The sequence below is a fragment of the Verrucosispora sp. NA02020 genome (genome assembly GCF_013364215.1).
Lineage (GTDB): Bacteria > Actinomycetota > Actinomycetes > Mycobacteriales > Micromonosporaceae > Micromonospora.
Map to the genome: position 1 here is coordinate 3498412 of NZ_CP054923.1, position 115343 is coordinate 3613754.

Genomic DNA, 115343 nt, shown 5'->3' on the forward strand with positions numbered 1-115343 from the left:
AGCACCAGGAAGTCGCTGCTGGCCGGCGTCCTGGGCGCGGGCTTCCAGTGCAGGCGTGCCAGGTCGGGCGCCAGCGGCCGGCTCCGGCCCAACGCGCGCTTGAGACCGGGGAGCGAGCGGACGTACCCTCTCTCGTCCTCGGTCGGCCGGACCAGGCTGACCCGGGCCGGCGCCGGGTCGGTGCCGATGACGTGCACGGTGCTGGAGACGGTGTCCGGGTTGTCGACCTGGTCGAACTCGACCTTCATCAGTTTCGAGGTGGCCAGCGCCGGGGTGTAGAAGGCGTCGTCGAGGATCCGGTGCAGGCGGCCCGCGAGCCAGGCGCTCAGCAGCAGATCGCTGGTGGCACCCGGCCTCAGCGCGGTCATCACCAGGTCACGCACGCGGGCCCGGAACTCGGTGACGCCCTCCCTGGTGTCGTCGAGCAACCGGACCAGCTCGTCGACGTCGGTGAACGGATGGTCCTGGGAGCCCGGCAGGCCGGCGGTCCGTTCCCGTACCAGCCGCAGGCACTTGTCGCGCAGGTCGAGCCAGGCCGGTCGGGCCGCGCCGTCGTCCGGCCCCGCGGACTGGAGCAGCTCCGCCAGGGCGGCGCGGAGCATTTCGTCCTGCGCGGGGTCGAGGTCGCTGCCCTGGATCTTCTGGTCGTCCACCATCGTGATGGTGGAGCTGGAGGTGCCGAAGTCGATGGCGAACATCTTGGCCACCTGGTGCCCGGTCACCGGCTGCCGCAGCGGCTGCTCCGCCACCCCGCTGCCCAGACCCTCGGACCCGGCGAGGGTGTCGGTCCCGGGCTCGGCGTCGGGTGCCGCGAACTCCAGCAGCAGGGTGAAGTCCCGGGTGGTCACCGACTCGCCGCCGAAGGTCACCCGCCAGGTGAGCCGGACGGACTCCAGCCGACCGGCCGCGCCGGGCAGGTTCAGGTACTCGAAGACCGGAACCGGGGCGGACACCTCATGGGGCTCGCCCACCGTGACGGCCCGCCACGACGTCGTCGGGTAGTTGCGGGCCAGGTAGCGGCCGAGGGCCCCGGTGGCCGGTGTGGCGTCGGCGAGAAAGACGTCCCACACCTCCACCGGTCCGTCCGTGGCGCGGATCGCCACCCGGGGCAGGTGGTAGCGCCCGTGGTGCAGGTACAGCCGGAACCGGTCGGGTGCCACCACGGCGGTACGGCTGCCCGCCGCCGGCTCGAAGACCATCTCGACGGTCATGCCTCCCCCTCCTGGGTGGGATCCAGATCGGTCGGCCAGTCCCGGAGCAGTCGCTGCCACACCGAGCCGGTCGTGGTGCCGCCCGGCGGCGCGTTCCCGCCGAGCCAGTCGGCGGAGGCGTCGGCGACGAGCCGCTCTATCGACACCGCCTTGGGGATCTCCTGGTGGACCTCGGTGACCTCCCGCCGGACCCGGTTCGCCAGGTCCACGAGCGCGTCGAACAGGCGTTGCTGGGCGATGCGCAGCACGCCGTCGGCAACCTCCTGGCGCATCCGCAGCAGCCGGACGACGTGCTGTTCCTGCCCCTCGTCCTGGCTGGTCACCGGTGCCTGCCCGGGTGCCGTCGCCCACGGCAGTTGCTGGGCGGGCAGCAACGGGAACAGGTCGGGCACGTCCGGGCCGTCGAGTGGCGCCGGTTGCGCCAGCGCTTCGGAGCGTCGACGGATCCGTTTGACCACCCATTGCAGCTGGGTGTAGCTGCGCAGCCAGGTGCGCCGGTTGGCCCCGCCGTCCGGGTCCAGCGCGGCGAGCGCCGCCGCCCGGTCCGGTTCGTCGAACGGGTCGCCAGGCCCGTTCCAGACCGAGGTCAGGGCCTTGCTCGTCTCGTCGACCCACAGGGCGGTGAGCCGGTGGAACTGATGACCCGCCTCCCGGGTGGCATCGCCCACGAAGCCGGCGAAGCGTAGCCGCAACTGGGCGGTGTTCGTCAGCAGCTCGGCACCGCCGCCCCCGCTCTGCGGGGTGTGGGTACGCCGGTCCTCCTCGTCGTCGTCCTCGTCGACGACGTGTCCACGGGCGGCGTGGCCGGGGACCACCACCCGTCCGGTGTCCAGCGTGGCGTCGAGCGTCTCGTCCCAGCCCTGCCAGCCGAACACGGTGCGGGCCACGGAGACCCGCAGCAGGTCGAGGGAGTCGTCCAGATGCTGTCGCCACACCGGGTCGGCGGTGCCGGGGCGCAGCTTCGCGGCACCACCGACGAGGACCTGTTCCGCCGCGAGCAGTTCGTCGCGCAGCCGGAACAGGTCGCCCACCACGTCGTCACCGGCCTGACGGGAGGTGCTGGCGTCGTGCCACTGGAGGGTCGTGACGAGTTGGTGCATCGTCGCGGTGTGCCGACGCAGGGCGTCGAGCTTGAGCCGTACGCCGTGCTCCGTCACGTGCCGGGCGACGAGTGCCCGCAACGCCTCGACGCCGCCGTCCTCGGCGGCGGCGCAGACCGCCCGGGCCAGTGGCGCGCCGCTGTCCCCGGCGGAGAGCGCATCCCCGATCCCGTGCCAGGCCGCCATCCGCTGCTGCACGACCGTCCGGTGGGCGGCGAGCACCCCGGCCAGCTCCCGGTCCGGCTGGTACGGCATCCGATGCACGTCGATCGCGTGCAGCAGGCTGGCCAGGGCGATCCGGTCCGGGCGCTGGCCGGTCAGCTCGTACCCGGTGCGGGCCAGGTCCCGGAAGCCGGCGTCGGCGTGGGCGAGCCGGTCGATCGTGAGTGTCCCGGCGGGCACGGCCGGCGGGGTGAGCAGGTCGAACATGGTGGCCACCACGAGCACCGAATCGGCCAGCTCGGCCTTGCTGCGTCCGTGCCCGGCCAGCAGCGCCAGGAACTTCGTGGCGACCTCGGTGCCGGGCCGTTCCGCCCGCACGGTGATGAGGATGGTGTGAGTGTCGCGAAGCAGGGCGGCCGAGAGGAAGTCGTCGCGGGCGGCGCCGCGCGCGTTGAGGCCGGGGAAGTCGAGGAACTCGACCTCCTGCACGCCGGCCAGCCGGTCGACCGGCCAGCGGTCCGCCGGCACCGAGACCTGGAGGGTGATCCGCCCCAGCAGGGGAAAGATCTCCCGGAGCACCGTGGCGGTCAGCTCGGTGTGCGCCGAGAGGGGGATCGCCGGTGGACGGACCGGATAGGACGTCGGTGGTCTGCGCGAGCCGCCGATGGTCAGCCCCTCGGCGTACGCGTCCAGGTGCAGCGGCCGCGACGCCCCCGCGTTCGTCGGGTGCACCAGCTCCCCGGCCCGGTCCAGGGCGTCACGGATACGCAGCAGCTCCCATGCCGAGTCCCGGATGGCCAGGAGGCTGGACTCGGGGAGGCCGCTGTCGGGACGCTCCGGCCAGACGTACCTGCGGCACCACTTCTCGAAGGTCGTCCAGCCGTCCCGCACCGGGTGGTACTCGCGCAGCGTCGACACGTCGACGGGCAGGTTGGTCTCGGCGACCGTGTTGCAGATCTTGTTGAGGACGAAGACGGCGCCGGCCGACACCTGTGCCGCCGACAGCAGGCTCACCGAGGCGGACGTCACCTCCACCGGTGAGCCGGGTGGCCCGGCGCCGAGTCGTACGGCCGTGACGTTGCCGGTCGTCGCCTCCGTCGAGACCGGCAGCAGCTCCGGACGGCCGAGCAGGGTGCCCAGCAGAAGGGACTTCCCGGCGCTGTACTCGCCCACCACGCCGATGGTCACCGGTGCGAGGCAGGCGTTCTCCAGCTCGTAGGTCTGGGCGACCAGGTCCTTGCGCAGGTCCACGAGTTCGGCGGGCGGGCTGGCGGCCTGCGTCTGCGCGCGTACCCGCTCGGCCCAGCGTCTGTACCCGTCGATCAGGTCCTGTGTGGAGTGTGACATCGGCATCTCCGCTTCGGGGATGGGTCGGGCTGGTCAGCCGCCGTTCCTGAGGTGACCCAGGCGGGTGGACTTGCGGTAGTTCTCCTCCTCGCGGGCGAGGTCGTAGAGGGTGTTGGCGCGGACCTGGTCGAGATCGGCGAGCTGGTCGACGGAGTCGCGACCCGCCTCCAACCAGCGCCTGGTGCGATACGCCGACAGTTCGGCCTGTGCCCGGACACGGCGGTCGTAGAGGGTCGGCGGGGCGAGCAGCTTGAGCGAGACCGGCAGCAGGTCGATGGCGAGCAGCGTCACCCGCAGGACCCAGGGGATCGCCAATACCAGCAGGTTGTCGCGGTTGGCCTGGAGGAACCGGTGCAACGCCCGCTCCTGGGTGATCCACCCGCGGTCGCCGGTGATCGCCGCGACGCTCGCGTCGATCCTGCTCTGCCGGTCGCTCTGCAGCTTTTCGATGCGCTCGTCGAGGACGGCGTTGGCGGTGGCGACCTCATCGCGGGTCTGCCGGGCGACCTTGCGCAGTCGCCGTAGCTCCGTCTCACGTTGCGCGGCTACCTGGCCGAAGCCGGGCCGTCCGCTGCCGCTGGACCCGTCCGCCTCGCCGGCCAGGGCATCCGCCGCCTCGGTGACCGCCTGCTCGGCTGCCGTGACCCGGTCGTCGTTCGCCCGCTTCTCGGACCGCAGCGCGGCGATCTCGGCGGTCTCGCCCCGGGAGTCGACCCGCTGCGCCACCGCTACCTGGTCGGTGTGGCTGCGGTCCAGCTCGCGGCGGATCTCGGACTGGAAGAGCAGCAGCAGGACGGCCTCGGTGACCAGGAAGGCGGCACCGATGGCGATGACCACCCGGAAGCCGTACTGCGACACCTGCCGACCGTGCGACCACCAGCCGGCGCGCCGCGTGCCGGATCCGGCGTCGACGTGACGGAGGTCGCCGTAGTTCGGCTCGGCCATGATCGAGCGGTCGGCCCAGAAGATCAGCACACCCCAGCCGACGGCGAACGGGATCAACGCGACGGTGAACCCGCCCCGGATCACGGACCCGAACAGGGCGAACATCACCGCCGACAGGGTCGCGATCAGCACGATGAACACGCCGATGCCGACGTAGCGGTACCGTTCCGACCGGGTCTCGACGAGGGTGCGGTCGACCCCCGCGCACCACAGGAACAGTCGGGTGAACGGGTTACGTCCGGCCGCTCGGCCCGGCGGAGTGGCCCCCGTGGGCGGCGGTGCGGCACTCGTCGCCGTCCGCAGCGCGTCGGCGCTGTCCGGGCCGAACCGGCCGCGCCGCCATCTGTTGCGCCATCTCGTCACCATGACCGCGCCACTCCCCACGACGGGCCTGCACCGCACCGGCCTGTACCGGCAACGGACAGTGTCCGGGCCGGGCCGGTGCGCAGTCCCGATCAGAAGGCGGGATGTGCGGTCTCTTCACGTGCCGGCGCTCGTGGTCGGCGAGGCCGCCGCGGCGTGGACGCGGGACGGCGGAACCCCGCCGGGAAACGGCGTCGCCCCGGCCGTAGCGGGGCCGGGGCGACGATGGTGGTCGCGGGGTCAGCTCCGCGGGACGTTCATCCGGGCGGGGATCAGGTCGTACCGCGCGGGGTCGATGTCGTCCAGGGTGCCGTCGGTGATCGAGTCGACGATGCCGAAGAGTCCGTCCTCGACCTGCTTGGTCAGCATGCCGTGCTGCTTCTGGCCCCAGGACTGGGTCTGGCCGCGCGTCTCGAACAGGATGGTGGCGCTGCCGCGCAGCGCGAACGAACCCAGCGCGGTGCCGGGCAGGTTCGTGTTCTGCGGGTAGAGCGTGACCTTGCTCTGCGGGGAGTTGCCGGACTGGAGCGCGTCGTAGACCGCGACGTTCACCCGGCGCGACGCGTCGTAGTCGAACTTGGGCCAGGTGCCGTGCTGGGCCGGGTCGGTGATGAAGCGTCCGGAGATGGAGAGGGTGGTGTAGTCGTCCATCCCCACGCCGGTGTAGCAGGCGGCCTGGTTGTGCAGGTCGGCGAAGACGTCGACGGTGCCGAACTCCCGCTCCAGCGCGCGGTAGACGTCCCGGGCGGCCTGGGCCTCCGGGGTGATGAACCAGCCGACGGAGGCGCTGTTGCCCGGGAAGTCGGCGGGCCGGGGCACGTAGTCGAGGTCGGGGTTGAAGTCGCGGTTCACGTCGAACCCGCCGACCCGGGTGTTGTAGTTCCAGGCGGTCCGGGCGTCGGACAACTGCGGGAAGTCGGCGACGACATCGGCCCACGTGCGGGCGTTCTGCCGGGTGTCCAGCTCACTGCCGTCCGGGTTGAGCTTGGGGATGGCCACCACGGTGACCGCCTTGCGGATCTCCTGGGACCGCTTCGAGTTGTTGCCGAGCGTCCGCAGGGCGTCGAGCACGGCGGCCGTACCGTGCATCTCGTTGCCGTGGATCTGGCTCTGGATCAGGACGACCCGGTCGCCCTCACCGACCCGCGCGGTCCAGATCTCGCGACCGTGATTCGAGTGCCCGGCCACGTCGACACGGACCTTGCCGTTGCTGGTGTGCTCGATCTGCCGAAGGCTCCGACGGAGTTCCTCGTGGCTGATGAAGCCCTGGACCGACTTGTTGCCGGTCTCGTTTCCGCAGTGCGATTCGAGGGGTTGGGCGACCGCCGGACCGGTGAGTGCCACCACGGCGCCGGGAGCGCCGATGAGGAGTGCGGCGGCGATCGCGACAGAACGCTTTACCCGACGCGTCGGTGATGCCGGCATGGTTGGGCTCATGAATGTCCTCCACAGTGATCGGGTGGATCTAGTCCGTCACCTAAGCACAGGCCAGGGCCGCTAGCAATGCATCGAAGAGGGATCAGCCACCGTTTGCAGCCGAATGTCGGAAGCGATTTCCTGACAGCGTTCCGGTCGATTCTCGGGAGGGTTCTCCGAGCGTGGTCGGGGAATCTCAGTAAATCCTCAGAAGGAGACCGTTCGGTCGTTCCGGGAACGCGCGACCGACTATTTTCGCGCGCCCGGATGCGGACGCTGGGGAGGCGTTTCGACAATTGTCGGACGAAGGCCCGACAATCGTAGGACCATTTCCCCGTAATCGTTCACGGTGCCTCGACAGGTGTCGCAGCCACCGCGCCGGCCGACGGAGCCGGCCGTCGGCGTCCGAGGTGTGTCCCGATTCCGCCGTCCGGTCGGTCGGACAGTGCGACAGTGGTCACCAGGCGCACGGTCGGAGGTCGGGGGAGTCGATGAGGATCGGGTACAAGCTGGCCAGTGAGGGCTTCGGGCCGAAGGAGATCATCCGGCAGGCGGTCCGGGCCGAGGAGGTCGGGTTCGACTTCGTCGAGATGAGCGACCACTTCCACCCGTGGCTGGACGGCCAGGGCCACTCCTCGTTCACCTGGACAGTGCTCGGTGCCGTCGCCGCGCGCACCGACCGGATCGGTCTGGCCACCGGCGTGACCTGCCCGACGGTGCGCTACCACCCGGCGATCATCGCGCAGGCCGCCGCCACCCTCGCGATCATCTCGGACAACCGGTTCACGCTCGGCGTCGGTGCCGGTGAGCGACTCAACGAGCACGTCGTCGGCCAGGGGTTCCCCAGCGCACGCGGGCGGCACGAACGGCTGCGGGAGGCGCTGGACATCATCCGGCTGCTCTGGTCCGGCGGCTACCACTCGTACGAGGGCAAGCACCTGCACCTGGAGGACGCGCGGGTGTTCGACCTGCCGGACCGTCCGCCGGTCATCGCCGTCGCCGCCAGCGGGGCCGTGTCGGTGGCCATCGCCGCCGAGTTGGGTGACGGTCTGTTCGCCACCGAGCCGGTGGCCGACCTGGTGCGGAACTACCAGCGGATGGGTGGTCAGGGGCCGCGCTACGCGGAGGTCCCGATGGCCTGGGCCACTGACGAGGAGCAGGCGGTGCGGGCGGCCTGGGAGACCAGCCGCTGGGCGGTCACCGGCTGGAAGGTGATGAGCGAACTGCCGAACCCGGTCAACTTCGAGGCCGCCGCGCGGACCGTCACCCACGACGACATCCGCGCGCAGTTCGCCGTCGGCCCCGACCCGGAGACGTACGTCCAGGCGGTCCGCACCTACGTCGACGCCGGCTTCGACCACATCGTGCTGCAGAACGCCGGACCGGATCCGGACGGGTTCCTCGACTTCTTCCGCGACGTCCTGGCCGAGCGCCTGCGCACCCTGGGCTGACCGCCGCAGCATCCTCGGCCGACCGTCGCACCCCCTCGACCGTCCGTCGCAGCACCACACGCCGCGTACCCGCCTCGTCGCGGGGTGTCGCGGCGCGTCGTCGTGTCCGGCTCCGGTCAGCAGGCGCGGCTAGGCTCGATCGAGCCGCCCTCGGCCACCCCGTACGCGGCACCGTCGACCACCCCACCTGGGAGAGCTGTGACCCTCGTCAGCGCCTACACCGCCACGTCCGCGTCCGCGCCCCTCGCGCCGGGCCAGATCCGTCGGCGGGAGGTGGGGCCGCGCGACGTGCTGATCCAGATCGCCTGGTCGGGGATCTGCCACTCCGACATCCACACCGTGCGCGGCGACTGGGGCACCGTGCCGTATCCGCTGACCGTCGGGCACGAGATCGTCGGCGTCGTCACCGAGGTCGGTGCCGAGGTGACCCGGCACGCCGTGGGTGACCGGGTCGGGGTCGGCTGCATGGTCGACTCGTGCCGGGAGTGCGCCAACTGCCAGGCCGGTCAGGAGCAGTACTGCCTGCGCGGGTTCACCGACACCTACAACGCCACCGACCGGGACGGCACGGTCACCCAGGGTGGTTACTCGACGCACATCGTGGTGGACGAGCACTTCGTGCTGCGGATCCCCGAGGCGATCCCGTTCGAGAAGGCAGCGCCTCTGCTCTGCGCCGGCATCACCACGTACTCGCCGCTGCGGCACTGGAAGGCCGGGCCCGGCAGCCGGGTCGCGGTGGTCGGCCTCGGCGGTCTCGGTCACATGGCGGTCCAGCTCGCCGCCGCGATGGGCGCGGAGGTGACCGTGCTGTCCCAGACGCTGAACAAGCGCGCCGACGGGCTTCGCCTCGGCGCCGCCCACTACCACGCCACGAACGACCCGGAGACCTTCACCCGGCTGCGGTACGGCTTCGACCTGATCGTCAACACGGTGAGCGCGCAGATCGACCTGGAGGACTACCTGAACCTGCTCGCCCTGGACGGCACGCTGGTCACGGTCGGCGCGCCGCCGGAGCCGATGCCGGTCCGGATGTTCACGCTCTTCGACAACCGGCGGTCGCTGGCCGGGTCCACCATCGGCGGCATCCGGGAGACCCAGGAGATGCTCGACCTCTGCGCCGAGCGGGGGATCGCACCCGAGGTCGAGGTCATCGACGCCGCGCAGGTCAACGATGCCTGGGAGCGGGTCCTCGCCGCCGACGTGCGCTACCGGTTCGTCATCGACATCTCCACCCTGGCGGCCTGAGCCGGGGAGGCCGACGCCCCTCGGCCCGCCTTTTCCCTAATTTTCGCCGCCACCTGGTTCGCTGCTCGCGGGACCGGGACGACGCAGGAGACTGCCGAAGGAGACGAATGCGATACCGAATGTGGGCCGGATCGGCCCTGGCCGTACTGCTGGTGGCCGGGACCGCCGCGTGCGGCAACGGCGACACCGACGCCACCGGCCCCGGCCCGGATCCGGGCCCGGTGGCCACCAGTACGGCGAGCAGTTCCCCGTCGGCGGCGCCCGACCTCGACGCGGGGGAGGAGTTGGCCCGGGGCATCGACGTGCCGTGGGGGCTGGCGTTCCTGCCCGGCGGAGACGCGCTGGTCGCCGAGCGCAACACCGGGCGGGTCCTGCGGATCTCCCCGGGCGGCGGCACACCCGGCGAGGTCACCACGGTGCCCGGCGTGACCGCCGGTGGCGAGGGCGGACTCCTCGGGCTCGCCGTGTCGCCGGACTTCGCCGACGACGACCTGGTCTACGCCTACTTCACCGCCGCCGACGACAACCGCATCGTGCGGTTCCGGCTCGACGGCGGTCAGCCGGAGGTGGTGTTCTCCGGCATCCCCAAGGCCAGCTTCCACAACGGCGGACGCATCGCCTTCGGCCCCGACGGCATGCTCTACGTCGGCACCGGCGACGCCGGGGACACCGGCAGCTCCCAGGACCCGGCCAGCCCGGCCGGCAAGATCCTGCGGCTCACGCCGGAGGGCGAACCGGCACCCGGCAACCCGACCGCCGGCTCCCCGGTCTACAGCCTGGGGCACCGCAACGTGCAGGGCCTGGCCTGGGACCCGGAGGGACGGCTCTTCGCCACCGAGTTCGGCCAGAACGACGTCGACGAGGTCAACCTGATCGAGGCCGGACGCAACTACGGCTGGCCCGAGGTCGAGGGCGAGGGCGACACGGCGGGCGGACGCTACACCAACCCGCTGATCACCTGGTCCACCCGGGAGGCGTCGCCGTCCGGCATGGCGATCACCGGCGGGAACGCCTACGTCGCGGCGCTGCGCGGCGAGCGGCTCTGGGTCGTACCACTCGACGGTGACCGGCTCGGTGAGCCGTCCGCGCGTCTCGACGGGTACGGGCGGCTGCGCACCGTGCAGGTGGCCCCGGACGGGGCGCTCTGGGTCACCACCTCCAACACCGACGGGCGGGGCGACGTCCGCGACGGCGACGACCGGGTGCTGCGCTTCCCGGCCCGCTGACCCGTGACCCGGCGGGCCGGACGGTGACACCGTCGGGCCCGCCGGCGGGTGTCAGGCCACCGCGCCGTGCAGGACCACGTGCTTCGGCGGCGTGGTGCCGAACACCACGTCACCGTGGAAGACGGCGCGGCCCGACGGCCCGTCCAGGCTGAACGACACGCGGTCGAAGCGGCTGCCGTCGAGTCGGGTGGTGCCGTGGAACTGGGCGCCGGTGAAGTCGACGTGTCCGGCCTCGCCGCCGCGCAGGTCGAGGTCGACCAGGGTGGCGCCGCAGAGCCACAGGTGCACACCGCGCCACTGTCCCGGACCGGGCCGTAGCCGGTCGGCGAGCAACCGCTGCGCCAGCCGCCGTTCCCGCAGCAGGGCGTCCTGGCCGGCGGTACGGTGCGAGGCGTCCAGCGGGAACGGGACGGGCACCCGGAGGAAGGCGCAGAGCGCCGTGGCGACGCGTTGCCGCAGCTCGGGCCGGTCGTCGCCGAGGCGGGCCAGGATCCGCAGCCCGGCCGCGCGGACCACCGGGTCGGCATCGGCCAACTGCCGCGTGTACGGCCCGACCGAGGCGTCCGGCGTCAGGGGACCGCCTGCGGCGTCGACCGTCCAGCCGAACGGCCACTCCGACTCGCCGTCGTCGGTGCCGCCGGCCCAGTGGGCGCCGGTCAGGTCACCGCCGGGGTGGGTGAGGTGGCTCCGCCCGGCGAACCGGGCACCGGCGAAGGTGGCCCGGGCCCCGAACCGGGCGTGGTGGAACCAGGCGGGGCCGTCGAAGCGTACGTTCCGGAACGACACGTCCCCGACGAACCGCGCGCCGTCGCCACCCTCCGCCCAGTCCTGGTAATCCTCCACCAGGACCGCGACCGGCCAGTGTGGGTCGTCCTCGTTCGGCTCGTCCCACGGCGCCGGGGCGATCTCGTCCACCGTGTCCCACGCCTCGTCCTCCTCCCACCAGGTCTCGGCGCCCCGGCCGAACCAGGCCATGCCGGCGAACACCGCGCCGGTGAAGTCCGTCCGTCCCCGGAACCGGGTCCGGCCGAAACCGGCGTCGCCGGTGACCCGCATGCCGGTGAAGGTGGCGTCGTCGGCGAAGACCGCGCGCGGGAACGACGCGTCGCGGTCGACGGTGGCGCCCTCGAAGGCGGTGGCCCCGTGGAACCGGGTGTCGGCGAACCGGACCGCCCGCAGCCGGCAGGCGCGGAAGTCGGCGTCGTGCAGCGTCGCGCCGGACAGGTCCACGCTGATCCCGTCCCAGGGCGGGGTGCGCGGGGCCGGACCGGCGCCGCGCAACCGGTCGGTGAGCAGGCGCAGCGCCGCGCGACGTTCCTCGGTGTCGACGCCGTCCGGCGCGGGTGTGTCACGCAGCCACGCGCAGATCGTGTCGGTGATCGGCTGCCGCCGCTCGGAGTCGGTCGCGCCGAGGGCGATCAGGGCCTGCGCCGCCGCGTAGCGCGCGCCGGGCGCCGTGGTGGTGAGTCGCCGCACCGCCTCGCGGTACGCCGTCGGGGTGTCGTCCACGGCGCGAGCCTAGTACGGCGACGCCCGTCATGATCATGGCCGATGGGCCCCGTCCGCATCCGGCCGGCGGGGCCGTCCGCTGTGGCGGCGCTCAGGACGTGGGAGTGGTCCGGGCCCCGGCGGTCAGGATCGCCTCGGCCAGGGCGGCCACCGTGTCGGCGGGCGCGCTCTCGCGGTGCAGCAGGACGAACTCCACCTCGCCCAGCGGCGGCAGCCGGTGCCCGGCCGGGGCCGGCACCAACCCGGGCGGGACCAGTTCGGCCGAGTGGGCCATCAGCCCGAGACCGGCACGGGTCGCCGCCACCAGCCCGCCGAGGCTGGTGCTGGTGCAGGCGAGCTGCCAGGCCCGACCCGCCGCGCCGAGCGCGTCCAGGGCCTGCGCCCGGGAGATGCTGGGCGGCGGGTACGCGACCAGGGGCACCGCTTCGTCCGGGGCGAGCCGATGGTCGGGTGCGGCCAGCCAGATCAGCCGGTCCCGCCAGACCAGCCGACCCCGCTCCTGCCCGGCGAGGCGCTTGGCGAAGACCACGTCCAACTGCTGCGCGTCGAGCCGGTGGTGCAGGGTGCCGCTCAGGTCGACGGTCAGCTCCAGGTGCACCAGCGGATGCCGGTGCCGGAAGTCGCGCAGGACCCGGGGCAGGTGGGTGGAGATCAGGTCGTCGGAGACGCCGAGCCGAAGCCGGCCGCGTACCGGCCCGGTGGCGAAGTGTCGCCGGGCCCGGTCGCCCGCGTCCAGGATGTCGCGGGCGAAGGTCACCATCGCCTCGCCGTCGACGGTGAGGCCGACGCTGTGGGTGTCCCGCACGAACAGCGGTCGCCCGGTCTCGTCCTCCAGCCGCCGCACGTGCTGACTGACCGTGGACTGGCGCAGGCCCAACCGGGCCGCCGCCCGGGTGAAGCTCAGCGCCTGTGCCACCGCCAGGAAGCTGCGTAGCTGAACAGGGTCGTACACCCGGGAGAAGCTATCACGGTCCGTGATGGCAGTCAGCGCGATGATCGCCTTTCCCACTGATCCATCCGGGCCGACAATGGTCGGGCAGCCGCCCCCGAGGCGGCGCAGAGCAGGAGCGACCGGAGAGGAGAGGCGATGCGCTGGCCGCGTCGGCTGCCGATCGACCCGTTCATCGCGGCACTGTTCGGCACCGTGGCGCTGGCCGCCCTCCTCCCGTTGCGCGGCACGGCCGCCGAGGTGGGGCGGGTGGCGGCTGCGCTCGCGGTGGCGTTGCTCTTCTTCCTGCACGGTGCCAAGATCGCCCCGAGGGCGGCGCTCGACGGTGCCCGGCACTGGCGGCTGCACGTGGTGGTGCTGCTCGCCACGTTCGTGCTCTTCCCGCTGCTCGGGCTCGCCGCCGCGCCGCTGCGACCGGCGGTGCTGACCCCCGAGCTGTACCAGGGTCTGCTCTTCCTCTGCGCCGTGCCGTCCACGGTGCAGACCTCGATCGCGTTCACCGCCATCGCCCGGGGCAACGTGCCGGCGGCGGTCTTCACCGCCTCCTTCTCCAACATCGCCGGCATCGCGCTCACCCCGCTGCTGGTCACCCTGCTGCTCCAGGGCTCCGGCGAGGTACGGGTCAGCGCCGGCTCGATCGGCACGGTGGTGCTGCAACTGCTGGTGCCGTTCGTGGCGGGGCAACTCTCCCGCCGCTGGACCGCCGGCTGGATCGAGCGGCACCGAGCCCTGACCGGCCGGGTCGACCGGGGCGCGATCCTGCTGGTGGTCTACTCGGCCTTCAGTGCCGGCGTGGTGGCCGGGGTCTGGGACGAGGTCTCACCCGGGCGGCTGGCCGTCCTGATCGCCGTCGTCACCGGGCTGCTCGCGCTGGTGCTCGGGCTGCTGTACGCCGGTGGCCGGGTGCTCCGCTTCGACCGGCCAGACCGGGTCACGATCCTGTTCTGCGGGGCCAAGAAGAGCCTGGCCACCGGTCTGCCGATGGCGGCCGTGCTGGTGCAGCCCGAGGCGCTCGGCCTGCTGGTGCTGCCCCTGATGATCTATCACCAGATCCAACTGGTCGTCTGTGCCGCCATCGCCCGCCGCTGGGCCGACCGGCACCCCCCAACCCCCGCCGACCGCGTGTAAGGAAGGGCCCCCTACTAACGCCTCGTGTATAGGAAGGGTCCCCTCCTTACACCTCAGGGCGTACGGCGGGCACGGAACGGACGGCCCCGCCCCAGCGCGTCGGTGTACCCCCACCGACCCGGGATGTCGAGCAGCTCGATCTGGCCCATCTCCTCCGGCACCCCGGCCTCCACCGCCAGGTGGTTCGCGTACGGCTCCAGGCCGAGCAGCGTACGCAGCACCATCAGGGGCGTACCGCTGGACGGGGCGTACGGGCTGTCGGCGAGCCCGTACGGCACCGGGACCTTGGTGGCGGCCCGGTCGTAGCCGGTGAGGTACGCGGGCAACCGGCCGTCGAAGTAGCGGCTCGCCTCCAGCATGCCCTCGGCGATGCGCGCCGCCTCGGCCCGGAACCCGGCCCGACACAGTCCCCAGGCGATCATCGAGTTGTCCCAGGGCCAGACCGCACCGGTGTGGCGACCGAGCGGGTTGTAGCCGGGTTCGTCCTCGGCGACGGTGCGGATGCCCCAGCCCGACCAGAGGCCGGGACCGAACAGGTGCCGCACCACGTCGTCGCGCCGCGACATCGGGACCATGTCGCTCCAGAGCAGGTGGCCCATGTTCGAGGCCAGCCCGTCCACGGGTCGACCGTCGGCGGAGAGCGCCACCGCGTAGTGCCCCCGGTCGGGCAGCCAGAAATCCCGGTCGAAGCGGTCCTGCAACTCGGCGGCCTCGCGTTCCAGCCGGTCGGCCCACTCCAGGTCCTGCCAGAACAGGCGCGCCATCCGGGCGGCCCGCCGTTTGGCGTCGTAGGTGTAGCCCTGGACCTCGCAGGTCGCCTGCGGGAATCCGGCCGGACGGCCGTCGGCGAAGCAGATCGCGTGCGCCGAACTGCGCCAGGTGCCGCCCACCTCCTCGGTGCGGCTGGTCTGGCAACCGGCCCAGACGTAACCGGTCCGCTGCGGGTCGGCGGGGCCGTCGAGCCAGGCGATGGCCGCCCGCACCTCGTACTCGTACCCACGGACCAGGTCGGCGTCGCCGGTCCACCGCTCGTACTCGTCGAGCAGGATGACGAAGAGGGCGGTGGTGTCGACGGCGGTGAAGTTGGCCGACTCGGGGGTGTCGTTGAAGGCTGCCGAGTCGCCGTACCGGCACTCCTGGACGATCTTGCCCGGCTGCTCGCCCCGGAACGGGTCGTCCCGTGCGCCCTGGGTCAGCGCCAGGATGCGCAGGGTCCGGGCCGCCCGTTCCGGCAGGAAGGGCAGCGCCTGGAAGCTGCTGATCAGGCTCTCCCGGACCAGCAGGGTCATCGACCAGGGCAGGCCGGTGGCGGGCAGGCCGTCGAGGTAGTTGAGGCCGGGATAGTGCAGTGCGGCGAGGTCGCGCACGGACCGCTCGTACGCGTGCTGCAACGGCTCGTAGTCGGCACGCAGTCGGGGTGCCGACGCGGTCAACCGGGCGATGTCGGTCAGGACCCGCCTGTCGGAGCGCCCGGTGGAACTGTTCAGCCGTTCCCGCAGGTCGCGGCTGTGCAGGTCGCGGACGAGGGTGAGTACCCGCAGCCGGGTGCTCCAGGTGCTCTTCGCGTCGACCGTGACGGTGAAGGTCAGCCCGTCCTCGTCGATCCGGGCCGGTTCGCTCGCCGTGACCACCGTCTCCCGGTGCAGGCTCTCCCGCTTGTAGTGCAGCCGCAGCGTGTCCTGCTCCACCAGGGCGACCACCGGTCGGTCCCGGCGCAGCCCGCTGCGGACCTCGGGGACTTCGGCGAAGTCCGCGGCGACCGCCAGCCGCATGGTGTACCGCACCGGTGCGGGCGCGTGGTTGAGCAGGGTGATCTCCTCCTGGAACTCCTTGTCCACCTGGCGTCGCCGCATGACCGAGGTGGTCGCGCTGACGTAGTGGGTGGGCTCGCCGGGCACCAGCCCGAACCGGGACTCCCAGGTGTTCACCGCGTCGTGGGAGAGCACCGAGAGTTGCTCCCCGTCGAGGGTCAGGTCCCAGGTGGACAGGAACCGGGTGTCGAAGAAGTAGAGGCCCATCGGGGTGGTCGGCGTAGTCCCGACGTTCCCGTTGGCTTCGCTGATCATGAACAGGCTGCCCGCGAAGATGCGGGTGGCCTGCTGGAGTCCGACCAGACCGGGTTCGGCGAAGGTCGTACCCGGTGTGGCCGGCTCGACGGCGACGCTGTTGGCGGCCACCGGCAGCAGTCGGCGGAAGAGGTGCATCAGGGCGAGGTCGCCCCCGACCGATAGCACTCCCCGGAACAGCATGGAGACGAAGTGGTCGCGGCCGGCGAGGAGACGCTCGAACGAGGCCCGGCTCATCTCCACCCGGCAGTCGGCGTCGGTGCCGTCCCGGTACGCCCGGGCGCGGCCGTCGGCGAGCGCGACGAACCAGGTGTCGTGCCCGTCGAAGTCGAAGCGGAGCACCCCGGTGGGTGTGGTGGGCAGGCGGCCGGGCGGAGTCTCGGCCAGGCTCGCGAAGAAGCTGTCGAGCACTCCGTCCACCTGCCCCTCCCCGTCCACTGCCGTGTCGGCAACGCGGTAAATCGGACATACAACATATAATTGTCTTCTGGTGTGGGGTCGTGCTTCAGTGGAAGTACGGGGCACATCAGTCCGGGGAGGTGCGACGGTGGACGGACGGGTCGCGGCAGGAGTGCGCTACCACACGTACGGGCCCGGGCGGGGCGGCACGTTCCTGCTCGTCCACGGCTGGTGCGGCGACCACACGTACCTGGAACCGGTGGCCCGTCACCTGGCCGCCCGGCCGGCCCGGGTGATCGCCGTCGACATGCCCGGCCACGGCGACAGTCAGCCCTCGCCCGACGGGTACGGCGTCGACCAGATGGGCGGTCACCTGCGCGCCCTGGCCGAGGCGCTGGACCTGCGCCGGGTCACGGTGATCGGGCACAGCCTCGGCGGGGTCTGGTCGTTGGCCGCCGCAGCCGCCGACCGGAGTCGGTTCACCGGCCTGGTGATGCTGGACTCCGCGGTGGCCGGGCCGCCCGGGGCCGCCGACGCGATCGGCGAGGTGGCCGAATCACTGCGCGACGACACGTCGGGCGCGGCCCGGGAGCAGATCGTCCGTTCGTACTTCCGGCCCTACTCCGAGCCGCGCCTGGTGGAGCGGGTGGTCCGGGCGATGGGCCGACCCTCCACCGAGATCGCCTACGAGCCGATCGCCGGACTGGCCGCGTACGTGCGGCAGGGCGGCGACGTGGCGGCGCTGACCACCTGGGCCCGGCCGCTGCTGATGGTCGGCACCGACCAGCCCTTCTCCGACTACGCCCACCTCACCCGACTCGTCCCCGAGTCGCACATCGGGCAGACCGCCGGCTCCGGGCACTTCGTGCAACTGGAGGTTCCGGAACAGGTGAACGCGATGATCGACCGCTATCTGGAGATCACCCGCTGAACGCGCCGGACACTCGGCGGGCGCCGGAGCGGAACGCGCCGACCGGCCGGCGGCACCACGGGCCGCCGTCGGGTCGACGGACGACGGGGGAGTGGTGACGAGGGGCGAGGTACGCGCACGGGCGTTGCTGTTGGCGGGGGTGCTGCTCGGCGCGGCCGGGATCTTCGACGCGGTGGCGGCCGGCGCCGACCTGACCGGCGACCGGTACGTCTCGTTCGGCGACGGCGTCGTCCACCGGCACGACATCACCGGGTGGGTCTGGCTGCGGCTGGCCGCCGGGGTGGGTGTCGCCCTGGCCGGGGCGCTCGTACCCCTGGGCCGTCGCTGGTCGGGGCTGCTCGCGCTGGCCGCCGTCGCGGTCTTCGTCGTGCTGCACCTGTTCCTCTTCACCTACCACCCGGTGCAGACGGTGCTGGTGCTCGGACCGGCGTTGGCCGCCGCCAGGCTGATCCTCCTGCACCGCGCCTCGCCGGCCCCCTGAACCGCGCGCGACCCGGTGAAGGCGGTGCCGGCCGCGACCGGGTCAGCGGGTCGGCAGGCAGACCTTGCCGGTGAACGCGGGGTCCGGCTGCTGGAACGCCGCCCAGGCCGGGTTGGCCGCGATGGCCAACGGCGGTGCCTGCCACGCGGCGCCGAGCCGCTGGAGCAGCGGATACTCGTCGCGCTCCTGCTCGATCGACTCGCCGGAGAGGAAGGCGACCAGCCGTTCCTCGACCAGCGCGCGGTCGAGCAGGCCGCCGTGGACGCCGGGCATCTGGAACACCGGGATGTCGGCGTAGTCGCCGGGTGGCGCCTCGGCGGCGGTGCTGGTGGGGACGAAGGCGACGATCCGTACGCCGGGCACCGGGCACATGAGCTGGTTGCGGTAGAACGGCGCGTTGTCGACCAGGGACCGGATGAACGGCTCGTCCGGACCGGTGCCGGCACCACCGCCCTTGTGCAGTACGCCGAACATGAGACGCAACTGCCACCCGGTGACCACACCCCAGCCCCGGTCCTGGTGCGGTGGCGGATAGTAGGCGCGCCCCGCGTTGATCAGTGGGCTGAACATCGCCAGCGCGTCGACCGCCGGATGGGCGCCCTCCTGGAGGTAGGTGCGGGCGACCATGGCCCCCTCACTCTCACCGAGCAGCGCGATCGGCCGACCGGTACGCCTGTGCAGCCGCTGCACCTGCTCGCCGAGCAGCCGTGCGCTCTGCGCCACCGAGATCGTGGTGTCGCGTGGCGCGTACGGCAGGGGTGTGCCGTCCGGGTCCAGCCCCCGGTAGGAGAACCGCTCGACGCGGTCGTCGACCGGCGCCTCGCCGCCGTACGCGGAGCCGTAGCCGGCGAGGACGATGATCGCCTGCGGGACCTCCGGCGGCAGCGGATGGTCCAGCACCATCGTCTCGGCCTGGAGGTTCTTGCCCGGCACCGCGTGCATCAGCGGCGGGATGAGCAGCGGCACCGCCAGGGCGAGTACGGCCGCGACCGGGGTCGCCGGCAGCCACGCCAACCGGATGCGGTGCGCGCTCAGGGCGGCGTGCACCGTCCGGTCCCAGAGCAGCCCGTTCACGATGCCTGCCGTGGCGGCCACCGGCACGGTCCACCAGCCCGGCACGCTCCAGCAGAGCGCACCGGCCATGGTCAGCACCACGAAGTTCAGCAGCGACCAGCCGACCAGGGACAGCGACGGCAGTCCGCGCCACCAGGGACCGACCACGGCGGCCCGTTGCAGGAACGGTGCCAGCAGGAACATCGGTAGCAGGGAGGCCAGCAGCACCCAGGAGAGCGCCACCACCGACGCGGCCACCGAGATCAACGCCCACGGCGCCACGATCACCGCCACCAGCAGGGCCAGCCCCAGGCTGCGCCGCAGCAGCCACCGCACCGGCGGGCGGGGCACCCCGTCCGGCCAGGCGAGCACCACCAGCACGGTGTGGAACACGCCCCGCGCCACCACCAGCACGCCGAACCAGAACAGGAACTTCGGCCAGGACTCGTGGTAGACGTACAGCCACCGCAGGTCGTGGTAGGTGTCGTACGGCCAGACGGCCGAGGTCTGCGGTGCGAGCCCGGTGGCGGCGACGAAGCCCAGGGCGACCAGGACGGTGGCCTCGACGGTCGGCGGCACGGCGGTGAGCAGCAGCAGTCCCGCCCGTCTGCGCTGCCGCATCCTGCCTCCCCGCCGTCTCCTCCCTGGCAGACTCCACCGGGAACGGCCGTCGTGTCGGGCAGTTCGGCAACTTCGCGGCGAGCGGGTGGGCGGCAGACCGGGTGACGACGCCCCGGGCGGGCGCCGCCACCCGGCAGAGCACTAGCCGAGCGCCGGGTACGGGGCCTCGACCTCGGTGACGATCTCCTCGCCGTCGACGGTGCCGGTGATCCGGACGGTGGCGGTGCCGGCCGGTACCGCCGCGGCGCGCGTGGTGAACTGCTGGAAGGCGCTCCTGCCCGGGGCGACGCCGGTCACCGTCCGCGAGCCGAACGCGGTGACCAGCTCGATGGTGAGCGGCACCTGGTCGTCGTTGCGGGCGGAGACGGAGACGTACGCCGTGCCGCCGATGCGGTGCGTCTTCGCGGTCACCTCGACATCGAACGAGGACCCGGGGTCGAGTTCGGCCCTGGCCCGGGTGGCGTCAGCGACGATCCGGTCGCGTTGCGCGGCGGTGAAGACGTCCGCGTCGACGAAGGCGTCGGCGATGCGGGTGACGGCCGTGACGAACTGACCGTGGCCGGCGAACGGCGCCTCGTCCCAGAGCAGGTCGAGGAAGGTCGGACCGTCGGTGCCGGGTGACGGCACTCCGGTGACCGGGATGTCGTACGCGGGCAGGCCGTCGTTGCGCTTGTGGTTGGGTACGCCGGTGTCGATGCCGCCGAACACGACCGTCGGTTCGACCCGCCGGAAGTACGACGAGACGGCCTGGGTGTCGGCGACGTAGTACGGCCGCAGGGTGAACCCGTGCGTGGCGAAGAGCTGGTCACCGGCGGCCGTGGTGCTGCTCGGGGTGATGGCGGCCCGGCTGTAGTCGCCGTCGCGCCGGAGGTGGCGGTACAACGACAGCTCCCGGAAGGCGCCCCCACCGGGGTTGCCGAGGATCTGCAGCAGCACCGGTCCCCAGAACAGGGCCTGGGTGTCGGGGCGGTCGATGGCGCGTTCGATGCGGATGCTGAACGGCATCCGGATGTCGACCGTGTCGCCGGAGCGCCAGGTGCGGCTCAGTGTCAGGTAGCTGCCCGGGGTGGCGGTGTGCTGGTGTGCGACACCGTTGACGCTGACCTGGAAGCCCTTGCGCACCCAGGCCGGTACGCGAAGCTTGATCTCCAGTGGACCGCTGCCGTTGACGGTCAGCCGGGTGTGGTCCCGGCGGGGGTAGTCCGTCTCCTGGACGACGGTGAGGTCCTTCTCCGACCACGTCAGGGTCGACGGCACGTACAGGTTGACCCAGAGGGTGGAGTCGTCGGCGGACTTGAAGTAGATCGTCTCCTGGTACTTGGTGTGGTTCTCCACCCCGGTGCCGCCGCAGCAGGTGCCGGTGTTGCCGTAGCCACGGGCGGCCCCCGGGGTCAACGGCTGGAAGTAGGTGACCTGCGGGTTGCTGACGGTGGTGGTGTCGGCGCGTGACCCGGCGATCTGGTTGATCAGGCCCCGCTCGTAGTAGTCCAGGTACGCCGGGTCCTGCTCGTGCAGGAACAGGTTGCGGGCGAGTTTGATCAGGTTGTACGTGGTGCAGGTCTCGGCACCGCCCTGGGCGATCGAGTTGGCGATGTTGTCCCGGTTCTGGAACAGCTCGATGTTGTTGTTCGAGCCGGGGTAGTTGCCGCCGGTGCCGCCGTTGGCGTACGCGCGGTGCGGGACCACCATGCCGAAGAAGTTCTTCGCGGCCTGGAAGTACTCGGTGTCGCCGCTGTGTTCGTACACGCGCAGGTAGCCGACGAACTGCGGCACGTGCGAGTTGGCGTGCAAGCGGTCGGGGCGGCGTCGTCCCGGGTTGGTGGCCGGGGTGGTCACGAGGATGTCCCGGTTCTCCACGCAGGCGTCGAAGAGCGACTCGCGGTTGTCGAAAAGCCTGGCGGTCTCCAGGTGCCGACTGTCGCCGGTGAGCGCGGAGATCTCCGGGAACACCTCGTTCACGCCGCCGGTCTCGCCCGCGATGTAGAGGTCCCACATGTAGTTCAGGTTGTCCCGGGTGATCGGTCCCGGATAGCCGGGGTGGTTCTTGTCGCCGACCGTCAGCGCCAGGTGCGCCCAGTCGGCCATCCTGGTCACCACGTCGAGCGCGGTGGCGTTGTCGGTGTGGTAATACGCGTCGAGCAGACCACGCATGATCTTGTGCTGGGTGTACCAGGGGGCCCAGGTGTTCGTGGCCGCGTTGCTGCCGTACACCGCCCACCGGGGCGGCCCGAGTCGCAGCACCGCGTCCTCGGGGATGGCACCGAGGTAGCCGGGGTGGGTCGGCACCCACAGCTCGGTCCCGCCGCTCTGCGTGGCGACGATCCCGCCGTCGCGGCCGTTCGGTGACGAGTCCAGGATCGTCGAGCCGCCCTCCTCCTCGAACCGGTACCAGGCGATCGAGCCGCCTCCGGTGCTGCCGGCGGGGGAGTTCTGCAGGGACGCCACCTCCTGTGCGCTGAGCGCCCGGTCGAAGATGTGGAACTCGTCGACGGTGGCGTTGAGCATCGGGTCGCCGTACTGCGACCGACCGATCCACCGGTTGCCGGGGTTCCCCAGGTTCGCCGGACTCAACGTCATGCTCGTGTTCTGGCCGACCTGGACGCCGTTGACGTACAACGTGCCGGTGTTCTGGGTGAGGGTGACGGCCAGGTGCACCCACTGGTTGACGGGCAACGCGGTGGTGCCGTTGATCTGCTGTTCGCCGGCGCTGCCGCCGACGGTGATCGCGAACCGGGGTGCGTTACCGGTCGATCCGGCACGCGGGGCGAGGAACATGTTCACCGTGCTGTTCTGACCGAAGTCGAACAACCGGCTCCAGTTCTGCGTGGCCGCCAGGTTGACCCAGGTCGCGATGGTGAAGTCGGTGAGCTGGCTGATCGCCTCCTGCGGCAGCGTCACGTGCTCGGCCCGGCTGGGACCGCCCAGTCGCAGGCCGCTGCCGAACCGGCCGGGCACCCGGTCGATCTCCGGCTCCTCCGGCTCCTGCGGATCGCCGCCCGGATCGCCGGTGCCCATCCGGGCCGTGATGGCCGCCTGGCAGGCGGCGAGTTCGCCGACCATCCAGTCGAGCTTGTTCTTGAAGATCGGTTCACCGAGGTCGGCGTATCCCTGCGCGAGGGCGGTCATGACGTGCCCGGCCCAGTGGCCGCTGAGCAGGCCGCCGTCCTCCCAGCCGCCGGGTGTGGTGACCCCGGCCGGGTTGGGTCGGCCCGCCTGGTTGTTGAACAGCACCAGGAAGCGCCGCTCGTCGAGTTGCCGCAGGTAGTTCTTCATCCGGTCCCGCTTCTCCTGGAGCAGGCCGTCGCCGAGCCGGACGTCACGGAGCGGGAACGGCCGGACCGGTGCGGTGCCGCCCGGCCCGGGATCGGCGAGGCGTGGCGCGGGCGTACCGGGGCCCGAACCCGGGGTCGGTGCCGCCTGTGCGGCGGTCGGGAAGGCACTCGCGGTGGCGACCGCGGCTACTCCGGCGGCGGACACCTGCAGGACCTGACGTCGACTCACGGGGATCTCAACGGATTCAGCCACTTAGGATCGTCCTTCCAGGTGGGGTACGGCTCGACCGGTGCGGCGGCGCGGGGTGGATTGTCAGCGAGTGTGAGCGTTAACTTTCCGCTCGTCAATCCCGTGACCCGGTGATGTGCGGAGTGCGAAACCGGTAGGTAACGACGCGATGTTAACGCTCACAGACGCGATTACCTGGGGTTCTCGGGCGCCGTGGGGGCGTCCGCCTAGCGGTGATCCACCCCGGATCCGTCCTCCTCGGACGCGGCCAGTCGTCCCAGCGACAGCGGGGCGGCGATCGGTCGTTCCGCGAAGGCCCGCAGGTCCGCCCCGGTGACCGCCCGACCGGCGTGGTGGGCGGTCAGGCAGGCGGTGGCGAAGCCGCACACCCGGCCCTGGCACCAGCCCATCCCCGGCCGGGCCAGCAGCTTGACGGTGCGGGCCTCGGTAGCGCCCAGCAACTCCACGGTCTGCCGGATCTCGCCCGCGTCGACCTCCTCGCACCGGCAGACCACGGTCTCGTCGGCACACCGCGCGAGTACGTCGTCGGGGATCGGGTAGGCCCGGTGCAGGGCGGCGGCGAACCGGCGCAGGGCACGGCGTCGACGACGTGCCGCCCGATCCCCGGGCAGCGGTCCGGCGCCGAGCGAAGCCGCCGCCGCGGCACCGGCGATCCGACCCTCCACCGTCGCCAGGTCGGCGCCGCCGACGCCGGTGGCCTCACCGGCCGCCCACACCCCGGCGACGCTCGACGCCTGCTGCTCGTCGACGGACACCACCAGGCTCTGGTCGGCGTCGACCCGGGTCGCGCACCCGAGTTGGAGCGCCAGGTCGAGTTGCGGCGTGAACCCCCACCCGACGGCCAGCACCTCGCAGTCGATCCGCCGCTCGGTGCCGGTGCGTACCCGGCCGTCCCGACCTCGCCGGGCGACGACCACCCCGGTCAACCGGTCCGTGCCGGTGGCCCGCAGCACGACGTGCCGATGCCGGACCGGCACCCGGTGCCGCGCCAGCCGGGCCGCGTACCCGGCCGCCTCACCGAACTTGCCGGCCGCGCCGAGCAGCGCGCGGGGGTGCCGGGCCAGGGCGAGCGGACCGTTCGCCTCCACCACCGCCGCCACCCGTGCGCCGTACCGGGCCAGACCGTCGGCGACCGGCAGCAGGAAAGGCCCGGTGCCGGCCACCACCACCCGCCGTCCGGGTACGACCAGATGACCCTTGAGCAGGGCCTGCGCCCCGCCTGCGGTGATCACGCCGGGCAGGTCCCAGCCAGGGAAGGGCACCTGCCGGTCGTACGCGCCGGTGGCGAGGACGAGCCGGCGGGCGGCGACGGTGACCGGGTCGGGTGTGCCGTGCTGCCGAGGCTCGGCGCCGACCAGGCAGCGGAGCGCCCAACCGTCGCCGTCCGGCGTGACGGACCAGACGTGGTGCCCGGCCAGCCGGACGACCCGACCGGCGTCGGCCAGCGCGGCGAGACGGTCCACCGTGGAGGTGAACCGCCGCCAGCCGTGGTGCAGGGTGGCCGGCCGGAAGCGGCCGGCGCCGGGAGCGGGGGAGCGCCAGTACTGCCCGCCGTGGCGTACGCCCGCGTCGACGATCGCGACCCGGGCGCCGGCCTCCGCCGAGGCGAGCGCGGCGGCCAGTCCCGCCGGCCCGGCACCGACGACCGCCACGTCCACGCGTACGCCGGTCATCGCCCGGTGCCCTGCTGGGTGCGGACGTCGTCGCCGGGTGTGGCGGGCACCAGGCAGGCCCGCAGCGACGGTTGTCCGTTGACGGTCACCAGGCAGTCGAAACAGATTCCGATGCCGCAGAACAGCCCCCGGGGTCGCCCGCCGACGTGGGTGTCCCGCCAGGACAGCACCCCGGCGGCGGTGAGGGCGGCGCCGACGGTCCAGCCGTCGCGACAGGGCACCGGCGTGCCGTCGAGGAGGATCTCGAACTCGTCGGGGTGGATCACCGGGGCACCTCCGGGTCGAACCGGTCCGGGCGGAACGGGGTCAGGTCCATCTCGGGCGGCGTGCCGAGCAGGCTCTGCGTGACGAGACGCGCGGTGCCCGGTGCCAGGCCGATGCCGGCGCCCTCGTGGCCGCACGCGTGGTGCAGCCCGGGGGCCCGGGGGTCCGGGCCGATCACCGGCAGGTGGTCGGGGCAGTACGGCCGGAATCCCCGGTACGCGCGGATCACCGCCACGTCGCGCAGCACCGGGAAGAGGCGTACCGCACCGGCGGCGAGCTGCCGCAGGGCCGGGACGGAGAGGCTCCGGTCGAAGCCGACGCGTTCCCGGCTGGCGCCGATGAGCACGGTGCCCGCCCGGGTGCCCTCCACCACCGTGGAGGTCCGCAGCGCGGCCGAGTCGCTGGCCACGTCGGCGACGTAGTCGGCGAGGTACACCTTGTGCCGGATGAGCGCCGGGAGCGGCTCGGTCACCAGGATGTAGCCGCGTCGGGGCGCGATCGGCAGCACGACACCGGCCAGTGCGGCGACCTGACCGGCCCAGGTGCCGGCGGCGTTGAGGACGGCGGCGGCGGGGATGTCGCGTCGCGGAGTCCGTACGCCGACCACCCGTGGTCCGTCCCGGAGCAGGTCGGTGACCGGCTCGTGCGGCAGCACGGTGGCGCCGCCCCGGCGGGCCAGTCGCAGCAGGTGGGCGGCGGCGAGCATCGGCTGCACCTGCATGTCCTGCGGGTACCGGTAGCCGCCGGTGAGGTCGTCGCCCAGGTGCGGTTCGTGTGCGTGCAGCCGGTCCCGGTCGACCGCGACCGCCTCGACGCCGAGGTCACGTTGCCGCGTGGCGAGCCGGGCCAGACCGTCCAGCGACGCCCCGTCGGTGGCGACCACCAGTCCGCCCTTGGCCTCCATCTCCACCAGGTCACCGAAGGTCGTGTCGCGCACCGGCAGGTCGGCCAGGGCGCGCCACTGCCGGTGCGAGTGCAGCGCGAGGTCGAGTTCCGGGCCGGGTTCCTTGTCGGAGACGAGGATGTTCCCCTCGCCCGCCCCGGTGGTGCCGCCGACGATCGGTCCACTGTCGACGACGGTCACCGACAGGCCCGCCCGGATCGCCTCGTGGGCGCAGGCCGCGCCGAGGATGCCCGCCCCCACCACGACCAGATCCACCGCCCCGCTACGCACGCGAGCACCGGCCCGGTCGGCCGGGCGCAGCGGTGCCACAGGGCCCGGCGGGGCAGTGGGGTGGCGGGGCGGCGGGGTGGCGGGGCGCAGGCATGGCACCTCCGACGTCGGGGGCTGGAGGGCGGCGGGACGCCGTTGTAGTGTGTGACATTGTACTGGCCGCCACGGAATAAGGAGCACCCGATGCCCGCTCGGTCGAGACCATGGCACGGCGTACTGGTGGCCACCACGGTGCCGCTCGACGACCGACTCGCGGTCGACGTCGACCGGTACGCCGAGCATGTCCGTTGGCTCGCCGACGAGGGCTGCGACGGGGTCGTGCCGAACGGCTCGCTCGGCGAGTACCAGACCCTCACCCCCGAGGAGCGCAGCACGCTGGTCCGGGTCGCGGTCGACGCCGCACCCGACGGCTTCACCGTGATGCCCGGCATCTCCGCGTACGGCGCGATCGAGGCGCGGCGGTGGGCCGAGGACGCCGCCGAGGCCGGCTGCGCGGCGGTGATGCTGCTGCCGCCGAACGCCTACCGGGCCGACGAGCGGGCCGTGGTCGCGCACTACCGCGAGGTCGCCAAGGTCGGCGTGCCGGTGGTGGCGTACAACAACCCCATCGACACCAAGGTCGACCTCACCCCGGAGCTGCTCGCCCGCCTGCACGGCGAGGGCCTGATCGTCGGCGTCAAGGAGTTCACCGGCGACGTCCGCCGCGCCTACCGGATCGCCGAGGCGGCACCCGGTCTCGACCTCATCGCCGGGGCCGACGACGTCACCCTGGAACTCGCGGTGGCCGGCGCGCCCGGCTGGATCGCCGGGTACGTCAACGCGCTGCCCCGGGCCTGCGTCCGGCTCTTCGACGCGGCGGCCGACGGCGACCTGGCCACCGCGCTGCCGCTCTACCGCGCGCTGCACCCGCTGCTGCGCTGGGACTCGCGGACCGAGTTCGTGCAGGCGATCAAGCTCTCGATGGACGTCGTCGGACGCTACGGTGGGCCCTGCCGCCCGCCCCGGGTGCCCCTCACGGCGGACCACGAGCGCCTCGTCCGGGAGGCCACCGAGAAGGCGGTGGCGGCCGGCGGCCGGTGACGGGAAGGGCGGTAGGACGATGCGCAGCACGCGGGTGTTCCACGCGGTCGACTCGCACACCGAGGGCATGCCGACCCGGGTGGTCACCGGCGGCATCGGTGTGATCCCCGGCGACTCGATGGCACAACGGCGCCGGCACTTCGTCGCCCATCTCGACCACCTCCGCACCCTGCTCATGTGCGAGCCACGCGGGCACGCCGCGATGAGCGGGGCGATCCTGCAACCGCCCACCCGGCCCGACGCCGACTGGGGCGTCCTCTTCATCGAGGTCAGCGGCTGCCTGCCGATGTGCGGGCACGGCACCATCGGGGTGGCCACCGTGCTGGTGGAGAGCGGCATGGTCACCGTCACCGAGCCGACCACCGTGATCCGGCTGGACACCCCGGCCGGGCTGGTGACGGTCGACGTGGCGGTCCGCGACGGGCACGCCGAGTCGGTGACCCTGCGCAACGTGCCCGCCTTCGTGTCGGACCTGGACGCCACGGTCGACGTGCCCGGGTACGGCCCGGTCACCCTGGACCTCGCCTTCGGCGGCAACTTCTACGCCGTCGTCGACCTCGACCGGCTCGGGATCGCCTTCACGCCGACCGACCCACAGACCCGGCAGCGGATGCTCGACGCCGGTCTGGCCATCATGGACGCCGTCACCGACCAACTCCGGCCGGCGCACCCCGAGGACCCGACGATCGCCGGCTGCCACCACGTCTACCTCGCTGCCCCCGGGTCCGACGCCCGGCACTCGCGGCACGCGATGGCCATCCACCCCGGGTGGTTCGACCGATCGCCCTGCGGCACCGGCACCTCCGCCCGGATGGCCCAACTGCACGCCCGGGGCGAGTTGGCGCTCGGCGCCGACTTCGTCAACGAGTCGCTGATCGGCAGCCGCTTCGTCGGCCGGCTGCTCGACCGCGCCACCGTGGCGGGCCGACCGGCCGTGATCCCGACGGTCACCGGCCGCGCCTGGATCACCGGCACCGCCCAGTACCTCCTCGACCCCACCGACCCGTTCCCCGCCGGTTTCCTGCTCTGACCAGCACTGGAGTTCTCATGTCCGTCGTCGTGTCCGCCTCCCCCCAGCGTCCGGAGGATGTCGTCGTCTCGGTGCCCGCCGCGACCATCGAGGACGTCGGCACGGCCGCCGGGGCGGCCCGCGCCGCGCAGCCCGGGTGGGCGGCGGCACCACCCGCCGAGCGGTCCGGGGCGCTGCACGCCGCCGCCGACGCGGTCGCCGACGCCACCGCCGAACTGGTCGACCTGGTCGTGCGGGAGGTGGGCAAGCCGATCACGGAGGCGCGCGGTGAGGCGGCCCGGACGGTCGCGCTGCTGCGGTACTACGCCCAGCAGGTCTACGACCCGACCGGTGCGGTGCACGACCCCAGCGGCGGTCGGGGCCTGGCGTACACCCGTCGCCGACCGCGTGGCGTCGCCGGCCTGGTCACGCCGTGGAACTTCCCGCTGGCCATCCCGATGTGGAAGGCGGCCCCGGCGCTGGCCTTCGGTAACGCCGTCCTGCTCAAGCCGGCACCGCAGGCGACGGCCTGCGCGGTGCGCCTGGCGGAGCTGGTCACGCCGTACCTGCCCGACGGGCTGCTGACGGTGCTGCCGGGTGACGCCGAGACGGGCCGGGCGGTGGTGGACGCCGGTGACGTCGTGTCGTTCACCGGCTCCGCCGAGGTGGGCGCCGGCGTCGGCGCGACCGCCGTGGCGCGGGGCGTGCCGGTGCAGTGCGAAATGGGCGGGCTCAGCCCCGCGGTGGTCCTGCCGGACGCCGACGTCGAGTCCGCCGCCCGGCAGGTCGCCTACGCCGCGTTCGGGTACGCCGGCCAGAAGTGCACCGCCACCAAGCGCGTCATCGTGGTGGGTGACCCGACCGCGTTCACCGACGCGCTGGTGACCGCCGTGGCGGCGTTGGCCTGCGGCGATCCCGCCGCACCGGAGACCGTGGTGGGGCCGGTGATCGACGAGGCCGCCCGGACCCGGGTGCGGGACGCCGCACAGAGTGCCGTCGCCGCCGGTGCGCGGCTGCTCACCGGTGCCCGTACGCCCCGGGAAGCGGGCTGGTTCGTCGCCCCCACGCTGCTGGCCGACGTCCCCGCCGACCACCTGCTCCAGCGCGCGGAGGTGTTCGGTCCGATCTGCACACTGAGCCGGGTGGACGACGTCGACGCGGCGCTGGCCACCGCCAACGACGTCCGGTACGGGCTCGCCGCCTCGGTCTTCACCGCCGACCTGGACGCCGCGCTGCGCTTCGCCGACGGGCTGGCGGCCGGACAGATCAAGGTCAACGCGCCGACCGCCGGAGTGGACTTCCACCTGCCCTTCGGCGGCGAGCGCGCCTCCAGCTACGGACCTCGCGAACAGGGCAAGGCGGCGCAGGACTTCTACACCGCACTGCACACGGTGACCGTCGCACCCGCCGGAGGCTGAGCCGCGCCGGGTGTCCCGGGACCCGCCGCCGTGGCGTCGCCTACCATGCGGCGGGAAGGAGACGTGGTGGTGACTGACGCCTTGGAACTGCCGTCCCTGGGGGCGCGACCGAGCCTGCGGGGACAGGTCGCGCACGCCCTGCGGGCCGCGCTGGTGGCCGGCCAGATGCGCCCCGGCGAGGTCTACTCGGCGCCGACGCTCGCCGCCCGACTCGGCGTCTCCGCCACCCCGGTCCGCGAGGCGATGCTCGACCTGGTCAAGGAGGGCCTGGTCGAGACCGTGCGGAACAAGGGCTTCCGGGTCACCGAACTGTCCGATCGGGAGCTCGACAACCTGACCGAGATCCGCCAGCTGATCGAGGTGCCGACCACCGTCCGGGTGATCGGTGTGGCCACCGCCGAGGACGTCGCGCGCCTGCGGCCGATCGCCCACCGGATCGTCGAGGTGGCCGAACACAGGGACCTGATCGCGTACATCGAGCACGACCGCCGCTTCCACCTGGAACTGCTCGCGCTGGCCGGCAACAGTCACCTGGTCTCGCTCGTCGGTGAGCTGCGGGCGAGGTCGCGGCTGTTCGGGCTGACCCGGCTCGCCGAGACCGGGGAACTGGTGCCCTCCGCCCGCGAGCACGTCGAGATGCTCGACCTGATCGAGGCGGGCGACCGGGCCGGACTGGAACGGCTGATGCGCGTGCACATCGGTCACGTACGCGGCCGCTGGGCCGGCCGGGCGGAGCCGACCGCCGACTGACCCCCGCCGGACGGCCCTGACCGGTGGCGCGGACGGCCCTGACCGGCGGCAGGCGGTCCGGACGGCGCTGCCTGCCCGCCGCCCGGCGTACGGTCAGCGCTGCCAGGCGGCCCAGAGTTCGGCGTACCGGCCGCCCGCGGCGACGAGTTCCGCCGGGGTGCCCAGCTCGACTATCCGTCCGTGCGCCATCACCGCGATCCGGTCGCAGCTCTGCGCCTGCGTCAGGCGGTGCGCGACCACCACGGCGGTGCGTCCGCGCACCAGCGCGGCACTGGCCAGCTCCAGTTGCCGGGCACCGGCACTGCCGGCCTCGGCACTCGCCTCGTCGAGCACCACGATCGGCGGGTCGAGCAGGGCGACCCGGGCCAGCGCCACCTGTTGCGCCTGCCCCGGGGTGACCGGGTGCTCGCCCTCGCCGACCCGGGTGTGCAGCCCCTCCGGCAGCGCGGCGACCCACTGGTCGGCACCGACCAGCCGCAGCGCGTCCCACATCTGCTCCTCGTCGGCGTGCGGCACCGCCAGTCGCAGGTCGTCGGCGAGGGTGCCGGCGAAGACGTGCACCTCCTGGGTGACGACGCCGACGGTGCGGCGCAGCTCCACCGGATCCAGGTCGGCGATCGGTCGCCCGCCGAGCAGCACCTCGCCCTCGGCGGCCGGGAACACCCCGCCGAGGATGGCCGCCAGCGTCGTCTTGCCGGCACCGCTCTCGCCGACCACCGCCAGCGACTCGCCCTCCGCGATCTCCACCGAGACGTCGTGCACCACGGTGGGGCCGCCGGGGTAGCGGTGCCCGATCGACTTGGCGCCGATCCCGCCCGCCGGCCGGTCACCGGCACGCGGGCGCGACTCCGGCACGTCGAGTCCGGTGATGCCGACCAGCCGGGCGAGCGCGGCACCGGCCGACTGGACGTCGTTGAACGAGATCAGGAGCATGCCGAGCGGGCCGAAGAGCCGGTGGAACAGCAGCGCGGCGGCGGTGACGTCACCCACGCTGCTCTCGCCCGCGCGGACCAGCAGGAAGCCGGTCAGCAGGACGGCGGTGAGGCCGATCGCCTCCGCGTAGTTCATCATGTTCGCGAACCACAGGAACCCGCGTACCGCCCGCAGGCGCGCGGTGACCGCCTTGCGCGACGCCCCGTCCACCCGCTGGCCCTGCCGCTGCGCCATGCCGTAGGCGTGCACCGTCCGGGCGCCGGTGAAGGTGGTCAGCAGGCTCTGCGTCCGTTCCGCCGCCGCCTCGCGCTCGGCGGCGTAGAGCCGCTTCGCCTGGGGCACGAACCGGCGCAGGCTCAGCACGTGCACCGGGAAGACGACCAGGAACGCGAGCGCGATCCGCCAGTCCAGGGTGGCGAAACCGGCGAAGGTGATGACGACGGTGACCAGGGCGGTGAAGATCCCGGCGGCCAGCCGGACCGAGTCGGTGACCTGTTCCACGTCGTCGGTGACCCGGGCGGCGACGTCGCCGGAGCCGGCGCTCTCCAACCGGGCCGAGTCCATCCGCAGGGCCCGGTCGAGCACCTCCTCCCGCAGGTCGGCGCAGGCCCGCATGCCCCACTCGGTGACCAGCCACCGGGACACGCCGGTCAGCACGGCGGCCAGCAGACCGATGCCGAGGATCCAGGCCGAGATCACCAGCAGCGCCTCGCCGGTGCCGCCCGCGACGACCAGGTCGACCAGCCGACCGAGCAGGATCGGCACCACCACGGCCGCGGCGCTGGCCGCCACGGACGTCAGGACCGACGTCCAGGCCAGCAGCGGATAGCGGCGCAGGTTGCGCCAGAACGTGGCCAGGGTCTCCCGGCCGGAGGCGACCGGCAGCATCGTCGTCGCGCTCATCGCAGGACCACCTCGGCGTACGCGGACTGGGTGAGCAGGTCCCGGTGCGATCCGACGGCGGCCACCCGCCCGGCGTCGAGGAAGACGACACGGTCGCACCGGTCGAGCAGGGGAGCGCTGGTGGTGACCAGCACGGTGGCCCGGTCGTCCCCGGCCCGACGGGAGCGAATGCCCTCGGCGATGGCGTGCTCGGTGACCGCGTCGACCGCCGTCGTCGGGTCGCGGAACACGGTGACCGGCCGGTCGGCGAGCAGCGCCCGGGCCAGGGCGATCCGCTGCCGTTGCCCGCCGGAGAGGTTCAGTCCGTGGTCGAGCAGTTCGCGGTCCAGCCCGGTGCCGCCCTCGGCGAGCAGGTCGTCGACGGAGGCCGCCGCCATGCTCTGCCGCAGCGCCGCGTCGTCCCGGTCGTCCCCGCTCTGCAGCACCTCGCGCAGGGTGCCGCCGAACAGGTCGACCGCGTGCGGCTCGACGAGCACGACCTGCCGCAGCGAGGCGACGTCGAGGTCACCGACCGGTGACCCGGCCAGGGTCACCTCGCCCCGCTCCGGTGCCCGTGCCCCGGCCAACAGGTCGGTGACGTCGTCGGCGGTGGTGGTCTGCCCGGTGACGACCCCGAGCACCTCCCCGGGGCGCACCTCGAGACTGGCACCGTCCAGGCCCGAGGTGTGCACCTCGGCGAGGACCAGCGGACCGGGCTGCGCCTCCCGTACGCCGGAGGTGGCGCGCTCGGGCGCGGCCAGCACCTCGGCCACCCGGGCCGCGCTGGCCCGCGCGGTGGCCAGCCGGAAGACGCAGTCGGCCAGGTTGAGCACCGGGTCGGTGATGAACGCGGCCAGGCCCACGATGGTGATGAGCTGCCCGACCGTGATCCGCCCCTCCAGGGCGAACCAGCCGGCCAGGGCGGCCACGATGGTGATCAGCAGGCCGGTGGTGAACGTCGACACCCCGACGAACGCGGCACCGGCCTTGACCGCGCCGACGTTGGCGCGCAGCGAGATGCGGCTGGCGGTGCGGTAACGCCGTGACGCCTCGTCGACGCCGCCGAACCCGCGCAGCGGGCGGAGCCCCCGCAGCAGGTCCGACGCGGTCGCGGCGGCCCGGCCGATGGCCTGCTGCTGCGCCGAGGTGTGGCGTTCCACGAGCGGCCCGAGCGCGTGCAGGGCGAGCACCAGCACCGGGATGCCGATCACCAGCCCGAGGCCGAGGGTCCAGTCGATCCGCAGCAGGACGATCGTGGAGACGACCAGCCCGAGCAGCGCGGAGATCACCCGGCTGCCCAGCTCCAGTGAGTCGGCGGCGGCCTGGGTGTCGGTGGTGGCGATGGAGAGCAGCTCTCCGCTCTGCCGGCCGGTGCGGATGCCCTGCCCGCCCAGCAGTCGCCGGACCACGCGCATCCGCAGCACGTGTGACTCCTCGGTCACCGCCTTCGACAGGAACCAGAAGCCGGACCGCCACCCCATGGTCAACGCGGTGAACAACGCGAAGATCCCCAGGACGGACCAGAGCATCGCCGAGGTCGACCCGGTGCTCACCGCCTGGTCGATGACCAGGCCGATGGCCACCGGGACCAGTGCCTCGCACACCTGGTGCAGCGACCAGAAGGCGGTGCAGAGCGCGGTGTCCCGGCGCTGCCGCCAGAACATCTCGCCGAACAACCGGCCGGTCGGGCTGACTCGCACGGTCACCTCACCCGCCGTCGGTCGGTGCGGCGGACCCCCGCCGTCGGCTCTGCCATCTCGCCTCACTCTCCACAAGTTAGGTGAGGCTAACCTGTGGTCGTGGCGCGGCGCCATCCGGTAGCGGGTGTCGTCCCGGCGGTCAGCCGGTGACCACGACCGCCTCCCGGGCGAGCGTGACCGCGCCCAGCAGGGCGGCGTCGTCGGCGAACCGGGACAGTACCACCTCCGGCCGATGCGGCAGCACCTCGGTGAGCCGGTCGACCAGCAGCTCCCGGATCAGGGCGCTGCCGGCCACCCCACCGACCAGCACCACCCGCTGCGGGTCCAGCAGCAGACAACACGTGACCAGGTGCCGGGCCAACTCGTCGAGCCGGGCGATCAACGCCTGCCGCTCCGACCCCGGTCGTTCGGCCGCACCGGCGAGGGCCGCCGCGCCGCCGGAGAGACCCAGTTCGGCGGCGACCACGTCCAGGGCCCGGCCGGAGAAGTCCAACTCCAGCATGGTGCCCGGCCACGGGCCGCCGGAGACCGCGTACCCGATCTCACCGGCGGCACCCCGGTGGCCGGAGACCACCGTGCCGCCGACGGTGATCGCCGCGGCCACTCCGGTGCCCAGCCCCAGCACGAGGCCCGGGTCGGCGTCGCGCAGCGCGCCGAGCCGCAGTTCGGCCAGGGCGGCGGCGTTGAGGTCGTTGTCCACCGCCACCTCGGTGACGTCGAGCGTCTCCCGCACCGCGTCGGCCAGCCGCAGGCTCTCCCAGCCGGGAACGTTCGGCGCCAGCTCGATGCCGTCGGCCCGGATCACCCCGGGGGAGGCCACCCCGGCGGCGAGCAGCGGGCCGCCCACCTCGGCCAGCAGCCGGGCGGCGAGCCGCAGCGCCCGGTCCAGCGCCTGCGGCGCACCGCGCTCGGCGTACGTCGGAACCCGCTCACGGGCCATCAGCCGGCCCTGCCGGTCGGCGACCCCGACGGCCATCTTCGTCCCGCCGAAGTCGATGCCGAGCAGCAGCCCGTCGGTGTACGCGCCCGACTCGGGTCGCGCCAGCTGCACGCTCATCGGGCCGCCATCTCGGTGGCGACCGCGTCCAGTGCGGTGTCGGCCCGGTCGAGACGGTCGCGTACCGCCGCCAGCCGTGCCCGCGCCGCGTCGAAGCTGCCTCGCAGCGTCGCCACCTGGGCGCGTACCGCGTCGCTGCCCGGCCCGTCGGCCTGGGCGCGGCCGAGCACCAGCTCCGGCCGGACGGCGGCGGCGATCAGGTCGTCCACGGCGGCGTCGTCGAGCCCGCCGGGAACCAGCCCCTCGGCGGCGGCCCGCACATCGTCGGCGGTCCAGCCCTGCGGGGCACCGCCGCGCACCAGCCGACCCACCACCGAGTGCGCGGCCCGGAACGGCACACCGTGCCGGGTCAGGGCGTCGGCGGCGGCGGTCGTGGTGGCCCCGGAGGCGACGATCTCGGCCGCCGACGGCGGCGTCAACGGCGCGATCTCGGCGAGGAAGCCGCCGAGCAGGGCGAAGAACCGGTCCGCCCGGTCGTTGCTCTCCCAGAGCCGCACCTGCACGTCGGTGGTGGCGTTGTTCGAGTCCTCCCACCAGGCCGCGCCCACGTTGTTCAGCACCGAGGCGGCGTCGGCGGCGGCCTGCCCGGCGTACGAGACCAGGTGCTCCAGCACCACCGGGTTGCGCTTCTGCGGCATGATGCTGCTGCCCTGGGTGAAGTCACCGGGCGTGGTCACCCACTGCCAGCTCAGCCAGTCCATCAGGGTGCGCGCCAGCCGCGCCCCGGTGGCCAGCGCCTGGGCGTTGAGGGTGCCGACCCGCACCAGATGGTCGGCGCCGGCCACCGCCTCGTACGAGTTGGTCACCAGACCCGCGAAGCCGAGCAACTCGGCCACCCGGGCGGGGGAGATGTCCAGGTCGGTGCCGGCGAAGGCGCAGGACCCCAGCGGTGAGACGTTGAGCGCCTCGATCACGTCGGCGTAGGCGAGCGCCTCCCCGGCCAGCGCCTCGGCGTACCCGGCCAGGGCGTGCCCGATGGTGGTCGGCTGGGCCGGACGCCGGTGGGTGTAGCCGGTGATCACCACGTCCGCGTACCGGTCCGCGGCGTCCAGCGCGACCGTGCCGGTGGCCAGTACCCGGTCGAGCACGCCGGTCAGCTGGTCGCGCAGCAGCATCCGGAACACCCCGGCGTCGAGGTCGTTGCGGCTGCGCGCCATCTGCACGTCCAGCTCCGAGGTGGGTATCCCGCAGGCCGCCGCGAGACGCTTCTCCACCAGGTAGTACGTGTCCTCGAAGGTGCCGTCGAAGGGCGGCGCGTCGGCCTGGTCGGCGCGCAGCTCGGCCAGTCCGCGCAGCAACCGGGCGCCCCGATCGGCGGGGATCAACCCCTGCTCGGTCAGCATCACCACGTGCGCCTGGCTGGCCCGCACCATCGCCGGGAACAGGTGCCCGACGTGGTGGTCGTAGGTGGGACGCAGGTGGTGCCGCTGGTAGGTGGTCAGCGCGGGTGTGCTCATGACGGAGTTCCTTACTTCCTCTGCGGGCCGGGTCGGCGCGGGGGCCGTCCCGGACGGTCGGCCGGTCAGTCGTCCAGCCCGAGCAGGCGCTCGGCGTTACCGGCGAAGATCGCGCGCAGGTGCTCGTCGGGCAGGCCCAGTTCCCGGCAGATGCGGAGCTGGTCGTCGAGGTAGCGGGTGACGTACCCGCGCGGGAACCACGACGAGTCGCTGCCGAACACGATCCGCTCCGGGCCGATGGTCTCGTAGCAGCGCCGGAACAGGTCCTCCAGCGTCAGCTTGTACGGCATCCACCGCACCCACTGGTTGGAGCCGGAGGTGTCGACGTGCACGTTCGGGCAGCCCCAGGCGGTGAAGAGCAGCTCCTGCACGTACTGCACGCCGAAGTGCGGCACCACCACCGGCAGCTCCGGGAACCGACGGGCCATCCGGGCCAGCTCCTCCGGACCACCGTGCCGGCCGAAGGTGAGGCCGCCGGCGCTGCCGTAGTGCCCGATGTGGATCAGCACCGGCACACCGAGCCGCTGCGCGGTGCCCCAGAGCGGATCGAGGTCCGGCCCGTCGAGCGGGCCGCGCAGCAACGGCGCGAACAGCTTCAACCCGCGCAGGCCGCGTTCGGTGACCGCCCGTTCCAGCTCGGCCGCGGCGTCCGGTGCGTACGGGTCGTGGTGGGCGAAGCCGAGCAGCAGGTCCGGGTGCCGGTCGACCACGTCGGCCACCGCGTCGTTGCCGCCGCCGGTGACGAACACCGCCCGGCGTACGCCCACCCGGCGCAACTCGTCGGCCCACCGGTCGGCCTCGTCCGGCCAGTGCGCGGCGGGCGGCTCCGGTTCCGGGAACGACCACGCCTGCCGCCACGCCCGCGCGTACGGGGCGGAGGCGGCGGCGCGGGCGGCCCGCCCGGGTGCCCCGCCGGGGTGCATCCCGGCGGCCTCCTCGCAGGCGTGGATCGTCTCGTCGGCGCCGATGCGGAAGTGCAGGTGGAAGTCGACGACGTCCAGTCCCCGGTCCACGGTCACCCCTCCTCCCCGGACAGCGGCGGATCACCGGACGGATCGGCGGACAGCGGTGGATCGGTGGGCAGGGGATCGGCCGTGGGCGCAGCGGGTGCCGGGGCGGCGACCCAGGCGGCCACGATCTCCCGTAACCGGGCACCGGCGATGTGCCGGACCCGCTCGCCGCTCTCCACGTCGGCCAGCGAGATGTGTCCGGACCAGCCCTGCCACGGGTCGGGCCGGGACTCCACCAGCACGTACGGGTGGGCCACCGGCAGCTTCGGCTTCGGCGGCAGGTCCTCGACCGCGTCGAGGCGTACCGCGTCGGGGTCGAAGCCGAGCACGCCGGAGGTCTCGTAGGCCCCGCCGTGCCCCCGCGCGGGCAGCTCGCCGTAGATCTGCGTGGTCTCCGCCGGGGTGACCAACTGGAACCAGTTGACCAACAGCAGGCTGGCCTGCCGGCGGCCGGAGACCCACTCCATCGCGGCCCGCGCGGTGGACATGTTGGCGTCGTGCCCGTTGACGATCAGCAGGCGGGGGAAACCGGCGGCGACGATCCCCTCGATCACGTCGGCCAGGTAGCCGACCGCGATCTCCGGACGGATCGCCACCGTCCCCGGCCACGGGCGGGTCTGCCCCGGGCAGGCCGCATACGGCACGGCGGGAAAGAGCACCCCGCGCGGGCCGTCGCCGGTCGCGCCGCTCTCGGCGGCGAACCCCTCGGCCAGGATCAGGTCGGTGCCCAGCGGCAGGTGCGGGCCGTGCCACTCCACCGCGCCCACCGGCAGCACCGCGAAGTCCGCGGCGGCGGCCACCGCCGCCAGTTCGCCACCGGGCACCCGGCCGACCGGCAGCAGGCCCGACTCCGGCCAGCCCACGGTCACCTCGGTACGCGTCACGTCGTCCACTTCGCCGCCTCCCGGGACGCCGACCGGCCGCTCTGGAGCCGACCGGAGACCACCATCACCACGAAGATCAGCGCCACCTGGAGCATGCCGTAGGCGGCGGCGGTGCCGACCTCGAACGAGTACATCCGATTGTTGATCTCGACGGAGATCGGTGCGGTCTGCGACGTGTAGATCAGCACCGAGGCGACGAACTCACCGACGCCGTTGACGAAGGCCAGCAGCGCGCCGGCCGCCACCCCGGGGATCATCAGCCGCAGGGTGACCGTGCCGAACGCCCGCCACCACGAGGCGCCCAGGTTGCGGGCCGCCTCCTCCAGCGAGGGGTCGATCTGCGCCAGCGTGGCCGAACTGGACCGGAACACCAGCGGCAGGAACCGCACGAAGTACGCCAACGGCATGATCCAGAAGGTGCCGATCAGCACCTGCCCGAAGCTGAACGCGTTGCCGGTGCTGAACGCCGAGATCAGGTTGATCGCCACCACCGTGCCGGGCAGCGCCCACGCCAGCATGACCGCCACGTCCAGCAGCGCCCGACCCCGGAAGTCCAACCGCCGCACCGCGTACGCGATGAGCACGCCGACCACCACACAGGCGACCGTGGCGATCAGGCTCATCTGCAACGAGTTGAGGATCGGCTGGAACGCCCTCGGGTCGGAGAAGATGGTGACGAAGTTCTGCCAGGTGTACGCCGAGGGGATCACCTCGGTCGTCCACGACCCGTCCTCGGAGAACGCCACCAGGCCGATCGTGACCACCGGTGCCAGCAGCACCACCGTGGCCAGGATCGAGGCGGCGAGCGCGGCCCACTTGCCGAACGGGTTGGTGATCTCCCGCCGGTGCGCGGCGACGCCCTTGGACTGCGAGCGGTAGCTGCGCCGCCCCTCGTACCAGCGCATGCCGAGCAGGAACAGGATCGACACCACCGCCAGCACCGAGGCGTACGTGGAGGCCATCGGCAGGTCGCCGTTGGTGCGGTTGATGTAGATCTGCATGGTCATCGTGCGGTCCACCCCGAACAGCAGCGGAGCGGTGTACGACGCCAGCGAGGTCATGAACACCAGCAGCGAGGCCGAGACCAGCGCCGGGGTGAGCATCGGCAGCAGCACGGTCCGCCACACCCGGACCCGACCGGCGCCGAGGTTGTACGCGGCCTCCTCCACCGACGGGTCCATCCCGGCGAGGGCGGCCGAGGCGGCGAGGTAGAAGAACGGGTACATGGTGAAGGTGTGCACCACCAGCACCCCGGCGATGCCGGTGAACGGCAGTACCGGGCTCTCGGTGCCGAACAGTTGCTGGAGCCCGCGCGGCAGGATGCCGGTCTCGCTGTAGAGCAACTGGAACGAGATGGCGCCGATCAGCGGTGGCAGCGCGGCCGGCACCAGGATGATCGCCTCGATCAGCCGGCGGCCGGGGAACTGGAAGCGCTTGAGCAGGAACGCCATCGCCACGCCGACGATCCCGCAGAGCAGCACGCTGGCCGCCGAGATGCCCAGCGAGGTGAGCAGCGCGGACCGGGCCACGCCCCCGCCGCGCAGGAACTCGGTGTAGTTGGCCACCCCGTCCACCCCGACGCTCTCCGCGAAGGTGGCGAACATCGGCTGGACCACGTACCCGAACAGGATCAGCGCCAGCGGGAACACCAGCGCGTACGGGAACCAGCGGGAGCTGGCGCCACCGGCGAAGCGTCCGCCCAGCCGGGGACGGCGACCCCGTCCGGGCGGGGTCGGGTCCTCGGTGATCGGCGGGACGGTGGCGGCGCTGGGTGCGGCCGTCACGGGTGCACCACCCACATGCGCTCCCGGTTGAGTCGCAGCCCGATCTGGTCGCCGACGGCGACGCCGGACGGCACGTCGATGGCGGCCACCTGCACCGACTCGCCGGCCACCTCGACCACCAGGTTGGTGGCCATGCCGGTGAACTCCAGCTCGGTCACCCGGCCGGGCAGCGCGCCCGCCTCGGTGGCCGAGGTGAGCCCGATGTGCTCCGGGCGTACCGACACCAGCGCGGTCTCGCCGGAACGCAGGCCGTGCCCGACCGGCGCGGCCACGACGATCTCGGTGCCGTCCGGACGGCCGACGGTGACCGTCTCGTCGGTGACGGCCGTGACCGGCAGCGACAACACGTTGCTGCGGCCGATGAAGCGGGCCACGAAGGCGTTGGTCGGCCGGTGGTAGATCTCCTGCGGAGCACCGATCTGCTGCACCCGGCCGGACTCCATCACCGCGATCCGGTCCGACATCGCCATCGCCTCGGCCTGGTCGTGGGTGACGTAGATGGCGGTGGTGCCGCTCTCCTTCTGGATGCGGCGGATCTCGGTCCGGGTCTCCTCGCGCAGCTTCGCGTCGAGGTTGGAGAGCGGCTCGTCGAGCAGCAGCGTACGCGGGCGGATGACCAGGGCTCGGGCCAGCGCCACACGCTGCTGCTGACCGCCGGAGAGCTGATCGATGCGCCGCTCGCCGTACCCGCCGAGGTGCACCTCGCCCAGCGCCTCCTCGACGCGTCGCCGGGACTCGGCCCGCCCCACCTTGCGGATCTTCAGCCCGTACGCGACGTTCTGCGCCACCGACATGTGCGGGAACAGCGCGTAGTTCTGGAACACCATGCCGGTGTCACGCTTGTTCGGTGGGCGGCGGGTGACGTCCTCGGTGCCGAAGCGGATCCGGCCGGAGGTGGGGAAGTAGAACCCGGCCACCATGCGCAGGGTGGTGGTCTTGCCGCAGCCGCTCGGGCCGAGCAGGGTGAAGAACTCACCGGCGGCGATGCTGATGTCGACATCGTCGACGGCCGCGGTGTCACCGGCGCGGGCGAATCGCTTGCTCACCGACTCCAGCGTGACATCGATCATGATGTCCTCCTTCTCGTGCTGCCGGTCGTAGGTAAGAGGGGTGCTGCCGGCCGCGATGAAAGGAAGGGACCCTTCCTAACGCCTGCGGTATAGGAAGGGTCCCTTCCTAACAGCGGTCGGCCGGACGGCGGCCGGGTCGGGGTACGCGTACCCCGACCCGGTGCCGACGCGGTCAGCCCTTGTTCTTGATCTGGCTGTTCCAGTGGTTGATCCACTCGGTCTCGTGCTCGGCGATCACGTTCCAGTCGACGTTCATCGGGCGCAGGTCGAGCTGGGCCAGCCACTCCGGCTGGTCGGCGATCTCGATGGCGGGGATCTGGAAGAAGTCCTTGGCCAGGTCGGCGCGGAGCCCGTCGTCGAAGAGGAACTCGATGAACTTCTGCGCGCCCTCGGAGTTGCCGCCCTTGACCGCGGCGAGGCCGTCGACCAGCACCGGCGCACCGGAGGTGGGCATCACGTAGCCGAAGGGCATGTTCGACTGGTTGGCCTGCAACAGCACGTCCTGCAGGTTCCAGGCACTCAGTGTGCCCTGCTGGCGGGAGAGCTTCAGGTACAGGTCGGCCGGGTTGGCCGCGTACGAGCCGGTGTTGGCGTCGAGGCGCTTGAGCCAGTCGTACCCGGGCTGCGGGTTGCTGCCGTCGGGGGAGAGACGCTGGATCATCGAGGCGTAGATCGACCGCATGGTGCCGGAGGCGGCCACGTCCCGGATGATGATCTTGTCTTTCCACTGCGGGTCGAGCAGGTCGTCCCAGTCCTTCGGGGCCTGCTCCGGGGTGAGCGCCGCGTTGTTGTACATGATGACCTCGGGCAGCAGGATCTCCCCGAACCAGCGGCCCTCGGCGTCCTTGTACTGCGCGTCCATGTCCCCGGCGAACGACGGCTGCCAGGGGGCCAGCAGGTCCTCGGCCGCACCCGCCGACAGACCCTGCTGGGTGCCGCCCCACCAGACGTCGGCCTGCGGGTTGGCCTTCTCGGCCCGGACCCGCTCCAGGATCTCCTGGGCGCCGATGTTGAGGATCTCGACCTTGCCCTGGTACTCGGGGTACTTCTCGGTGAACTTCTCCACCACGAAGTCCGTGACCTTCTTGTCCCGGGCGGTGTAGATGGTGAGCTGCTGGACGTCACCGGCCGCGTCGTCCGAGCCGCCACCGCCGCAGGCGGTGCCGACGGCGAGCACGGAGGCGAGCGCCCCGGCCAGGAGAAGTCGTCGTTTCATGAGGTACCTCCGAGGGAAGGGATCAAGGGGTGGGTAGGAGTTGGGGTGTGCCGGCCGCCGCAGCGGCGAGGGCGTAACTGACCGCGCCATGCAGCACCGCGCGGTCGCCGAGGACCGCCCGGCGTACCTCGGTGGTGGCGGGCGCGGAGGCGTCGACGAGCGTCTGGAGCCGCGCCACGGCGTCGTCGTCGAGCTGGGTGGCGGCGCCGCTGAGCAGGACCCGGCCCGGGTCGATCACGCAGACGCAGGAGACGATCAACCGGGTCCAGGCGGCCAGGACCTCGTCCAGGTACGCCGCCGCCCGCGCGTCGGTGCGGGCGAGCTCGACCAGGGCGGCCACCGGTGCGTCCGGCCGCCGCCCGGGAGCCAGTGCGACGACTCGTTCGGCGACGGCGTTCTCCGACCACCGGGCCTCGAACGGGCCGATCCCGTCGTGTCCCCGGTCGCTCGGGTCCAGCGGCAGGAAGCCCACCTCGCCGGCCGCGCCACCGGCGCCCCGACGGACCTGCCCGTCCAGGACCAGTCCGGCGCCGATGCCGTCGGCGACGTGCAGCAGCAGCAGGTCGGCCACGTCGATGCCGGCCCCGGCCGCGTGCTCACCGGCTGCCATCAGGTTGACGTCGTTGTCCACCACGACCGGCACGCCGAGGTGGCGTTGCACCGATTCGCCTATCTCCCGGCCCTCGACCAGCCCCACCGAGGGGGCGAGCCGGACCGTGCCGCCCGAGGAGACGCCCGGCGCGGCGATCGCCACCCCGCGCAGCGCGGGCAGCCCGTCGCCGGCCAGTTCGGGTACGGAGCGGCAGATGCTCTCGACGATGTCGCCGGCGAGTCGGACCGCCCGGTGGGCGATGACGGTGCCGTCGCTGTCGGCGATCTCGCAGCTGATCCGGGTGGGCTCCAACGACACCGCGGCGACCAGTTCGGCGCGCGGGTTGAACTCCAGCATGGCCCGGGGGCGACCGGCCCGGGAGGTGCCCGGGCCGCGTTCGATCAGGTAGCCCTCGGCGATGAGCTCGCGGACGAGGGGCGTGAGCGTGGCGGGGCTCAACCCGGTCAGCTCGGTCAGCTCGGCGCGGGAGAGCAGCCGCACCTGGCGGGCGGTGGAGATCACCGAGAGGCGCTTGATCTCCTTCGACCGCTCCCGGCTCACCGGGCTCGTTGGTGGCGTCACCACGTCAGTCACACTTCCTTCCTACGGCGAACGAACTATTGCGTCAAGTAACGAGTTGGTCTCGGGCGTCCGACGACACCGCTCTGAGCTGGTCAGATGTCCGATTCGCGGGGCGATGTGAGGGTGCGAAGAAGCGCGCGTTGCCGCATCGAGAAGGCGGAGATTATTTATTCCGCGTACAAACGAAGCGGCGTGCGGCATCCGGTCGTCCTGGTGTCGTCAGGCATGACCATCCAGTGTGTACGGACCGCTCCGGTGCCGTGCGTCGGGTCGGCGCACGGACGTACCGCAGCGCCGACTCGGCGTCGGTCAGGCCGGCCGACTCGTCGTGGCGGCCCGGATGCCGTCGAGGCCGAGCAGCGCGGTGGCGGCGGTGCTGGGATGCCGACCACCCGCGGTCGCCACGGCGAGCTGCCAGTGCGGCGGGTCGGTGAGCGGCACGAAGCGCGCGGCGGTCCGCTTGCCCCGGAAGACCTGGGGTACGACGGCGACGCCGAGCCCGTGACCGACCAGGTCGAGCAACCAGTGCACGTCGTTGACCTCGAACGCGACGCGCCGCTCCACCCCGGCGGCGGCCATCGCCTGGTCGACGGCGTCGCGGCTGATCCAGCCGGGGGAGAAGTCGACGAACGTCTCGCCCGGCAACTCCCGCAGGTCGACTGCGGTGCGTTCGCGCAGCGGATGGGTCGGCCCGCAGGCCAGCACCAGCGGCTCGGCCCGGAACGGAGCCAACGCGACGCCGGGCACCACGCTCGCGGGCGCGGAGACGAACGCCAGGTCGAGGTCGCCGGTGCGGACCCGTTCGATCAGGTCGGGTGAGCCGCCCTGACGCAACCGGATCTCGACACCGGGGTGGGCGGCGTGAAACCGGGCCAACGTCGCCGCGAGGTCGACCGCGCCGAGGCACTGGAGGGTGCCGATGGCGAGCGTGCCGCGCAGCAGTCCGCGTACGGCGGCGACCGCGTCCTTGGCGGCGGCCACGTTGGCCAGGGCGTGCCGGGCCTGGGTGAGCAGCGCCCGCCCCTCGTCGGTCAGCTCCACGCTGCGGGTGTTGCGGACGAAGAGGCTGGCACCCAGCTCACGTTCCAGCGAGCGGATGGACGTGGAGAGGCCGGACTGCGCCACGTGCAGACGCTCGGCGGCGCGGGTGAAGTGCCGTTCCTCGGCGACCGCCACGAAGTACTCGAGCTGGCGCAACTCCACGATTCATCACCGCCACCGATTGCCGGAATCAGATTCTTCTGTTGGACAGCTTAGCTATCGGGGTAGAAGGTGGAATCCGGGCGTTGCGGGCCACCCGCCCGCCCGCCAACCGCACTGCTTCGAGGAGGAGCCTGTATGCAGACCCGCCGTATCGGTGACGTCGCCGTCGGCGCGATCGGCCTCGGCGCCATGCCGATGTCGATCGAGGGCCGCCCCGACGAACAGCGTTCGATCGCCACCATCCATGCCGCGCTGGACGCCGGGGTCACGCTGATCGACACCGCGGACGCCTATCACCTGGGCCCCGCCGACGCCGGTCACAACGAGTCGTTGATCGCCAACGCCGTGGCGAGCTACGGCGGCGACACGTCCGGCGTGCTGATCGCCACGAAGGGCGGCCACGTACGCCCCGGCGACGGCCTCTGGACGCTGAACGGCAGGCCCGAGCACCTCCGGGACGCCGTCGAGTCGTCGCTCAAGCGGCTCGGGGTCGAGGCGATCGGCCTCTACCAGTTCCACCGCCCCGACCCGAACACCCCGTACGCGGACTCCATCGGCGCCCTGCGGGACCTGCTCGACGCCGGGAAGATCCGGATGGCCGGCATCTCCAACGCCGACCCCGACCAGATCAGGCAGGCCAACGAGATCCTCGGCGGCCGACTGGTCAGCGTGCAGAACCAGTTCTCGCCCGCCTTCCGGTCCAGCGAACCGGAGCTGGCGCTCTGCGCCGAGCTCGGCATCGCGTTCCTGCCCTGGAGTCCGCTCGGCGGCATCTCCAACGCCGCCGAACTGGGTTCCCGGTTCGCGGTCTTCGCCGAGGTCGCCCGGGAGCGCGGCGTCAGTCCGCAACAGGTCTGCCTGGCCTGGATGCTGGCGAAGGCGCCCACGGTGATCCCGATCCCCGGTTCGTCGCGCCCGGAGACGATCCGGGACTCGGTCGGCGCGGCCGACCTGGAACTCTCGACCGAGGAGTTGGCCCGCCTCGACGCGGCCTGACCGACCGGTATCCGCGAGCCCCTCCTCCGACCCCGGTCTGGAGGACGGGGCTCGCGGCCGGTGCGCGACTGCCATCGACCGTCTACTATCGACGGTGATCAGCCGGTGCCGGGAGGTCGCCATGCGCAGGTCGATGCCGTGCCTCGTCGCCGTCTCCGGCCTGCTGGCCGGGCTGGCTCTGGCGGTCGTGCCGGACAGTGCCCGTCCTTCGACGGCTGCCGGCAGCGTGACGGCCGCCGACGATCTGGCCGCCTCCTGGACCGGCCCGTTGAGCACCCGGGGCCGGTACGTGGTCGACGCCCACGGCAACCGCTTCAAGCTCAGGTCCGGCAACTGGCACGGCGCCAGCGGCACCTGGACCGGCAGCGGCGACCGCGCCGACCCGGCCACCCACCACGCCGGGGAGATGGCCGACCAGATCCCGATCGGCCTGGACCGCGCCCCGATGGCCGAGATCGTCGCCGGCTTCCACGAACTCGGCCTCAACAGCATCCGCCTGCCGTTCTCCAACGAGATGATCCGCGACACCCGCCCGGTGCCGGACGCCGCCGTCCGCGCCAACCCGCACCTGCGCGGCCGGACCCCGATCCAGGTGTACGACGAGACGGTCCGGACGCTGACCGCCGAGGGATTCGCGGTCATCCTCAACAACCACACCAACACCTCGCGCTGGTGCTGTGGCGTCGACGGCAACGAACGCTGGAACGCCAGCCAGAGCACCGCCCAGTGGGAACAGGACTGGCTCCTGATGGCCCGCCGGTACGCCGGCAACCCCCGGGTCGTCGGCGCCGACCTCTACAACGAGGTACGCTGCACCGTCCTCGACGACCCGAACTGGGGACTCGGCGACCGGCACGACTGGCACGCCGCCGCCCAGCGGGTCGGTGACCGGATCCTCACCGAGGCCAACCCCCACCTGCTGATCATCATCGAGGGCATCAACTGGTACGGCCTGCCGGTGGACGGATTCCCGCACGGGCGCCCCACCCTCGAACCGGTCGGCCGGCTCTCGCACACCCTGGTGCGCTCCCACAAACTGGTCTACTCGGCGCACTTCTACGGCTACACCGGCCCGAACCACAGCGGTGCCACCGGCATCGGCGAGACCAGCGACCCCCGCTACCAGGACCTCACCCGCGACCAGCTCGTGGAGACCGTACGGCGGCAGGCGACGTACGTGGCGCTCGACGCCGACCGGCACTTCACCGCACCGGTCTGGATCAGCGAGTTCGGCGTCGGCGGCCGGGACAATACCAACCAGCGATCCCGGGACTGGTTCCACCACTTCGTCGACCACCTGATCGCCACCGACGCCGACTTCGCGTACTGGCCCCTGGTCGGCTGGCACGACAACCGGCGGGGCAACGGTTGGGCGCTGCTGCACTGGGACGCCGCCGGTCACCGGATGGGCCTCTACGACGGCGACGACTGGCGGGCCGACGCGTGGCGTCGCCTGGTCACCGGTGGCCGGACCGGTCCGGTCACCCCGGTACGGGAGTGGTCGATGCTGACCCTCGACCACACCGACCTGAACCAATCAGTGCGGATGCGTGCCGCCCCGGACTGGGACTCCGGCGCCCGCAAGGCGGTCTGCCCCGACGACCAGCGGCTCATCGGCCTGAGCCGCACCGGTAACCGGGGCCTGTGCACCGACGCCCCGGACACCGGCGGCCACGTGGTGGTCCGCGACGAGTCGCACGTCGACGTCGACTGGGCCTCCGGCTTCACCAAGCTGCAATGCCCGCCGCACAAGACCGTCGTCGGGTATGCCGTCCGTGGCGCCAACCTGTCGTCCGTGCTCTGCCGCGACGCGGGCACCACCGTCGGTGGCACCCGCCGGACGGTCTGGTTCGACCGTGGCGACAACCGCCCGCCCGGCAATCCCGGCGGCGACTTCGCCAACGGCCACCACAAGGGACAGTGCGCCGTCGGTGAACACCTCGTCGGCGTGGCCTACCGCGCCTGGATCTGGTCACCCGGCAAGGAACCCGACGCCCTGCTGTGCCGTAGCTGACCCGGGCAGAGTGCGGCTCAGGTCACCCCGAGGGTGACGGCCAGCGAGACGACCGTCGCGGGCGCGTCGGGATGGCGGATCGTGTCGGCGAGAATGTCCCGAGATGCGGGCCGGTCACGTACCTCAGCGTTGATCGGGTCGCGCCGTAGCGCACCTGCCGGTGAACTCCTGCCAGTCGGCCGACGGCGGCTGCTGACGATCCGTCCACGCCGCTCAGCTCGAAAGAGCCCACACCTGAGATGGCTGGCTTCGCGATCGCCGTTGACGCTTCCATCCGTCTTGCCGGTCTGTCGGATGAAGCGCCTGATGTGGCGGGTGGGTAGATCTGTTGTCGCTCCAGCAGCAACAAATCTACCCACCTTCGCGGGCTCGCCCCGCCTCGCGCGCCCACGCCGCCCTACGCCGGCGAGGAGATGTTAGGAAGGGTCCCCTGCTATGCACCAGGCGCTAGCAGGGGACCCTTCCTTGCACGAATGCGCGCCGGAGGTACCAGCGCGAGTCAGCGGCGGTCCAGTTCCGACTGGAGGCGTTGCAGGAGCGTCTTGCGGGCCTTGCCGCCGCGTTCGCGTCGCAGCGCCGCCCGGAGCTGGTTCTTGTCCAGCCCGGGTACGAGTCGACTGGCCTCGGGAACCGTCAGTTCGGTGAGCCGCTCGGCCGAGGTGGCGGACCGGCCTCGGGGCGAGGTCGCCTCCTTGCGGGCGCGTTTGGCCGGTCCCGTGTTGGCGACGAACTGCCGACCGGTCCGTGACGCCTGCCGCTTCTTGGTCTCGGTGTCGCGCTTCTGCTCGTCCGAGAGCTTTTCCCACGCCTTCTTCGGCAGGTATCGCGCCGTTTCGTCACCCTTGCGGGCCCGGGTGGAGCCGGTGCTGGTCTGCCACTTCTCCGCACCCCAGCGCTCCAACGACCGTTGCCGTGAGTCCTTCGGCCCCAGGAAGCCGCCGCCGCGCCGCTCGTACTCCTTGGTGAGCAGTTGCGACTTACGGGCCGACCACTGACCGGGCCGGCCGCCCCGGTCGGAGGCCATGATCTCGGCCTTGATCTGCTCCCGGAGTTCCGGTTTCGTGTACCGCGCCATGCCGGGTCGTTACCCGAACGCGGCCCTGGTGAACGTGGCCGTCGGGGTCGGGCCTCGGCGGCGGCGAAGCCACTCGCCGGCCTCTGCCATGCTTGGCAGGGTGACGACCGGCCATCCCCGCACCCATCGTCGTACCCGCCGTCCCTGGCGACTCCTGCTCGCGCTCGGTGCCGTCGCGGCCCTGGGCGCGGCCGCCTACGTGGTGGTGCCGCAACTGCTGCCGCCGGGACCGCGCCCGCTGTTCCAGATGCCGGTGGGCTGCGGCGAGACGTGGCAGGTGGGCACCTACCCCGGCCACGGCGAGTACGACGTCGACTTCTTCCCGCTCCAGGGCGAGCAGTGGGGGCAGCCGGTGCTCGCCTCGTACGCGGGCACCGTCACGGTGTCCGGCATCAACGGGTCGCTGGGTGGGCGTACACCGGAGAATCCGGAGGGCCCCCGGGGCCGGGGCGGCGGCTACTGGGTGAAGATCGACCACGGCGGTCGGTGGGAGACGCAGTATCTGCACCTGCTCGAACCGCCGCTGGTGGAGGAGGGGCAGCGGGTCGCGCAGGGTGAGCAGATCGGGCGGATCGGCAGCACCGGCAACTCGGGCGCTCCGCACCTGCACTACGAGCAGCGGGTGGGCTGGCAGAAGGTGGAGACCTGGTTCGACGGCGTGCCGTCCGGCATCACCAGCGACGACGCCGAGTTCACGATGAAGCTGACCAGCAACAACTGCCCCGACGGGCAGCCCTGAGTCAGCGGCGAGGACGACAGTGTCGGACCCCTCTGCTGGGATACCGGCATGGGTGTTCTGTACGACTACTTTCGCGCGGCCGACGACGCCGCGGCGGTGCGGCTGATGGCGGAGATCGACGGCGGGCCGGTGGCTCTCGCCGACGGGCGGCCCGGTGTCGACGCGATCGACTGCAAGGGCATCGACCCGTCGGTGACGCTGGGCGAGTTGGTGGCTCTCGTGCGCAATGAGGCGGACGCCGACGACCCGGTGAAGGACCGGCTGGTGTGGAGCGGGGCCGAGGACGGCCCCTGGTTGACCGCGCTCGACGACGCGACCCGGGATACGCTGGCGTCGATCACCGCCGACCAGACGCCCGAGTTGTCCGCGCGATGGGGACGCAGCGAGGAACTCGCCTGGGACGGGCCGCTTCCCGACGACCAGATGCAGCCGGTGATCGAGGAGGTCAGCGCGCTCGCCCGACGGGCCCGGGACGCCGACGAACACCTCTACTGCTGGTCCTGCCTCTGATCCTGCCGCCGTACGCGTCCTGCCGTCACGGCCGTTTGCGGTTAGCGTGAGGTCCAGGAGGGAGCCGGCGGAACCACGTCCTGCCAGATATACCCCGATTTATGTTGACAATCGCCGGAGAGCAGGCCAGACTCGCCAAAATCTTTCAGTAGTAGCCGGGAAAGAATCCAGGGGAGGACCATGTCCAGCACCAGATTCCGGTTGGCCGGCGCCACCTTCACCCTGATGCTCGTCGCAGTCGCGGGCTGCACCACGGGCGAGGGGGTCGACGTCGACGGGGCCGACGGGGCGAGCGCGGGCGGTGTCCTCAACGCCGCCATCGGTGGCGAACCCGACCAGCTCGACCCGCACAAGACCTCCGCCTACTACAGCTTCCAGGTCCTGGAGAACGTCTACGACACCCTGGTCGAGCCGGACGCGAACCTGGAGATGCAACCCGCGCTGGCCACTGAGTGGACCACCAGCGACGACCAGCTCACCTGGACGTTCACGCTCCGCGAGGGAGTCACGTTCTCCGACGGGTCGCCACTGACCGCCGAGGACGTCGTCTACTCGTACACCCGGATCATCGACGAGAAGCTGAACACCGCGTACAAATTCTCCACCGTGACGTCGGTGACCGCGCCCGATCCCGCCACGGTGGTCATCGCGCTGACCGCGCCCACCCCGAACCTGCTCGCCAACCTGGGCGGCTTCAAGGGTGTGGCGATCGTGCAGAAGGCCAACATCGAGTCCGGTGAGGTGACCACCAAGCCGGTCGGCAGCGGTCCCTTCGCGATCGGCTCCTACACCAGTGGCGACAGCATCCGGCTGGTCCGCAACGACAACTACTGGGGCGAGAAGCCCAAGGTGGACGGGGTGAACTTCACCTTCGTCAGCGACCCCACCGTGGCCCTGCAGAACCTGCGTGGCGGCGAGGTCCACTGGACCGACAACCTGCCGCCGCAGCAGGTGCCCGCGCTGCTCGACGCCGACGACCTGACGGTGCGCTCGGTGCCGTCCACCGACTACTGGTACCTCGCCCTCAACCAGGCCCGTAAGCCGTTCGACAACGTCGCCGTGCGCCGGGCGATCGCCTTCGCCCTGGACCGGGAGGCGATCACCAAGGCCGCCAAGTTCGGGCTGGCCACGGTCAACCAGACCGCCATCCCGCAGAACAGTGCCTACCACTACGAGTACGCGCCGTACACGCACGATGTGAACCAGGCCCGGCAACTGCTCGACCAGGCCGGTGTCAGCGGGTTGACCCTGGACCTGATGGTCACCACCGAGTACCCGGAGACCGTCACCGCCGCACAGGTGATCGCCTCCCAGTTGGCGGGAGTCGGCGTCACCGTCAAGATCCGTACGCTGGACTTCGCGCAGTGGCTCGACGAACAGGGCAACGGCAACTTCGACGCGTTCATGCTCGGCTGGCTGGGCAACATCGACCCGGACGAGTTCTACTACGCCCAGCACCACAGTGGCGGCACCTTCAACTTCCACAAGTACGCCAACCCCACCGTGGACCGGCTTCTCGACCAGGCCCGCACCGAGACCGACCAGGGCGCCCGCAAGCAGCGGTACGAGCAGGTGGCCAAGCAGATCGTCGACGACGCCAGCTACATCTACCTCTACAACCCGGATGTGGCACAGGGCTGGTCCAGCGGTCTGACCGGCTACGAGGTACGCACCGACCGGGCGATCCGGTTCCGCGACGCGGCGCTGGCGAAGTGACCGGGGCGGGGACCGCAGGTGGCCCGCTTCGTGATCCGCCGGCTGGTGCAGTCCGGCGTCGTGCTGATCGGCGTGACCCTCGTGGTGTTCCTGCTGATCCAACTGGTGCCGGGTGACCCGGTACGCGTCGCGCTCGGCACCCGTTTCGACCAGGAGACGTACGACGCGCTGCGGGCCCGTTCCGGGCTGGACCAGCCGCTGGTCCCGCAGTACTTCGACTACCTCTTCCGGGCGCTGACCGGCGACCTCGGCGTCAGTTTCCGCAGTGGCCGGCCGGTCACCGCGATCCTGCTGGAACGGCTGCCGGCGACACTGTCGCTGGCGCTCACCGCGGTGCTGTTCGCGGTGCTCGTGGCGTTCCCGCTCGGGATCGTCTCGGCCATCCGCAGCGGCTCGCTGGTCGACCACGCGGTCCGCGTGTTCAGCCAGTTCGGTGTCTCGGTGCCGGACTTCTGGATGGGCATCATGGGCATCCTGCTCTTCGCCGGGGTGCTGGGATGGTTCCCACCGTCGGGGTACGTGGCGCTGACCGAGGACCCGGCGCGGTGGGCCTCGCACGTGGTCCTGCCGGCCGCCACGATCGGCCTGGTCACCGCCTCGATCCTGACCCGCTTCATCCGCTCGTCGATGCTGGAGGTGCTCTCCGAGGACTACGTCCGCACCGCCGAGGCGAAGGGGCTGCGGGCCCGGGTGGTGGTGCTGCGGCACGTCCTGCGCAACGCGCTCATCCCGGTGGTGACCGTGGTGGCGGTGCAACTGGCCAGTCTGCTCGGCGGGGTGATCGTGATCGAGGTGCTGTTCGCCTGGCCCGGCATCGGCCGGCTCACCTTCGACGCGGTCCGGGCCCGTGACTACCCGGTGTTGCAGGGCGCGGTGCTGCTGGTCGCGGCCCTGTTCCTGTTGGTGAACCTGCTGGTGGACGTCCTCTACGCCCGCCTCGACCCGAGGATCAGGGTCCGATGAGCGGGCGGTTCGGACGCCTCGTCCCGCCCTGGGCCGGCGTCCGTTCGCGGGGATCCGGCGGCGACGGGCAGGTACGCCGCGCGTTGTCGGCGCTGGGGCGTGATCCGCTGGCCCTGAGCGGCAGCGCGGTGCTCGTGGTGCTGGTCGTGGTGGGGGTGGCCGGTCCCTGGCTGGCACCGTCGGGCATCAACGACGTGGACACCGACCGGATGCTCCAGGCGCCGAGTTGGTCGCATCCGTTCGGCACCGACGAGTTGGGCCGGGACGTGCTCAGCCGGGTGATGGTCGCGGCCCGGGTGTCGCTCCAGGTGGGGCTGGTCAGCGTCGGCATCGCCCTGGCGGTCGGGGTGACCCTCGGGCTGCTCGCCGGCTACTACGGCGGCTGGCTGGACAACGTCCTGATGCGGTGCATGGACGTGGTGTTCGCGTTCCCGGTGCTGCTGCTCGCGGTGGCGATCGTGGCCGTGCTCGGCCCCGGCCTGCTCACCGCGATGATCGCGATCGGGGTGGTCTACACGCCGATCTTCGCCCGGGTCACCAGAGCCGGGGTGCTTTCGGTGCGCGAGCAGGTCTTCGTCCGGGCGGCGGTCTCCATCGGGGCGTCGGACCTGCGCATCATGGGTCAGCACGTGCTGCCCAACATCGCGGCGCCGTTGATCGTGCAGACCTCGCTGTCGCTGGCGTTCGCGATCCTCTCCGAGGCGGCGCTCTCCTTCCTCGGTCTCGGCGTGCAGCCGCCGGAACCGGCCTGGGGGCGGATGCTCGACGACGGCCGGGAGTTCGTCACCGACGCGTGGTGGCTCGGTGTCTTCCCCGGTGCCGCCATCTTCCTCACCGTCCTGGCGTTCAACCTGGTCGGCGACGCGCTGCGGGACGTGCTCGACCCCCGCCAGCTCACCGTCGCCGAAGCCCGAAGGAAGGTGACATGAGCGAGCGGATGGTGCTGCGGATCGAGGATCTCGCCGTGACGATCGGGACCCGGCGGGGGCCCGCGCGGGCGGTCGTCGGGGTGGACTGGTCGGTCCGGGCGGGGGAGACCCTGGCCCTGGTCGGTGAGTCGGGTTCCGGCAAGAGCATGAGCGTGTTGGCCGCGACCGGGCTCGCGCCGCGCTCTGCCCGGGTGACCGGGCGCGTGCACCTGCTGGGTACGGAACTCACCGGGCTGCGGGAGTCGGAGCGCCGTCGGTTGCGTGGGCGGCACGTGGGCTTCGTGTTCCAGGATCCGATGACGTCGCTCAACCCGGTGTTGACGGTGGGTCGGCAGGTCGCCGAGGCGAGCGAGGAGCATCTCGGCCTGAGTCGGCGGGCCGCCCGCACGCGCGCCGTCGAGCTGCTCGACCTGGTCGGGATCCCGTCGGCGGCGCGGCGGGTGGACGCGTACCCGCACCAGTTCTCCGGCGGTATGCGGCAGCGGGTGGTGATCGCGATGGCGTTGTCCTGCGAGCCGGACCTGCTGATCGCCGACGAGCCGACCACCGCGTTGGACGTCACCACGCAGGCGCAGATCGTCGAGCTGGTGGCGGACCTGCGGCGACGACTCGGTACGGCGGTCGTCTGGATCACCCATGACCTGGGCGTGGTCGCCGGCATCGCGGACAGGGTGGCGGTCATGTACGCCGGTCGCATCGTGGAGCAGGGGCCGGTCGAGGCGGTCTTCGGCCGGCCGGCGCACCCGTACACCAGCGCCCTGCTGGCGGCGCGGCCGGACCCGGCGGCGGGCGGCGGCGAACTGGTCACCATCCGGGGTGCCCCGCCGAGTCCGCTGGACCTGCCGCCCGGGTGTGCCTTCTGGCCCCGCTGTCCGGTGCGGGGTGAGGCCCGCTGCGAGCACGAGCCGCCGCCGTTGGTGCCGGTGTCGGCGGGGCACGACGTCCGTACGTTCTATCCGCACCGGCACGACGGGGAGGCCCGATGACCGCCGAGCGGACCGAGCCGCACCTGACCGGCGACCGGCCCGGCGAGCCGGCCGACGTGGTCGCCGCCCTCGACGACCTGACGGTGTGGTTCCCCACCCCGGCGGGTGTGGTCCGCGCGGTGGACGGGGTGTCGCTGCGGGTACGCCGAGGCGAGACGTTGGGGCTGGTGGGCGAGTCGGGCAGCGGCAAGTCGACCACCGGGTTGGCGTTGCTGCGGTTGGTCGACCCGACCTCGGGCACGGTGCGGGTGGCCGGGCAGGACGTGACCCACTGGTCGCGGCGGCGGTTGCGGGCGCTGCGTCGCCGGGTGGCCATGGTCTTCCAGGATCCGCAGGCGTCTCTCGATCCTCGTCGTACGGTGGGCGCGAGCATCGCCGAACCGCTGGTGGTGCATCGGCTCACCGATCGGGGTGCCGCGCGGCGGCAGCGGGTGGCGGAACTGCTCGACATGGTCGGGTTGCGTCGGGACCTCGCCGACCGGCATCCGCACGAGCTCTCCGGCGGTCAGCGGCAGCGGGTCGGCATCGCCCGCGCCCTGGCCGGCGAGCCCGACCTGATCGTGTTGGACGAGCCGATCGCCTCGCTCGACCTCAGCGTGCAGGCGCAGATCATGAACCTGCTGCGGGGGCTGCAACGGGATCTGGGGTTGACCTATCTGTTCATCGCGCACGACCTGGCCGCCGTGGAGCACATGAGCGACCGGATGGCGGTGATGTACCTGGGGCGGATCGTGGAGTCCGGTACGCCGGCCCGGATCTGGCAGCAGCCCGCCCATCCGTACACTGCGGCGCTGCTGTCGGCGATCCCGGTGGCGGATCCGCAGGTCGAGCGGGCCCGTCGGCGGATCATCCTCAGCGGCGACATCCCCAGCCCGGTGGACCCGCCGACGGGTTGCCGCTTCCGGACCCGGTGCCCGCAGGCCAGGTCGGACTGCGCCCGGACCGATCCGCCGCCGGTCGAGGTCGTCCCGGGGCACCGGGCCGCCTGTCTCTTCGCCGGGGAGGCGGTACGCGCGATGCGCGGCGAGTAGCCCGTCGGGCCCGACACCTTGACGCGCCGCCCCTAACTGTCCACCATTCCTATATGTTTGATGGATTATGTAGGGCGCTGGTGGGGTGACGTGTACGTCTCAGCGCGATCGGACTACGCCGTACGGGCGATGCTGGCGGTGGCCGAGCGCCACCCGGCGGTGGTGAAGGCGGCGGTGCTGGCCGCGAATCAGGACATCCCGTACTCGTTCCTCCAGGGCATCCTGCTGGACCTGCGCCGGGCCGGCCTGCTGCACAGTCTGCGCGGCGCGGACGGCGGGTACGCGTTGACCCGCGCGCCGGAGGGGATCACCGTGGGTGACGTGCTGCGCGCCACCGGCGGGGCGTTGACGACGGTCCGTGGCGCGCCCGCCGACGTCGCCACCTATCACGGCGTGGCCGCCGGGCTGGGGGAGGTGTGGTTGTCGGTGCATCGGGCGATCGAGGACGTGGTCGACCACACCACGCTGGCCGACCTGCTCGCGCCGGCGGTCGGGCTGGCGCGCGACGTCGTTGATCGGCCGCCCCGGGTGGCGTGACGGATCGGTGCGTCGAGCCGGTCGGACAGCCCCTCTGGGCAAGGCTTGAAAACCTGTCGAGTTAGTGGGATATTCGGTGCGCGGTCGGCGCGGACGATCAGACCTGCCGCGTCCGATGTGGAGTCGGGCGCGACGGGGGGATCGTCGCCGTGCCGGCCGGGCATCGGCGCCCGGTTCGCGACCGCCCCCACCACTGTTTCGGTACACGACAGCCCAAAACGGGCATATTCCCTATCTAATCGGTCGGATTTATATAGTGCGGTCACGCACTGGAGGAGGACGGGTTCCGATGAGGCACCGGATCAGAGCGGCCATCGCTCTCGCCATGGTCACCGGCGTGGCGCTGTCGGGCTGCGGCGGCGGTGACGCGGCCGGCGGCAGCTCCGCCACGTTGAGCATCGTCGGCTTCGCGGTACCCGAGGCGGCCAACAAGGCCATCGCCGCCGAGTGGAACAAGACCGAGGCGGGCGAGGGAGTCCGGTTCCGGACCTCGTACGGCGCCTCCGGCGACCAGAGCCGCGCCGTGGTGGCCGGCCTGAAGACCGACTACGTGCACTTCTCGGTGAGCAGCGACGTGACCCGTCTGGTCGACGCCGGACTGGTCGAGGAAACCTGGGACGACGGCCCGACCAAGGGCATCGTCTCGTCGTCGGTGGTGGTGCTCGCGGTCCGCGAGGGCAACCCGAAGAACATCCAGGGCTGGGACGACCTGGTCAAGCCCGGCATCGGCATCGTCACCCCGAACCCGGCGTCCTCGGGTGCCGCCCGGTGGAACGCCCTGGCCGCCTGGGGCCACATCGCCGCGAACGGCGGCACGGACGCCCAGGCGCAGGAGTACGTGACCAAGCTCTTCGGCAACGTCGTGTCGCTGCCGAACAGCGGACGGGACGCCACCACCACGTTCCTCGGTGGCACCGGTGACGTCCTGCTCGCGTACGAGAACGAGACGATCCTCGCCCGGCAGAACGGCGAGAAGCTGGACTGGGTCCTGCCGGAGACCACCATGCTGATCGAGAACCCGGGCGCGATCCTCAAGGACGCCGACCCCAAGGCTAAGGAGTGGCTGGACTTCGTGCTCGGCCCGCAGGGGCAGCGGCAGTTCGCGCTGACCGGCTTCCGGCCGATCATCGACGGCGTCGACACCAGCGGCGTCGAGGGCGCGATCGACCCGAACAACCCGTTCCCGGCCCCGCAGAAGCTGCTGACCGTGGAGAAGGACTTCGAGAGCTGGTCGGCGCTGTCGGAGAAGTTCTTCGACGAGAGTGACGGCATCGTGACCAAGATCATCGCGGCCTCCGGGAAGGCCAAGTGACCTCGGCGACCCTGGTTCCGGACCGGCCGGCGGGCAACCGCCGGTCGGCCCGGGCCGGCCTCCCGCTCACCTGGGTCTCCGGCCTCGGGCTCGGCGTGGCGATGGTCTGGTTCAGCCTGCTGGTCCTCATCCCGCTCGCCGCCGTCGTGGTGACCGCCAGCGAGGGCGGCTGGGATGGCTTCTGGCGGACGGTGACCAACGAGCAGACCGCCGCCACCCTCCGGCTGACCATCGGCACCGCGCTGCTGGTCACGCTGGTCAACGTCGTGATGGGCACGCTGATCGCCTGGGTGCTGGTGCGGGACCGGTTCTTCGGCAAGCGGGCGCTGGAGATCCTCATCGACGTCCCGTTCGCGCTGCCGACGATCGTCGCGGGCCTGGTGCTGCTGTCGCTGTACGGGCCGGACAGCCCGCTCGGCGTCAACATCGCCAACACCCGGATCGCGGTCTTCCTCGCCTTCCTCTTCGTCACGCTGCCGTTCATCGTGCGCACCGTGCAACCGGTGCTCTCCGAACTGGACCCGGACGCGGAGGAGGCGGCAGCGTCGCTGGGCGCGAGCCGGTTCACCACCTTCCGGCGGATCATCCTGCCCAGTCTCACGCCGGCCATCGCGGCGGGCGCCACCCTGTCGTTCGCCCGGGCCGTCGGCGAGTACGGCTCACTGGTCCTGCTCTCCGGCAACCTGCCGATGCGGACCGAGGTGGCCTCGGTCCGCATCCTCAGCAGCATCGAGAACGACAATCCCGACAGCGCGGCAGCGGTCGCCGTGGTGCTGCTGGCCGTGTCGTTGGCCGTCATCGTCGTACTCGACGTCATTCAGCGGAGGGTGATGCGCCGTGGCTGAACACCGCACCGTCGCGCGGAACCGCGTCGGCCGCCGTCCCGGCCGGTACGTCCTGCGGTTCGTCGTGACGGCGTACCTCTTCTTCCTGGTGGCCTGGCCGTTGTACCTGGTCGGACGGAACGCGTTCGCCGACGGCTTCGTCAACCTCAACGACATCCTGACCGACCCCGACGTGACCCACGCGTTGCAACTCACCGTGCTGGTCGCGGTCGTCGCGGTGGTCATCAACACCGTCTTCGGCGTCGGCATCTCGCTCCTGCTGGTCCGCTACGACTTCCCCGGCAAACGGACGCTGAACGCCCTGCTCGACATGCCGTTGTCGGTGTCGCCGATCGTCGTCGGCCTCGCGTTGATCCTGGTCTACGGCGGCCGGGAGGGCTGGTTCGGCCCGACACTCGAAGCAGCCGGATTCCAGATCATCTTCGCCGTGCCGGGCATGGTGATGGCCACCGTGTTCGTGGCGCTCCCGCTGGTCATCCGAGAGGTCGTCCCGGTCCTCCAGGAGGTCGGCGACGAGCAGGAACAGGCCGCCCGCAGTCTCGGCGCGAACGCCGTGCAGACGTTCCGCCGGATCACGCTGCCGGCGATCAAGTGGGGCGTGATCTACGGCGTCGTACTCAGCCTGGCCCGCTCGCTCGGTGAGTTCGGCGCGGTCAAGATCGTCTCCGGCAACGTGCTCGGCGCGACCCGGACGGCCACCCTCGTGGTCGAGGAGAAGTACCTGAACTTCGACAAGGGCGGCTCGTACGCCACCGCCTTCCTCCTCGCCCTCGTCGCCGTGGCCTGCATCATCGTCGTATCCGTCCTCAGGCCGAAGGAAGACCGTTGAGCATCGAGATTTCCCAGGTCGGTAAGCGTTTCGGAGACTTCGTCGCGCTCGACGACGTGTCGGTCAGCATCCCCGCCGGTCGGCTCACGGCGCTGCTCGGTCCCTCCGGCGGCGGAAAGTCCACGCTGCTGCGGATCGTCGCGGGACTGGAACGCGCCGACACCGGGCGGGTCGAGATCGACGGTGTGGACGCCACCCATCTGCCGCCGCAGAAGCGCAACGTCGGGTTCGTGTTCCAGCACTACGCGGCGTTCAAGCACCTGACCGTCCGACGCAACGTGGCCTTCGGGCTGGAGATCCGCAAGCGTGCCAAGGACGAGATCACCCGCCGGGTCGACGAGCTGTTGGCGCTCGTCCATCTCGGACAGTTCGCCGAACGGCTGCCGTCGCAGCTCTCCGGCGGCCAGCGTCAGCGGATGGCGCTGGCCCGCGCGCTGGCCGTCGAGCCCACGGTGCTGCTGCTCGACGAGCCGTTCGGTGCACTGGACGCGAAGGTCCGCAAGGAACTGCGTGACTGGCTGCGTCGCCTGCACGACGAGGTGCACGTCACCACCGTCTTCGTCACCCACGACCAGGAGGAGGCCCTGGAGGTCGCCGACGAGATCGTGGTGATCAACGAGGGCCGGGTGGAGCAGATCGGCTCGCCCGACGACCTGTACGACCGCCCGGCCAACGAGTTCGTGATGCGCTTCCTCGGCCCGGTCACCCAGCTCGGCGACGAACTGGTGCGCCCGCACGACCTCCAGCTCTCCGCCGACGGCGCGGACAGCGCCGGCGTGGTCGGCCGGGTCACCCGGGTCACCCGGATCGGCTTCGAGATCCGGGTCGAGGTCACCACCTCCGGCGGCCAGCCGGTGATCGTGACCCTCACCCGCAACGAGTTCCACGCGCTCGGGATCCAGGTCGACTCGCCGGTGCGGATCCGCATCACCCCGGGCAGCCCCACCACCACGGTCACCGCGCCCACCCAGCGCTCGGAGGAACCGACTCTCGCACCCTCGCACTAGCAAGCGCCTCGTCGGCCCCGACGCACACCGCGCACGATCGTGCCCGACACGACCGACGCGCACCGCGCACGACGCGCGCGCAAGATCATGCTCGATCCCGGATCGAGTGGCCTTCCCGCGACCACGTGGCCACTCGATCCGGGATCGAGTGCTGTCCGGGCCGGCGGTGTCCCGGAACGGCGGCGTGGTCCGGTCGGACGGCGAGATTGACGTCGGGCGCCGGTGAGGGCGAGACTAACCCTATTCAACCGATAGGATTCGCGGTCTTCGGTGGGAAGGTGGTCGACGGGATGACGCGTGTGATCCGGACGGACGAGGAGGCCGTCGAGGTCGCCCGGAAACTGGCGGCCCTCCTCGCCGACGAGGCCGGAGTCCGAGACCGGGAGCGTCGACTGCCCGAGGCCGAGGTGGCCGAGCTCTCCGCCTCCGGTCTGCTGGGCATCACGGTGCCTGCCGAGTTCGGTGGTGCCGAGGTCTCGGTCGCCACGCTGACCGAGGTGTTCCGGACGCTGGCGGCGGCCGATGCCAGCCTCGCCCAGATCCCGCACAGCCACGTCGTCTTCCTCCAGGCGCTGCGCCTGCAGGGCACCGAGGAGCAGCAACGGCGCTACTTCGCCGCCGCGCTGGCCGGGCAGCGGTTCGCCAACGCCCAGTCCGAGCGCGGCGGGCGGACCGTCGCCGACGATGCCACCACACTGCGTCGTCGGCCCGACGGCGGGTACGTGCTGGACGGCGAGAAGTTCTACTGCACCGGTGCGCTGTTCGCCGACTGGATCGTGGTCCGCGCCGTACTGGCCGACCCGGCCGAGCCCGACGGTCCCGCGGCTCCCGACGGTCCCGCTGCGTCCGGCGGCCCGGGTGCGTCCGGCGGCCCACCGTTGAAGATGCTGGCCTACCTGCCCCGGGACACTCCGGGGGTGACCGTGCGCGACGACTGGGACGGTATGGGGCAGCGCACCACCGCCAGCGGGACGGTGCTGCTGGCGCAGGTGGCGGTGGACGAGACGCAGGTGGTGCCGTACACGCCGATCTTCGGTGCGGCGACCACCTACGGCGCGCGCGCCCAGGTGCTGCACGCCGCGCTGGACACCGGGATCGCCCGGGGCGCGCTGGACGCCGCGGTGGCGCAGGTGGCCCGGGCCCGGCCGTGGTTCGAGTCCGGTGTCGACCGGGCCGCCGACGAGCCGCTGCTCATCCAGCAGGCCGGCGAGCTGGAGATCCTGGTACGCGGCGCGGAGGCGCTGCTGCGGGAGGCGGCGACCGCGATCGACGCGGCCGAGGCGGACCTGACCGACGACAGCACGGCGCGCGCCTCGGTGGCGACCGCCGTGGCGAAGGTGGCCGGCGCCCGCGCCTCGGTAGAGGTCTCCTCGGCCCTGTTCGATCTCGGCGGCACCCGCTCCGCCGCCGATGCGCTGAACCTGTCCCGGTACTGGCGCGACGCGCGCACCCACACGCTGCACGATCCGGCCCGGTGGAAGGTCCAGCACGTCGGTCGCTGGCTGCTCGACGGCACCCCGCCGCCGCGTCACGGCCAGCTCTGACCGGAGCGGCGCGTCGTCGGCGGGCCGGCGGGTCACCCGGTCACGTCCAGGCCGCGAGGAAGCGTCGTTCCAGGAGCCCGAGCAGGGTGTCGGCGAGCTTGCCCAGCACCGCCAGCAACACGATGGCGAGCAGGATCACGTCGGTGCGGCCGGTGTTCTGGCTGTCGATGAGCAGGAAGCCCAGCCCCATCGAGGAAGCGATCAGCTCGGCCGCGACCAGGAAGAGCCAGGACTGCGCCATGGCCAGGCGCAGCCCGGCCAGCACCGGCGGCGTGGCGGCGGGCAGCAGCACCGTGCCGAGCAGCCGTACGCCGGAGCGGCCGTACGCCCGGCCCACCTCGACCAGGTGCGGGTCGACGTGCCGGAGCGCGGCGGCCACGGTGGTGAAGACCGGGAAGAACGCCCCGATCGCGACCAGGGTGATCTTCGGGGTCTCACCGATGCCGAACCAGAGCAGCAGCAGCGGCACCCAGGCCAGTGACGGGATGGCCCGGACCGCCTGGATGGTCGGGCCGACCAGCGAGCGGGCCGCCCGGGAGAGCCCCACCAGGGCGCCCAGCACCAGTCCGGCGACGGATCCGGCGGTGAACCCGAGGAGGACCCGCTGCACGCTGATCGCCAGGTGCTGCCACAGCTCACCCCGGACGAGGAGTTCCCGCAGTGCCAGCAGCACGTCGTACGGCGGCGGCAGTTGCGCCCGCGAGTAGCCGCCGGAGGTGGCCAGCAGGTGCCAGCCGACGAGCAGCGCCACCGGGAGCAGCAGGCCGGCGGCGGCGTACCCCACCCGGGCGGTCCAGCTCTGGCCGGGACCGGCGGTGGCCGGAGCCGGCGGCTCGGCCGGGCGGGCCGGTGGCGGCTGCACCGCCACCGGACTGCCCGCGCTCACGGCTGCGCCCGCGCCTGGGCGAAGCGGGGCTCGAAGATGCTGTCCAGTGCCGCGCGGGCCTCGGCGTCGGTGCGGACGTTGCCGTCGGCGACCAGGATGGGCAGCACCCGTTCGAAGACCTGCCGTTGCGCCGCCCCCGGCACCGGGTCGACGTCGAACCGGGTCCGTTCGGCGAGCACCACCCGGGCGACGGCGGGGGAGACCTGCGACTCGCGGGCCAGCAGCTCCACCGCCTGGTCCGGGTGCGCGACGATCCACTGGCGAGCCCGCTCGTAGGCGTTCACCACCCGCTGCACCAGCTCGGGGTGGGTGGAGACGAACTCCTCGCGGGCGTTGAGCACGCCGTAGGTGTTGAAGGCGACGTTGCGGTAGAGCAGGGTGGAACCGGCGTCGACCTGGGTCTGCGCCATGTGCGGGTCGAGGCCGGCCCAGGCGTCCACGTCGCCGCGCTCCAGCGCGGTCTTGCCGTCGGCGTGCTGGAGGTTGACCACGGTGACGTCGCCTGGCGTCAGCCCGGCCTCGTCGAGCGCCTGCAACAGGAAGAAGTACGGGTCGGTGCCCTTCGTCGCGGCGACCCTGCGCCCCTTGAGCTGTGCGACCGAGGTGATCGCGGAACCCTTGGCGACCACGACCGCGGCCCATTCGGGCTGGCTGAACACGCCGACGGTCTTGATCGGCGAACCGTTGGCCCGGGCCACCAGGGCGGCGACACCGGCGGTCGAGCCGACGTCGAGCGCGCCGGCGCGCAGGTTCTCGTTGGCCTTGTTGCTGCCGGCGGACTGCAACCAGCTCACCGACACGCCCTCGTCGGCCAACTCCTCCTCCAACCAGCGCTGCTCGCGCAGCACCAGGCTCGCCGGGTTCCAGTACGCGTAGTCCAGACGCAACCGGGTCGTGCCGTCGGCCGCCGAGCCGCCGCTGTCCTCCCCGGCGACACAGCCGGTGAGCAGCAGGGCGGCGGCCAGCACGACGGCGACTGTCTTCCTCATGAACTCCTGCTTCCTTCGGGGGCGACGCCGAGACGGTCGAGTAGGTCGGTGCGCAGGGCGGCCGAGGCCGGCGAGCCGAGGTCGCGGGGCCGCACCCCGGGTACGGCGGTGACGTGCTGGACGGTCGATCCCTGTCCGGCCGGACCGGCGGGGCCGAGCACGACGATCCGGTCGGCCAGCCGCAGCGCCTCGTCGACGTCGTGGGTGACCAGCAGCACCGTGCTGCCGGCGGCGCGTTGCACCTGGCCGACCAGGTCCTGCATGCGCAACCGGGTGAGCGCGTCGAGGGCGGCGAACGGCTCGTCGAGCAGCAGGACGCCGGGTCGCCGGGCGAGTGCCCGGGCGAGCGCGGTGCGCTGGGCCATCCCGCCGGAGACCTGCCGCGGGCGGTGTTCGGTGAAGTCGCCCAGCCCCACCAGTTCCAGCCAGGCCCGGACGTCGGCGCGGGCGGTCGTCCGGTCGTGGCCGGGTGCGAGACCGAAGGCCACGTTGCCGGCCAGCGTCCGCCACGGCAGCAGGCGCGGGTCCTGGAAGACCATCGCGGTGCGGGCCGCGACCCCGCGCACCGCTCGACCGTCCACGGTGATCTCCCCGGCACTCGGCCGGTCCAGTCCGCCGACGAGGCGCAGCAGTGTCGACTTGCCGCACCCGGAGGCGCCGAGCAGCGCGATCACCTCACCGGCCTCGATCCGCAGGGTGACGTCGTCCAGCACCCGGTGCGTGCCGCGACGGCCGACGAAGGCGCGCCCCACCTGGCGCATCGAGACGGGTGCGGGTGCCGTGTGCAGCCCCGGCGCGAGTCGCGCGGCGCTCGTCGACATGCCACCTCCTTGCCTCGTCCGGTGGGTCGGCTCACAATACCCATATAACCAACCGGATGAGTAGGGTATATCTCGGGCGGGCCGGGAGGGTGGCTCCCGAAGGCAGGCGTCGCGCCCGGGTGGGACGCCGTCCACCTGGGCCTCCGCCGGGTCTCGGGTGGTTGCCGACGGAGGATCGACGTGAGAGGAGTGGCCTGTGAACGCGGTCACTGGCAGGGTGACGGTGTGGACACCCCGCGCTACCGTCCTGGCGCCGATCGGGCAGCCGCGCCCGGCGACCCGGCACCTCCCGCGTACCCGGTCGCCCGAGGCGGTCGGGCCGACGCCGGCCGAATCCATCCCCGACGGAGGGAACCCGACATGACCCGGCCCCACCCGCTTCCGGCGGCGACCCCAGACGTGCCCGAGGCCGCCGAGGCGCAGGTCGACGCCTTCACCCTCGAATGGCGGGAGTGGCACCGCCGCCACGAGGAGACCCTGGCCGCCCCGCACGGCTTCCTCGCCGTGACCGGGCTGCACTGGCTCACCGACCGCCCCGAGCGCGTCGCCGACCTGCCCGGACGGTGGCACACCGGTGCGGACGGCGTGGTGGTCGACCTCTCCGACGGTGAGGAACTCCTCGTCGACGGAGAGCCGGTGACCGGTCGCCACGAGTTCGGCCCGATCCCGGAGCGCGGCGGCGTCACCGTCGGATTCGACGGCGGCGTGCTGGAGATCGCCCGTCGGGGTGGGTACGACATCCTGCGTCCACGCCGCCCCGACCACCCACTGCGGACCGCCTTCCGGGGCACACCGACGTACCCGCCGACGACCCGCTGGGTCCTGTCCGGACGGTTCGTCCCCTTCGACAGCCCCCGGCCGACCACCGTCGGTGCCGCCGTCGAAGGACTCCAGCACGTCTACGACGCCCCCGGCACGATCGAGTTCACCGTGGACGGTGTGCCGCTGCGTCTGACCGCCTTCAACGGCTGGTCCCCGGGAAGCCTGTCGGTGCTGTTCACCGACGAGACCTCCGGCGTGACCACGTACGCCGCCAACCGGGCCCTGAGCGTCGACCCGCCCGACGAGCAGGGCCGGGTCACCGTGGACTTCAACCGCGCCACCAACCTGCCCTGCGCGTACACCGACTTCGCCACCTGCCCCCTGCCGCCGGCGGAGAACCGGCTGCCGGTCGCCGTCGAGGCCGGCGAGCAGATCCCGTACGAGCGGCGGGCGGACGGCGTGCCCCCACCGCAGCACAGCACCCCCGGGAGGAACTCGTGACACCCCCCACCGACGACCAGCCGCCCCTCGACGCCGAGACCGACGAGATCCGGACCCTGCTGCGGCACCAGGCCAGCACGGTCACGGTGGTGACCGCCCCGGGGACACCGGCGGTCGGGTTCACCGCCACCTCCTTCACGTCGGTGTCGTTGTCGCCGCCGGTCGTGTCGTTCTGCCTCCACCTCGGCTCGTCCAGTTGGCCCACGGTCGCCGCCGCCCGGCACGTCGGCGTCCACCTGCTCGCCCACCACCAGCAGGATCTCGCCCGCACGTTCGCCACCAGCGGCATCGACCGGTTCGCCGCGCCGACCCGGTGGCAGGCCGGCCCCGAGGGCGTACCGATCCTCGACGACACCCTCGCCTGGCTGCTGTGCCGGGTGATCGACCGGGTGACGGTCGGCAGCCACGCCATCGTGCTGGCCGAACCGGAACTGGTGCACAGCCCGGCCGCCGGATCGCCGCTGCTCTACCACCGGGGCCGCTACACCGGTCTGGTGCCCGGCAACGACGGCTGGGCCGGGCCGGTCGCGGCCTGACCATCGGCGCCGGACCCCGCCCCCGCGCCGTCCGAGGGCGTCGGGGATTCTCTCCTTCGTAACGCGGGCATGGGATCCTGGGACCACCCGGTGTGCCGGCGCCGGGGCCCGCACGGGCACCGTCGCCCGCCCACCGCGCCGTCGCGGCAGCCGGCCCGGTCGAGCCGACGAGGTGAGCTGATGGCCGTCGTCCTGGACACCGCGCAGCTACCGGTCCGCGACCGGGTCGAGGCGGTGCACGCCACGATGGCGTACGCCTCCGCGCCGTGCCACGTGATCCACGAGAATCCGAGCGGCGACGTGTACGCCCGGATGGCGCTCTGGGACCTCGGTGACGTCTCGGTCTTCACCACCGAGGCGTCCGGCATCCGGCTGCTGCGCACTCCCCGGCAGACGCGGCAGGACGTGACGCCGGTGGTGGCGCTCTCCGTGCAGCGGCGCGCCGACGGTCGGCAGGAGCAGGGCGGACGTCACGCGCTGGTCGCACCGGGCGGGCTGATGGGGATGGACCTCTCCGCCCCGTACGACTTCTCCTGGTCCGGCGACGGTGCGGCCGGATGTCTCCAGATCCCCATCGACCGGCTCGCGTTACCGGTGGACGTGATCCGGCGGGCCCTGGGCAACCTGCCGGCCAGCCCGCTCTATCCGCTGGTCGCCCGGCACGTCGTCGACGTGGTGGGGCGAGCGGACCGACTCGGCGCCGACCCGGCGGCACCGGTGCTGGGCGCGGCCAGTGTCGAGCTGGCCCGGGCGCTGCTCACCTCGGCGGCGTACGCCACCGCGCGGCACGTTCACGTGGACCGGGCCGGGACGCTGCTGACCCTCGTCCGGGCGTACGTCCGGCAGCACCTGGCCGACCCCGACCTGCGGCCGTCCACCATCGCGATGGCACACAACGTCTCCCTGCGCCACCTGTACAAGGTCTGCGCCCAGGCCGACTTCAGCCTGGAACAGTGGATCATCGGGGAGCGGTTGAAGGGCGCCGCCGAGGAGCTGCTCCGGCCGCAGAGCCGGAACCTGACCATCGCGGTGGTGGCCCGCCGCTGGGGGTTCGGCGACCCCACCCACTTCGCCCGGCGCTTCCGCGCGGCGTACGGGCTCACCCCGGGACAGTGGCGCCGGATGCACACCGACCTGCCGCGCTGAGGCACCGCCCGCCGGGCTCAGGACCCCGTCGGGAAGCGACTCGCCAGCTCGTGCCGGTACGGCGGATCGGCACCGGCCCGGGTGCAGGTCACGGCGGCCACCTCGACGCCGTACCGCAGCGCGGCCCGGACGTCGTCGTCGGACCACCCGGGCCCGGCGGTGGAGAGGGCGGCGAGCAGCCCGGCGGTGAAGGCGTCACCGGCGCCGATGGTGTCCGCCACCGCGACGACCGGCGCCGGCTGCCGGAATCCGCCCGTGCCGGAGGCGGCAGCCGCGCCCCCGACGCCGAGGGTGATCACGGCGAGCGTCACGCCGAGGTCGCGCCAGTGCCGCAGGACGTCCTCGTTCGTCCGGCCCGGATAGAGCCAGGCGACGTCCTCCTCGCTGGCCTTGAGCACGTGCGCGATCCGGGCCAGCGCGTCGACGCGGCTCCGGGCCGCGTCGACACCGCCGATCAGGCCGGGCCGGATGTTCGGGTCGACGCTGACGAGCGCGCCGCGCTCGCGCGCCGTCCGCAGGGCGGCGGCCAACCGGTCGGCGCCCGGGTGCAGGAACGCGGCCAGCGAGCCGGTGTGCACGATGCCCCGTCCGGCGACCGCCGGGGCCAGTTCCTCGGCGCGCCACTGCCAGTCGGCGGTGCCGTCGACGTAGAAGTCGTACGTGGCCACACCGGTCCCGGTCAGCGTGGCGATCCCCAGGGTGGCCGGCTCGTCGGCGTCGACTGCGTGCCGCAGGTCGACGCCGTTGGTCTCGGCGTGTGCGCGCAGCCGCCGACCGAAGCGGTTGGTGGAGAAGCGGGCGAGCAACGCGGTGGGTACGCCCAGCCGGGCCAGGCCCACGGCCACGTTGAGCGGGCTGCCACCGGGATGGGCGACGAACCGGCCGTCCGGCTCCTGCACCAGATCGACGACAGCCTCACCGACCACGGTCACCGCCGGGGCGGCGGACGACGGCTCCGGGTCGTCCGGGGCCGTCACCTCAGGCACCACCGGTGGCCGGCAGCGGTTCGCGTGCCACCAGGCCGGCCTCGGGTTCGTAGCGCACCGGCACCGGGTCGCTGATCTCGCCGACGAACGTCCCGTCACCGTGCTCGACGAAGCCCAGCAGTACCCAGCCGTCGTCGGTCGACAACAGCCGGGGCGCGTACAGGTGCGGCTGGGCGATCGGTCGGGCGGCGGCGATGTCCCATGGTCCGCGTACGGTCGGGGCGGTGGCCATCCAGAGCCGTTCCCGGGAGTCGCCGGGTGCGGTGGCCGGGTTGGTGCAGAACAGCAGCAGCGGCTGCCCCTCCACCACGGCGACCTGCGGCACTTCGAGGTGACCGAATCCGGCCGGTGGCGACAGCGGCGGTCGGACGGTCCAGTTCAGCAGGTCGGGCGAGGTGGCGTGACCGATGACGCCGCGTTCGGCGGCCGGGCCCTGGTTGCTGCGGGCGGTGATCAGCATGTGCCAGCCGTCGCCGTCCGGGTCGGCGAAGACCCACGGGTCACGCCAGGCCTGCTCGTACCACGCGTCCAGGTCGAGCAGCTCGTACCAGGTCGGGTCGGCCTCGAGCAGCGGGGTGTCGCCGTGCCGGTGCCAGGTCACCAGGTCGTCGGAGACGGCCAGCCCGATGCGTTGGACCAGGCCGTCCTCGGCGCGGCCGACACCGGTGTAGAAGAGATACCACCGCCCGTCCGGCCCGCGTACGGTGCTGCCGGTCCAGGTGGCCAGATCGTCCCAGCCCGGTGAGTCGGCGGGGACCAGCGCGTCCGGGAGCAGCCGCCAGTCGCGCAGGTCGGTGGAGACGGCGTGGCCGATCGTGGCGCGGCGGTGGCGACGGTCCGGGTCGAGGAGGGCCCGGGAGGCGCGCAGGAAGAACGCGTGCCACCGGCCGTCGTCGTCCTGGGCGTACCAGCTGTCCCACACCCAGTGGTCGGGCAGACGAAGCATGGCGGGGAAGGTATCACTAAATCGGTTTAGCCCGCGACCTCGGGGCGGAGTCGCTCTCCGTTCGCGGCATCGGGGTCCGCCCGGCCGGAGTCGCGACCGAACGCCGACGGCGCAGCGGCATCGGCACCAGGGCCGGGCCGGAGTCGTCCTTGTCGAGCAGCAGCTCCACCGCCCGGCGACCCATCTGCTCGTGCGGGATGGCGGCGGTGGAGAGCCCCGGGCGCAGCCAGGAGGCGATCGGATCGTCGTCGAAGGAGATCACCGAGATGTCGTCGGGGATGGTCAGGCCGGCCTCCCCGAGCGCCTGGTACGCGCCGAAGGCCAGCCGGTCGTTCATGCAGATGATGGCGCTCGGCCGGTCCGGGCGGGCGAGCAGGGCCTGCGTCGCGGTGTAGCCGTGCTCCGGCAGCCACTCGGTGCAGAAGCCCTCGGCGAACAGCGCGACACCGTCGGCGGCGAGCGTGCTCCGGATGCCGCGCAGCCGCGCCTCGGCGGCGAGGGAGATCTCCGGGTCGCGTTCCTTGGGTCGGTTGCGGCCGATCAGGGCGATCCGGTCCCGGTGGCCCCGGGCGAGCAGGGCCTCGGCGATCGTGGCGCCGGCCAACTCGTCGTCTGGCAGCACGCTCGGCAGCTCCTCCGAGCTGGTGGCGTTGAGCAGCACCACCGGGCCGTTCAGGATGGCCTTCGGCACGGTCAGCCGGCGGGTGGCCATCGCCGCGTAGATCACGCCGTCGACCTGGCGGTCGAGGATCGCCTCGATGGCGTACTGCTCGAACGACGCGTCACCCTGGGTCTCGGTGATCAGCAGGACGTGGTCGCGCTCGCGGGCGGCGTCCAGCGCGCCCCGGATCAGGCCGCCGGCGAAGCGGGTGGTGGCGACGATGTCCGAGACGAAGGCGATGGTCGCCGTCTTGCGGGTACGCAGACTGCGGGCGGCCACGTTCGGCCGGTAGCCGAGTTCCTCCGCCGCCGCGAAGACACGCTGGTGCGCCTCGGCGGAGAGTCGGGTGCCCTCCCGCCCGTTGAGCACCATCGAGGCTGCGGTCTTGGACAGCCCAGCCCGTCGCGCGACATCGGCCAGTGTTGCCCTGTTGCGGCCCATCAGTCCTCCGTTCGCGGTCGTCCGTACGACGCCGCCGTTGCCCATCATGATGGGTCGAGTCGCGTTCCGGCTCACCGGTGACCGGCCGGGTGTCGGCGAAGCCCCCTGGTGAACCCCTTGTTTCCGGACCGTTGCCAACTCGTCCTTGACAGGCCGGGGTGCCGCGCGCATGCTCTGCTAAATCAGTTTAGCGACGTTGTTTCGCCACTGCGGGGGCCGCTGTCACAGCGACCTCCGAGGTCATATCGGATACCGCGAGCCGAGGTCGGGTGCGCGACGCGCAGGCGTGGCGTTCACCGACCGTGGTGGCGAGCGTACCCCCGGTCGACGACCGGTGGGGACGTGCGGATGAGTCAAGGGAGCCATTGACGTGCGGGAGTTGTCCACCAGATTCACCCGTCGCCGGCTGGCACTGATGGTGCCACTACTCGCCGTCGGTCTGACGGCCACCGCCTGTAGCGCACCCGGTTCGGAACAGACCGCGCCGGAGGACTCCGGCGCCCCGGTCAGCACCGAGCTCGGGACCGACCCGATCACCCTGGAGATGTACGCGGAGACCGGCTTCCCGCTGGCCAAGGCGCTCGCCGACGAGTTCACCAAGCAGCACCCCAACGTCACGTTCAACATCCGCGAGGACCAGTTCACGGTCATCGTGGAAAACGCGCCCCGGGTGCTCGCCTCGGACAACGCGCCCGACATCATCCGGCTGCCCACCATGGTCGACCTGGTGAAGGACGGCCTGCTTAAGAACCTCGACCCGTACTTCGACGCGCACGGCTGGGACAAGTTCCCCGCCTCCCAGCTCGTCCAGCTCCGGCTCACCGACGGCGGCGCGGAGCGCGGCACCGGCTCGCTGTACGGCATGGGGCTCGGCTACAGCGTGACCGGCGTGTTCTACAACAAGAAGCAGGCCGAGCAGGTGGGCATGACCCAGCCGCCGGCCACCATCGCCGAGTTCGAGGACCTGTTGGCCAAGGCCAAGTCCGCCGACCTCCAGCCGATCATGCAGTTCAACAAGAACACCGCCGGCATCAACTTCCCGTACCAGGCGTTGCAGAACCAGTTCGGCGACCCGGCCCCGATCGCGGACTGGATCTTCCAGAAGCCGGGTGCCACCTTCGACACCCCCGCGTCGCTGAAGGCCGCCCAGACCATCGAGAAGTGGGCCAAGGCCGGCTACTTCCCGAAGGACGCCAACGCCATCGACTACACCGCGATGATGGGCGAGTTCCAGAAGGGCAACGGCCTGTTCATGTTCAACGGCGACTGGGAGTCGGCGAACCTGGACAAGAACATGGCCGGCGACGTCGGGTTCTTCCTCTTCCCCGGTGAGACCGCCGAGGCCAAGAACGTGGCGATGTCCGCGCCGAACACCTTCGGTGTCGGTGCCCGGGCCAAGAACGCCGACGCCGCGGCCTTCTTCCTCAACTGGGTGCACACCAACGACAAGGCCCGTGAGATCTCGGTCAACGTCGGCGGCTCGCACCCGGGCGGCCCGGCCGACCTGGCGCTGCCGCCGGTGACCGAGGGCACCGTCCTGGCCGAGACGCTGAAGGCGTCCCAGCAGCTCGGCGCCGACAACGGCGCGGTGGACTTCACCGCCAACGCCACCGGTGGCATCTTCGCCGCCGCCATCACCCCGGAGATGCAGAAGCTGATCGCCGGCCAGCAGAACCCGGAGGGCTACGTCAAGGCGGTCCAGGCCGAGTATGAGAAGGAACTCTCCCGATGACGTCTGCCCTCGGCAGCGTTCCCGCCGGGTCGGGCACCCCTGCCCGACCCGGCGGTGCGGACCCCCGTCCCGCCATGCGGCCCCACCGGAAGCGGTGGGGCCGCGTGGTGCGGTGGAGCGGCTGGCTCTGGGTCCTGCCCGCCCTGGCCATGTACGGCTTCTTCGTCCTGCGTCCGCTCGTGATGACCGTGCAGTACTCGCTCTACCGCTGGAACGGCATCGGGGCGGCCACCTGGGTCGGCCTGGACAACTACGTCACCGTCTTCACCGACCGCGACCTGCTGAAGATCATCGGTAACGCCTTCGTCCTGATCATCTTCTTCAGTTTCATCCCGGTCGTCCTCGGCCTGGTGGTGGCCAGCCTGGTCCGGCGCATCACCACCGGCCCCGGCGGCACGCTGGTCCGGACCGTGCTCTTCCTGCCGCAGGTGATCCCGCTGGTGGCGGCCGGTATCGCGTGGAGTTGGGTGCTGTCCAGCAACGGTCTGGTCAACCAGGCCCTGCGGGCCGTCGGGCTGGACGGCATCACCCGGGCCTGGCTCGGCGAGTTCAGCACCGCGCTGCCGTCGGTGGGCGTGATCGGCACCTGGATCATGCTCGGCCTCTGCACGATCCTGCTGGTCACCGGCATGAGCAAGATCGACCCGTCGCTGTACGAGGCGGCCCGGATGGACGGTGCCGGCCCGATCCGTGAGTTCTTCGCGGTGACCCTGCCCAGCCTCCGCCAGGAGATCGGCGTCTGCCTCACCGTGACCATCATCGCGGCCCTGGCCAGCTTCGACATCGTCTACATCTCGACCAGCGGCGGCCCGGGCATCCAGACCACCGTGCCGGGGCTGGAGATCTACCGGCTGGCCTTCTCCCAGCGCCAGGTCGGGCTCGCCTCGGCCCTGGGCGTGGTGCTGATGCTGCTGGTGCTGATCTGTGTGCTGCCCATCCAGCGGCTGACCCGGGGGGAGAAGCCATGAACATGACCACCCGCAGCGAGCGGCTGACCGGGCGGATCTTCCTGATCGCCCTGGTCGTCGTCACCCTGCTGCCGTTCCTGAGCATGCTCTCGGCGGCCCTGCAACCACGTGGCACCGTACCCACCGGTCTGGCCTGGCCCTCCGATCCACAGTGGGGAAACTTCGCCGACGCCTTCACCGCCGCGAACATGGGCGCCCTGCTGGGGTCCAGCATGCTGATCGTGGCCGGGGTGGTGCCGTTCGGCGTGATCATCGCGACCATGGCCGGCTTCGGCCTCGGGCACCTGCGGGTGGCCGGCGGTCACATCGCCTTCGGGTTGCTGCTGCTCGGTCTCACGCTGCCCTTCGAGGCGGTGGTGACCCCGCTGTACTACCAGATGCGGGACCTCGGTCTGCTGAACACCCGGTGGGCCATAATCCTGCCGCTGGTCGGCCTCTACATGCCGTTCGCGGTCTTCTGGATGCGCGCCCACTTCACCAACGTGCCGCGTGAGCTGTCCGAGGCCGCGCGCGTCGACGGCAGCAACACCTGGCAGCTGTTCTGGCGGGTGCACGTGCCGCTGGCCCGACCGGCCATCGCCTCGCTGACCATCCTGCTGTTCCTCTGGACCTGGAACCAGTTCCTGCTCGCCATCGTCATGGTCGACGACGCCACCAAACGGACCATGGCCGGTGCCCTCGGCGCGTTCCAGGGACAGTGGGGAACCGATCTGGTCTTGCTCTGCGCCGGATCGTTGCTCATCCTCACTCCGACGCTCATCGTGTTCCTGATCTTCCAGCGCCAGTTCATCAAGGCGCTCCTGCAGGGCTCCGTGAAGGGATGACGGGTTGAACGACACCCCGATCCACGGCCACGCCGACGAGGGCTTCGGGCCCGTCGCCGACGTGTTCCGGGACAACTTCGTCCACCGTGGGGAGGTCGGCGCCGCAGTCGCCGTCTACCTGCGGGGCACCAAGGTCGTGGACCTGTACGGAGGGCTGGCCGACCAGCGCTCCGGACGGCCCTGGACCGCCGACACCCCGGCCGTCGTCTTCTCGGTGACCAAGGGGATCATGGCGATCTGCGCCTACCTCCTGGTCCAGCAGGGCCGGCTCGACCTCGACGCCCCGGTCATCCGGTACTGGCCCGAGTTCGGTCGGCACGGCAAGGCCGAGATCCCGGTCCGCTGGCTGCTCACCCACCAGTCCGGACTGCCCACGCTGGACCGCGCCTTCACCCGGGCGGAGGTGCTCGCCTGGGACCCGGTGATCGAGGCGATCGAGGCACAGACCCCGCTGTGGCAGCCGGGTACGGCCCACAGCTATCACCCGATCACCTACGGCTGGCTGATCGGCGAGGTGATCCGCCGGATCACCGGGGAGATGCCCGGCACCTATCTCGCCCGGACCCTCGCCGAGCCGCTCGGTCTGCGTACCTGGGTCGGCCTGCCGCCCGCCGAGCGCGACGCGGTCGCCTGGATGCTGGCACCGCTCGGCGAGCCCTTCCCGGCCGGCGACCCGGTCGCCGACCGTGGGATCACCATGGGCGGCGCGTTCGCCTTCCCCGCCGACGCCGCCGGCCTGGTCAGCTTCAACGACCCGGCGATCCAGGCCGCCCAGATCCCCGGTGCGGGCGGGATCAGCACCGCCGAGTCGCTGGCCCGCCTCTACGCCGCCTGCGTCTCCGAGGTCGGCGGCGGACCGCTGCTCACCACCGCGTCCGTCGACGACGCCGTCACCGTCCGCGTCGCCGGCCAACAGGTGTACGGACTCCCCGACGTCGGACACCGCTGGGGGACCGGCTTCCTCGTCCACTCGACGCCGCGCCCGATGCTCGGCGAACGCAGCTTCGGCCACGACGGTGCGGGCGGACACCTCGCCTTCGGCGACGACCAGCACCGGGTCGGTTTCGGCTACGTGGTCAACCAGATGGGCGGCGTGGTCGACGAGCGGGCCAATCTGCTCGCCGCGGCCCTGCTCTCCTGCCTGAGCAAGTAGGCGGATCGGGTCGACGTCACGGCCGACGAGCCGTGACGTCGACCCCGCCGTCACCCGTCCGGCGTGGTGCGGCCCGTCCGACCTGACCGGCCCGTGCGGCGCAGGGCGCTGACCACCAGCAGGGGTGCGAACGCCTCCGCGCCGGCCGCCACCCGCTCGGCCAGACCGACCCGCCCGCCGTCGGCCGCCATCTCGGCAACGAACCAGGCCACGGCCAGCAGCAGCCCGACCGCCAGCGCCACCCACGGCGCCCGTTGCCCCGCCGCCCGTTGCCCCGCCGCCCGTGCTGCGGCCGGCCAGAGTGCCAGCGCGCCGAAGGCCACGGCGGCGGCGAGCGTGTGGGGCACCGACCCGCCACCGTCGGCCGGGAGCGGGAACACCGCCACCGCCAGGGTCGCCACCCCGCCGAGGGCCAGTAGCACCCGCCCGGCGGGTGCGAGGGGACGCAGCCCGACGGCGGTCACACAGTGGCAGAGCCCGAGACCGGCCAGCGCGACCGTCATGATCCACCGGTCGGTAGCGCCGACGGCGGCGAGTGCGCTGATCGTCCCGGTGACCTGGTCGAATCCGCCCGGTTGGCGGGCCGCGCCCAGCGTCCACCCACCGATCAGGAGGATCGGTGCCGCCACGGCGGAGACCAGCGCCCATCCCGGTACGACTCGCATCCCCGCACCGTACGTGCCGTCCCGCCGCTCCCACGCCACCGGCACGGACCAGGCCGCGCCGTCCGCGCGCCGTTGCCCGGCGTCAGTCCCGTCGATCATGGAGTCGTGGCGTGCAGGAAAGCCATCTACCGGTGCAATTCGGCAGCCACCACTCCATGATCGACGAGGCGATGCCGGGGGAGCGGCGGGGGTGGCGCCCCCTCGGCGGAGGGCGGGAGGGCCGGGAGGGCCGGGGGGAGCTGGGGGGAGTCGTTCGGGTCGCGTGGACCACGAACGAGGCTCGCCGGCCGCGAGATCGATCGCGGCCGGCGAGCCCGGACGGTGCCTCTTGAGCGGTGTGTCAGCCCTTCCGCTGGGCCAGCAGCCACTGGAGGATGTTGCGGTCCTCGTACGTCGGGCCGTAGGCGGCGTGGTAGTCGGGCAGGGAGAACGCGTCGTTGCCGTACTCGGTGTAGTGCAGCAGCTTGGCGATCTGCGCGGGCGTCTTGCCCTGGGCCTCGTAGGCCGCGCGCAGGGCGGTGTGCGTGTTGCGGGCGAGCGAGATGTTGAGCAGGTGGTCGTTCACCCCGTGGGTGATCCAGAGCGGCACCTCGCCGGCGGCGATGGCCTTGGCCTGGTCGGCGCCGACCTGGAAGCCGCCGGTCACCAGACCACCGGCGAACAGGTCGGGACGCTTCGCGAACGCCTCCCAGAGCAGCCGGGAGCCGTACGACACGGTGGTGGCGTAGACCCGGTCGGTGTCCACCGCGTGGTCCTTGACGAACTGGTCGACCAGCCGGATCAGCAGGTCGCCCTCGGCGGGCAGGCCGACCCGCTGGTTCTGCGGGGCAAGCACGATGACGTCCTCGCGGCTGCCGGTCCAGCTCGACTGGAGCCAGGCGGTGGCCGGGATGTCGGCGGCGATCTGGACGCCCAGGTTGTCGCCGTCCCAGCCCATGCCGTGCCCGGGCAGGACGACCATCAGCGGGTACTTCTTGCCGGGCTGGTAGTTCTTCGGCAGGTGGTAGTGGTACGGCAGCACCATGCCGCTGCTCAGGTACGAGCCGTACTGGAAGTCGTCGACGAGCAGGTTCACCGGCTCCTCGGTGACCCCACGCGGGGTCTTCGGGGCGGCCTTGGCCTGCACCGGGCCCTTGCCCTTGCCCTTACCGGGCTGGGCGTGCACGTCCTTGCGCTGGGTCACCCGGGTGGGCAACTCGGTGTTGACCTTCACGCTGCACAGGAAGGTCGGGCACTTGGAGACGATGACGGTCCAGCCGAGGTTCTCGGCGGGGTCCAGCTCGACGATGACGTACCGACCGTCCACCGAACGACGGTCCGCGCGGGTGGTCGGCGCGCTGTTCGTGTAGGTGTGGGTGACCTTGCGGTCGGCCAGCTTCGGCAGGTCTTCCATCTGGTTGAAGCGGAAGTTGTAGACGGTGTCGGAGACCGAGAAGGTGGAGTTGTCGAGCTCGCGGGGGTTCACCGTCTGCGGGTACTCGACGGCGACGGCGGAGACCTTCTGGCCGTACGTGTAGACGGTGGTGATCGGTGTGACACTGCGGATGCCCCCGGTGTTGCCACCGGGACCCTTCGACGCGGCGTACGCGGCCGTGCCGGAGGTGGCGAGAAGTGCCACCGCCGCCACGGCGGTGAGCGTCCTTCGCAGTCTCATCGGTCCTCCTTGTTGGACGCGTCCGGCTGCCGCGGGCGGGTCCCGTGGCAGCGCCCCGGACCGGTTGCGGTGGTGTGGGGGAGGACGGGCGCTAAACTGATTTAGCAGAGCATCGACGTCCGGCTGGGCGATGTCAAGACCGCGCTGGTGACGGCACGGGGACCGACCGTGCGCCCCCTGGCCGCAGACGCGCCTGCGGTGAAGTCCGGACCGGCGTGCCGGGTGCGACCCCGCCCCTCCGGTCCGTCGTGGAGCGTGAGGCGCGGCCGGTCACACTGTGTGATCGCCGGGTGGGTGTCCGTCGACCGGGTGATCCGTTTTCCTTTGCGTGTCGACGGATGCGACTGCCGGTGTCCGGACCGTCGCCCCGGGCCACCGGTTGGCGTATTCTCTGCTCTCGATGGATGTTATTCGGGTGGCCGGTGCGAACGCGCGACTTCCTTCGATGTGCAACGCCTTGAACTGGGGTGATTCGGCCGACCGGTGGAGCCTCGGCTTCGTTACGAGAACGTGACCGGTGGATTTCCGGCGAGGTGTTGACCCGGGCAATGTGAGCGCTAACACTTGGGCCCCGAAGTGCGATCCACGCAGCCGGTGCGACGGCGCGAGTTCCAGATTGGGGAAGCCAGTGAGCAGAAGAATTCTGGCCGCTCTCGGTAGCGCCGCCCTGGCGCTGAGTATGGCGGCGTGTAGTGGCGACGGTGCCGGAAGTGGCAACACCAGCGACGAGAAGCCGTCCGACCTCACCATCGGCGTCTCGATGCCGACCCAGACCTCCGAGCGGTGGATCGCCGACGGCAACTCCGTCAAGGAGAAGCTGGAGGCCAAGGGCTACAAGGTCGACCTCCAGTACGCCGGTGACGACATCCCGACCCAGTCGCAGCAGGTCGACCAGATGATCACGCGCGGTGCCGACGTGCTGATCATCGCCGCGATCGACGGCACCGCCCTGAGCGGACAGCTCCAGGCGGCGGCCGACGCGAAGATCCCGGTCATCTCCTACGACCGGCTCATCCGGGACAGCCCGAACGTCGACTTCTATGTCAGCTTCGACAACTACAAGGTCGGCGTGGCCCAGGCCAGCGCCCTCCTGGTCGGCCTCGGCCTGCAGACCAAGGACGGCGGCAAGGGCGAGGCGACCGGGCCGTTCAACATCGAGCTGTTCGCCGGGTCGCTGGACGACAACAACGCCCACTTCTTCTTCGACGGTGCGATGGACACCCTCAAGCCGTTCCTCGACGCCGGCACGCTCAAGGTGAAGTCCGGGCAGACCAAGATCGAGCAGGTGGCGATCCTGCGGTGGCAGCAGGAGGCCGCGCAGAAGCGCATGGAGGACCTGCTGACCTCCAGCTACAACGACAACAGCAAGATCGACGGCGTGCTGTCGCCGTACGACGGCATCTCGCGCGGCATCATCACCGCGCTGCAGAACGCCGGCTACCGGGGTGCCGACGAGATCCCGGTCGTCACCGGGCAGGACGCCGAGATCGCCTCGGTCAAGCTGATCGACGACGGCATCCAGAGCTCCACCATCTTCAAGGACACCCGCCTGCTGGCCGATCAGGCCGTGGTCGCCGGTGAGGCGTTCCTCCAGGAGAAGACGCCCGAGGCCAACGACAGCGAGACCTACAACAACGGTGTCAAGGTCGTCCCGTCGTACCTGCTGCCGGTCGAGACCGTCTTCAAGGACGACATCCAGAAGGTGCTGATCGACTCCGGTTACTTCACCGCGGAGGAGGTCGCCGCCGGTCAGGCCAAGAGCTGACGGCGACACCCCCCGGGGGCTCGGCGGCGGTGTCCGCCGCCGAGCCCCACCCGCATCGACCACCCACGACAGACCTCACGACACAGATCGCCAGGACGGTGCAGATGGACGACAACATCCTCGAGATGCGTCACATCACCAAGACCTTCCCCGGGGTGGCGGCGCTCCAGGACGTCTCCCTCGCCGTACGCCGGGGGGAGATCCACGCCATCTGCGGCGAGAACGGCGCCGGCAAGTCCACCCTGATGAAGGTGCTGTCGGGCGTCTACCCGTCCGGCAGCTACGACGGTGAGATCCTCTTCGACGGCGCCCCGGTGCACTTCCGTGGCATCCGGGACAGCGAGGACCGGGGCATCGTCATCATCCACCAGGAACTCGCGCTGGTGCCGTACCTCTCGATCGCCGAGAACATCTTCCTCGGCAACGAGCGCCGTGGCCGCAGCGGCCTGATCGACTGGAACCGCACCAACGCCGAGGCCGCAGAACTGCTCGCCTCGGTCGGGCTGCCGGAGAACCCGGTGACCCCGGTGGTGCAGCTCGGCGTCGGCAAGCAGCAACTGGTCGAGATCGCCAAGGCGATCTCGAAGAAGGTCCGGCTGCTGATCCTGGACGAGCCGACCGCCGCGCTCAACGACGTCGACTCGGCGCATCTGCTCGACCTGATGCGCCGGCTGCGCGACCAGGGCATCACCTGCATCATGATCTCGCACAAGCTCAACGAGATCACCGCCATCGCCGACTCGACCACGGTCCTGCGCGACGGCCGCACGGTGGAACGCCTGGAGATGGCCTCCGGCGAGGTCACCCAGGAACGGATCATCCGTGGCATGGTCGGCCGCGACCTGGACAGCTTCTATCCCGACCGGGTCTCGTCACCGGGCGCGGAGGTGCTGCGGATCGAGGACTGGTCGGTGCGGCATCCGACCCAGGACCGGCTGGTCGTCCAGAACGCCGGCCTGAACGTCCGCGCCGGTGAGGTGGTCGGCATCGCCGGGCTGATGGGGGCCGGGCGGACCGAGTTGGCCATGAGCGTCTTCGGACGGTCGTACGGTCGGGACATCTCCGGGCGGCTGGTCATGCACGGCCGCGAGATCCGGGCACGGTCCGTCGCGGAGGCGATCCGCAACGGCATCGCGTACGCCACCGAGGACCGCAAGCGGTACGGCCTCAACCTCATCGACGACATCCGCCACAACGTCTCCGCGGCGGGCCTGCGCAAGCTCGCCCACCTCGGATGGGTGCACGACAACGAGGAGACCAAGGTCGCCGAGACCAGCCGGCGCGACATGCACATCAAGGCGCCGAGCGTGATGTCGGTCGTGGGCAAGCTCTCCGGCGGCAACCAGCAGAAGGTCGTGCTGTCGAAGTGGCTCTTCACCGACCCGGACGTGCTGATCCTGGACGAGCCGACCCGGGGCATCGACGTCGGCGCGAAGTTCGAGATCTACACGATCGTCAACCAGTTGGTCGCCGCCGGTAAGGCGGTGATCATCATCAGCTCGGAGCTGCCCGAGCTGCTCGGCATGTGCGACCGCATCTACACGATGTCGGCGGGGCGGATCACCGGCATGGTGCCGGTCGGCGAGGCCACCCAGGAGAAGCTCATGGAACTCATGGCGAAGGACAAGGAAACCGTCGGATGACCAGCACCAAGCCCTCCTCGGTGTCGAAGGGCCCGTCGACCGAGAGTGCTCCCGCCGCCGCGCTGCACGTCGGCAGCAGCGACCCCCGTACGTTCATCATGAACAACCTGCGGCAGAGCGGCATCTTCGTCGCCCTCGTCGTCATCGTCGCGCTCTTCGCGTTCCTCACCGACGGACTGTCGCTGAGCCCGGGCAACATCACCAACATCGTCCTCCAGTACTCGTACATCCTGGTGCTCGCGATCGGCATGGTCATCGTGATCATCGGCGGGCACATCGACCTGTCGGTCGGCTCGGTGGTCGCGTTGACCGGCGCGGTCTCCGCCGTGGTGGTGATCCGGCAGGGCCAACCCTGGTGGATGGGCGTGGTGGCCGCGCTGCTGGTCGGGTTGGCGGTCGGCGCGTGGCACGGCTTCTGGGTCGCGTACGTCGGCATTCCCGCCTTCATCGTGACCCTGGCCGGCATGCTGCTGTTCCGTGGTCTCACCCTGCGGGTGCTGGACAACATCTCGCTGTCGCCGTTCCCGGCCGAGTACAACAGGATCGCCGCGGGCTTCCTCAACGGACTCATCGGCGGCGACGGGTACGACGCCTTCACACTCCTCATCGGCGCCATCGCGGTGGCCGGTTACGTGGTGAGCTGCTTCCGCACCCGGGTGGCGCGCATCCGCTACCAGCAGCCGGTCGAGTCCTTCGCGCTGTTCGTCGCCCGGATGGTGCTTGTCGGCGCGGTGGTCATGTACTTCGCCTGGCAGCTCGCGAACGCCCGGGGTCTGCCCATCGTGCTGATCATCCTCGCCGCCCTGGTGCTGGTCTACGGCATGCTCACCCGGCGGACCGTCTTCGGTCGCCAGGTGTACGCCATCGGCGGCAACCTTCCCGCGGCGATGCTGTCGGGCGTCAAGGTGAAGTCCGTCAACTTCTGGATCTTCGTCAACATGGGCTTCCTGTCGGCCGTGGCCGGCATCATCTTCTCCTCACGCTCCAACGGCGCGCAGCCCGCCGCAGGCAACATGTTCGAACTCGACGCGATCGCGGCGGCCTTCATCGGCGGCGCGGCCGTCACCGGTGGGGTCGGCACGGTCGTCGGCGCGATGGTCGGTGGTCTGATCATGGCGGTGATGAGCAACGGCATGCAGCTGATGGGCGTGGACCAGTCGATGCAGTCGGTGGTGAAGGGACTGGTGCTGCTCGTCGCCGTCGCCTTCGACGTCTACAACAAGCGGCGTGCCGGCGCGAGTCGCTGATCGACGGGCGCGGGTCGACCGGTCCACGGTCGACCCGCGCTTGACGTCGTCCCACTGAGTGGACACACTCCCTCCCGTCGGCCGTACGTCCCGTCGCTGATGCCGGAGGTCGGGTTGGTCCAGGAGGAGATCCGTCGGCGCAACGCCGGCACGCTGCTGCGGCACGTGCACCTCGGTGGCCCGACGTCCCGCGCCGGGCTGGCCGAGCGGATGGGCCTCAACCGCAGCACCATCATGGCGCTGACCACCGAGTTGAGCCGGGCGGGCCTGGTCCACGAGGAACTGCCGACCGATACCGGCCGCGCCGGTCGCCCCTCGCTGATGGTCCGGCCCTCGGCCGACCGGTTCTATGTGCTCGCCTTCGACGTGGCGGTGGACCGGCTGGTCGCGGCCCGCGTGGGGCTGGGCGGGGCGATCCTGGACCGACGCGAAGCGGTACGCCCGCGCGCCGGGCCGGACCTGCACCGCGTGGTGGCCGTCCTGGCCCGGTTCGGTCGCCAACTGCACCGTGCCGCGCCGCCGCAGGCGCGATGCGTGGGCATCGGCGCCTCGTACTGCGGGATGATCCGGCCCGGTGACGGGATGGTCCGCTTCGGACCGGACCTGGGCTGGGTGGACCAGGACTTCGGCGCGGAACTCGGCCGCCGCCTCGGGCTCGGCCTGCCGGTCGCGGTCGGCAACGAGGCCCATCTCGGCGCCCAGGCCGAGCAGCGGCGCGGCGCGGGTGTCGGCTTCGACAACCTCATCTACCTGCACGGAGACGTCGGCGTCGGCGGCGGCATCATCGTCGGCGGACGGCTGCTCGGCGGCGACGGCGGTTACGGCTGCGAGCTGGGGCACATGGTGGTGAACCCGTACGACGGACGGCCGTGCGGCTGCGGCTCGTCCGGCTGCCTGGAGGCGGAGGTGGGTGAGCGGGCCCTGCTCGACGTCGCGGGCCGCCCCGCCGAGATGGTCGGCCGGGCGGCCATCCGGTCGGTCGCCGACGACGCCGATCGCGGCGATCCGGTCGCCCGCGAGGCGTTCCGACGGATCGGGGACTGGCTCGGCATCGGCGTGGCCAACCTGATCAACCTGTTCAACCCCGGCATGGTCGTCTTCGGCGGGATGCTGTGCGACGTGTACCCGGGTGCGGCGGCCCAGGTGCGCAGCCGGATAGCCCGCAACGTGCTGCCGGTGGCCCGGGAGAGCGTGCGCCTGCGTACCGCCGCGCTCGGTGACGACGCGACATTGGTCGGCGCGGCCGAACTCGGGTTCGCCCCGCTGCTCGACGACCCGTTGGGCATCTGCGCGCCGGTGCCGCAGGACACCATCACCGGCCGGTGTGCCACACCCACGACGGCCCGCCGCGAGCCGCCCGCCCGCTGCGGCTGAGTGCCGGCGTACCGGTCGACGCCCGTCTCGCGCGCACCCCCGGACGTTGGCCGCGTCGGGGGCGTACCCGCCGGGGTGTCGACGTCCGGGCACGGCGGACCGGGCGGGTGTCGGGGCACCCGCCCGGCCGGTCACCCGGTCACGCCGGGCGACGGGTCCGCGCCGTCCGGGTCAGGCCCGGCTCCACCGTTGGTTGGCGGCGGTGTGGCAGTTCCAGACCAGGACCGTGGTGCCGTTCGCGGTCCCGTTGTTGTTCACGTCCAGGCAGAGGTTCGGGAACCGGACGTTGCTGACCGTGCCGTTGCCGTTGAAGGTCCACTGCTGGTTGGTGCCCCCGTTGCAGTCCCAGATCTGCACCGGGCTGCCGGCGGTGGCGGTGGTGGAGACGTCCAGGCACTTGCCGAGCACCTGGAGGCTCTGGCCGTTCTGGGTGAAGCTCTGGTTGCTGTTGCTGTGGCAGTCCCAGATCAGCGTGGCGGTGCCGTTGGCGGTGCCGCCGTTGTTGACGTCGAGGCACCGGCCGGAGGACTCGCTGCGCAACCGGAAGGTGGTCGGCGGGTTGGTCGTGCCGCCGCCGCTGACCCGGAAGACCGCCGTGCCGTGTGCCGGCACGCTGGCGGAGATCGCGCCGGTGCTGGTCGAGGTGCCGTTGGTCCAGGCGTCGCGGAGCGTGAACGAGCTGCCGGACTTGCCGATGGCCGCCGCCGTGGTGGACACGGTGGTGGTGGACGAGCCCTGGTTGAGCAGGGCCACCGCGACGTCGCCGTTGGCCAACCGCTTGGCCAGCACCCGGCGGGTGCCGTCGTGGGACACCTGCACGGCCTGGAGGGCGAGCGGGTCCTGGTTGATCGCGATGAGCTGCGGGTTGCGCAGGATGGCCAGGGTCGCCGCGTTGGCGTTGCGGATGTCGTTGCCGGCGATCAACGGCGAGGCCATGATCGACCAGAGCGCGAAGTGGCTGCGCATCTCGGTGTCGTTCATGCCCCCGTTGCCGACCACCATCATGTCCTGGTCGTTGAAGGCGCCCGGTGCGGCCCACGGGGCGAGGGGAACGGTGACGTTGATGATGTTCTGCACGCCCATCGGGTAGCCGTTGGTCTGCCCGGTGTTCCACGAGTTGGTGATGTCCTCGGTGGTCCGCCACATGTTGGCGATGTCGCCCCAGTTGCGCTGCGGACCGGTCTTCTCGTGGATGCTGTTCGGGTTGATGCTGTAGACGATCGGTCGGCCGGTGGCGGCCAGCGCGTCACGCATCAGGGAGAAGCCGGCCACCTGGTCGTTGATGGTGCCCCAGGGCGAGCACCAGTCGTACTTGAGGAAGTCCACGCCCCAGGCGGCGAACTGGCGGGCGTCCTGGTATTCGTGTCCGAGGCTGCCGGTGGAGCCCGGCCAGGCGCCGAAGTACTGGGCGCAGGTCTTCTCCCGGGGCACCTGGTAGATGCCGAAGAGCAGACCCCGGGCGTGCAGGTAGTCGCCGAGCGCCTTCATGCCGCTGGGGAACCGGCCGGCGTGGGCCTGCAGGTTGCCCTGGGCGTCGCGGTTCGGGTCGAACCAGCAGTCGTCGACGACGACGTACTTGTAGCCGAGGTCCCGCATCCCGGTGGAGACGATCGAGTCAGCCATCTGATGGATCAGGGCCTCGTTGATGTTGCACCCGAAGGTGTTCCAGGTGTTCCAGCCCATCGGTGGCGTACGGGCCACCCCGTTGTTGAGTGCCTGTGCGGGTCTCGGCGAGTGGAGCCCGTCGACGACGACGGCCGTGAACGCCAGCATCAGGACGCTCAGGACGGCCAACCATCGTGGTCGTGCGCGCATGCGGACCTCCTTCAAGGTCACGGGAGCCAACAGGTGTCGTCCGTCGATGACCGACGACGAGGTGCCCGTGTGGTGGTGGGGGTGGTACGACGTGCGTGGTGCGTCGCCGGGTGGGCGCACCGGTGGTGGCAGAGCACCGGCCGGGCGAGGGTGCGCCGGTGACCGGCGGCGGTCGGCCCTCGCCGTCGGCCGTGGCCGCACGGAGTCCTCGGCCGGCCACGCTCAGCATGGATGTCGCGAATGTTATCGCTGACATTCAATTCTGTAAATCACTCGGGACGGGTGGTCGAGGTGTGTGCGGCAGGTCTGCCCTCGCTCTCATCGGTCGTCGACGCGGTGATCGTGCACGTCAATGCGGAGACGGACCCTTGCGGCAAGGCGGCGTGCGTGCGGTGGAAGGACGCCGGACGCGATCTGCCTTGATCGTCTGATGAATCGCCAATGTTAACGCTCATTTGAGGGTCGGCTGAACGGACCGGTCGCCGGGGCCGATCGGTGCCGCGCCGACGGTCGGACGGTGGCGGAGGTCGGTTCCCGTGTGCCGTCCACGGTGCCCGGTGTCCGTACGGATGTGCGCAGCTCGTACCCGGGTGCCGAGACCGTGCGGGTCCGGGTGCGGCGCTCCGGCGCGGGGCGCCCCGCGCGGTGATCGTGCGGCGGTCGTCGCGCGCCCGCGTCCGCTCCGGTCCGACCGGTCCGGCACGCCGTCCCAGCAGGCCGAAGAGGGCCGGGTGCGGTCGTCGTCCCACCCTCCGGTGCGCCCCTGGCGCCCGGCTCGCGTCGGCGGGGTTCGTGCCCGGCCCCACGGTGGCCGGTGCGCCGATGAGCCGGATGCGGCATGACCTGGGGTGGGGGCGTCGCCGCGCGCCACCCTTCGGTAACCTGTTGACGACGGTCTATTCCTCGGTGTACTCCGTTACGGAGCTGTTGCCGGCAGGTGTCTTGACGGCGCAGGATGTGAGCGTTAACACTGAGGTCCGTCATCGGCCGGAGGTGAAGATGAGCGGAGTGGACGAAGCAGGCGACCGGTACGTCGTCGGCGTCGACTACGGCACCCTGTCGGGACGGGCCCTGGTGGTCCGGGTCCGCGACGGTGCCGAGTTGGGGACTGCGGTGCACGAGTACCGCAGAGCGGTCATCAGCACCGCCCTACCGGACGGCGGCACCCCGCTGCCGCCCGACTGGGCGTTGCAGGACCCCGAGGACTACCGCGACGTGCTGCGCCACGCCGTTCCGGCGGCGGTGTCCGCCGCCGGGATCGACCCGGCCGACGTCATCGGCATCGGCATCGACTTCACCGCCTGCACGGTCCTGCCGACGCTCGCCGACGGCACCCCGCTGTGCGAGGTGCCGGAGCTGCGCCAGCGCCCACACGCCTGGGTCAAGCTCTGGAAGCACCACGCCGCCCAGCCGCACGCGGACCGGATCAACGCGCTGGCCCACGAGCGGGGGGAGCCCTGGATCGGCCGCTACGGCGGCAAGATCTCGGCCGAGTGGCAGTTCGCCAAGGGCCTGCAGATCCTGGAGGAGGACCCGGAGGTCTACCGCCGGGCCGAGCGCTTCGTCGAGGCGGCCGACTGGATCGTGTGGCAACTCTGCGGCGTCGAGACCCGCAACGTCTGCACCGCCGGTTACAAGGGCATCCTCCAGGACGGCAACTACCCGTCGGCGGACTACCTGACCGCGCTCAACCCCGACTTCGGCGACTTCACGGCCAAGCTGGACGGTCCGCTCCTGCCCCTGGGCGCGAAGGCGGGCGGGCTCACCGCCACCGCCGCGACCTGGACCGGGCTGCCGGAGGGCGTGGCGGTCGCCGTCGGCAACGTCGACGCGCACGTGACCGCGGCCTCCGCCCAGGCGATCGAGCCGGGCCGGTTGGTGGCCATCATGGGCACCTCCACCTGCCACGTGGTCAACGGCACCGTCCCGGCCGAGGTGGCCGGCATGTGCGGTGTCGTCGACGGCGGCATCAGCGACGGCGCGTGGGGCTACGAGGCGGGGCAGAGCGGGGTCGGCGACATCTTCGGATGGTTCGTCACGCACGCCGCCCCGGCCGGGCTCGACTCGCACGAGCGGCTCACCGAGCTGGCCGCCGCGCAGCCGGTCGGCGCCCACGGCCTGGTGGCGCTGGACTGGTGGAACGGCAACCGGTCGCTGCTGGTCAACCACGACCTGAGCGGCATGATCGTCGGTCTGACCCTGGCCACCCGCCCGGAGGACGTCTACCGTGCGCTACTCGAAGCGACCGCGTACGGCACCAGGATGATCGTCGAGGCGTTCGTGGACGCCGGCGTGCCCGTCGACGACCTGGTGATCGCCGGGGGGCTCACCTCGAACAAGCTGCTCATGCAGATCTACGCGGACGTCACCAACCGGCCGCTGGGCATCATCGGCTCGGCCCAGGGCCCGGCGCTCGGTTCGGCGATCCACGCCGCCGTCGCCGCCGGTGCGTACCCCTCGGTCCGGGAGGCGGCGCAGACCATGGGCCGCGTGCACGAGGCCGTCTACCAGCCGGACCCGGAGCGGGTACGCGCCTACGACGCCCTCTACGCCGAGTACCGCGCCCTGCACGACCACTTCGGTCGTGGCGCCAACGACGTGATGCTGCGCCTGCGGGCGATCCGCAACGCGGCGGTCGAGTCGACCGGGTCGCCGCAGGAGACCGTGGAGGTGCCGGCATGAGCGACGACCTGACCGCACTGGTGACCGAGTTGCGTGCCGGCGTCGCCCGGCTGCACGGCGAGCTGACCCGCTACGGGCTGGTCGCCTGGACGGCCGGCAACGTCTCCGCGCGGGTGCCGGGCCACGATCTGATGGTCATCAAGCCCAGCGGCGTCGACTACGACGACCTCTCGGCCGAGAACATGGTGCTCTGCGACCTCGACGGCGTACCGGTCGAGGGGGAGTTGTCGCCGTCCAGCGACACCGCGGCGCACGCGTACGTCTACCGGGCCATGCCCGAGGTGGGCGGCGTCGTGCACACCCACAGCACGTACGCCACCGCCTGGGCGGCGCGCGGCGAGTCGATCCCCTGCCACCTGACCGCGCAGGCCGACGAGTTCGGCGGGGAGATCCCGGTGGGCCCGTTCGCGCTGATCGGCGGCGACGACATCGGCAAGGGCATCGTCAGCACCCTCACCGGGCACCGGTCGCCCGCGGTGCTGATGCAGAACCACGGCGTCTTCACCATCGGGCGCAACGCCCGGGCCGCGGTCAAGGCCGCGGTGATGTGCGAGGACGTCGCCCGGACCGCGCACCTGGCGCGTGCGCTCGGGCAACCGGTGCCGATGGCGCAGGCCGACATCGACGCGCTCTACGACCGCTACCAGAACGTCTACGGACAACGCCCCTCGCCTCCGGCGAGCTCCTGACCGGTCGCGGGTCCCGGCGACCCGCGACCTGATTCGCACCACCCGCACAGGATCCGCACCACCGACTCAGGCCACCCGTGCAGCACGGCGGGGGGCGTGGACAACCGCACCCACTCGAGGAGATCCGATGAGGAACATGCGAATGCCGATGGCGCGTCGTCGCGCCATCGCGGTCGCCGCCGCCGTGCTGCTCGCCGGCAGCGTGGCGGCCTGCGGTAACAGCGACACCGGTAGCGACGCCGGTGGCGACGACGGCAAGCTCGTCCTGGGCTTCAGCCAGGTCGGCGCGGAGAGCGGCTGGCGGACCGCCAACACCAACTCCATCAAGGAGGCGGCGGCGGAGGCGGGCATCGAGCTGAAGTTCGACGACGCCCAGCAGAAGCAGGAAAACCAGATCAAGGCGATCCGCAACTACATCCAGCAGAAGGTCGACGTGATCGCCTTCTCGCCGGTGGTGGAGTCCGGCTGGGACACCGTGCTCAAGGAGGCCAAGGACGCCGGCATCCCGGTCATCCTGACCGACCGCGCGGTGGACTCGGCGGACAAGTCGCTGTACAAGACGTTCCTCGGCTCGGACTTCGTCAAGGAGGGCCGCCTCTCCGGTGAGTGGCTGGTCGAGGAGAAGAAGGCCGCCAGCGGCGACGTGAACATCGTCGAGCTCCAGGGCACCACCGGTTCGGCCCCGGCCAACGACCGCAAGAAGGGCTTCGCCGAGGCGATCGCGGCCGACCCGAAGCTCAAGGTCATCGCCTCCCAGTCGGGTGACTTCACCCGGGCCGGCGGCAAGCAGGTCATGGAGCAGTTCCTGAAGGCCCACCCGAAGATCGACGTGCTCTTCGCGCACAACGACGACATGGGTCTGGGCGCCCTCGAGGCGATCACCTCGGCCGGCAAGGTGCCCGGCCAGGACATCACCATCATCACCATCGACGCGGTCAAGGACGGCATGCAGGCCCTGGCCGACGGCAAGTTCAACTTCATCGCGGAGTGCAGCCCGCTGCTCGGCCCACAGCTGATGGACCTGGCCAAGAAGGTCAAGGCGGGTGAGGAGGTGCAGCCGCGGATCGAGACCGAGGAGACCACCTTCACCCAGGAGCAGGCCAAGGAGGCCCTGCCCAACCGCAAGTACTGATCGACGCCCGGGGTCGCCGCGCTGACGTGGCGGCCCCGCCGCGTCGCCCATTTCCCGACGGACTGGGCGCCTGGCCCGAGACCCCCGTGCCACGTCCGCCCGGTCGGCCCCACGGCTGACCGGGCGGACGCCACGGGGGCTCCGTGGCCCTTCCGTACAGCGAGAACCCAGAAGAGGATCTGATGGGATGACGGATAGCCGTCCGGTCCTGACGATGACCGGGATCAGCAAGTCCTTTCCCGGGGTGCGTGCACTCCACAACGTCGACTTCCGGCTCTACCCCGGTGAGGTGCACGCCCTGATGGGCGAGAACGGCGCCGGCAAGTCGACCCTGATCAAAGTGTTGACCGGCGTCTACGGCATCGACGAGGGCACCATCACCCTGGACGGCGAGCAGGTCGCCTTCAGCGGACCGATGCAGGCCGCCTCGGCCGGAGTCAGCACCGTCTACCAGGAGGTCAACCTCTGCCCCAACCTCTCGGTGGCGGAGAACATCTTCATCGGCCGGGAGCCGCGTCGCTTCGGCGCCGTGCACTGGGGTGAGGTCCGGCGACGGGCCCGGGCTCTGCTGACCCGCCTGGATCTCGACATCGACGTCAGCGCGCCGGTGGCGAGTTTCTCGCTGGCCGTGCAGCAGATGGTGGCGATCGCCCGGGCGATCGACGTACAGGCCCGGGTGCTCATCCTCGACGAGCCGACCTCCAGCCTGGACGCCGGTGAGGTGGCGCAGCTGTTCCGGATCATGCGGCAGCTACGCGACGAGGGCATCGCCATCCTCTTCGTCACGCACTTCCTCGACCAGGTGTACGGCATCGCCGACCGCATCACCGTGCTGCGCAACGGCACGCTGGTGGGGGAGTACCCGACCGCCGAGCTGCCGCAGCTCGCGCTGGTGGAGAAGATGATCGGCAAGGAGCTCGACGTCCTCGAACGCATCGAGGAGCAGCCCCGGCGGGAGTTGGCGGTCCTGGAGGACGGCACGCCCTTCGTCGAGGTGTCCGACCTCGGGCGCAAGGGCGCGGTCGCCCCGTTCAGCCTGACCATCCACGCCGGGGAGGTGGTCGGCCTGGCCGGCCTGCTCGGCTCCGGCCGTACCGAGGTGGCCCGTCTGCTGTTCGGCGCGGACCGCGCCGACCGGGGCCAGGTGGCGGTCAGCGGCAACGCTACCGGTCTGCGCAACCCGGTGCAGGCCATCGACCACGGCATCGGCTTCTGCTCGGAGAACCGCCGGGCCGAGGGGATCATCGGGGACCTGTCGGTCCGGGAGAACATGATCCTGGCCATGCAGGCGGCCCGTGGCTGGCTGCGACCCATCCCACGGCGTCGCCAGGACGAGCTGGTCGCCAAGTACATCAAGGCGTTGAGCATCCGCCCGCCCAACCCCGAGACGCCGGTCCGCAACCTCTCCGGCGGCAACCAGCAGAAGGTGCTGCTGGCCCGGTGGCTGATCACCGAGCCCCGACTGCTCATCCTGGACGAGCCGACCCGTGGCATCGACATCGGCGCCAAGGCGGAGATCCAGAAGTTGGTCGTCCAGCTCTCCGACGGCGGGATGGCGGTGTTGTTCATCTCCGCCGAGTTGGAGGAGGTGCTCCGGCTCAGCCACAAGATCGCCGTCATGCGGGACCGGGAGATGGTCGCGCACCTGACCAACGACGACACCGTGGACGCCGACCGGGTCATGCAGACCATCGCCAGCGGATCCCAGCGGGAAGGGGTTGAGTCATGAGCGAGCGGAGCGAGCGAATCGGCGGGCTCAGGGCGGTGGTGCCTCATGGCGGCACGGAGCGAAGCGGAGTGCCGTCATGAGCGAGCGGAGCGAGCGAATCGGCGGGCTCAGGGCGGTGGTGCCTCATGGCGGCACGGAGCGAAGCGGAGTGCCGTCATGAGCGAACGGATCAAGCCCCTGCTCGGGCACCGGCTGTTCTGGCCGATCGCCGTCCTGGTGGTGATGCTGGCGGCGAACACGATCTACCGCCCCGGCTTCCTGTCGATCGAGATGAACAACGGCCACCTGTACGGGACCCCGATCGACATCCTCCGGTTGAGCGCGCCGCTGATCCTGGTCGCGCTCGGCATGACCCTGGTCATCTCCACCGGCGGCATCGATCTCTCGGTCGGGTCGATCTGCGCCATCAGCGGCGCCATCGCCTGTCTGCACATCAGTCAGGCACCCGACCAGAACAGCTTCGTCACGGTGGCGACCGCACTGGCGATGGCGCTCGGGGTGGCACTGGTCCTCGGTGCCTGGAACGGCGTACTGGTCTCGGTGATCGGTATTCAGCCGATCATCGCCACGCTGATCCTGATGGTGGCCGGTCGGGGACTGGCGCAGTTGATCACCGAGGGTCAGATCATCACGATCAACTCCGGCCCGTACCGGGCGATCGGTCTGGGTCACTTCCTCACCCTGCCGTTGGCGATCTTCATCGCGCTCGGGGCGGCGTTGCTGGTCGCGGCCTTCACCCGTCGTACCGCGCTCGGCATGATCATCGAGTCGGTGGGTGGCAACCGGGAGGCCAGCCGGTTGGCCGGCATCCGGTCGGGCCGGATGGTCTTCCTGGTCTACGTGGTCAGCGCGGCCTGCGCGGCGGTCGCCGGCTTCATGATGACGGCCAACGTGTCAAGTGCCGACGGCAACGCCGCCGGCCTCTGGGTGGAACTGGACGCCATCCTCGCGGTCGTCATCGGGGGCACCGCCCTGGCCGGCGGACGGTTCTATCTCAGCGGCACCATCCTCGGCGCGCTGATCATCCAGACGCTCACCACCACGGTGTACGCCATGAACATCTCGCCGCAGACGGCGTTGCTGTTCAAGGCGGTCGTCGTGATCGCAGTCTGCCTCATCCAGGCACCGGCGTTCCGCGCCACGTTCAACCGCCGCAAGCGCGGCACCCCACCCCCGCCGGCCCCGACGCCGCAGCGCCAGAAGGAGGAGGCTTCGGCATGAGCGAGCAAAGCGAGCGAATCATCAGGTTCAGCGCGATGGAGTCTCGTGGCGGCATGCAGCGAAGCGGAGTGACGGCATGAGCAGTACGTCGTTGACCACCGGGCCGAGCTGGGCGCGGCTGCCCCGGCGGCACGTGCCGGTGCTGGCCACGCTGGCCCTGCTGCTGGTCATGTACGCGATCGGTGTGTCCCAGTACCGGGCCTTCTCGAACGTCCAGGTCATCTTCAACGTCTTCATCGACAACGGTTTCCTTCTCGTCGTCGCGGTGGGGATGACCTTCGTGATCCTCACCGGCGGGATCGACCTGTCCGTGGGGTCGGTGGTCGCGATGACGGCGATGGTCTCGGCGTGGCTGCTCCAGTCGGGTCTGCCCGCGCTACTGGTGCTGGTCATCGCGTTGCTCATCGGGCCGACGCTCGGGTTCCTGATGGGCTGTGCGATCCACTTCTTCGACATCCAGCCGTTCATCGTGACACTCGCCGGGATGTTCTTCGCCCGGGGCATGTGTACGTTCATCAGTGACTCGTCGATCCGCATCACCGACGGTTTCTGGACCACGATGGCGCAGCACCGGATCGGTGATCCCGGCGGCAACTTCGTCTCGGTGAGCGTGCTGGTCGCGTTCGCGGTGGTGCTCATCGGCGCGTACGTGCTGGCGTACACCCGGTTGGGTCGCAACGTGTACGCGATCGGCGGCAACCCGCAGTCGGCGCTGCTGATGGGGCTGCCGGTGGGGCGTACCCGGATCGCGGTCTACACGATCAGCGGTCTCTGCTCGGCGATCGGCGGGATCCTGCTCTCGTTCTACACGCTCTCCGGGGCGCCGTTGATCGGGATCGGGATGGAGCTCGACGTGATCGCGGCCGTGGTGATCGGCGGCACGGTGCTCACCGGCGGTTCGGGGTACGTCTTCGGCACGGTGCTCGGTGTGCTGGTGCTCGGCGTGATCCAGACGCTGATCACGTTCGACGGTAGCCTCAACTCCTGGTGGACCAAGATCGTTATTGGCGGCCTGCTCTTCGCGTTCATCCTGCTCCAGCGCCTCATCGGCATCCGCTACAAGTGACCGCCCCTCTCGCGGAAGGCAACTCCCATGGCAACGCATCCTGAACCCGAGGTCTGGTTCCTCACCGGAAGCCAGGCGATGTACGGCGAGGACACCCTCCGGCAGGTGGCCGAGCAGTCCCGTCAGATCGCCGCACTGCTCGACGACTCGCCGGACATCCCGGCCCGGGTGGTCTGGAAGCCGGTGCTGACCACCAGCGCGGACATCCTGGAGGTCTGCCGGGACGCCGCGGTGCAGGGTGCGGTCGGGGTCATCGCGTGGATGCACACCTTCTCGCCCGCGAAGATGTGGATCTCGGGTCTGGACGCGCTGCGTACTCCGCTGCTGCACCTGCACACCCAGGCCAACGTCCGGCTGCCCTGGGACGAGATCGACATGGACTTCATGAACCTGAACCAGGCCGCCCACGGCGACCGGGAGTTCGGTTTCATCCAGACCCGGCTCGGGGTGGCCCGCAAGACCATCGCCGGCCACGTCAGCGACCCCCGCGTGGTCACCCGTGTCGGCTCGTGGACCCGGGCGGCGATCGGCTGGTCGGCGATGCGTTCCCTGCGCCTGGCGCGGTTCGGCGACAACATGCGCGACGTCGCGGTGACCGAGGGGGACAAGGTCGAGGCGGAGTTGCGCTTCGGTGTCTCGGTGAACACCTACGGGGTCAACGACCTGGTGCGGGTGGTCGACGAGGTCGCCGACGCGCAGATCGACGACCTGGTCAAGGAGTACAACGACACCTTCCGGGTCGCCGCCGAGCTGCGTCCCGGCGGTGAGCGACACGACTCGCTGCGGTACGCCGCACGGCTGGAACTGGGGATGCGGACCTTCCTGGACGCGGGCGGGTTCCGGGCCTTCACCACGAACTTCGAGGACCTCGGCGGCCTGCGCCAACTGCCCGGCATCGCGGTGCAGCGGCTGATGGCCGACGGCTACGGCTTCGGCGGCGAGGGTGACTGGAAGACCTCGGTGCTGGTCCACACGCTCAAGGCGATGTCGGCCGGCGCGCAGGGCGGCACCTCCTTCATGGAGGACTACACCTACGACCTGACGCCGGGCGAGGAGTTGATCCTCGGCGCGCACATGCTGGAGGTGTGCCCGACGATCGCCGCGGACAAGCCGAACGTGGAGATCCACCCGTTGAGCATCGGCGGTCGGGAGGACCCGGTCCGGTTGGTCTTCGACGCCGAGCCGGGACCGGCGGTGGTGCTCGGGCTGGCGGACATGGGGGAGCGGTTCCGGCTGGTCGCCAACGAGGTGGACGTGGTGCCCCCGCCGCAGCCGCTGCGCCGGTTGCCGGTGGCCCGGGCGGTGTGGCGGCCACGCCCGCACCTGGCCGGGTCGGCCGAGGCGTGGATCACCGCCGGTGCCCCGCACCACACCGTGCTCTCGCACGCGGTCGGCGTGGAGGAACTGCACGACCTCGCCGAGATGAGCCGTACCGAGCTGGTCGTCATCGACGCGAACACCGAGTCTCGTCGTTTCGCCGACGAGCTTCGCTGGAACCAGGCGTACTACCGCCTCGCCCGGGGCTTCTGACCGCGCCGTCCGCGATGCGTCGGTGACGCCCCTCCGCTGGGCGGCACCGACGCACGCGCCCGCTTCCCCTGTGGCGGGGGTTCGGGCCTGCTAGGTGCGCGCCATCGTGTCCGCCGCCTCGGACAGGACGCGCCGCATGGTCTCGCTGCCGGTGTGCCCGGCGTCCCCGACGACGTGCAGACGTGCCCCGGGCCACGCCTGCGCGATCTCCCACGGCGTGATCGCCGGTCCGCTCACGTCGTTGCGGCCGTGCACCAGCACACCGGGGATGCCGGTCAGCTTCGGGACGTCGCGCAGGATCTCGCCGTCGGCCATGAACGCGCCGTTGCCGAAGTAGTGCGCGCAGATGCGGGTCATCGTCAGCCGCTGTCGCAGTTCCCCGGCGGAGTACTGGCCGGGCTGGCCGTTGCTCTCCTCGGAGATGAGCGCGTCCTCCCATGCGCACCATTGCGCTGCGGCCCGGGCCCGTACCGCCGGGTCCGGGTCGGCGAGGAGCTGGCCGTAGCGCAGCAGGACCGGTTCGATCGGTGGTTGGCTGTCGGTCGGCAGCGCGTAGCCCGGCACGCCGGCGTGGGCGACGAATCGTTGCCACGCCTCGGGGAAGAACCGGCCCCCGCCGCGGTACAACCAGTCCACCTCGGAGCGTCGGGTCATGGTCACCGCGACCAGCACCATGCCGCGTACCCGGTCGGGATGGTGCGTCGCGTACGCCAGCGCGAGCGTCGCGCCCCACGACCCGCCGTACACCACCCAGCGGGCGATGCCGAGGTGCTCGCGCAGCCGTTCGATGTCGGCGACGAGATGGGCGGTGGTGTTGGCGCTCAGATCGGTGCTCGGGTCGGCCGCCGACGGCGTGCTGCGCCCACAGTTGCGCTGGTCGAAGAGCACGACGCGGAACCGCTCCGGATCGAGTGCCCGTCGGTGCCGGGTCGTGCTGCCGCTGCCGGGACCGCCGTGCAGGACGACGGCGGGTACGCCCTCGGGGTTGCCGCTGACCTCCCAGTAGACCTGGTTGCCGTCGCCGACGTCGAGCATCCCGGTGTCGTACGGCTCGATCATGTGCGCTCCTCGCGATATGACAGCGCTGTTACAGTACCCGCCATGGCAACCTCCGATCCCGGTCCCGGCGTCCTCGGCACGAGACTCGCGACGCTCATGGAGCTGCTCGACGGCGGCATCGGCCAGGTGTACGCCGAGATCGGCCTCCCCGGTCTGCGCGCGCGGTTCGCGCCGGTGCTCCTGGTGGTGGCCGACGACGGGCCGTGTTCGATCCGGGCCGTCGCGACGGCGATCGACGTGACCCATTCGGCGGCCAGTCAGACGGTCGCCGCGATGGCGCGTGCCGGGCTCGTGGAGGCGATCCCCGGCCGCGACGCGCGCACCAGGATGGTCACGCTCACCGACGAGGGGCGGCGCGTCCTGCCGGCGTTGCGGGCCGAGGTCGCCGCCACCACCACGGCGACCCGCGAGCTGGAGACCGAGCTGTCCATGCCGTTGCACGTGCTCGTGGACGAGGCGCTGGCCGCGCTCGCCCGCCGCCCGATGCGCGACCGGATCATCGCTGCCGACCCTGGCCTGCTCGGTGTTCGGGGCGGGGCCGCCGGGGCGGGCGGTCGCCGCGCGGGCGGCCCGCCGCACCCGCCGCGTCGACGGTGATCGGCTCGATCCCTGCCGCCACACCGCCCGGCGTGGACGACGCGTCCGCGCCGCCCCGTCGGGCGGTGGCTTCGTCGTGTCCGGGCGCGTGATCCGGCCCCGCGCAAGTCGTCGGTGTTACATCTTGACTAAGGATCTGTTATCGCTCACAGTCGATAGTGAAGACGGACGATATCTGCGGTCGACCGGGCCAGGCGCGTTCCGCTTCGGCGCAAGCGATCACCACGCCGCACGTGGGCACGGCGGCGGTTGTTAGCGATCACACCACGCGGGACGCATCTACCCCGCGACCGTCTCCTGTGGTCGCTCGGCTCTCTTCTCCCAAGGAGGATCATGGGTACCTTCGAGGTCCCCCGCGTCGCTCCGCGTCGGCGCGGGTGGTTGTCCCGGGCCGTCGCGGCGGTGGCGGCGGTCGTGGTGGGCGGCACGCTGGTGGCGGTCGCACCGTCGCCGGCCGCGGCGGCGACGGTCGACACCAACGCGTGGTACGTGTTGGTCAACCGCAACAGCGGTAAGGCCCTGGACGTGTACAACCTGGCCACGAGCGACGGTGCGCGAATCACCCAGTGGACCCGGAACAACGGTAACCAGCAGCAGTGGCAGTTCGTCGACTCCGGTGGTGGCTACTACCGGTTGAAGTCCCGGCACTCGGGCAAGGTGCTGGACGTCTACAACTTCTCCACCGCCAACGGCGCGAACATCGTGCAGTGGAGCGACGGCAACGGCACCAACCAGCAGTTCCGGCTCGCCGACTCCGACGGCGGGTACGTCCGCCTGATCAACCGCAACAGCAACAAGGCGATGGAGGTGCAGAACGCCTCCACCGCCGACGGCGGCAACATCGTGCAGTACGACGACTGGGGCGGCACCAACCAGCAGTGGCAGCTCGTCCGCGTCGGCGACACCGGCAACCCGGGCACCCCCGGCGGCAACTTCACCAACCCGGTGGTCTGGCAGGACTTCGCCGACGTCGACATCATCCGGGTCGGCGACGTCTACTACATGTCCGCCTCGACCATGCACTACTCGCCGGGCGCGCCGGTGCTGCGCTCGTACGACCTGGTGAACTGGGAGTTCGCCGGGCACTCGGTGCCCCGGCTGGACTTCGGCACCAAGTACGACCTGCCCAGCGGGCAACACGCGTACGTGAACGGGATCTGGGCCTCGACGCTGAACTACCGACCCAGCAACCGGACGTACTACTGGGCGGGCTGCATCGACTTCGCCCAGACCCACATCTACACCGCCTCCGCCGTGGACGGCACCTGGAGCCGGCACGCCACCATCCCCAACTGCTACTACGACGCCGGCATGCTGATCGACGACAACGACACCATGTACGTCGCGTACGGCAACGGCACGATCAGCGTGGCGCAGCTCTCCGCCGACGGACGCTCCCAGGTACGGGCCCAGCAGGTCTACCAGACGCCGTCGAGCATCGGCACGCTGGAGGGGGCCCGCTTCTACAAGCGCAACGGCGCCTACTACATCTGGCTGACCCGTCCGGCCAACGGCCAGTACGTGCTCAAGTCGACCAACGGCCCGTTCGGCCCGTACGAGCAGCGGCAGGTGCTGCTCAACATGCAGGGGCCGATCTCCGGCGGCGGCGTACCGCACCAGGGTGGGCTGGTGCAGACCCAGAACGGTGCCTGGTACTACATGGCGTTCACCGACGCGTACCCGGGCGGCCGGATGCCGACGCTGGCGCCGATCACCTGGACCGCCGACGGCTGGCCGCAGGTGCAGACGGTCAACGGCGCGTGGGGCGTGAACTACCCCAACCCGTTGCCGCTGCGGCCGGTCAAGCCGCTCACCGGGGTGGACACGTTCGCCGGCACCCAGCTCGGCGTGCAGTGGGAGTGGAACCACAACCCCGACACCAGCCGGTTCTCGGTGAACAACGGACTGCGCCTGCAGACCGCCACCGTCACCAACGACCTCTACCGGGCCCGCAACACCGTCACGCACCGTATCCAGGGGCCCACCTCGACCGCGACGGTCGAGCTGGACTACTCCACGATGCGCGACGGGGACCGCACCGGCCTGGCCATGCTGCGCGACAACTCGGCCTGGATCGGTGTACGCCGCGACAACGGCGCGACCCGGGTGGTGATGACCAACGGCCTCACCATGGGCAGCAACTGGAGCACCACGAGCACCGGCAGCGAGATCGCCAGTGCCGCGGTGTCCGGCGGCCGGATCTGGCTACGGGCCAACGCCGACATCAGACCCGGCTCCGGGCGGCAGGCGCGCTTCTCGTACAGCACCGACGGGGTCAACTTCGTCTCGCTGGGCAACGCCCTGACGCTCAACAACAACTGGACGTTCTTCATGGGGTACCGGTTCGGCATCTTCAACTTCGCCACCAGCGCCCTTGGTGGTGCGGTGACGGTGCGACGCTTCGAGTTGACGACGCCCTGACCTCGATGTCAGGGCGCCCTCGGGGCGGGTGCGGCGCGTACCTCCGACCGCGCCGCCCGCCGGTACGGACGGTCACCGCGCTCCGGTGACCGAGGGGGTGGTGCCCGGCGACCGGCCGGGCACCACCCGCGTCCCGGCACAGCACGTCATGCGGAATCCCGGTGTACGCCGTCGACCGGGTCGGACGCCGGAGCCCTCGGCGCGACGCGGACTCGGCCCACGGCCTGGCAACGATCGGGATCGGCGCTGACGTAGACTGTGCGTGATCGAGCGCTCTCCACTCGGACGGCACGGGCCGGTGTGGGTACCGCGAGAGGGGATCTTTGTACCCTTAGCCGTTCCAGTCAGCGTCGACCGGTCGCGGCGCCGACCGACATGCGGGGAGTCTGAGATGGCCGTACGCGATCCTGCGATGACGGACGTGGCTCGCCTCGCTGGTGTCTCGCACCAGACGGTGTCACGAGTGCTCAACGGCCACCCGAACGTCCGCGAACAGACCCGACTGCGGGTCCAGGCCGCCATCGCCGAGCTCGGTTACCGCCCCAACCGGGCGGCGCGCGCGTTGGTCACCGGTCGTTCGCAGGTGATCGGCGTGGTCGCCCAGAACACAACTCTCTACGGCCCGGCGTCGCTGCTCACCGCGCTGGAACAGGTCGCCGCCGAGTCCGGCTTCGCGGTCAGCGTGGGCAGCGTCCGGGACCTCGACCACCGGTCCATCTCGGCGGCGGTGGAGCGGCACCTGGCCCACCGGGTCGCCGGCATCGTGGTGATCGCGCCGGTGGAGTCGGCCGGCGAGGCGTTGGAGCGGCTGCCGAAGGACGTCCCGCTGGTCACCGTCGACGGGGATCCGCGCCGACCGATGCCACTGGTGACGGTGGACCAGGCCGCCGGTGCCCGGGCCGCCACCCAGCACCTGCTCGAGGCCGGGCACCGTACGGTGTGGCACGTCTCCGGTCCGTCCGACTGGTTCGACAGCGCGGGCCGGATCGAGGGCTGGCGGGAGGCCCTGCTCGCGGCCGGGGCGGAGATCCCACCGCTGGTGCCGGCGGACTGGTCCGCCGCCGCCGGTTACCGCTGCGGGCAGATGTTGGCCCGGATGCCCGACGTCACCGCCGTCTTCACCGCCAACGACCACCTCGCGCTCGGGGTGCTGCGGGCGTTGCACGAGCACGGTCGCCGGGTGCCGGACGACATCAGCGTGGTCGGCTTCGACGACGTGCCCGAGGCGGCCTACTTCATCCCGCCGCTGACCACCGTGCGGCCGGATTTCGACGCGGTGGCCCGGGCCAGCCTGGAGATGCTGCTGACCCAGATCGAGTCGGCCAGCGGGGGCGCGCTGCGCGAGACGGTCGCACCGACCCTGGTCTCCCGGCAGAGCGTGGGGCGGCCACCGGTCCGCTGAGGCGGTCCGGCGTGCACCCGTGCGGCAGGCAGGGTCCGGCCCGGCCATGCCGGACCGGACCCGCTGCCGGTGGGTGGTCAGCTCGCCGTGCAGGTGGGGGTACCGGACGGACCCGTTCCGGTGCCCTGGAAGCCGAATTCGGTGCTGCCGCCGGCACCGACCTGGCCGTTGTAGCCGACGTTGGCGAAGTTCACCGTGCCGCTGCTGCCGCTGGCCTGGGTGTTCCAGGTGCCGGTGACCGCGGTGCCGCCGGGCAGCGCGACCCGTACGCTCCAGCCACGGATCGCGGAGTTGCCGGCGGTGACCTTGACGGTGGCCACGAAGCCGCCGTTCCACGAGTTCAGCGACACCGATGCGGTGCATCCGCCACCGGTCGACGGGGGCGGGGTGGTGGTGGGCGGCGGGGTGGTCGGGTTCGGCCCGCTGACGCTGTTCAGCGCGTTGAGCACCGACTGGTACGCCGGCTTCTTGTTGCCGTTCGCGTCGAAGAGCAGCGGGTTCTCGTTGCGCCGCCACGAGTCGTTGTCGCGTACGCCCCACACGGTGATGCCGGTGCACCGGGCCACCGCCAGGCAGGCGCGGGTGACCCGTTCGTAGATGCTCGCCTGGTTGGACCCCTGGGCGACGTCCAACTCGGTGATCTGCACGTCCACGCCGAGGTCGGCGAAGCGTTGCAGGTTGGCCTGGTAGTCGCTGGAGAGCGTGGTGCCCAGGTGGGACTGGAAGCCCACGCAGTCGATCGGCACCCCACGGGCCTTGAAGTCGCGCACCATGTTGTAGATGCCGGTCGACTTCGCGTTGACCCCGTCGGTGTTGTAGTCGTTGTAGCAGAGCTTGGCGCTCGGGTCGGCGGTGCGCGCGGTCCGGAACGCGACCTCGATCCAGTCGTTGCCGGTGCGCTGGAGGTTGGAGTCACGCCGACCGCCGCCACCGCCGTCGGCGAACGCCTCGTTCACCACGTCCCAGGAGTGGATCTGGCCCCGGAAGTGGCCGGCGACCCGGGTGATGTGGTTGGTCATGGCGTTGCGCAGCGCGGTGCCGGAGAGGTTCTGTGCCCAGCCCGGCTGCTGGGCGTGCCAGACCAGGGCGTGCCCGCGTACCGACATGCCGTTGGCCCGGGCGTGTGCGACGAGCCGGTCGCCGCCGGTGAAGTTGAAGCCGTTCTGCTGGGGTTCGGTGGCGTCCCACTTCATCTCGTTCTCGGCCACGATGGAGTTGAACTCGCGGTTGAGGATCGTCACGTGTTGACCGTTGAGCATGAACGAGTTGGTGGCGGCGCCGAAATAGCGCCCACTCTGGGCCGCCGCCGCGCCGAGTGTGCTGGCGGCGGCGTTGGCGGCCGGAGCGACGAGCATGGTCGAGGCGAGCAGCGCGGTGCCCGCCACGATGGAGAAGAGCAGGGCGCGCGGCCGGATCGTCGGGCCCCTGTCGTCGGTGGATCTGTGATTCATGACAGACCTCTCGTGGTGGTGGTCGGTACGCCTCTCGGCCGACACGGGACGAGCGGCGACCACACCCGGGGGCGGCCAAGGCTCGGCCCTTCGGGTGCTGGGGCGATCGGTGGAGTTCGTGCGGGCGCGGTGGCCCGGCCGTGGTGCATGGGATCCGGTGCCACCTGCGGTCGGGGCGGCTCGGACGGCCGGCGCGCTGCGCCTTGTCGGCGGGCCCGGACAGGTCACCGGCGGGTGCCGCGATCGGCCGGCGTGCCCTGCCGGCCGGGTCGATGACCTCGAAGGAGCGTGCCCTGCACCCCTCGACCGGAAGTTAGCATGTTATCGATAACACGCTCAAGTGACAGCAGTAAATATGCTCTGGTCGCCTGGTCGGGCGGCGTCCGCTCCGGGACGCGGCGTGCGGCGGGTGTGCACGAGCACAACGAGCGGGCCCGGTGCCACGGGCGCAGGTGGCGCGCCCGCGGCACCGGGCCGCGTACTCGGTGACGGCCGGGTCGCCGTCAGGTGTCGATCAGATCCGGGTGCCGGCACCGGTCGACGTCGCCGCGCCCGTGTCGTGGTGCGACCGGGGCCCGGCTCGTCGGCCGGCGTCGCTCACTGGCAGCCGAGCCCGTTGAGGGTGAAGCCGGTGGGTGGGTTGTTGGTGCCGTTGTGGGTGGCCTGGAAGCCGAAGCTGACGCTCTGGTTACCGGGGATCGTGGCGTTCCAGGCGACGTTGCGCGCGGTCGCCTGGCTGCCGCTCTGGGTCACCGTGGCGTTCCACGCGCTGGTGACCTGCTGGCCGTTCGGCCAGGTCCACTGCAACGTCCAGCCGTTGACCGGGTTCGGGGTGTTGTTGGTGACGGTCACCGTGCCGACGAGACCGTTGTTCCACGAGTCGGCCGAGTACTGCACCCGGCAGGTCGTGGCGCCCGGCGGCGGAGTGGTGGGCGGCGGCGTGGTGGGCGGCGGGGTGGTCGGAGGTGGGGTGGTGGGCGGCGGCGTGGTCGGGGGTGGGGTGGTGGGCGGGGGAGTGGTGGGGGTGGAGGTCAGGCCGAAGAAGTCGATGGCGGCCCGGGCCATGCCCGTCGACGGCAGGGTGTGCCCGGCACCCTGGATGCTGTACGCCTCGACCTGGACCGTGCCGGAGGAGTTGGCGAACCGCCGCCGGTTCCAGTTGGCCTGCGGGGTGTCCGAGGACGTCGGCGTCTGGCTCAACCCGAAGACGTTGGTCCACTGCTCGACCGCCTCCTGCAGGAGCTGGAACGGGATGAGCGTGTCGTTGGTCCCGTGCCAGAGCTGGATGCGGGGACGCGCACCGCTGTAGCCGGGGTACGCCTGCCGCACCGCGTCGCCCCACTGCTGCGGGGTGCGGTCCATCCGGCCGTTGACGCACTGGCTGTTGGTCGGCGGGAAGTCGGCGGCGTTGGCGAAGCAGTTGAACGGCACGCCCATGAAGGCCGCGCCGGCCTTGAACACGTCCGGGTAGAGGGCGAGCAGGGCCTGGGTGGCCATGCCGCCGGAGGAACTGCCGGTGGCGTAGACCCGCTGCGGGTCGCCGCCGTACTGCCGCTGGGCGTAGCTGACCATCGACATGATGGAGACCGGGTCGCTGCCGCCGTCGCGGCGCTTCGAGGCGGCCGACCACACGTCGAAGCAGTTGCCGAAACCGGCCTGTTGGGTCGCGGTGGGGTAGATGACCAGGTAGCCGTACTGGTCGGCGAGCCGGGCGAACTCGCTGCTGGAGTAGAAGCCGGTGCCGGATCCGCCGCAGCCGTGCATGGCGACCACGATCGCCGGATTGGCCGGCCGGTTGTCCGGCGCGTAGATGTGCATGCGCATGTTGCCCGGGTTGTTGCCGAAGCTGGTCACCTCGACCAGCGACGCGGCGACGGCCGGTGACGGGGACAGGGCGACGCCCGCCACGGCGAGAAGTAACGCGGTGGCCAGGGATGCCAGCAGCCCCGCTCTCGTTCGGGTCATGTTCACCTCTCCGGTGGTTGGGTCGACGCCGGAACCCGGGCACGGTGGACGTCGGGGTCAGCCGACATCGACCGGGGGGCGGGGACCGGGCGTCGCGGTGCGGGAGGTGCTGCCCTGCGGAGGGATCCGCTCACCTCGCCGTGACGATGACACTTTCGTGCCGATTCGCGGCTCGCGCGCAAGCCAAAGTATGGAGTCGCGCCGAGAGCGCCAGCAACAAGATGACATTGATCGATATTTTCAGTCGGCCGCTGCTCGGGCGGCGCTGACGGCATCCCTGGACGCGGGGCCTCTCGGGCCTGCCGCGACCCGACGCGAAACACGCTAGCAACACGAGGGGCGTCGATGTTAACGTTCGCAGAGGCGTCGATGTGCTGACGTGGCATCGATCGATCACCGTGGTGTGATCGCCAACATCGGCCCGGCGCGCCCGATCTGGCGGCCCGTGGGTGAGCGTACGCCGTGATGCCGAATTGATGTGATGTATCGCGACCCTCCGCGTTGCCTGCCCGCCGCGCCTCCTGCCGAAAAACCGGCCCTGGCGGGCGATCTAGGCGTTGACGCTGTGCGCCCGAAACGAATAACGTCTGATGTCTAAGCCCGTGCCAGCGACACCACCCCTACGCCGTCCGTGTTTTGGAGGGATCCCCATGTCCCGTCCCCGGCTCGCCCCGGCCACCCGTCCGCGGATCACGAACGCCGCCGACGGCCCGATGTCGGACGGTCGCGGCGGCATCGCCTCCGGCTCGCCCTGAAACACCTGCGGCGACGACCGCGGCTGTCTCCCGTGGACGTCACCGCCGCCTGATCGCACCTGCTCCGTCGGACGTCCGTCGCCGCGCCCGGGTGGTCGCGGCGGCTCCGCCGTCGACGGCATCCCGATACGGAGGACACACCATGGAACGTAGAGCTCTGCTGAGCGTGGGGCTGACCGTGCTGCTCGGTGCCTCGGCCACGCTCGCCGCCGGGTGCGGCGCGGACGGTACCGGCTCAGGCGGGACGACGCAGCTCGTCGGCGTCGACTACCCGCGATCCGACACCGACTTCTGGAACTCCTACATCAGGTACGTGCCGCAGTTCGCCGACGAGCTGGGCGTCGAGATCAAGACCACCAACTCGCAGAACGACATCGCCAACCTCATCTCGAACACCCAGGCGTTCATGAGCCAAGGGGTCAAGGGCGTGGTGATGGCACCGCAGGACACCGCCGCCATCGCGCCCACCCTGACGCAGTTGGAGAGCCGGGACATCCCGGTGGTCACGATCGACACCCGACCGGACACCGGCAAGGTGTTCATGGTCGTCCGTGCCGACAACCGCGCCTACGGCATCAAGGCCTGCCAGTTCCTCGGCACCAAGCTCGGTGGCAAGGGCAAGGTCGTGATGCTCCAGGGCGGCCTGGACTCGATCAACGGCCGGGACCGCACCGAGGCGTTCAACGAGTGCATGCGCAAGGACTTCCCCGCCATCACCGTCTTCGGCGAGGCCACCGACTGGAAGGCCGACGTGGCGGCGTCGAAGCTGCAGACCCGGTTCGCCTCGGACCCGGACGTCAAGGGCATCTACATGCAGTCCTCGTTCGCCCTGTCCGGCACGCTGCAGATCCTCAAGCAGCGCGGCCTCCAGGTGCCGCCGAGCGACCCGAAGCACGTCTTCGTGGTCTCCAACGACGGCATCCCCGAGGAGCTGAAGAACATCGGCGAGGGCCTCATCGACGCCACCGTCAGCCAACCCGCCGACCTGTACGCCAAGTACGGGCTGGAGTACGTGAAGGCGGCGATGGACGGCAAGACGTTCCAGCCCGGCCCGACCGACCACGGCAGCACCATCATCCAGGTGCGCGACGGCCTGCTGGAGGACCAGCTCCCGGCGCCGCTGGTGACGGTGGACGGCGCACCGGTCGCGGGTGAGCCGACGCTGAAGTTCGACGACGCCTCCCTGTGGGGCAACAACGCATGAACACCGTCCCACACCACTCGGCCGACGGGCCGGCCGGCGACACCCGGCCCGTCGTCGAGGCGGTGAACATCACCAAGAGGTTCGGGTCGACGGTGGCCCTCCTCGACGCGGGCATCGTGGTCCGGCCCGGCGAGACGCACGCTCTGGTCGGGCGCAACGGCGCCGGCAAGTCGACGCTGGTCGGCATCCTCACCGGACTCCAGGCCGCCGACGGTGGCGCGGTGGCATTCGCCGGCCGGCCCGCTCCACCGTTGGGTGACCGCGACGCCTGGCGCCGGCAGGTGGCCTGCGTCTACCAGAAGTCCACGATCATCCCCACCCTCACCGTGGCGGAGAACCTGTTCCTCAACCGCCACGCCCGGGGCGTGGCCGGGCTGATCCAGTGGTCGAGGCTGCGCCGGCAGGCCGAGGAACTGCTCGCGACGTGGTCGGTCGAGGTGGACGTACGCCAGCCCGCCGCGTCGCTCTCGGTCGAACAGCGGCAGTTCGTGGAGATCGCCCGCGCGCTCTCCTTCGGCGCCCGGTTCATCATCCTCGACGAGCCGACCGCCCAGCTCGACGGCGCGGGCATCAACCGTCTGTTCACCCGGATCCGGGACCTGCGGGCCCAGGGTGTGACGTTCCTGTTCATCAGCCACCACCTGCAGGAGATCTACGAGATCTGCGACCAGGTGACGGTCTTCCGCGACGCGCGGCACATCCTGACGGCCCCGGTGGCGCAGCTGCGCCGGCCGGACCTGGTCGCCGCGATGACCGGTGAGGACGTGACGATGCCGGAGGCGGACCACCGACCGCTCGCGGCCGACGCGCCGGTGCTGCTGTCGGTGCGTGACCTGACCACCGCCTCCGGTGTGGAGCTGTCGCTCGAGGCCCGGGCCGGCGAGGTGGTCGGCATCGCGGGCGGCGGTGGCAGCGGCAAGGTCGAGGTCGCCGAGGCGATCGTCGGCCTGGCCCGCGCGGCCGGGGGATCGGTCGTGGTGGACGGCCGCACACTGCGTCCGGGCAGCGTGCCGGACGCGCTCGACGCCGGCGTCGGCCTGGTGCCGCAGGACCGGCACCGGGAGGGGCTGGTGCCGCTGCTGTCCATAGCGGAGAACGTCACGATGACCGTGCCGGACCGGGTCGCGCGACGGGGCCTCATCTCACCGGCCCGACGCGACGCGCTGGCCCGTGGCACCATCGCCGATCTGGCGATCAAGGCGTCCGGGCCGCAGGTGCCGGTCTCCGACCTGTCCGGCGGCAACCAGCAGAAGGTGGTGATGGGTCGGGCGTTGGCCAGCGAGCCCAAGGTGCTGGTGCTCATCACCCCCACCGCCGGTGTCGACGTGCGGTCCAAGCAGACGCTCCTCGGTGTCGTCGACGAGGTCCGTCGGGGCGGGACCACCGTGCTCGTGGTCTCCGACGAACTCGACGACCTGCGGATCTGTGACCGGGTGCTGGTGATGTTCCAGGGCCGGGTCGTCGGCGAGATGGCACACGGCTGGCGCGACAACGATCTGGTAGCCGCCATGGAAGGGGTGGACCTCCACCATGTCTGAGACGCTGACTCCCACCACCCCACCGGCGGCGGCACCACCACCGTCCAGGTCCGCCTCACGGAGTCTGGCCGTCGCCCGGCTACGCGACCTGGCGCTGGTGCCGGCGATCATCGCGGTCGCCGTCGTCGGCTCGATCGTCAACCCGGTCTTCCTCAGCAGCGACAACATCATCAACGTGCTGCAGAGCATGTCGGAGATCGCCATCGTGGTGCTCGCCCAGACCATCGTGCTGATCACCGGCAAGATGGACCTGTCGCTGGAGTCCACCTTCGGTCTGGCGCCCGGCATCGCCGCATGGCTGGTCATCGACCCCGCCCTCACCCGAGGTCTCGGGCTCGACGTGGTGCCGGACGCCTGGGCGGTGCCGGTGGTCCTGCTCGTCGGCGCGCTCGTCGGTGCCTTCAACGGCCTGCTCATCGTCCGCTTCGGCCTCAACGGCTTCATCGTCACGCTGGGCATGCTGATCGTCCTGCGTGGCCTGCTCACCGGCATCTCGGGCGGCCAGACCTTCTTCGCGCTGCCGGAGTCGATGACCTATCTGGGCTCCGCCTCCTGGGCCGGGGTGCCGGCGTCGATCTGGGTGTCGCTGCTGCTGGTCGCCGTCGGCATCGTGGTTCTCGGCTACACCCGTGCCGGCCGGGCGCTCTATGCCATCGGTGGCAACGCCGACGCCGCCCGGGCGGCGGGCATCCGCACCGACCGCGTGTTGTGGGTCGCCCTCATCGTGGCCAGCGTCCTCGCCGCGCTCGCCGGCCTGTTGATCAGCGGTCGGCTGGCGGCGGTGCCAGCGGCGCAGGGCAGCGGCGCGATCTTCCAGGTCTTCGCGGCGGCGGTGATCGGCGGCGTGAGTCTCAACGGCGGCAAGGGCAGCGTCTTCGGCGCCTTCACCGGTGTCCTGCTGCTGTTCATGATCATCAACGTGCTGACCCTGGCCGGGGTGCCCGCACAGTGGACGAACTTCCTCAACGGCACCGTCATCCTGGTGGCCCTGGTGGTCTCCCGCATCACCGGAGGCAAGGCGCAGACATGAGGCCGGCGGTCCGCCGCACCCCAGACCCGAAGCCGGGCCCGACCCGGCCAGCTGTTCGACCCCCAGGAGTTTCGGTGAGTGAGCGCATCTCGTCCGTAGAAACCATCGACGTACGGTTCCCCACGTCCCGGCACCGCGACGGGTCGGACGCCATGAACCCGTTCCCGGACTACTCCGCCGCGTACCTGATCCTGCGGACATCGGCCGGCGCGGAGGGACACGGACTGGTCTTCACCGTGGGGCGCGGCACCGAGATCCAGGTCGCGGCCGTGCAGTCGCTCGCCTCGATGGTGGTCGGTCAGCCGGTCGACGAGGTGCTCGCGGACCCCGGCGCGCTGGCCCGGCGGCTCGTCGGCGACAGCCAGATCCGGTGGCTCGGCCCGGAGAAGGGAGTGGTGCACATGGCGGCCGGCGGGCTGGTCAACGCGGTGTGGGATCTCGCCGCCCGCCGCGCGGGCAAGCCGCTGTGGAAGCTGCTCGCCGACCTCGCCCCGGAACAGATCGTCGCGCAGGTCGACTTCCGCTACCTGCGCGAGGCGCTCACCGAGGACGAGGCGCTGGACCTGCTACGGGCCGCGCAGGGCGGGCGCGCCGCCCGGGAGCAGCGCCTGCTGGCCGAGGGCTATCCCGCCTACACGACCACGCCGGGCTGGTTGGGCTACGACGACGAGAAGCTCGCCCGGCTCTGCCGGGAGGCGGTCGACGACGGGTACCGGCTGATCAAGATCAAGGTCGGCGGGGATCTGGCCGACGACGTACGCCGGATGGGTATCGCCCGCCGCGCGGTCGGGCCGGACGTCCGCATCGCGGTCGACGCCAACCAGATCTGGGGGGTGCCCGAGGCCATCGGGTGGATGCGGGAGCTGGCGCCTTTCGAACCGTACTGGATCGAGGAGCCGACGTCCCCGGACGACGTGCTCGGGCACGCCGCCGTGCGCAAGGCCCTCGCCCCGGTCAAGGTGGCCACCGGTGAGCACGTGCACAACGCGGTGATGTTCAAGCAGCTCCTCCAGGCCGACGCGGTCGACGTCGTGCAGATCGACGCCTGCCGGGTCGCCGGGGTCAACGAGAACCTGGCGATCCTGCTGCTCGCCGCGAAGTTTGGGGTGCCGGTCTGCCCGCACGCCGGAGGTGTTGGGCTGTGCGAGCTGGTGCAGCACCTGGCCATGTTCGACTTCGTGGCACTCAGCGGCACCACGGACGACCGGGCCATCGAGTACGTCGACCACCTGCACGAGCACTTCGCCGACCCGGTCCGCGTCCAGCATGGACGCTACCTCGCACCGCGCGTGCCGGGCATGAGCGCCGAGATCGTCCCCGCCGCACTGACCGACTACCGGTTCCCCGACGGCCCGGAGTGGACCACCGCGCCGGTCGTGGCGGGAGCGCCGGCATGATCATCGACGCGCACCACCACCTGTGGCAGCCGGACCACGGCTACGACTGGCTGGACGATCCCGCACTGGCCGCCATCCGTCGACCGTTCACCCCGGCGGACCTCACCACCGAGCTGACCGCGACCGGCGTGGACGGCACCGTGCTGGTGGAGGGCGGTCGCTGTCATCCCGACGAGGCCGCCGAGTTCCTCGGCCACGCCGCCGACACACCGGCCATCCTCGGCGTGGTGGCCTGGCTCGACATCGCGGCCGGCGACGTCTCCGCAACCGTCGCGGGCTACCGTCGGCTGCGCGGCGGTGAGCTGCTGGTCGGGGTACGCCCGCAGGTGCAGGGGGAGGCAGACCCCGACTATCTCGACCGGCCCGAGGTGCGGCGCGGCCTCGTCGAGGTGGCCGATGCCGGGCTCGTGTTCGACCTGGTGATCCGGGCCGACCAGTTGCCGGCGGCGGCCCGGGCGGCACGGGCCGTACCGCAGCTCCGGTTCGTCCTCGACCACCTCGGCAAGCCCCGGATCGACGCGGGAGAGGCGGGTCTGCGGGCCTGGCGCGACCCGTTCGCCGCGCTCGCCGACCACCCGAACGTCACCGCCAAGCTGTCCGGCCTGGTCACCGAGGCCCGGCCGGAGTGGTCACCGGCCGACCTGAGCCCGTTCGTCGCGGTCGCGATCGACGAGTTCGGCCCGGATCGTCTGATGTTTGGCTCGGACTGGCCGGTGTGTCTGCTCAGGTCGGACTACCCGGGTGTCCGTCGGGCGCTGGAGGCCGCGTTACCGCCGCTGTCGGCCCGGGAACGGCAGGACGTCTTCGCCGGCACCGCCCTGCGGACCTACGGACTGCCCCGGCGGTCCCAGCCCGACGGGGCGGCCGGGTGAACCCCGTCGTGCGGGCATCACGCGTCCGCCGCCTTGGCGGCGAGCACCGTACGCAGCCACGCCTCCGAGGTGTTGACGTGCATCAGGGCGCTGGCCTGGGCGAGCAGTTGATCACGCGACCGCAGCGCGAGATAGATCGCGTGGTGCTCGTCGATCGTCTTGTGTGCCGCGTTGCCCTCGATCAGCCCGCGCCACACCCGCGCCCGCAGCGTCCGGCTGGAGAGCCCGGCCAGCAGCGACGTGAGGGTCTCGTTCCCGGTCGTCGCGATGACCGTGTGGTGGAAGGCGGTGTCGAACTGGATCAGCTTCTCGGCGTCGTCGGCGGCGGCCCGCATGTCCTCCAGGATCCGGGCGAGCTCGTCGAGGTCGGTGTCGGTCATCCGCAGCGCCGCCAGGCCGGTCGCCACCGGCTCCAGCATCCGGCGGACCTCCATCACCTCCAGCAGCGTGTCGTCGCGCAGCAGTTCCACCGCGACGCCGAGGCCCTCCAGCAGCAGGCGCGGGGCGAGGCTGGTGACGTACGTGCCGTCGCCGCGACGCACGTCGAGCACCCGCGCCGATTCGAGCACCTTCACCGCCTCCCGGACCCCGCTGCGGGACAGCCCCATCTGCGCGGCCAGTTGCGGCTCCGGTGGCAGCCGTGCGCCCGGCGGCAGCTCCCCGCTCTGGATCATGCTGCGGATCCTGGCGATCGCGTCGTCGGTGAGTGCCATCCACGCCCCCTTCGGACCGGCCCGCGCTGGGGCGTCGACATGGGTCCGCCACCGCCTGTGGCAGACACCGGCAGCCCTCACCACTATAGAGACGTCGGACGTTTGGTGCCCTCACGGCACCCTCGGCGTCCCAGCGATCCACCGCTGGCAGGTGCACTCGGTCGGGCCCGGCCGAGCGGCTCGCGGGAGAAGAACAGCCCACCGGAGAGACCCGAGGAGGCGGCGTGAACCGCAGCGCACAGTACGTCGGCGAGCAGACCTTCGTCGTCGAGGAGACCCCCGTCGTGCCGCCCGGTCCCGGCCAGGTGCGCCTCGACGTCGCGTACACCGGGATCTGTGGCACGGACCTGCACATCGCGCACGGGGCGATGGACCAGCGGGTGAGCGTACCGGCGGTGATCGGGCACGAGATGTCGGGCCGGGTGGCCGAGGTCGGCGCGGGCGTCGAGGGATTCCGGGTGGGGGACCCGGTCACCGTGATGCCGCTGGACTGGTGCGGTGAGTGTCCCGCCTGCCGTGCCGGACACACGCACATCTGCCACCGGCTCGACTTCGTCGGCATCGACTCGCCCGGCGCGATGCAACGGTCGTGGACCGTATCCGCGCGGCTCCTGGTGCCGCTGCCAGCGGACCTGTCGCTGGTCCACGCCGCGCTCGTCGAGCCGACCGCGGTGGCGGTGCACGACGTGCGCCGCTCCCGGCTCGTCGCCGGCGAACACGCGGTCGTCATCGGCGCCGGGCCGGTGGGTCTGCTCATCGGCACGGTCGCCCGGGCCACCGGTGCCGAGGTGACCGTGCTCGAACTCGACCCGCGCCGCCGGGAACTCGCCACCGACCTCGGTCTCACCGCCGTCGACCCGGCGACGGTCGACGTCGCGCGGTACGTCCGGGAGGCGACCGCCGAGGCCGGCGCGGACGTGGTGTTCGAGGTCTCCGGCTCGGCGGCCGGTGTCCGGACCGCGACCGACCTGCTCGCGGTCCGGGGACGGCTCGTCGTCGTCGCCATCCACCCCACCCCCCGCGAGGTGGACCTGCACCGGATCTTCTGGCGCGAGCTGGAGGTGATCGGGGTACGGGTCTACGAACGCGGGGACTACGCCGAGGCGGTCCGCCTGGTGCACACCGGTCAGGTGCCCGCCGACCGGCTCGTCTCCCGGATCGTGCCGTTGGCCGACGTGTCGCGGGCCTTCGAGGCGCTCGCCGCCGGTGGTGACGTGAAGGTGCTCGTCGACTGTGGAGGAGACACGTGAACCTGTTCGACCTGAGCGGCCGGTTGGCCGTGGTGACCGGGTGCCGACGCGGCATCGGACTGGCGATGGCGGAGGCCCTGGCGGCTGCCGGAGCCGACGTGATCGGGGTGAGCGCGGCGCTGGAGGAGACCGGTAGCGAGGTGGCCGACCGGGTGGCGGCGCACGGGCGCGGGTTCGTGCCGTACCGGGCGGACCTGTCCGACCGCGCCGCCGTCCGCGCGCTCGGCGACTGGCTCGTCGGGGCCGACCGGCCCGTCGACATCCTGGTCAACAACGCCGGCACGATCCGTCGCGCGCCCGCCGCAGAGCACTCCGACGCCGACTGGGACCACGTGCTCGAAGTCGACCTGTCCGCGCCGTTCGTCCTCGCCCGGGAGCTGGGCCGGGAGATGGTCCGGCGGGGCAGCGGGAAGATCATCTTCACCGCGTCGATGCTGAGCTTCCAGGGCGGCGTGACGGTGCCCGGATACGCCGCCGCGAAGTCGGGGATCGCCGGTCTGACCCGCGCGTTGGCCAACGAGTGGGCGCCGCACGGGGTCAACGTCAACGCGATCGCGCCGGGTTACATCGGCACGGACAACACCCGGGCACTGCGGGACCAGCCGGAGCGCAACCGGGCGATCCTGGAACGGATCCCGGCCGGGCGGTGGGGGCGCCCCGACGACCTCGCCGGAGTCACCGTCTTCCTCGCCTCCGACGCGGCCGCCTACGTGCACGGCGCCGTCATCCCGGTCGACGGAGGTTGGCTGGCCCGATGAGGTGCGTCCACCTCATCGCAAGAACATCTACTCCTTGCTATGTTATCGCTCACAGACTACTTTTCGTCAGCAAGAGTGCAGACTTCCCCTCACTCGCGACGTGCTCACCCGGGTGCTCGGCGTCCACCGTCCCGGCCGGCCGAGCCGGTCACCGCGACGCCCCGGCGGGCCAGGTTCGCGTGCGGGACGGACGTCCGCCGCCACGCCACCTGATGTCTGACGAGGAAGGGGGGCTGTCATGCGCGTACCTGCCACCGCCGCGTCCATGGGCGTCCGCACCGACCGGCGCCCGTCGGCAAGCCCGGTCCGACCGTCCGACACCGCCGTGGTGGTGGACCGCGCCGACCGGATGGAACGTCTGTTGAGCACCATGATCGACGAGGTCGGCGGCGCGGAGCCGGTCGTCGACCAGCGGACCGGAGAGGCCGCCACCTCTCCCTTCGACCTGGCGGACGAGTCGGTCGGCGTCGACCCGGCGGCAGCCCTGCTCGCCGCCTTCGACCTGGCCTACCGCGATCTGCCCGCTCGTGGGCAGCGGTTGGTCCGCTACCTCGGCCTGCATCCCGGCCCGGACTTCGACGCCGACGCGGCGGCGGCGCTGTGCAACCTGACCCTCGTGCAGGTCCGACGGGGTCTGGGGGAGTTGCGCGAGCGCCGCCTGCTCGTCCGGTGCGGCAGCCGCTACCGGTTCCCCGACCGGGTCGTCGACCACGTGCGGCGGCTCGCCCTCACCGAATCCGCCGTGGACCGTGACGCGGCCCTGGCGCGGCTCGGTGACGCCCGACCGGGCACGACCGCCCGAGGTGGTACGGCCGCCCGGCGCTGATCGCGGCGGGCTCCGCACTCCGCCGACCCCGCCCCGGGGCGATACATGTGATGTATTCAGCCCCTCGTCGGGGCGCCCCTCCGTGTCGTCGCTGATCGGCCCGGCCACGCGAGAAAGTCTGGCGACGGGCGCGGGCCACTCCGTTGTGCCTGCACATCGGTGTGATCGGTAGTGAATTGCCCGTGGGCGTCAGGCATCATCATCGACCATTGCCTATTTTGTCGTCCCGGAGTAACCTTCGCGAAACACATCAGATGTCTGGCTGTCTCCGTGGCGCTCGGGTCTCGCCCGACACGTCCCGCCCGACGTCACCGAACAGCTCCGGCATGTCGGCTTTCCACCCTGTTCCCGCGCACCGGCGTGGCTCCTCGGGCCACCGGTTGGAGGATCGATGTCAGACCTGACCCGACGGCAGGCTCTCAAGATGGGCGCGGCCGGCGCGAGCGGCGCCCTGCTGCCGCTGCCGTGGACCGCCCTGGCCCGCGCGGACTCCGCCCCACCAGCCCAGGTGCTCGCCGCCGGTGACCTGGCACTGTGGTACGACGAGTCCGCCGGGACCGACTGGCTGCGCGCGCTCCCGATCGGCAACGGTCGGCTCGGTGCCATGGTGTTCGGCAACGTCGACGCCGAACGGCTGCAACTCAA

92 protein-coding genes (2 of these 92 only partly in view) are annotated in these 115343 nt (G+C 71.5%); 55 read left to right on the forward strand and 37 right to left on the reverse strand.

Features of this window, described 5'->3' with window-relative positions:
- The 4 genes from HUT12_RS15200 to HUT12_RS15215 all read right to left on the reverse strand — a co-directional run.
- On the reverse strand, positions 1-1211 hold the 5' end (the start) of the coding sequence (locus HUT12_RS15200) for a hypothetical protein (RefSeq protein ID WP_176093800.1). Its footprint begins 2203 nt before the window's first position; only the first 1211 of its 3414 coding nucleotides appear in the window; its start codon is at positions 1209-1211; its stop codon lies beyond the left edge, outside the window.
- Positions 1208-3820, reverse strand: coding sequence for a dynamin family protein (locus HUT12_RS15205; protein ID WP_176093801.1), 2613 nt, complete (start codon positions 3818-3820; stop codon positions 1208-1210). Before HUT12_RS15205 ends, HUT12_RS15200 begins: the two co-directional genes overlap by 4 nt.
- 33 nt (positions 3821-3853) lie before the next feature.
- Positions 3854-5131, reverse strand: a complete 1278-nt coding sequence (locus tag HUT12_RS15210) for a DUF4407 domain-containing protein (protein ID WP_131052450.1) — start codon at positions 5129-5131, stop codon at positions 3854-3856.
- 237 nt (positions 5132-5368) lie between these two features.
- Positions 5369-6565 (reverse strand): M14 family zinc carboxypeptidase, encoded by a 1197-nt coding sequence (locus HUT12_RS15215; RefSeq protein ID WP_236145656.1) that lies wholly within the window; start codon positions 6563-6565, stop codon positions 5369-5371.
- Between the two features lie 470 nt (positions 6566-7035).
- Between HUT12_RS15215 and HUT12_RS15220 the strand changes: the two genes are divergently transcribed.
- The 3 genes from HUT12_RS15220 (at position 7036) to HUT12_RS15230 (ending at position 10466) form a co-directional block, all read left to right on the forward strand.
- A complete protein-coding gene (locus HUT12_RS15220; protein ID WP_176093802.1) occupies positions 7036-7995 on the forward strand; it encodes a TIGR03557 family F420-dependent LLM class oxidoreductase in 960 nt (319 codons plus the stop codon).
- A gap of 198 nt (positions 7996-8193) precedes the next feature.
- Positions 8194-9240, forward strand: coding sequence for an NAD(P)-dependent alcohol dehydrogenase (locus HUT12_RS15225; protein WP_131052448.1), 1047 nt, complete (start codon positions 8194-8196; stop codon positions 9238-9240).
- 107 nt (positions 9241-9347) lie between these two features.
- Positions 9348-10466 (forward strand): sorbosone dehydrogenase family protein, encoded by a 1119-nt coding sequence (locus HUT12_RS15230; RefSeq protein ID WP_162854340.1) that lies wholly within the window; start codon positions 9348-9350, stop codon positions 10464-10466.
- A gap of 51 nt (positions 10467-10517) precedes the next feature.
- Here the strand turns inward: HUT12_RS15230 and HUT12_RS15235 are convergent, their stop codons facing one another.
- Both HUT12_RS15235 and HUT12_RS15240 read right to left on the reverse strand, forming a co-directional pair.
- Positions 10518-11975, reverse strand: coding sequence for a pentapeptide repeat-containing protein (locus HUT12_RS15235; RefSeq protein ID WP_131052447.1), 1458 nt, complete (start codon positions 11973-11975; stop codon positions 10518-10520).
- 91 nt (positions 11976-12066) lie between these two features.
- Positions 12067-12927, reverse strand: coding sequence for a LysR substrate-binding domain-containing protein (locus HUT12_RS15240; protein WP_131052446.1), 861 nt, complete (start codon positions 12925-12927; stop codon positions 12067-12069).
- Positions 12928-13062: 135 nt separating this feature from the next.
- On the opposite strand from HUT12_RS15240, the gene HUT12_RS15245 reads away from it, so the two are divergent.
- Entirely contained in the window at positions 13063-14052 is a 990-nt protein-coding gene (locus HUT12_RS15245) for a bile acid:sodium symporter family protein (protein WP_131052445.1), read from the forward strand.
- A gap of 53 nt (positions 14053-14105) precedes the next feature.
- On the opposite strand, the gene HUT12_RS15250 is transcribed toward HUT12_RS15245, so the two are convergent.
- A complete protein-coding gene (locus HUT12_RS15250; RefSeq protein ID WP_176093803.1) occupies positions 14106-16538 on the reverse strand; it encodes a glycogen debranching N-terminal domain-containing protein in 2433 nt (810 codons plus the stop codon).
- Between the two features lie 127 nt (positions 16539-16665).
- Here HUT12_RS15250 and HUT12_RS15255 point away from each other — a divergent pair, with 127 nt between their 5' ends.
- Positions 16666-17448, forward strand: coding sequence for an alpha/beta fold hydrolase (locus HUT12_RS15255; protein WP_176093804.1), 783 nt, complete (start codon positions 16666-16668; stop codon positions 17446-17448).
- Between the two features lie 94 nt (positions 17449-17542).
- The gene (locus HUT12_RS15260; protein ID WP_131052442.1) at positions 17543-17929 is read left to right on the forward strand and encodes a hypothetical protein; all 387 of its coding nucleotides are present in this window, start codon (positions 17543-17545) and stop codon (positions 17927-17929) included.
- Positions 17930-17971: 42 nt separating this feature from the next.
- On the opposite strand, the gene HUT12_RS15265 is transcribed toward HUT12_RS15260, so the two are convergent.
- From HUT12_RS15265 to HUT12_RS15285, 5 genes are all read right to left on the reverse strand, one after another.
- A complete protein-coding gene (locus HUT12_RS15265; protein WP_131052441.1) occupies positions 17972-19603 on the reverse strand; it encodes a hypothetical protein in 1632 nt (543 codons plus the stop codon).
- 141 nt (positions 19604-19744) lie between these two features.
- Complete coding sequence (locus tag HUT12_RS15270; RefSeq protein WP_131052440.1) at positions 19745-23128, reverse strand: beta-L-arabinofuranosidase domain-containing protein; 3384 nt, start codon at positions 23126-23128, stop codon at positions 19745-19747.
- Between the two features lie 203 nt (positions 23129-23331).
- The gene (locus HUT12_RS15275; RefSeq protein ID WP_176093805.1) at positions 23332-24798 is read right to left on the reverse strand and encodes an NAD(P)/FAD-dependent oxidoreductase; all 1467 of its coding nucleotides are present in this window, start codon (positions 24796-24798) and stop codon (positions 23332-23334) included.
- The gene (locus HUT12_RS15280) at positions 24795-25064 is read right to left on the reverse strand and encodes a (2Fe-2S)-binding protein (protein WP_176093806.1); all 270 of its coding nucleotides are present in this window, start codon (positions 25062-25064) and stop codon (positions 24795-24797) included. The genes HUT12_RS15275 and HUT12_RS15280 overlap by 4 nt, the downstream gene beginning before the upstream one ends.
- On the reverse strand, positions 25061-26236 hold the full coding sequence (locus HUT12_RS15285; RefSeq protein WP_254876828.1) for an FAD-binding oxidoreductase: 1176 nt from the start codon (positions 26234-26236) through the stop codon (positions 25061-25063). The genes HUT12_RS15280 and HUT12_RS15285 overlap by 4 nt, the downstream gene beginning before the upstream one ends.
- A gap of 183 nt (positions 26237-26419) precedes the next feature.
- Here HUT12_RS15285 and HUT12_RS15290 point away from each other — a divergent pair, with 183 nt between their 5' ends.
- From HUT12_RS15290 to HUT12_RS15305, 4 genes are all read left to right on the forward strand, one after another.
- Positions 26420-27316, forward strand: coding sequence for a dihydrodipicolinate synthase family protein (locus HUT12_RS15290; RefSeq protein ID WP_131053284.1), 897 nt, complete (start codon positions 26420-26422; stop codon positions 27314-27316).
- A 19-nt stretch (positions 27317-27335) separates the two neighbouring features.
- Positions 27336-28346, forward strand: coding sequence for a proline racemase family protein (locus tag HUT12_RS15295; protein WP_176093808.1), 1011 nt, complete (start codon positions 27336-27338; stop codon positions 28344-28346).
- A 17-nt stretch (positions 28347-28363) separates the two neighbouring features.
- Complete coding sequence (locus tag HUT12_RS15300; RefSeq protein ID WP_176093809.1) at positions 28364-29743, forward strand: aldehyde dehydrogenase; 1380 nt, start codon at positions 28364-28366, stop codon at positions 29741-29743.
- Positions 29744-29812: 69 nt separating this feature from the next.
- A complete protein-coding gene (locus HUT12_RS15305) occupies positions 29813-30493 on the forward strand; it encodes a GntR family transcriptional regulator (RefSeq protein ID WP_254876829.1) in 681 nt (226 codons plus the stop codon).
- Positions 30494-30586: 93 nt separating this feature from the next.
- Here HUT12_RS15305 and HUT12_RS15310 read toward each other — a convergent pair whose 3' ends face one another.
- From HUT12_RS15310 to HUT12_RS15360, 11 genes are all read right to left on the reverse strand, one after another.
- Positions 30587-32329 (reverse strand): ABC transporter ATP-binding protein, encoded by a 1743-nt coding sequence (locus tag HUT12_RS15310; protein ID WP_131055523.1) that lies wholly within the window; start codon positions 32327-32329, stop codon positions 30587-30589.
- Entirely contained in the window at positions 32326-34014 is a 1689-nt protein-coding gene (locus tag HUT12_RS15315; protein WP_176093811.1) for an ABC transporter ATP-binding protein, read from the reverse strand. Before HUT12_RS15315 ends, HUT12_RS15310 begins: the two co-directional genes overlap by 4 nt.
- A 133-nt stretch (positions 34015-34147) precedes the next feature.
- On the reverse strand, positions 34148-35065 hold the full coding sequence (locus tag HUT12_RS15320; RefSeq protein WP_176093812.1) for an ROK family protein: 918 nt from the start codon (positions 35063-35065) through the stop codon (positions 34148-34150).
- Positions 35062-36522, reverse strand: a complete 1461-nt coding sequence (locus HUT12_RS15325; protein WP_131057660.1) for an argininosuccinate lyase — start codon at positions 36520-36522, stop codon at positions 35062-35064. The genes HUT12_RS15320 and HUT12_RS15325 overlap by 4 nt, the downstream gene beginning before the upstream one ends.
- 65 nt (positions 36523-36587) lie before the next feature.
- Positions 36588-37535 (reverse strand): amidohydrolase family protein, encoded by a 948-nt coding sequence (locus HUT12_RS15330; protein WP_217706004.1) that lies wholly within the window; start codon positions 37533-37535, stop codon positions 36588-36590.
- 2 nt (positions 37536-37537) lie between these two features.
- Positions 37538-38425, reverse strand: coding sequence for a creatininase family protein (locus HUT12_RS15335; RefSeq protein ID WP_254876830.1), 888 nt, complete (start codon positions 38423-38425; stop codon positions 37538-37540).
- A complete protein-coding gene (locus HUT12_RS15340; RefSeq protein WP_236145632.1) occupies positions 38413-40200 on the reverse strand; it encodes an iron ABC transporter permease in 1788 nt (595 codons plus the stop codon). The genes HUT12_RS15335 and HUT12_RS15340 overlap by 13 nt, the downstream gene beginning before the upstream one ends.
- The gene (locus HUT12_RS15345) at positions 40197-41270 is read right to left on the reverse strand and encodes an ABC transporter ATP-binding protein (protein ID WP_131052147.1); all 1074 of its coding nucleotides are present in this window, start codon (positions 41268-41270) and stop codon (positions 40197-40199) included. The genes HUT12_RS15340 and HUT12_RS15345 overlap by 4 nt, the downstream gene beginning before the upstream one ends.
- 172 nt (positions 41271-41442) lie before the next feature.
- Positions 41443-42486, reverse strand: coding sequence for an extracellular solute-binding protein (locus HUT12_RS15350; RefSeq protein ID WP_131052148.1), 1044 nt, complete (start codon positions 42484-42486; stop codon positions 41443-41445).
- A gap of 22 nt (positions 42487-42508) precedes the next feature.
- Positions 42509-43672, reverse strand: a complete 1164-nt coding sequence (locus HUT12_RS15355; RefSeq protein WP_176093813.1) for an ROK family protein — start codon at positions 43670-43672, stop codon at positions 42509-42511.
- 297 nt (positions 43673-43969) lie between these two features.
- Positions 43970-44863 carry a LysR family transcriptional regulator gene (locus HUT12_RS15360; RefSeq protein ID WP_176093814.1) on the reverse strand — a complete coding sequence of 298 codons (894 nt, stop codon included), beginning with the start codon at positions 44861-44863 and terminating at the stop codon, positions 43970-43972.
- 135 nt (positions 44864-44998) lie between these two features.
- Here HUT12_RS15360 and HUT12_RS15365 point away from each other — a divergent pair, with 135 nt between their 5' ends.
- A complete protein-coding gene (locus HUT12_RS15365; RefSeq protein ID WP_176093815.1) occupies positions 44999-45859 on the forward strand; it encodes an aldo/keto reductase in 861 nt (286 codons plus the stop codon).
- 121 nt (positions 45860-45980) lie between these two features.
- Positions 45981-47873: a glycoside hydrolase family 5 protein gene (locus HUT12_RS15370; protein ID WP_176093816.1), complete on the forward strand. Its 1893-nt coding sequence runs from the start codon at positions 45981-45983 to the stop codon at positions 47871-47873.
- 499 nt (positions 47874-48372) lie between these two features.
- On the opposite strand, the gene HUT12_RS15375 is transcribed toward HUT12_RS15370, so the two are convergent.
- A complete protein-coding gene (locus HUT12_RS15375; protein ID WP_176093817.1) occupies positions 48373-48948 on the reverse strand; it encodes a DUF5872 domain-containing protein in 576 nt (191 codons plus the stop codon).
- A gap of 100 nt (positions 48949-49048) precedes the next feature.
- On the opposite strand from HUT12_RS15375, the gene HUT12_RS15380 reads away from it, so the two are divergent.
- The 13 genes from HUT12_RS15380 to HUT12_RS15440 all read left to right on the forward strand — a co-directional run bounded on the left by HUT12_RS15380 (position 49049) and on the right by HUT12_RS15440 (position 61896).
- Complete coding sequence (locus HUT12_RS15380) at positions 49049-49687, forward strand: M23 family metallopeptidase (protein WP_236145633.1); 639 nt, start codon at positions 49049-49051, stop codon at positions 49685-49687.
- A gap of 48 nt (positions 49688-49735) precedes the next feature.
- Entirely contained in the window at positions 49736-50197 is a 462-nt protein-coding gene (locus HUT12_RS15385; protein WP_131052156.1) for a hypothetical protein, read from the forward strand.
- A 180-nt stretch (positions 50198-50377) separates the two neighbouring features.
- Positions 50378-51913: an ABC transporter substrate-binding protein gene (locus HUT12_RS15390; protein WP_176093818.1), complete on the forward strand. Its 1536-nt coding sequence runs from the start codon at positions 50378-50380 to the stop codon at positions 51911-51913.
- An 18-nt stretch (positions 51914-51931) separates the two neighbouring features.
- Positions 51932-52876 (forward strand): ABC transporter permease, encoded by a 945-nt coding sequence (locus tag HUT12_RS15395; protein WP_131052158.1) that lies wholly within the window; start codon positions 51932-51934, stop codon positions 52874-52876.
- A complete protein-coding gene (locus HUT12_RS15400) occupies positions 52873-53805 on the forward strand; it encodes an ABC transporter permease (protein WP_254876831.1) in 933 nt (310 codons plus the stop codon). The genes HUT12_RS15395 and HUT12_RS15400 overlap by 4 nt, the downstream gene beginning before the upstream one ends.
- Entirely contained in the window at positions 53802-54791 is a 990-nt protein-coding gene (locus HUT12_RS15405) for an ABC transporter ATP-binding protein (protein ID WP_131052159.1), read from the forward strand. The genes HUT12_RS15400 and HUT12_RS15405 overlap by 4 nt, the downstream gene beginning before the upstream one ends.
- Positions 54788-55822 (forward strand): ABC transporter ATP-binding protein, encoded by a 1035-nt coding sequence (locus HUT12_RS15410; protein ID WP_131052160.1) that lies wholly within the window; start codon positions 54788-54790, stop codon positions 55820-55822. Before HUT12_RS15405 ends, HUT12_RS15410 begins: the two co-directional genes overlap by 4 nt.
- 90 nt (positions 55823-55912) lie before the next feature.
- Positions 55913-56359, forward strand: a complete 447-nt coding sequence (locus HUT12_RS15415) for an Rrf2 family transcriptional regulator (RefSeq protein WP_131052169.1) — start codon at positions 55913-55915, stop codon at positions 56357-56359.
- Between the two features lie 289 nt (positions 56360-56648).
- A complete protein-coding gene (locus tag HUT12_RS15420) occupies positions 56649-57671 on the forward strand; it encodes a sulfate ABC transporter substrate-binding protein (protein ID WP_176093819.1) in 1023 nt (340 codons plus the stop codon).
- A complete protein-coding gene (gene cysT / locus HUT12_RS15425) occupies positions 57668-58516 on the forward strand; it encodes a sulfate ABC transporter permease subunit CysT (RefSeq protein WP_176093820.1) in 849 nt (282 codons plus the stop codon). Before HUT12_RS15420 ends, cysT begins: the two co-directional genes overlap by 4 nt.
- Positions 58509-59345 carry a sulfate ABC transporter permease gene (locus tag HUT12_RS15430; protein WP_131052163.1) on the forward strand — a complete coding sequence of 279 codons (837 nt, stop codon included), beginning with the start codon at positions 58509-58511 and terminating at the stop codon, positions 59343-59345. The genes cysT and HUT12_RS15430 overlap by 8 nt, the downstream gene beginning before the upstream one ends.
- On the forward strand, positions 59342-60352 hold the full coding sequence (locus HUT12_RS15435) for a sulfate/molybdate ABC transporter ATP-binding protein (RefSeq protein WP_131052164.1): 1011 nt from the start codon (positions 59342-59344) through the stop codon (positions 60350-60352). Before HUT12_RS15430 ends, HUT12_RS15435 begins: the two co-directional genes overlap by 4 nt.
- A gap of 290 nt (positions 60353-60642) precedes the next feature.
- Positions 60643-61896, forward strand: coding sequence for an acyl-CoA dehydrogenase family protein (locus tag HUT12_RS15440; RefSeq protein ID WP_176093821.1), 1254 nt, complete (start codon positions 60643-60645; stop codon positions 61894-61896).
- Between the two features lie 40 nt (positions 61897-61936).
- On the opposite strand, the gene HUT12_RS15445 is transcribed toward HUT12_RS15440, so the two are convergent.
- The 3 genes from HUT12_RS15445 to HUT12_RS15455 are packed head-to-tail and all read right to left on the reverse strand — an operon-like array spanning position 61937 to position 64592.
- Positions 61937-62782 (reverse strand): ABC transporter permease, encoded by an 846-nt coding sequence (locus HUT12_RS15445; protein ID WP_217706005.1) that lies wholly within the window; start codon positions 62780-62782, stop codon positions 61937-61939.
- The gene (locus HUT12_RS15450; RefSeq protein WP_176093822.1) at positions 62779-63771 is read right to left on the reverse strand and encodes an aliphatic sulfonate ABC transporter substrate-binding protein; all 993 of its coding nucleotides are present in this window, start codon (positions 63769-63771) and stop codon (positions 62779-62781) included. Before HUT12_RS15450 ends, HUT12_RS15445 begins: the two co-directional genes overlap by 4 nt.
- Positions 63768-64592: an ABC transporter ATP-binding protein gene (locus HUT12_RS15455; protein ID WP_176093823.1), complete on the reverse strand. Its 825-nt coding sequence runs from the start codon at positions 64590-64592 to the stop codon at positions 63768-63770. Before HUT12_RS15455 ends, HUT12_RS15450 begins: the two co-directional genes overlap by 4 nt.
- A gap of 360 nt (positions 64593-64952) precedes the next feature.
- Between HUT12_RS15455 and HUT12_RS15460 the strand changes: the two genes are divergently transcribed.
- The 3 genes from HUT12_RS15460 to HUT12_RS15470 all read left to right on the forward strand — a co-directional run bounded on the left by HUT12_RS15460 (position 64953) and on the right by HUT12_RS15470 (position 67537).
- Entirely contained in the window at positions 64953-65855 is a 903-nt protein-coding gene (locus HUT12_RS15460; RefSeq protein WP_131053707.1) for a DUF1684 domain-containing protein, read from the forward strand.
- Positions 65852-66391 (forward strand): flavin reductase family protein, encoded by a 540-nt coding sequence (locus HUT12_RS15465; protein WP_176093824.1) that lies wholly within the window; start codon positions 65852-65854, stop codon positions 66389-66391. Before HUT12_RS15460 ends, HUT12_RS15465 begins: the two co-directional genes overlap by 4 nt.
- A gap of 180 nt (positions 66392-66571) precedes the next feature.
- The gene (locus HUT12_RS15470; RefSeq protein WP_176093825.1) at positions 66572-67537 is read left to right on the forward strand and encodes a helix-turn-helix domain-containing protein; all 966 of its coding nucleotides are present in this window, start codon (positions 66572-66574) and stop codon (positions 67535-67537) included.
- Between the two features lie 17 nt (positions 67538-67554).
- Here HUT12_RS15470 and HUT12_RS15475 read toward each other — a convergent pair whose 3' ends face one another.
- The 3 genes from HUT12_RS15475 to HUT12_RS15485 are packed head-to-tail and all read right to left on the reverse strand — an operon-like array spanning position 67555 to position 70571.
- Positions 67555-68514, reverse strand: coding sequence for a carbohydrate kinase (locus tag HUT12_RS15475; RefSeq protein ID WP_254876832.1), 960 nt, complete (start codon positions 68512-68514; stop codon positions 67555-67557).
- A 1-nt stretch (position 68515) separates the two neighbouring features.
- Positions 68516-69469, reverse strand: coding sequence for a glycoside hydrolase family 68 protein (locus HUT12_RS15480; RefSeq protein ID WP_176093826.1), 954 nt, complete (start codon positions 69467-69469; stop codon positions 68516-68518).
- Between the two features lie 16 nt (positions 69470-69485).
- On the reverse strand, positions 69486-70571 hold the full coding sequence (locus HUT12_RS15485) for a LacI family DNA-binding transcriptional regulator (RefSeq protein WP_176093827.1): 1086 nt from the start codon (positions 70569-70571) through the stop codon (positions 69486-69488).
- Positions 70572-70941: 370 nt separating this feature from the next.
- Between HUT12_RS15485 and HUT12_RS15490 the strand changes: the two genes are divergently transcribed.
- From HUT12_RS15490 to HUT12_RS15505, 4 genes are read left to right on the forward strand one after another with little or no spacing between them, the layout of a single operon-like run.
- Positions 70942-72303: an ABC transporter substrate-binding protein gene (locus HUT12_RS15490; RefSeq protein ID WP_176093828.1), complete on the forward strand. Its 1362-nt coding sequence runs from the start codon at positions 70942-70944 to the stop codon at positions 72301-72303.
- A complete protein-coding gene (locus HUT12_RS15495) occupies positions 72300-73271 on the forward strand; it encodes a carbohydrate ABC transporter permease (protein WP_176093829.1) in 972 nt (323 codons plus the stop codon). The genes HUT12_RS15490 and HUT12_RS15495 overlap by 4 nt, the downstream gene beginning before the upstream one ends.
- Complete coding sequence (locus HUT12_RS15500) at positions 73268-74095, forward strand: carbohydrate ABC transporter permease (RefSeq protein WP_176093830.1); 828 nt, start codon at positions 73268-73270, stop codon at positions 74093-74095. Before HUT12_RS15495 ends, HUT12_RS15500 begins: the two co-directional genes overlap by 4 nt.
- Positions 74096-74099: 4 nt before the next feature.
- Positions 74100-75248, forward strand: coding sequence for a serine hydrolase domain-containing protein (locus HUT12_RS15505; protein WP_176093831.1), 1149 nt, complete (start codon positions 74100-74102; stop codon positions 75246-75248).
- A 50-nt stretch (positions 75249-75298) separates the two neighbouring features.
- Here HUT12_RS15505 and HUT12_RS15510 read toward each other — a convergent pair whose 3' ends face one another.
- Positions 75299-76012, reverse strand: a complete 714-nt coding sequence (locus HUT12_RS15510) for a DUF998 domain-containing protein (protein WP_217706006.1) — start codon at positions 76010-76012, stop codon at positions 75299-75301.
- Between the two features lie 241 nt (positions 76013-76253).
- A complete protein-coding gene (locus HUT12_RS15515; RefSeq protein ID WP_131052437.1) occupies positions 76254-77567 on the reverse strand; it encodes a hypothetical protein in 1314 nt (437 codons plus the stop codon).
- Positions 77568-78195: 628 nt separating this feature from the next.
- Here HUT12_RS15515 and chvE point away from each other — a divergent pair.
- From chvE to HUT12_RS15535, 4 genes are all read left to right on the forward strand, one after another.
- Positions 78196-79332: a multiple monosaccharide ABC transporter substrate-binding protein gene (chvE, locus tag HUT12_RS15520; protein WP_131052436.1), complete on the forward strand. Its 1137-nt coding sequence runs from the start codon at positions 78196-78198 to the stop codon at positions 79330-79332.
- Between the two features lie 104 nt (positions 79333-79436).
- A complete protein-coding gene (mmsA, locus tag HUT12_RS15525; protein WP_131052435.1) occupies positions 79437-80975 on the forward strand; it encodes a multiple monosaccharide ABC transporter ATP-binding protein in 1539 nt (512 codons plus the stop codon).
- Positions 80972-82222, forward strand: a complete 1251-nt coding sequence (mmsB, locus tag HUT12_RS15530) for a multiple monosaccharide ABC transporter permease (protein WP_131052434.1) — start codon at positions 80972-80974, stop codon at positions 82220-82222. The genes mmsA and mmsB overlap by 4 nt, the downstream gene beginning before the upstream one ends.
- Before the next feature lie 99 nt (positions 82223-82321).
- Positions 82322-83596, forward strand: coding sequence for an ROK family transcriptional regulator (locus HUT12_RS15535; protein ID WP_176093832.1), 1275 nt, complete (start codon positions 82322-82324; stop codon positions 83594-83596).
- A gap of 171 nt (positions 83597-83767) precedes the next feature.
- Here the strand turns inward: HUT12_RS15535 and HUT12_RS15540 are convergent, their stop codons facing one another.
- Positions 83768-85411 carry a ricin-type beta-trefoil lectin domain protein gene (locus HUT12_RS15540; RefSeq protein WP_131052432.1) on the reverse strand — a complete coding sequence of 548 codons (1644 nt, stop codon included), beginning with the start codon at positions 85409-85411 and terminating at the stop codon, positions 83768-83770.
- A 999-nt stretch (positions 85412-86410) separates the two neighbouring features.
- On the opposite strand from HUT12_RS15540, the gene araB reads away from it, so the two are divergent.
- The 7 genes from araB (at position 86411) to araA (ending at position 95460) form a co-directional block, all read left to right on the forward strand.
- Positions 86411-88093 carry a ribulokinase gene (gene araB / locus HUT12_RS15545; RefSeq protein ID WP_131052431.1) on the forward strand — a complete coding sequence of 561 codons (1683 nt, stop codon included), beginning with the start codon at positions 86411-86413 and terminating at the stop codon, positions 88091-88093.
- A complete protein-coding gene (locus HUT12_RS15550) occupies positions 88090-88782 on the forward strand; it encodes an L-ribulose-5-phosphate 4-epimerase (protein WP_131052430.1) in 693 nt (230 codons plus the stop codon). Before araB ends, HUT12_RS15550 begins: the two co-directional genes overlap by 4 nt.
- Positions 88783-88909: 127 nt before the next feature.
- Positions 88910-89914: an ABC transporter substrate-binding protein gene (locus HUT12_RS15555; RefSeq protein ID WP_236145655.1), complete on the forward strand. Its 1005-nt coding sequence runs from the start codon at positions 88910-88912 to the stop codon at positions 89912-89914.
- A gap of 187 nt (positions 89915-90101) precedes the next feature.
- Positions 90102-91643 carry a sugar ABC transporter ATP-binding protein gene (locus HUT12_RS15560; protein WP_131052429.1) on the forward strand — a complete coding sequence of 514 codons (1542 nt, stop codon included), beginning with the start codon at positions 90102-90104 and terminating at the stop codon, positions 91641-91643.
- A gap of 156 nt (positions 91644-91799) precedes the next feature.
- Positions 91800-92864 carry an ABC transporter permease gene (locus tag HUT12_RS15565; RefSeq protein ID WP_131052428.1) on the forward strand — a complete coding sequence of 355 codons (1065 nt, stop codon included), beginning with the start codon at positions 91800-91802 and terminating at the stop codon, positions 92862-92864.
- 76 nt (positions 92865-92940) lie between these two features.
- Positions 92941-93930: a galactofuranose ABC transporter, permease protein YjfF gene (yjfF, locus tag HUT12_RS15570; RefSeq protein ID WP_131052427.1), complete on the forward strand. Its 990-nt coding sequence runs from the start codon at positions 92941-92943 to the stop codon at positions 93928-93930.
- Between the two features lie 27 nt (positions 93931-93957).
- On the forward strand, positions 93958-95460 hold the full coding sequence (gene araA, locus HUT12_RS15575; protein WP_176093833.1) for an L-arabinose isomerase: 1503 nt from the start codon (positions 93958-93960) through the stop codon (positions 95458-95460).
- A 90-nt stretch (positions 95461-95550) separates the two neighbouring features.
- Here the strand turns inward: araA and pip are convergent, their stop codons facing one another.
- Entirely contained in the window at positions 95551-96519 is a 969-nt protein-coding gene (pip, locus tag HUT12_RS15580; protein ID WP_131052425.1) for a prolyl aminopeptidase, read from the reverse strand.
- 42 nt (positions 96520-96561) lie between these two features.
- Here pip and HUT12_RS15585 point away from each other — a divergent pair, with 42 nt between their 5' ends.
- The 3 genes from HUT12_RS15585 to HUT12_RS15595 all read left to right on the forward strand — a co-directional run bounded on the left by HUT12_RS15585 (position 96562) and on the right by HUT12_RS15595 (position 100939).
- Entirely contained in the window at positions 96562-97116 is a 555-nt protein-coding gene (locus HUT12_RS15585; RefSeq protein WP_176093834.1) for a MarR family winged helix-turn-helix transcriptional regulator, read from the forward strand.
- 333 nt (positions 97117-97449) lie between these two features.
- Positions 97450-99537, forward strand: a complete 2088-nt coding sequence (locus HUT12_RS15590; RefSeq protein WP_176093835.1) for an RICIN domain-containing protein — start codon at positions 97450-97452, stop codon at positions 99535-99537.
- Between the two features lie 412 nt (positions 99538-99949).
- Positions 99950-100939, forward strand: coding sequence for a LacI family DNA-binding transcriptional regulator (locus HUT12_RS15595; protein WP_176093836.1), 990 nt, complete (start codon positions 99950-99952; stop codon positions 100937-100939).
- Positions 100940-101016: 77 nt separating this feature from the next.
- Here the strand turns inward: HUT12_RS15595 and HUT12_RS15600 are convergent, their stop codons facing one another.
- Positions 101017-102390 (reverse strand): endo-1,4-beta-xylanase, encoded by a 1374-nt coding sequence (locus tag HUT12_RS15600; protein WP_131055841.1) that lies wholly within the window; start codon positions 102388-102390, stop codon positions 101017-101019.
- Positions 102391-102987: 597 nt separating this feature from the next.
- Positions 102988-104355 carry a PHB depolymerase family esterase gene (locus HUT12_RS15605; protein ID WP_176093837.1) on the reverse strand — a complete coding sequence of 456 codons (1368 nt, stop codon included), beginning with the start codon at positions 104353-104355 and terminating at the stop codon, positions 102988-102990.
- Between the two features lie 897 nt (positions 104356-105252).
- Between HUT12_RS15605 and HUT12_RS15610 the strand changes: the two genes are divergently transcribed.
- From HUT12_RS15610 to HUT12_RS15630, 5 genes are all read left to right on the forward strand, one after another.
- Positions 105253-106314: a sugar ABC transporter substrate-binding protein gene (locus HUT12_RS15610; protein WP_131052583.1), complete on the forward strand. Its 1062-nt coding sequence runs from the start codon at positions 105253-105255 to the stop codon at positions 106312-106314.
- Positions 106311-107852, forward strand: coding sequence for a sugar ABC transporter ATP-binding protein (locus HUT12_RS15615; protein ID WP_131052582.1), 1542 nt, complete (start codon positions 106311-106313; stop codon positions 107850-107852). The genes HUT12_RS15610 and HUT12_RS15615 overlap by 4 nt, the downstream gene beginning before the upstream one ends.
- Positions 107845-108882 carry an ABC transporter permease gene (locus tag HUT12_RS15620; protein WP_131052581.1) on the forward strand — a complete coding sequence of 346 codons (1038 nt, stop codon included), beginning with the start codon at positions 107845-107847 and terminating at the stop codon, positions 108880-108882. Before HUT12_RS15615 ends, HUT12_RS15620 begins: the two co-directional genes overlap by 8 nt.
- 74 nt (positions 108883-108956) lie before the next feature.
- Entirely contained in the window at positions 108957-110279 is a 1323-nt protein-coding gene (locus tag HUT12_RS15625) for an enolase C-terminal domain-like protein (RefSeq protein ID WP_236145671.1), read from the forward strand.
- Entirely contained in the window at positions 110276-111151 is an 876-nt protein-coding gene (locus HUT12_RS15630; RefSeq protein WP_131052579.1) for an amidohydrolase, read from the forward strand. Before HUT12_RS15625 ends, HUT12_RS15630 begins: the two co-directional genes overlap by 4 nt.
- Before the next feature lie 17 nt (positions 111152-111168).
- On the opposite strand, the gene HUT12_RS15635 is transcribed toward HUT12_RS15630, so the two are convergent.
- Positions 111169-111864: a FadR/GntR family transcriptional regulator gene (locus HUT12_RS15635; RefSeq protein WP_131052578.1), complete on the reverse strand. Its 696-nt coding sequence runs from the start codon at positions 111862-111864 to the stop codon at positions 111169-111171.
- Positions 111865-112088: 224 nt separating this feature from the next.
- On the opposite strand from HUT12_RS15635, the gene HUT12_RS15640 reads away from it, so the two are divergent.
- The 4 genes from HUT12_RS15640 to HUT12_RS15655 form a co-directional block, all read left to right on the forward strand.
- Positions 112089-113114 carry a zinc-binding dehydrogenase gene (locus tag HUT12_RS15640; protein ID WP_131052577.1) on the forward strand — a complete coding sequence of 342 codons (1026 nt, stop codon included), beginning with the start codon at positions 112089-112091 and terminating at the stop codon, positions 113112-113114.
- Positions 113111-113872 carry an SDR family oxidoreductase gene (locus HUT12_RS15645; RefSeq protein ID WP_131052576.1) on the forward strand — a complete coding sequence of 254 codons (762 nt, stop codon included), beginning with the start codon at positions 113111-113113 and terminating at the stop codon, positions 113870-113872. Before HUT12_RS15640 ends, HUT12_RS15645 begins: the two co-directional genes overlap by 4 nt.
- Before the next feature lie 238 nt (positions 113873-114110).
- Positions 114111-114698, forward strand: coding sequence for a hypothetical protein (locus HUT12_RS15650; RefSeq protein ID WP_131052575.1), 588 nt, complete (start codon positions 114111-114113; stop codon positions 114696-114698).
- Positions 114699-115089: 391 nt separating this feature from the next.
- Positions 115090-115343 carry the 5' end (the start) of a glycoside hydrolase N-terminal domain-containing protein gene (locus tag HUT12_RS15655; RefSeq protein ID WP_176093838.1) on the forward strand. The gene runs 2743 nt beyond the window's last position, so only the first 254 of its 2997 coding nucleotides appear in the window; it begins with the start codon at positions 115090-115092; its stop codon lies beyond the right edge, outside the window.

Coding starts and splice junctions, on each gene's coding strand:
- HUT12_RS15590 (WP_176093835.1), top strand. CDS start 97,450: ATGGGTACCTTCGAGGTCCCCCGCGTCGCTCCGCGTCGGCGCGGGTGG.
- HUT12_RS15595 (WP_176093836.1), top strand. CDS start 99,950: ATGACGGACGTGGCTCGCCTCGCTGGTGTCTCGCACCAGACGGTGTCA.
- HUT12_RS15320 (WP_176093812.1), bottom strand. CDS start 35,065: ATGAGCGTGCAGCTGGCGCGACCCGAGTCGGGCGCGTACACCGACGGG.
- HUT12_RS15630 (WP_131052579.1), top strand. CDS start 110,276: ATGATCATCGACGCGCACCACCACCTGTGGCAGCCGGACCACGGCTAC.
- yjfF (WP_131052427.1), top strand. CDS start 92,941: ATGAGCAGTACGTCGTTGACCACCGGGCCGAGCTGGGCGCGGCTGCCC.
- HUT12_RS15310 (WP_131055523.1), bottom strand. CDS start 32,329: ATGAGCGCGACGACGATGCTGCCGGTCGCCTCCGGCCGGGAGACCCTG.
- HUT12_RS15540 (WP_131052432.1), bottom strand. CDS start 85,411: ATGCGCGCACGACCACGATGGTTGGCCGTCCTGAGCGTCCTGATGCTG.
- HUT12_RS15535 (WP_176093832.1), top strand. CDS start 82,322: ATGCCGGAGGTCGGGTTGGTCCAGGAGGAGATCCGTCGGCGCAACGCC.
- HUT12_RS15210 (WP_131052450.1), bottom strand. CDS start 5,131: ATGGTGACGAGATGGCGCAACAGATGGCGGCGCGGCCGGTTCGGCCCG.
- HUT12_RS15635 (WP_131052578.1), bottom strand. CDS start 111,864: ATGGCACTCACCGACGACGCGATCGCCAGGATCCGCAGCATGATCCAG.
- HUT12_RS15510 (WP_217706006.1), bottom strand. CDS start 76,012: ATGATCGACGGGACTGACGCCGGGCAACGGCGCGCGGACGGCGCGGCC.
- HUT12_RS15450 (WP_176093822.1), bottom strand. CDS start 63,771: ATGAGGAAGACAGTCGCCGTCGTGCTGGCCGCCGCCCTGCTGCTCACC.
- HUT12_RS15350 (WP_131052148.1), bottom strand. CDS start 42,486: ATGAAACGACGACTTCTCCTGGCCGGGGCGCTCGCCTCCGTGCTCGCC.
- HUT12_RS15345 (WP_131052147.1), bottom strand. CDS start 41,270: ATGATCGATGTCACGCTGGAGTCGGTGAGCAAGCGATTCGCCCGCGCC.
- HUT12_RS15500 (WP_176093830.1), top strand. CDS start 73,268: ATGAACATGACCACCCGCAGCGAGCGGCTGACCGGGCGGATCTTCCTG.
- HUT12_RS15385 (WP_131052156.1), top strand. CDS start 49,736: ATGGGTGTTCTGTACGACTACTTTCGCGCGGCCGACGACGCCGCGGCG.
- HUT12_RS15290 (WP_131053284.1), top strand. CDS start 26,420: ATGCCCGCTCGGTCGAGACCATGGCACGGCGTACTGGTGGCCACCACG.
- HUT12_RS15440 (WP_176093821.1), top strand. CDS start 60,643: ATGACGCGTGTGATCCGGACGGACGAGGAGGCCGTCGAGGTCGCCCGG.
- mmsB (WP_131052434.1), top strand. CDS start 80,972: ATGACCAGCACCAAGCCCTCCTCGGTGTCGAAGGGCCCGTCGACCGAG.
- HUT12_RS15485 (WP_176093827.1), bottom strand. CDS start 70,571: ATGGGCCGCAACAGGGCAACACTGGCCGATGTCGCGCGACGGGCTGGG.
- HUT12_RS15300 (WP_176093809.1), top strand. CDS start 28,364: ATGTCCGTCGTCGTGTCCGCCTCCCCCCAGCGTCCGGAGGATGTCGTC.
- HUT12_RS15420 (WP_176093819.1), top strand. CDS start 56,649: ATGAGGCACCGGATCAGAGCGGCCATCGCTCTCGCCATGGTCACCGGC.
- HUT12_RS15390 (WP_176093818.1), top strand. CDS start 50,378: ATGTCCAGCACCAGATTCCGGTTGGCCGGCGCCACCTTCACCCTGATG.
- HUT12_RS15495 (WP_176093829.1), top strand. CDS start 72,300: ATGACGTCTGCCCTCGGCAGCGTTCCCGCCGGGTCGGGCACCCCTGCC.
- HUT12_RS15275 (WP_176093805.1), bottom strand. CDS start 24,798: ATGACCGGCGTACGCGTGGACGTGGCGGTCGTCGGTGCCGGGCCGGCG.
- HUT12_RS15550 (WP_131052430.1), top strand. CDS start 88,090: ATGAGCGACGACCTGACCGCACTGGTGACCGAGTTGCGTGCCGGCGTC.
- HUT12_RS15555 (WP_236145655.1), top strand. CDS start 88,910: ATGAGGAACATGCGAATGCCGATGGCGCGTCGTCGCGCCATCGCGGTC.
- HUT12_RS15245 (WP_131052445.1), top strand. CDS start 13,063: ATGCGCTGGCCGCGTCGGCTGCCGATCGACCCGTTCATCGCGGCACTG.
- HUT12_RS15375 (WP_176093817.1), bottom strand. CDS start 48,948: ATGGCGCGGTACACGAAACCGGAACTCCGGGAGCAGATCAAGGCCGAG.
- HUT12_RS15370 (WP_176093816.1), top strand. CDS start 45,981: ATGCGCAGGTCGATGCCGTGCCTCGTCGCCGTCTCCGGCCTGCTGGCC.
- HUT12_RS15515 (WP_131052437.1), bottom strand. CDS start 77,567: ATGAGACTGCGAAGGACGCTCACCGCCGTGGCGGCGGTGGCACTTCTC.
- HUT12_RS15410 (WP_131052160.1), top strand. CDS start 54,788: ATGACCGCCGAGCGGACCGAGCCGCACCTGACCGGCGACCGGCCCGGC.
- HUT12_RS15365 (WP_176093815.1), top strand. CDS start 44,999: ATGCAGACCCGCCGTATCGGTGACGTCGCCGTCGGCGCGATCGGCCTC.
- HUT12_RS15560 (WP_131052429.1), top strand. CDS start 90,102: ATGACGGATAGCCGTCCGGTCCTGACGATGACCGGGATCAGCAAGTCC.
- HUT12_RS15605 (WP_176093837.1), bottom strand. CDS start 104,355: ATGACCCGAACGAGAGCGGGGCTGCTGGCATCCCTGGCCACCGCGTTA.
- araB (WP_131052431.1), top strand. CDS start 86,411: ATGAGCGGAGTGGACGAAGCAGGCGACCGGTACGTCGTCGGCGTCGAC.
- HUT12_RS15265 (WP_131052441.1), bottom strand. CDS start 19,603: ATGCGGCAGCGCAGACGGGCGGGACTGCTGCTGCTCACCGCCGTGCCG.
- HUT12_RS15470 (WP_176093825.1), top strand. CDS start 66,572: ATGGCCGTCGTCCTGGACACCGCGCAGCTACCGGTCCGCGACCGGGTC.
- HUT12_RS15215 (WP_236145656.1), bottom strand. CDS start 6,565: ATGAGCCCAACCATGCCGGCATCACCGACGCGTCGGGTAAAGCGTTCT.
- HUT12_RS15400 (WP_254876831.1), top strand. CDS start 52,873: ATGAGCGGGCGGTTCGGACGCCTCGTCCCGCCCTGGGCCGGCGTCCGT.
- HUT12_RS15620 (WP_131052581.1), top strand. CDS start 107,845: ATGTCTGAGACGCTGACTCCCACCACCCCACCGGCGGCGGCACCACCA.
- HUT12_RS15455 (WP_176093823.1), bottom strand. CDS start 64,592: ATGTCGACGAGCGCCGCGCGACTCGCGCCGGGGCTGCACACGGCACCC.
- araA (WP_176093833.1), top strand. CDS start 93,958: ATGGCAACGCATCCTGAACCCGAGGTCTGGTTCCTCACCGGAAGCCAG.
- HUT12_RS15295 (WP_176093808.1), top strand. CDS start 27,336: ATGCGCAGCACGCGGGTGTTCCACGCGGTCGACTCGCACACCGAGGGC.
- HUT12_RS15480 (WP_176093826.1), bottom strand. CDS start 69,469: ATGCTTCGTCTGCCCGACCACTGGGTGTGGGACAGCTGGTACGCCCAG.
- pip (WP_131052425.1), bottom strand. CDS start 96,519: ATGATCGAGCCGTACGACACCGGGATGCTCGACGTCGGCGACGGCAAC.
- HUT12_RS15460 (WP_131053707.1), top strand. CDS start 64,953: ATGACCCGGCCCCACCCGCTTCCGGCGGCGACCCCAGACGTGCCCGAG.
- HUT12_RS15565 (WP_131052428.1), top strand. CDS start 91,800: ATGAGCGAACGGATCAAGCCCCTGCTCGGGCACCGGCTGTTCTGGCCG.
- mmsA (WP_131052435.1), top strand. CDS start 79,437: ATGGACGACAACATCCTCGAGATGCGTCACATCACCAAGACCTTCCCC.
- HUT12_RS15650 (WP_131052575.1), top strand. CDS start 114,111: ATGCGCGTACCTGCCACCGCCGCGTCCATGGGCGTCCGCACCGACCGG.
- HUT12_RS15220 (WP_176093802.1), top strand. CDS start 7,036: ATGAGGATCGGGTACAAGCTGGCCAGTGAGGGCTTCGGGCCGAAGGAG.
- HUT12_RS15405 (WP_131052159.1), top strand. CDS start 53,802: ATGAGCGAGCGGATGGTGCTGCGGATCGAGGATCTCGCCGTGACGATC.
- HUT12_RS15600 (WP_131055841.1), bottom strand. CDS start 102,390: ATGAATCACAGATCCACCGACGACAGGGGCCCGACGATCCGGCCGCGC.
- HUT12_RS15205 (WP_176093801.1), bottom strand. CDS start 3,820: ATGTCACACTCCACACAGGACCTGATCGACGGGTACAGACGCTGGGCC.
- HUT12_RS15230 (WP_162854340.1), top strand. CDS start 9,348: ATGCGATACCGAATGTGGGCCGGATCGGCCCTGGCCGTACTGCTGGTG.
- HUT12_RS15615 (WP_131052582.1), top strand. CDS start 106,311: ATGAACACCGTCCCACACCACTCGGCCGACGGGCCGGCCGGCGACACC.
- HUT12_RS15585 (WP_176093834.1), top strand. CDS start 96,562: ATGGCAACCTCCGATCCCGGTCCCGGCGTCCTCGGCACGAGACTCGCG.
- HUT12_RS15325 (WP_131057660.1), bottom strand. CDS start 36,522: ATGAGCACACCCGCGCTGACCACCTACCAGCGGCACCACCTGCGTCCC.
- HUT12_RS15610 (WP_131052583.1), top strand. CDS start 105,253: ATGGAACGTAGAGCTCTGCTGAGCGTGGGGCTGACCGTGCTGCTCGGT.